Raw genomic sequence first — 115343 nt, forward strand, 5'->3', positions numbered from 1 at the left:
AATTGGCACAGGTGGAAAACAATACCCACCAAGCGTCTAACAAGCTGCCTTCGGCGTCAGGCTGGACATTTCAAATCAACGCGAACAACCAACGTCTGATTGTTCGGCCAATTTCTTCTCTTTGAGGAAAGTGAAATCACCCCCCGCATTGGCGCATATCACCAATTGGCGGGGGTTGCCGGGGTCGGGTGCAAAACAACCAACGCCGGCATGTAAAATTCCTCCTCGCCGCGCCTTGTTCGTCAACAAGCTGCTTTCGGCTTCAAAAGAAGATGCGCTAAGTGTGACACAGGTTTTATGGGCGGGGATAAGTTTTTATGTTTTCTTTCCGCGCCGCCGTCGCGAACTGCGTTCGCTTCCCCGGCACCCCCGCCGTTTTCCGCACCGCCGTCGCGAACTGCATTCGCTTCCCCGGCACCCCCGCCAATTGGTGCACTTCACTAATGCAAGAAAACACACTGCCTCAACCACCAACACCGCATCCTGAGCCTGTCGAAGGATGGAACCGCCTGCACCATATTGTGGTTCGACAAACTCACCATGCGGGCGAAGGGGATATGGGGGGTGAAGTTTGAAAACAACCTCTGGCTGTCCCGGACTTGATCCGGGATCAACTTTTAACAGCCCCCCACCCTTAATCCCTCCCCACAAGGGGGAGGGAAATAGGCAGTGCCAAGGTAATGTGCACCCCTCGCCGCTGCGCCCTGACGATAAGTAACCCCGGCTCAGCCTGCGTGGCGCGAAGGCCACTTAGTTGTCCGGAGATGCTACAGGGGTTTGGGGAACATTTGAGAATGAGACGGATGGTGAAGCTCCAAGGATGTAAGGGTGAAGGGTGAAGGGTGAAGTTTCAGAACAATCTCTGATTGTTCACGAACTTAATCCTGGACCAAAACAAAGGCACGATCACCCAGCGGCACAAAAGGAATGTCTCCCTCCCCCTCGTGGGGAGGGATTAAGGGTGGGGGCATACCCAGACCCAGTACGGTCATCCTCGCGAAGGCGAAGATGATAATTAGAGCGTAGCAGTGGCACAAAACAATAGTTTGGTTGGGCACCAGTCGGCAGAAGTGCACAGGAACCAAACGCAGACGACGACGGCAAATTAAAAAGGCAAAGCCTGCCCAATACTACCACCCACCCGCACTGGCGCAACATAAGTGCACAGGCCCGCGCCGTTGGTTTCAATCGCCACGCCGCACACGCTGGGGTTGCCTTCGGCGGGGGTGAAGCGTTCTTTGGGGATGCCGGTGACAAAACGGTTTATTGGCTCGTCTGCTTGCATGCCAATGACGCTGTCATAATCGCCGCACATGCCCGCATCGGACATAAGGGCAGTGCCGCCGGACAAAATCCGATGGTCAGCTGTTGGAATATGAGTGTGCGTACCTACAACTAGGGATGCGCGGCCATCACAAAAATGGCCCATGCCTTGCATTTCGGATGTGGCTTCGGCATGAAAATCAACAATGGCGGCATCCGCCACATCGCCTAAGGGGCAGCCGTTTAAGGCATCATCCACAGCGGCGAAGGGGTCGTTGATTGGGTTCATGAACACCCGACCAAGCGCATTGATCACCAGCACACGCCGTCCGCCCTTGCTTTCATACAACATTGACCCGCGTCCCGGCGCCGCGTTTGACATATTGATCGGGCGCAGCAAGGTTTCTTCGCGGGCGATCACACCAAGCGTTTCGCGCTGATCAAAAGCGTGGTCACCAAGGGTTACAACATCTGCACCAGCTTCAAGTATTTCGCGATAATGCTTTTCGGTGAGGCCGCGCCCGTGCGAAGCATTTTCACCATTCACAATCACAAAATCAAAATTATAGTCACGCCGCAGGTCGGGCAAATAGCGCTGCACACCATCGCGGCCACAACGGCCCATCACATCGCCTAAAAACAAAATACGCACTAGTTTTTCTCCTGCGCGGGGAAGCGCCACGCGCCGGTTTCAGTGACCACCATATGTAAAGGCTGGTCGTGGGGTTCGGCGAGCATTATATCCACCGCTTGTGCGGCAAAAGCGTAGCCAACCAAAGTCAGCGGTTTATCAATACCGTCAATCGAGCGGTCATAGTGGCCAGCGCCATAGCCCAAACGATTGCCAAAATTGTCAAAAGCAAGCATGGGCAACACCATTACGTCCGGCACCACAACGGGCGCACCCGCTTGCGGGGCAAATGTGCCAAAACCCGATGGCGCCAGCGGTTGGCCTTCCTGCCACAAGCGAAATTCAAGCGCCTCATGACGCCCCGTGACCACCGGCAGGCAGATCTGGTGGCCCGCGCCCAACAATTGGGTGAATAATGGTTTAGTGCTCAGCTCATCGCGGATCGCCCAATAAAGCGACACGATCTGCCCCGTTTCTATAGGCACAGCGGCGGCAAAGGTTTCAGCAGCAGCAATGGCTGCTTCTGTTCGAAAACTGGAGGAAAGGGCTGCGCGTTTTTGGTGGGCAGCGTCGCGCATGTCAGACTTTGCGCGTTTAAGATCGGTCTGTACGCTCAATGTGCTTGGCTTTCTAACCCAAAATTAGGTGCCGCCCTGGCCGTCGGATTGTATTGATCCTGGGAACCTACTTACGTAGGTGGGCGCCGTATGTAAAAACCCACGGGTCTAAACAGGGACAGCTCCCTAAAGGATTGTTAAGGCCCCGGGAATGCAAAATATCCGGCACGAACCGGGCAGCGAGGAGCACATATAGTGCGAAAACGGTTTGGGTAAAAGGAAAATCTAGCCTTTGGCTTGATCAAGCTGCGGCGGTTCGTCTTGCCGCGACGCATTTTCCAGTTGCGCGACAAGCAATTCAACCCGCTCAGACACCATAATGATCTGTTTGGCGAAGTCTTCTTCAAGCGTGTCGCGCTCTTGTACCAATTTGTTAGATTTGTGCGCCAATTGATCAAGCGCATCCTTTGCCGCTGCCAATTCTTTTTGCACGCCAGTCAGATCGTCCATCACGGTCAAGGCTGCCATGACGGTCAGTCGTGTGTCCCCCGCTTCGCCGAACTCACCCTTTAGGCCTTCCACATAGTTAGAAAACCGCGTTGCCAGATCGCGGACGTGCGCTTCCTGACCATCTTCACAGGCCATGCGATATTTACGCCCATCGATTTCAACGTTGATTTCAGACATCAAGACGCACTAAGCCTCGTTTTCGCCGTTTAGGGCAAGCTGTACTTTCTCCATCGCGCCCATTATGCGCAAAGAAACTTGTTTTGCCGATTGTTCAATTTCGCCTGCGCGCGTAGTTGTTTTGTCCAACTCGTCGGCCAGCCGGGAACGTTCTTTCGCCAAATGCTGAACCCGTAATTCCAATTCCGATGCCGCGCCCAATTGCTGTCGCGTGGCATGCAACTGGCGTTCCAAACGGTCCAAAGCGCCGTCCAGGCGGGTATTGGCGCTATCCAAATCGAGATTATTTTCACCCATCAAATCAGCCAGACGTCCCTCAATGCGCAGGTTTCCCCAACGCCAACTTTACTTTGATTCTCTGTTATATATGCAGATAACCTGATCCATTACCTAATTTGCAACCAGCAATTAGCATAAAAATGGCGAAAATGGGGGAATTGACTCAAAAACCGGACCTGATATGACATCGCCAGCAATTGTCGCCACATAAATCCCGTTTATCGGGCAAAACATTTCGGGCAGGACTTTGATGACGGATCAAGCCAAAACCAGCGCAATGGCCAATGCAATTCGCGCCTTAACAATGGACGCAGTGCAAAAAGCCAATATCGGGCACCCAGGTATGCCCATGGGGGCAGCTGATATTGCCACCGTGCTTTTCACCAAAATCATGAAATTTGACCCTAAAGCGCCAAACTGGCCTGACCGAGATCGTTTCGTTCTGTCTGCCGGCCACGGCTCAATGTTGCTCTATTCTGTGCTGCATTTGCTCGGTTATGAAGACATGACCATGGAAGACATCAAAGATTTCCGTCAGTTAGGCGCAAAAACCGCTGGTCACCCAGAATATGGCCACGCCTCTGGCATTGAAACAACAACCGGCCCATTGGGCCAAGGGATCGCCAATGCGGTTGGCATGGCGATGGCAGAAGCAAAACTGGCTGCCGACTATGGCGCGGACCTTGTTGATCACTACACGTTTGCGATTGCCGGTGATGGTTGCTTGATGGAAGGCATCTCCCAGGAAGCTATTGCTTTGGCCGGCCACCTCAAGCTGAACAAATTAATTGTGATTTGGGACGATAATCAAATCACCATTGATGGTGCGGTGTCCTTGTCTGATTCGACAGACCAGCACGCACGCTTTCGCGCATCGGGCTGGAATACGCTAACAGTTGATGGCCACGACCAAGATGCAATTGAAGCAATTTTGCTTGAAGCCCAAAAATCTGACAAGCCAACTTTGATCGCTGCAAAAACCGTAATTGGCTTTGGCGCACCCACAAAAGCGGGCACATCAGCAGCCCATGGCGCCCCATTGGGTGAAGAAGAAATCGCCGGCGCTCGCGAAGCATTAGGCTGGAATTATCCACCGTTCGAATTGCCTGACGATGTGGTTGATGCATGGCGCTTGGCCGGATTGCGCTCGACAAAACATCGTTTTGCCTGGCAAGAGCGGCTCGACGCAAAAGACGATGATTTCAAAGCTGAGTTTAAGCGCCGCGAAAATGGCGCACTGCCAACAAGCTTTAAAAAGGCAGTTGATGAGTTCAAACGTGAAATCGCCAACGAAAAGCCAAATTGGGCAACCCGGGTGGCGTCGCAAAAAGCATTGAACGTGATTAATGGTGTTTTACCTGAAATGTTTGGCGGCTCTGCCGACCTAACAGGTTCAAACAACACCAAATCTGGCGCGCAAAAAACTTTTACCGCCGATGACCGCTCAGGTTCATATGTCTATTACGGCATTCGTGAGCACGGCATGGCCGCTGCAATGAACGGTATCGCCTTGCACGGTGGCTTGGCCCCATATGGGGGCACATTCATGGTCTTCACAGACTATTGCCGCCCAGCGATCCGTTTGTCGGCCTTGATGGGCATTCGTTCCATCTATGTGATGACCCACGATTCAATCGGTCTTGGCGAAGATGGCCCAACCCATCAGCCGGTTGAGCATTTGGCCGCGCTGCGCGCCATTCCAAACCTCAATGTGTTCCGCCCAGCGGACGCCATGGAAACAGTTGAATGCTGGGAGCTTTCGCTTGCCAGCAAAAAGACCCCTTCAATTCTTGCCCTGACGCGCCAAGGCGTGCCCGCTTTCCGCGACGCAACCGAAGAAAACCGTTGCGCAAAAGGCGCGTACACGATTTCGGGCGACAATGACGCCGACGTGGTTTTGTTCGCATCTGGTTCTGAAGTGTCTGTGGCCATGGACGCTGCAAAAGAGCTTGAAAAAGACAAAATCAGCGTTCGCGTTGTTTCGGTTCCATGCATGGAAATGTTTGAAGCCCAAAGCGCTGACTACCGCAAAGAAGTGATTGGCGACGCCAAATCTTATGTGGCCGTGGAAGCGGGCATTGAGATGGGTTGGCAAAAATATCTTGGCCCAACGGGCAAGTTTGTGGGCATGTCCACGTTCGGCGCTTCCGCCCCCGCCGCTAAATTGTTTGAGCATTTTGGCATTACGGCGAAAGTTGTGGTTGAAGCCGCAAAATCTCAACTATAGTTTTACACACAATTGAGGGGGCGTTCTCGCCCCTTCGTCTTGAACATCTCACCCCCTTGGAGACGAAACATGGCAGTACGGGTAGCAATTAACGGTTTTGGTCGCATTGGTCGCAATATTTTGCGCGCAATCATTGAGTCAGGCCGGACCGACATTGAAGTTGTGGCGATTAACGATCTTGGCCCAGTGGAAACCAACGCACACTTGATCCGCTATGACAGCGTGCACGGCAAATTCCCAGGCACGGTAACCGTTGACGGCGATACAATCGACGTTGGCCGTGGCCCGATGAAAGTTTACGCGGTCCGTGATCCAAAAGAATTGCCTTGGGGCGAGTTGGACATCGACATCGCCATGGAATGTACCGGCATTTTCACCGCCCGTGACAAAGCCCAATTCCACCTTGATGCTGGCGCAAAGCGCGTTCTGATTTCAGCACCGGGTAAAGATGCTGACATCACAACTGTTTTTGGCGTGAACCATCAAGACATCACGGCCGACCATAAAGTGATCTCAAACGCGTCGTGCACCACAAACTGCTTGGCCCCATTGGCCAAAGTGTTGCACCGCGAGTTAGGCATTGAAAAAGGCATGATGACCACCATTCATTCCTACACCGGTGATCAGCCAACTTTGGACACGATGCATTCCGATCTTTATCGCGCCCGCGCAGCGGCCATGTCCATGATCCCAACATCAACTGGCGCTGCTAAAGCTGTTGGCCTTGTGTTGCCAGAATTGAATGGCAAATTGGACGGTATGTCCGTGCGGGTACCAACGCCTAACGTTTCTGTGGTGGATTTGAAATTCATCTCAGGTCGCAACACAACGGCCGAAGAAGTGAACGCTCTTGTTAAAGCGGCAGCTGAAGGCGAATTGAAAGGCGTTCTTGATTACGATCCAGAAGCCAAAGTTTCAATCGACTTCAACCACGATCCACATTCGTCAAACTTTGCAGCTCAGCAAACAAAAGTCATGGATAACAATTTCGTTTCTGTGATGAGTTGGTACGACAACGAATGGGGTTTCTCCAACCGTATGTCCGACGTTGCGGTGGTGATCGGCAAAACGCTTTAAATTGTTATCAGGCGAGCCAAGAATTGATAAGGGGCTCTTTGGGGCCCCTTCTTTTTGCGCTATAGATAATATCAAGAACTTAGCTTCGCCCCTTTAGGGGGGAAAAGAACGGATAAGACCGATGAGCAACTTCAAAAAACTCGAAGATTTCGATTTTAACGGTAAACGCGTTTTGGTGCGTGCCGACCTCAATGTGCCTGTGGCAGATGGCAAAGTAAGCGACAATACCCGCATTGTGCGCCTGGGCCCCACCATGAGCCACATTATCGAGCACGGCGGCACACCGGTTCTTTTGTCCCATTTCGGCCGTCCAAAAGGCCAAGTGAAACCTGAATTCTCGCTTGAGTTCATCGTAGAGGCCATTCAAAACGCGTTCGGTCAACCTGTCGAGTTTATCAAAACCGATTGGACGGACGTCACATCTGCAAAGGCGCAGCTGGACGAAGGCGCAACAGGCACCATCTATGTGATGGAAAACACGCGTTTTCACCCCGGTGAAGAAAACAACGACACCGAACTGGCGGCGCGTATGGCCAGCCTTGGCGATATCTATTTGAACGATGCTTTTTCTGCAGCGCACCGCGCACATGCCTCAACAGCCGCGATTGCTCGTCAACTGCCAGCTGGCGCAGGTCGCGCGATGGAACTAGAGTTGTCCGCACTTGAAAGTGGCTTGGGCAAACCCAAAAAGCCCGTCATCGCCTTGGTTGGCGGCGCAAAAGTTTCCACCAAAATTGATTTGCTGGAAAACCTGATCCACAAGGTTGAAGCTTTGGTCATCGGTGGCGGTATGGCCAACACGTTTTTGCATGCCCAAGGCGTCGACATTGGCAAATCGCTTTGCGAAAAAGACCTCGCAGAGACCGCCCGCCGGATCTACGACAAGGCAGCGGACGCCAATTGCGCGATTATTTTGCCGATTGACGGCGTGGTGGCATGGCACTTTGAAGCTAATGCGCCAAACCGCACCTACGGCGTGGAAGCCATGGACCAAACGGGCATGATGCTTGACATCGGCGACCACTCAATCGAGCGCATTAAAGGTGCGATTGATGAAGCCAAAACCCTGATCTGGAATGGCCCCTTGGGCGCGTTCGAGCTCGACCCGTTTGGCAAAGGCACCATGGAAATCGCCAAATATGCTGCCAAGCGCACCCTTGATGGCAAGCTCGTCTCGGTGGCTGGTGGTGGCGACACCGTGGCAGCGCTAGCAAAAGCCAAAGTGGTCAACGACTTCACCTACGTTTCCACCGCAGGCGGCGCGTTCCTTGAGTGGATGGAAGGCAAACCATTGCCGGGTGTTGAAGCGCTCAAAGGCTAGGCGACCACTGCCAACGCAAGACAAATTGAAACCCCGGCAGCATTGTTCCGGGGTTTTTGCTTTCCGCTACCAGCAAGCAAACTGCCTGACGCTACTTTGTCAATACCTTCACCAAGTGATCGACAACAACCCGGATTTTTTTAATTCTAAATTTTGGCGGATGATACAGCAAATAAACAGCGGCATTATCAACACCGTTGATCGTGAGTTGTTCGCCCTCAAATGAAAGCTCAATCAGTTCGCCGCTTTCAATATGTTCAACCAAACCCCATCGGGGTAAAAACGCTAGTCCGTGGCCATCTCGTGCTGCTTTCACCAATGTGGGTCCATGGTTGGAAATATAAGTTGGGCGCACATTGGCATCCTTCCACAAGCCATCTTGCTGCGCTCGCCACTTCAGCACGCCGCGCGGCCCGCGATACATAAGTCCCTTGTGCAATTCCAGATCGGCAACGGTTTTTGGCGTACCATTCTTTGCCAAATAATCATGCGACGCCACAAGAACAAACCGGTGGTCCGTCAACCGCCGCGCCACCACATAATCAGGCAATGTCGAAGACGCCCTGATCGCAATATCCATGGCATTGCTTGCCAAATCGATCACTTGGTCGGTAAAATCCACATCGAAAACGATCTCGGGGTACAAGCACCGAAGCTCTTCCAAAGCTGGCAATACCATGATCTCACCATATCCAGGCATCGCCGTTATCCGGAGCAGACCGGACGGGTCATTTGATTGCTCGCCAACCAGATCATCTGCCAAATCAATACCACGCACCGCCGGGCTTACATCATTGAAATAGAGTTGGCCCAAATCCGTCAACCGAACCGATCGCGTGGTGCGATGAAAAAGCTCAATGCCAAGCTCTTCCTCCAGATCACGTATCCGGCGCGAGACTGAAGAAGAAGGCACACGGAAATGCGCAGCGGTTTCGCTGAAACTCAAACTGTCGGCCAGTTTGATAAAATATCGCAGCGCCCGTAATTTATCCATACAATCCTATTATTGCCTTTTGGACATAAGTGATAGCGAAATTTGCCCAATTATCAAAGCAATTCACCCTTATTATATTGCAAATAGACAAAAACAACAGGAAATATCATTATGCTGAAAGCAATATACGAAGAAACTGGCAGCCCACTCGACGTGCTCAAACTGGTAGATACTGACATTGCTGAACTGAACGCTGGCGACGTGCGGGTTGATGTGTTGGCAACCCCCATCCACAACGCCGATTTGCTACAAATGCAGGGGCAATATGGCATCAGCCCACAATTTCCGGCTACACCCGGCAGCGAGGGCGTCGGTCGTATTGTGGAAATTGGCGCTGGAATTTCGCACCTTGAAGTTGGTCAAACCGTGTTGATCACTGGCACGAGCACCTGGGCCAAACAGATTGTCGCCCCGGCGCAAAACTTAATCCCAATGCCTGAGGGCGTAGATGCAGATCAGATTTCAATGCTTGTGGTCAACCCAGCGTCGGCCCTTTTGATGTTGAATGATTATGTCGACCTGCAAGCGGGCGACTGGATCATCCAAAATTCCTCAAATTCGGCTGTCGGGTCTTTGGTTATCCAACTTGCCAAACTGCGCGGCATTAAAACCGTCAATATCGTGCGCCGTGCAGAAGTTGTGGGTGACCTTGAGGCGCTCGGCGCGGACGTCGTTTTGGTCGACGGGCCAGAGCTCGAAAAGCAAGTTGCAGCGGCAACAAATGGCGAACCAATCCGGCTTGGCCTTGATTCAATTGGTGGCGCGTCGTTTGCAAAACTCGTCAGCATGCTGGCGCCAAGCGCAAAAATGGTGGTTTATTCAAGCATGGATGGCGCCCCGGTTTCAGTGCCACCAATGGACATGATTTTCAAAGGCATTTCGTTTCACGGCTTTTGGTTGGCACAATGGTTCAAAACCGCAACTCAAGAAGATATGCAAAAGCTGTTTGGTGAACTTGTCGGGCATGTGGCAAACGGCAATATCCACATGAAAATCGACAGCGCTTTTCCGTTGACCCAACTCGAACAGGCGGTCGCAAGAGCCATGGAAACGGGTCGTAACGGCAAAGTAATTCTGCGCCCGCAATCTTAACTTCAGTTGATGCAACGCTAAATACAACACAAATGAAAACCCCGGGGCAATGCTCCGGGGTTTATTATGCTTGGGCTATTTCCCCAATTGTGCGCGATATTCAGGCACGGGCAGTCCGCCAATCCCCCAATCTTCCAACTCCACTTCGTCAATCACCACAAAGGTGGTGAAAGGGTCTTTGTCAAGGACGTGTTGAAGTAGATCGGTGACGCCTTTGATCAATTCAGCTTTTTGATCCCGCGTGACGCCTTCATTGGTCACTTTGATATTCACATATGGCATGGTCTAGTTCCTTGGTTTGATATGAAAAATTTTAGCCATGATCTGCCAATGGCCATCCACCCGCACCAACGTCAAAAAGTCGATGAAATCGCTCGAACCAATTGAGCACCGCACCCGAGCAAAAGCCGTATTCTCGCCAGCAAATTGAATTTCATCGATTGCATCGTGCCGTGCTTCGCCTTGCGAGGCCGGAGACTGACGTTTGGCGATCACGTCAAAATAAGTGTCCATGTCCCGATGCAGCAACGGTGTTTCATCCGCCGTTGCATAAGTGGCTTTAGGGTGAAAAACAGCCCTGAACGTCTCAACGTCGCACGTGTAAAGCCCATCAAAATAGGCGTAGATCAGCGCTGCAACGCTGACAAATTTCTCACCCTCATCCCATTGCACATTGATGTCCGGCGATCTGGTGTTTTCATGTGCTGACCTGCTCTGTCTCATCATTCACTCCGTATTGATGGTGTTGAGCCTTAACACCTACCACGCCCGTTTCCATTGACAAGCTAGTTACTACTGGTTACTTGATGAATGAGGTTACCTTGCGGAAACCGCGTCGGACCTGATGCGTGGCAAATTGGCCATTGGCGGCAGATTGATCGCCATGACGCAGCCAACATTGATGTCGACCAATCTGAAGAGAACCACATGGTGCTAAAAGTTAAGAAGAACAAAAGTCCAACTCCACCGATTGGCTGTGATTTGACCGAGTGCATGTCAATGCTTGCCGGGGCATGGGCGCCAAACGTGATTTGGCATTTGCGCGCAGGGCCACGTCGATTTAACGAACTGCGGATCGACATCCCCCCCATTTCCGCAAAAGTTTTATCAGCTCGGCTCAAGGAATTGCAGGCGCGTCATGTTGTTGATCGGCAAGTCAAACCCACAAGTCCCCCTTCCGTCGAGTATCGGCTAACCGAATTGGGCAAAGAACTGGTGCCCGCGCTTGAAGCCATCGTGACAGTTGGTCATAAACTCAAAGACAGAGCTTGATTTCATCTAAGCCAAACCCCACTTTCTAGCCACAGTTTATGGGGAAAAATATGCAAGCATTTACTTGCGACCGATATGGCAATGCAGATCGGTTGGTACTGCAAGAAGTGCCGACGCCAACCCCGAGACCCAAAGAAATTTTGGTTCGTGTCAAAGCCGTTTCAGTCAACAGCTGGGATTGGGACATTATAAGCGGCGCGCCTGTAATGCGCATAGTAGGTCCGTTTAGACCAGCTTACAAAACGCTAGGCGCAGATCTATCTGGTATTGTTGAAAAAATCGGCAGTGCAGTCTCCGACTTCAAAATCGGAGATGAAGTATTTGGTGATGTGTCTGACAGCGGCTGGGGCGGCTTTGCAGAATATGTGACGGGCAAGGCTGAAGACTTTGCCAAGAAACCAAAACAGTTGAGTTTTGAGGATGCCGCGTGTCTGCCCCAAGCAGGACTGCTCGGCTATCAAGGCGTGCGCACGTTCGGTCAAGTCAAACCTGGCGACAAAGTGTTGATCAACGGCGCAGGCGGCGGCGCGGGCATGTTCGCCTGCCAGATCGCCAAATTGGACGGTGCTGAGGTCACAGGCATCGACAGTGCCAACAAATTTGACGCCATGCGCAGTTTCGGTGCCGACCATGTCTATGACTACAAACAAGTGGATTACACGAAGCTTGAGCAAAAATTCGATGTGATTATTGATGCCGTGGCCAACAAATTTCCGAAAGCCTATCGACGTGCGCTTACACCCACAGGCACTTTCGTGATGATGGGTGGAAAAATTACTTCTATCCTTTCCATTCTGTTGGCCAGCCGCAAAAATACTGAAGACGGACAAAAATTCAAAATTTTGATGTGGAATGTCAATCAAGCCGATTTAAATGATTTGGCGCAGCTGGTGATTAATCAAAAAATACGCGTGCATATTGATAAAACATTCCCATTTGAACAAACAGCCGATGCCTTGCAATCTATCGGCGACCAGAACGCGCGCGGCAAAGTCGTGATCAAGGTCAGCTAGCAGCCTGCACATCCCCAAAGTCTAACTCTGCCATTAACCTACATGTCACCTCTTTTTGTCTATGTGTCAAAAATATTTGACATCAAGTCATATATACATTACATAGTGTATAGCAAACACGACTATGTTATCAGATTCACGATCACAGGATTAGAGGCGAACATGTCTTATCACGAACGAAATATCGTAACGTACATTGTCACCGGCATCGTTGTGATGACCGTCTATACGCTACATTTGCAAGGGCTATTGGAAGCAGGATTGCTCGAGCGTCCCGACGCAGGGGTTGAAATCGGCTGGAGCGTCATCAAGCTCATCGGTGGTTCGATCATCGTGACCATTATCGCCACCATTCTCATCACAATCATCAATGCAATCATCACCCAAGAAAACGATACCGACGCAAGCGACGAGCGCGACAAGCAAATCGATTTGTTGGGCATGAAAGTTGGATTTATCGCTTTCTCCGTCATCTTCATCGGCATTTTTATTGCGATGATCTTTGGTCTAACAACAACAATGGCCATAATCGCAATGATCTATGCCATGTGGTTTTCGTCAATCATAGAGAGCGTTGTGCGGCTCTATGTATATCGGCAGGGTTTCTAATCATGGTCAAACCAAAAGGCACGTTAGAAAACAATATTCGGCGGTTGCGGTTCGACAAAGATGAGATGAGCCAAAAGGCTTTGGCCGAAGCGGTGGGCGTATCCCGACAAACCATCGTGGCGATTGAGGCGGCTAAATATTCCCCGTCGTTGGAATTGGCGTTTCTGATTGCTCATGCTTTTGAAACGCCGGTCCAGGATGTGTTTAGCTACACGCCCGCACCAAGCAAATAGCAAATAGGCGCGCAACAGCGCCGCTCCAAAATAAAACTCCTGAAAAATTCACTTGAAAACCTCAAGCATGAAAGCGGTTTACCTATGTCAAAAACAAAAATTTCAAATTGGCGTGTGCCGGTGTTGCTCTTGGTCTTTGGCCTGATCAACATCGCTTTTGGCACAATTCAACTCTCAAGCATTGCGGCGGGACCAGCCGCTGATGGCTCCATTTCTGAAATGACGTCGCCTCAATATCTGATCACACCCATTCCTGTGCTCATCCACATTATTTCCGGTATCGCCTTCAATTTGCTCACGCCTTTGCAGTTTGTGCCAGCGTTACGAAAACGCGCTCCAAAACTGCACCGTTGGTCTGGCCGGTTTTTGATGATCACCGGATTAGGAGCCGCGATAAGTGGCATATATATGAACCAGTATTTCCCCGCTTTTGGAACAGGTTGGAAATATGCAGCCGTTCTGGTTTTCGGCATTGGCATGGTGGTGTCGCTGATGCTTGGTCTGCGCGCCATCCTCAAACGCGACGTCAAATCCCACAATTTTTGGATGATGCGCGCTGTGGTTATTGGCCTTGGCCCTGCAACGCAACGTCTCATCATTTTACCGATCTATTTCGCCACCGGGGAAATGAGCATTTTGATGATCGAGATCGGCGTTTGGGCTGGATTTTTGATCAACCTCGCGGCCGGCGAAATGATTTTGCGCAATCACTACAAACCCAAAAAGGGACTTCGTCATGCCCCAGCAGAATAGTTTTTGGAACAAGCAAGCCACCCGCTATGATAAGGCGATTTCTAACCATGACGCACGATATGATGCGCGATTGAGCCAACTCAAACAGCTTTTACCCCCAACTGCGCAGGTGCTCGACTTTGGCTGTGCATCCGGTGAAATCGCATTGGATTTGGCCGCTCAGGTTAGATCAATTGAGGGCATTGATCTCGCGTCAGAAATGATCCGCATTGCCAATACAAAAGCCGCAAAAAGAGAGATCAACAATGCCAGCTTTTTGGCCACCAATATTTTCGATGAGCGGCTTGAGACAGAAACCTATGACGCAATCCTAGCCATGAATGTACTGCATTTAGTCAAGGATCATGACGAGGTGCTCTATCGCCTCAGATCATTGCTGAAGCCAGGTGGCATGTTGTTTGTTGAAACCCCATGCCTTGGCGAGTTCGTTTGGTGGAAACGGCAGTTGATCCTGGCGGCAAGCGCCTTGCGCTTCGCTCCCTTTATCCATGTGTACAAGTTTGGCGAACCAGAAGCTGAGCTTGAACGCCACCAGTTCCAAATTCTTGGTGCCCACAACGCACCCGACCAAGATTGCCGCGCCGCCATTGCGGCCCAAAAACCAACTGAATGAGAAACAAATGACCAAAAAATCTATGAAAGCTCTCTACCAAGAAAAATTCGGCGGCCCCGAAATATTGCAAATTCGCGATCTGCCAATTCCAGAGCCAAAAGACAACGAGGTGCTGATCAAAGTGGAAGCGGCCCACATGGGCAATGGTGACCAAGTTGCGCGTACCGGCAACTCCCCTTGGCCGCTGATGAAAATTCCTGCAAAAATAATCATGGGCTTCTTCAAGCCTAAGATTAAGGTTCCAGGCGGTGAATTTTCCGGTGTTGTTGAACGTGTTGGCAAAGAGGTGACCCAATATAAAGTTGGCGAACGAATATTTGGTTTTACCGACATGCAATTTGGCGCACATGCGCAGTTTGTTTGTTTGCCTCAAACAGCGCCGATCGCCACCCTGCCCGATGAGGTTTCCTTTGAAGCCGCCGCAGCCATTGGCGGCTCCAACGCGCAAACCGCTATGCATTTCATTAATGTGGCGAATGTGCAGCCTGGTGATCAGGTGCTGATCAATGGCGCTTCGGGCGGCATTGGACGGGTTGCCACCCAACTCGCAAAAGCCAAAGGCGCAATTGTTACCGGCACTTGCTCTGCGCAAAACAGTGCGCTGGTTTTGGCGCTTGGTGCGGATCATACTATTGATTATCACAAAACCGATTTCACCCAGCAAGGCAAAAAGTACGACGTGATCATCGACTGTGCGGGCTTTTTGCCTTGGCGCAAAGTTGAACCTGTCTTGACACCAAAGGGCCGACACCTACTTGCCATGTTTGGCTTTTCCCATTTGTTCAAACAACGCCAAACCAAAGGAAAAGGTGGCAAACAGCAATTATGTGTGCTCGCCCCGGCGTCCCCTGAAAAGCTCAAAGAAATCAGCAACCGCTTGGTCGATGGCACTCTCAAGCCCATCATCTCTCACCGCTTTCCCATGAACAAAGCAATCGATGCCGCATGGGCATACGAAAACAAAACCCGGGAAGGCTGCATTGTTGTGCTGCCCCAAGAATGGAACGCCAAATGAACCTGCAAACGCTCATCACGATCTGCGCCACTGCTTTTCAAACCCACATGATAATGTGGGATCAAGTTAACAGGCTGAAAAACGCCATTACCCAGCTTTCAGGAGACTAAAATGAGTTCCCGTTCTCTTACAAATCCACGCCCGCTGACCATTTGGGCAGCCACCTGTTATATGATTTTGATTGTGGCGGGGCCCATTGGGCTGATGTATATGCCCGAACAGATTGTGGCCGCGGGCGATGCGACCCAAACGGCGCTAAATTTGCGCACCAATATGGGGGTGTTCAATATAGGATTGACGGCGCAAATCGTAATTGTCGTTACCGAAATTGTTTTGACCGCTTTGCTGTACGTCTTGCTCAAACCCACAAGTCAAACCACTGCGCTCATGGCCACTTTCGCCCGATTAGCCATGACAATTGTGATGGCGATCAATTTGATACCGCTATTAATGATGGCCGAAGCCGCGAGCGGTGCAACCTACTTGGCTGCATTCACCCCGACGCAGCTAGATGGTTTGGTGTTGTTTTTCTTCCAGTTTCACAATGCAGGGACAGTCACTTGGCAATTGCTGTTTGCTGTCCATATGTTGCTTTTGGGCATTCTGGTTTTCCGCTCTGGCTATTTGCCGCGCTTTATTGGTCTGGCTCTGGTCATCGGCAGCCCAAGCTACGCGTTTGATAGCTTCGGTCAGATATTCGGGTTGATGGATGTTTCGGCGTTCAGCTTAACCACCAACATCCTTTTAGGCGTTTCCGCCGTTGGCGAACTTGGCTTGGCCATTTGGTTGTTGCTCAAAGGCGTAAATTTGGAAAAGTGGCGGCAAAAAAGCTCTACCTAAGTGGCTGCAATTCAAGCTTCAGCATTGATCCCGTATCAAGTGCGAGACAGAACGAGGAGGTGGGACACAACCTGCCCACCCCAGACGTGTTCCCGGCTCGGGGGCCGGGACGGCCAAGTTTTGTTGCACGGCTCAGAAATGAGGTCCCGCATCAACATCCCTCACAGGGCTTCCCTGGACTTGATCCGGGGTCATCCTCATCTGCGCCGCAGTTGGTCGCTTCGCTCCCGGTCCCGGTCCTCTGCCAATTGTTTCCATAATCAGTGATTGTTCACAAGTCCATAATTTCTGTTTCCCTCCCCCTGGTGGGGAGGGATTAAGGGTGGGGGCAGACGGTTGCCATCTTGTGAGAATATCCCGGCTCGGGGGCCGGGAATGCCCCGTTTAAGGTGACATCCCCCGGAACTTTTTCGAGCCGCCGTCACGAACTACGTTCGCTTCCCCGGCACCCCCGGAAGGGTTATTGCATGCCGCCGTCGCAGGCTGTGCCTGCTACCCCGGCACCCCCGGAAGGGTTATTGCATGCCGCCGTCGCAGGCTGTGCCTGCTACCCCGGCACCCCCGCCAAGCAGTACCCAACGTTGGGCATCAAAAAATGGAAGACTCGTTGCTCCACCATCCGTCGATGGCCGCTGGAGAGAAGATGGGATTGATAATGCAGCAGGTGAGCAACGCGGGGATAAGGTTTTTGGAGTTGGGTATTTTGAGCTGGTCCGGATGTCTCTTTCTCCCCACTTGTGGGGGAGACGCAAAATCTTAGGTCTTAGCAACGCTAAGTCTTAGATTTTGCCAGAGGGGGGGACAAAATAATCAAGTTTATCGATGGTTTTTGGCGTTCACCCCACCCTTAATCCCTCCCCATCAAGGGGAGGGAAACAAAGGAGCAAACCTGTGTTTGTTTGACTTGAGTGAAAATAATTGTGCTTTCGCCGATCTCGGACTGACCTTTGCCCCCGCATCGAGCGCGGGGTCGGTTTCCATGCAGCCTTCGACATGCTCAGGATGGGGTTGCGGGGCACGCACTATACACATCGAGACTGGCATTCCTTGCTTAATTGAAGCGAGGTCCCGACGCGGGGGACGGGACGGCCAAGTTTTGTTGCGCGGCTCAGAAATGAGGTCCCGCATCAACATCCCTCACAGGGCCTCCCCGGACTTGATCCGGGGTCAATCTGCAACACAAACAACAAAAGCTCGCCCCATGGGCGGGCCATCACTCTAGCTCACCTCAATCGCAACTTTGCCCTTGGCGCGCATAGTCTCGATATATTCAATCGCGATTGGTGTGTCCTTTAACGGGTAAGTCCGATCAATAACCGAGCGGATTTGGCCCGAGGCCAACATTTCCGCCAATATTGTTAAGTCATCTGGCACAACCTCTGCCACCTTCAATACGAAAGCTTTGCCGCTATCCGAAAACAACCAGCGGCCAAACAGCCCGCCCATCAGCATATTCTTTAAGTTAAAGCCAACCAGCACCCAGCGCGACATCGGTGCCATCGCGCGTTTGGTATCTGCAATCGAGCGGTTTGCTGCCAAGTCTATAATCACGTCATATGTTTGGCCATTATCCGTAAAATCTTCCTTTTTGTAATCAATCACATGATCGGCCCCAAGACCGCGCACCAAAGCAACATTTTGTGTGCTGCACACACCAGTGACTTCAGCGCCATATGCTTTGGCAATTTGCACCGCATAAGTGCCAACACCACCAGACGCGCCGTTGATCAGTACCTTTTGTCCGGCTTTGACTTCAGCCCAATCGCGCAGCGCTTGCAATGCGGTTAGCCCAGCAATGCCAACAACACCCGCGTCAATATGCGAAACTTTTACAGGTTTTAGCGCAAGTTTACTTGGATCCGCTACCGTGTACTGCGCGAAGGTACCCGCGCCAACATCGCCAAATACTTCATCACCCACTTTGAACAATGTAACATTGGCACCCACGGCCTCAACCGTACCCGAAACGTCTGCACCCAAAACCGCATTTTTCGGTTTCATCAGTCCACTGGCCGCCAGCCGAATAAAAAACGGTTTACCGCGCAAAAAATGCCAATCATAAGGATTAACCGACGTCGCAGCAATTTTGATTAACACCTGCTCAGCGTTGGGTACGGGTCGGGCGATCTGTTCGAATTTCATCACTTCCGGCCCACCATAAGTACGGCTGGTAACTGCTTGCATCATATCGCTCATAAGCCCCCCAATTTCAATCTTGACATGCGGCAATCTGTCCAAAACCGCTCGGTAGAATTCAAATTGGGCACAAAAACTTAAATTCAAGCCCTTGAAAAGGCTCGTATCGTTTCCACCCATTGTCGCAAAGCAACATTCCACAACTATAGTTAGCGACGAATCTGCAACGCATATTGTTAGTTTTCAATGACTTAACCTAAGCAATAAATACCAAAAACATACCTTTATCACCCCAAAGTCTAACTCGACAATTTGTGGTGAAAGGGTCAGAAAACCTTCAAATCTCATGTATTTTTGGAGACATTTTAAATGGCCCGCATCACCCTTCGTCAATTGCTCGACCATGCTGGGGAACACAGCTATGGCGTTCCAGCGTTCAACATCAACAATATGGAACAAGCTTTGGCGATTGCTGAAGCAGCGGACAAAACAGATTCTCCGGTGATCATTCAAGCTTCTCGCGGCGCACGTTCTTATGCACACGACGTGATGCTTAAGCGTATGATGGATGCGATTATCGAAATCTATCCGCATATTCCAGTGTGTATCCACCTTGACCACGGTAATGGCCCAGCAACCTGCATGACCGCCATTCAATCAGGCTTCACATCAGTGATGATGGACGGATCGCTTGAAGAAGACGGCAAAACGCCTGCCGATTGGGACTACAATGTAGGCGTCACCAAAACCGTCACCGACACAGCCCATTTGGGCGGTATTTCTGTTGAGGGTGAGTTGGGCGTTTTGGGTAGCCTTGAAACGGGCATGGGCGACTTGGAAGACGGACATGGGGCAGAGTGCAAACTCTCAACCGAACAGCTTTTGACCGATCCAGAAGAAGCGGTAAAGTTTGTCAAAGAAACCAAGGTAGACGCATTGGCTATCGCCATGGGTACCTCGCACGGCGCATATAAATTCACCCGCAAGCCAGATGGCGACATTTTGGCCATGCATGTGATCGAAGAAATTCACCGTCGTTTGCCCGGCACCCATTTGGTAATGCACGGCTCATCTTCTGTGCCACAAGATTTGCAGGACATCATCAACCAGTTTGGCGGCAAAATGCCACAAACCTGGGGCGTGCCAGTTGAAGAAATTCAGCGCGGCATCAAAAACGGTGTGCGCAAAATCAATATCGATACCGATAACCGCATGGCCATGACCGGCCAAATCCGGCGCATCTTGCAAGAAAACCCCGGTGAGTTCGATCCCCGCAAATATCTAAAGCCAGCGCGCGACGCCATGACCAAATTATGCGTTGAACGGCTCGAGCAGTTCAACACCGCTGGACAGGCTGGCAAAATCGGCCGCATCATCCCATTGGCGGATATGGCCAACCGCTATGCAAGCGGCGCGCTCGACCCAAAAATCAGCTAATTTGCTGACCGACTAATGTAATTTTTTGGCAGCGTGTGGGCACCACCCACGCGCTGTTTTATTTTGTGCTATGCAAAAACTTGCGCTCCATCTATTTTCTGCCCAAATTACCAGCCAATAGCTACGAGACAAAATCTCAAGGACCATCATGCAAGCGCAAATCTATCTCATCACCCCACCCAACGCTGGCACCGACTTTGCCCCAAAGTTGCAATCCGCACTTGAAGGCAATGAAGTGGCGGCCGTGCTGATCCAACGTGGCGACCGGGAAGATGCGGATTATCTTGAAATCGCGAAGGCGCTTATCCCCGTTGCGCAAGATGCAGGTGCTGCCGCCTTGCTCGACAACATGCCAGAGGCGGTCAGAAAACTTGGCGCTGACGGTGTGCACATGACGGGGGCGGCAAAAGACATTAAGCAAGCGATCAAATACCTAAAACCCGCATCGATTGTTGGTGCAGGTGGTTTGCACTCAAAACACGACGCCATGACCAAAGGCGAAACGGGCGTCGATTATGTATTTTTCGGTCACCTTGCACCGGGGAAATCCGACGATGAGTTTTCGCCTGAAACTTTGGCTGACTGGTGGTCACAAACCATGGAAATTCCTGTCGTTTGTTTTGATCCTGAAACGACCGACATGGATGTTCAATTTGAATTCCGCGCATTGCGCGATCACATTTGGTCACATGTTGACCCCAGCGCGGCCTTAAAGAACATTGCAAATGAAGGTTGATAAATGACATTTCTGCGTCGCATAAAATGGTCAACAAATGCGGTTTTCTGTATCGCACTATTTGTTGTGACGCCGCTCACCTTCGCGCATGCGCAAGAAACCAGCGCAGAACAGCAATCACGGGAAGCGACCGATATTTCACGCACGGTCCTTGGGCCACGCAAAGACATTGACGAAGCATATGGCGCGTTCCAAACGGGGTATTATCTAACTGCTTTGTCCCTTGCACTGCCCCGTGCACAAAACGACGATGCCGCCGCACAAACTTTAATCGCTGAGCTATATGCGAAAGGTTTAGGCGTGGCGCAAAATTATGCCCGTGCATCGTCTTGGTATGCGTTGGCTGACAAAAATGGCGATCTCAACGCCACATTCCAACTCGCCATGCTCTATCAGCAAGGCTTGGGCGTCCCAAAAAATCGACAAAAAGCCGCCGATCTCACCCTGAAGGCCGCAACCGGCGGTATTTTTCCAGCGAAATACAATTTGGCGCAATTGCATGTGGAAGGGCGCTATGCGGCACCTGACCTAAGTCGCGCAGCAGAATTATTTAAGGAAGCCGCTGACGCCAACATCGCCAACGCGCAATATGATTATGGCAATGTGTTAATTGCCGGGGCCGGAGTGGCCCCTGACCTGGCCCAAGGCGTTCACTATATCGGCCTTGCTGCGGCCAATGGTGACGTGGTTGCAATGGTCGAATATGCAACTTTTCTGGCCCAAGGAAAAGGCGTTTCACTTGACCTTAAAACATCTGCCCTGTGGTACAAAAAGGCAGCAGAACTCGGCAATCCGGTCGGACAAGCCAGATATGGCCGCATGTTGGCCACAGGTACCGGCGTTGATAAAGACCTCATTGAAGCCGCCAAATGGCGAGCCCTAGCCAGAATGCAAGGTTTGGACGATAGTGTGCTTGGCGAAATGCTGATGGGTCTGGCCCCAAATGATTTGGAAAAAGCTGAACAACTGGCCCGCAACTGGCCAAGCGGATCGCGCCTCAATTAAGCAGTTACGTGTTAATCCAATGCCCAAAAGACCCAATAGTCTTGCGCAAAACTCAATATTAAGGCAAAAGGCAGCGCAACAGCTCTTGCGGGTAATGCCATGATCTGGTGCCTGCCAAGAAGACGACCAATCTCGAAAGACCAATAAAGATGAAACTGAACGGTAACGAAGTCCGCCCCGGCAATGTGATTTTGCACAAGAACAGCTTGTGGATTGCAGTAAAAGTTCAAAGCGTGAAGCCAGGTAAAGGCGGCGCGTTTGCGCAAGTTGAATTAAAAGACATCGTTTCTGGCACCAAGCTAAACGAACGTTTTCGCTCAGCTGAAACCGTTGAGCGCGTCCAGCTTGAGCAACAGGAATATCAGTTCCTATACGCCCAAGGCGATGAACTTGTGTTCATGGATATGCAAAGCTACGAGCAACTTGAACTGCAAGCTGACTTTGTTGGCGATCGCGCAGCATTCCTGCAAGACGGCATGATGGTGGAAGTGGAGAGCTACGAAGGCAAAGCCCTTGGCGTAAAACTGCCCCAATTCGTGACATTGGAAGTCAAGGAAACCGAGCCAGTTGTTAAAGGTCAAACCGCTGCCAATTCGTTCAAACCAGCTATTCTTGAAAACGGCGTAAAAGTTATGGTGCCACCTTTTGTTGGTGAAGGCGAAAAAATCGTCGTTGACACCAACGAAGTCACCTATTCGAAGCGCGCAGAATAACCGCACCAAAATTAAGGCTAAAATGTCATGGCACAATCTGCCCTTTTGACCATCATGACCGGCACAGCCCGCAAGGCTGCACGGTCGCTAAAACGCGATTTTGGTGAAGTTGAAAACTTACAAGTCTCGCGCAAAGGCCCTGCGGACTTCGTGTCTGCTGCCGACCAACGCGCAGAAGAAGTTATTTTTGAAGAACTGCACAGATCGCGCCCAACCTATTCTTTTTTGATGGAAGAACGTGGCGCAATTGAAGGTTCTGACGGCCAACATAGATGGATCGTTGATCCGCTTGATGGCACCACCAACTTCTTGCACTCGATCCCAGCATTTGCTGTTTCAATCGGTCTTGAGCGTAATGGCGTGATGGTTGCTGGCGTGATCTACAACCCAATCACCGAAGAACTGTTTACAGCAGAACGTGGCTCGGGCGCTTATGTCAACAACCGCCGCTTGCGCGTTGCAGGTCGCACACACCTTGCCGACTGCGTCGCCGTTACAGGCATCAAACACACCGGCCGCACCGCAGAAGACACAAAAACCATCGCCCAGGTGGCAAAACTCAACCCATCTGTTGCGGGCATCCGCCGCACGGGTTCCGCAGCACTCGACATGGCATGGGTTGCTGCCGGGCGTTTCGACTTGATGTGGGAAACCGGCCTAAAGCCATGGGACATTGCAGCGGGGATGTTGATGATCCGCGAAGCGGGCGGGACAATTACCGATATCAACGGCAAAGACCTAACGCCTGAAGGCGGCTCAGTCCTTGCGGGCAACGAAAAAGTGCACAGTAAATTGCTCAAAGCGCTAAAGACGGTTTAGTCTTTGCATAGATGAGAAGTTTGGAAAGCTCCTGTACTTGTACGGGAGCTTTTTGTGTTTATATCAACAAATATTCTCGTCCAAAAAATGCCAGGAAGACAGCATGAATTCCAGAATTGGCGCTTCCTTTGAGAACGCAGAAACCGTTGATCTCTACCTTCATCGCCCGCCCTACCCCCAACGCCTATATGACCTTTTGATCGAGCTATCCCCATCAAACGAAGCTCTACTAGACTTGGGCTGTGGACATGGGAAAATCGCTCGACATCTTGCGCCCCATTTTGACACCGTCACAGCTGTCGATCCCTCCAAGCGCATGATGGCATTAGGTCAAAAGCTTGAAAACGGAAAAGCCGAAAACCTACATTGGGTAGAAGGCCTTGCTGAAGATGCACCGCTCTCTGGCAAATATGACACTGTTGTTGCTGCGCTAAGCATTCATTGGATGGATCATGCGCGGCTTTTCCCAAAACTGGCTAAACACTTAAACCCAAACTACTTGTTTGGTGTAATTGAAGGTGACGATGCACACGAACCACCTTGGCAAGAGGATTTGGAAACTTTTTTAGGCAAATGGGTGCCCGAACTTACTGGAAAACCATTTGTTCAAAACCGAACCAACCAGTTTTGGACGCGTTACACAAAGTACGTGGATGTCACTAACAATTACGAGCTCATATCCGAACCCATTGTGCAATCCCTAAGTGACTTCATCCTATGCCAGCACTCCCGCGACACGTTCGCTATCTCCAAACTGGGCGATAGGCGGGAACGGTTTGATGCCGAGTTAGAAGAACTATTGCGCCCGCATGCTGACGAAAATTCAAATTTAACTTTTAAGAGTTGCACGCGACTCGCTACCGGAAAACTCGCTATGTAGATCGGCTCCCGTCACAACAATACCACAACTATTCGATTTAAATATTGTCAGGCCCAATTGCACTGACTAGAATCATAACTTGGGAGCAAACGAAGCGAGGGACAATTCGTTTATGGCGCAGTCATACGATCCATATCATCTTGCAAGTCCAACCGTTTATTTGGTGAAGATGGTCATCTTCCTGATTATCGTTGGCATGGTTGCCGTGATTATCGCGCCGCAGCTGGTGGAAGCCTTTTGGGCCAACCCCTTCATCAACATCGTTATTTTGGGCACCTTGGCAATTGGGATCATCCTCAGCTTTTTGCAGGTAATGCGTTTGTACCCCGAAGTTCAATGGGTCAATTCCTTACAATCGGGCCAAATGGACGCGAACAGCCGCCAACCCAGAATGCTGTTGCCCGTGGCTGTTATTTTGCGCGACAATCTGGGGGAAACAATGATCACCCCCGCCTCGCTACGTTCAATCTTGGATTCGGTGGGCAACCGCTTGGATGAGGCCAAAGACACCTCAAGATATTTAACAAGCTTGCTGGTATTCCTTGGCCTATTGGGGACGTTTTACGGCCTGTTGCAAACCGTTGGTTCGGTCGGTGACGTTATTAAATCTCTCGACATAACTGCAGGTGACAGCGGCAACTTGTTCTCGAACTTGAAAAACGGGCTTGAAGCGCCGTTGTCCGGCATGGGCACGGCCTTTGCGTCCTCGCTATTTGGTCTTTCAGGCTCGCTGATTTTGGGTTTTTTGGATTTGCAAGCGGGTCAAGCGCAAAACGCTTTTTATACTGATCTTGAAGACTGGATGTCTTCCATGACCGAGCTTGATCACCCCATGACCCAAATGCAGGTCAGCCAGATGGGTGTAGACGGTGCAGGAATGCAGGAAATGGTCGCCCAATTGGGGGCCACCATGCAAAACTCATCTTCATCGCAAAACGCCATTCGGGCAATGGCCGAACTAGCGCACGGGCTAGACGGCCTTACAAAAATCATTCGGCAGCAGCAGGATGATTTGCGCACCCACATCACCGACCAAGCCGCCAACAATCTAAAAATGCGCGAGCTGGTGGATGCCTTGCTCAACAGTGTTGAACAGGACGAAAAAACAGATAAGCAGACACCTCGCGGCAAGGGCAAATAATCTATGGCGCGCGCAAGACGGCAGGCACGACAAGACTATTGGCCCGGGTTCGTGGATGCCATGGCCAGCTTATTGCTGGTCATCATTTTCCTATTGTCGGTGTTCATGCTGGCGCAGTTTTTCCTCAGCCAAGAGATTTTGGGCAAAGATAGTGCCCTCACGCGCTTGAACAGTCAAATCGCAGAACTCACCGAATTGCTGCAACTTGAACGCACCAACTCAGAAGATTTGGAAATTTCGATTGCTTCACTATCTGCAACACTTTCGGGTGCTGAGGCTCAACGGGACAGCCTCACCCAGCAATTGGCAGGCTTAGGCGTTGGAACGGCACAAAAAGATGGTACAATTGCACAACTTTCATCCGATCTTTCCAACGAGCGCGAGATCAGCGCAGAAGCCGCGGCGCAAGTAGCGCTTTTGAACCAACAAATGTCGGCGCTTCGTTCGCAAATCGCCGCACTTGAAGCCGCACTTGGCTCGTCCGAGAGCCGCGACATGGAAAGCCGTACCCGCATTGCAGACCTTGGCCGCCGCCTCAACCTGGCGCTGGCCCAACGGGTGCAAGACCTGTCGCGCTATCGCTCTGACTTCTTCGGCAAACTACGAGAGATTTTGGCTGACCGCGACGATATTCGCATCGTTGGTGACCGGTTTGTGTTCCAGTCCGAAGTGTTGTTTAACGCTGGCGAGGCAGAAGTGGCACATGCCGGGCTCGACGATTTAAACGCACTGGCCGACGCCATCAAACAGTTGGAAACGCAAATTCCTCCGGAAATTCCATGGGTGCTGCGCATTGATGGGCACACCGATAAACGCCCAATCAACACCCCGCGCTTCCCCTCAAACTGGGAATTGTCCGCTAGCCGCGCCATTTCTGTTGCCAAATACTTAGTGGACCAAGGCATTTCCCCCACCCGCCTCGTCGCAGCCGGGTTTGGTGAGTTCCAACCCATTGATCCCGGGGATACCGACGAAGCCTACCGCCGCAATCGCCGGATCGAGTTTAAGCTGACGGATTGATGGTAGTGAGCCAACCTGTAGATGTGTCTTGGATTGATAGAGTTGTGTTTTGGAACAAGAAAGTGGTTTCCAAAAGTGCAATATCCCCAGCGCTAGATATGTTTGTTGTGAAAAACAAAGATAAGCAGGAACTGTTCTTGAAGTTTAAATACGCAGGTAACACGCAGTTCCACAAGGTAACTACAAGTGAACTTCAAACTGTGATTGATAGATTCAACTCCGTATCGTGAACGCTGGCTTTGGTGAATTCCAACCCATCGACACCGCCGACACCGACAAAGCCTATCGCCGCAACCGCCGGATCGAGTTTAAACTGACGGATTGATGGCAGCAATTTTAGCTCTCAGATTTGAGGAAAAATATATGAAAAAATGGGAAATCAAAGAATACGACGGCCTAGATATCAAAGCGACTTACATTGCAGAGGACCTCAGTGTCGAACAAATTAGCAGTGTTATGCAAATGTTGATCGCACGCTACTTGTCGGCTTCTGAGATCATAGATCAGCCACGCCTATATGAGATTCGAAAAGATGGAGGCACTCTATCCTGCGGAGAAAACCCGCATGTGGTCGCAAGAAAAGTTTCCTAATTAAGAATTATCACTGGAAACGACATTACCGCATTAGCACAGCCACAATGGCATGCAACCGCCGGAGTGGTTGCCGCATTGCAGCGGGAAACCGGATCAAGTCCGGTATGGTGCGGAAAACAATTCGTCCATGGTTCAGACCGCCAAAGCATTTGACCCCGGCTCAGCCTGCGTGGCGCGAACGCCACTTAGCTGTCCGGGGGTGCCACTGGGGTTTGGGTAAGTTTTGAGAAGAACATCCAGCACCGTCCCGGACCTGATCCGGGATCAGCTTTTAAAAGCCCCCCACCCTTAATCCCTCCCCGCCAGGGGGAGGGAAATGGTTCTTGCGCGTCGCCAAACGGTGCCCAATTCCTGCGCCATACTCCACCGTCACCCCCCGGCTTGCCCCGAGGGTCCAGTAAGGAGCGAACCACAAATTCTAGCGCTTTTTGAACTTTGACAGTCAGACCTTGATCACCATTCTGACGGGGAGAACGGACGTGTGGTATGGCAAGGTCTGGTCTCCCTCCCCCTGGTGGGGAGGGAAATGGGTCTTGCCTGTCGCCAAACGATGCCCAATTCATGCGCCATACTCCACCGTCATCCCCCAACTTGACCCGGGGATCCAGTAAGGAGCAAACCACAAATTCTAGCGCTTTTTGAACTTTGACAGTCAGACCTTGATCACCGTTCTGACGGGGAGAACGGACGTGTGGTATGGCAAGGTCTAGTCTCCCTCCCCCTTGTGGGGAGGGATTAAGGGTGGGGGGCTTAGGCACTCCTCACCGCTGAGCGCTGTCGATATGTGACCCGGCTCAGCCTGCGTGGCGCGAACGCCACTTAGTTTTCCGGGGAAGCCCAGCGGGAGGCTTCGTCGCGCAATGTACGGGGAGCATTCGGCGCACAACTTATGCAGGTGGCATCCCCGGACAAACAAGCAAAGCTTGAGCCAATCCGGGGGCACGCTTGCGGTTAAATGGTGAACACTGGCTGCAATTCGCCAGCAATCGCCCCATCGCAAATATGGACGAACGGCACTCTGCATGTCTAGCTCATCGGGCGAGACGTGTCGCCTGCGCACCTATTGCTGAAACTGCAATTTTGCCAATTCAGCGTAGCGACCGCCTTTTGTCACCAGCTGATCATGCGTACCTTGGTCAATAATTTTACCATCTTCCAAAACCAAAATCCGATCAGCGTTTTTGATGGTGGCGAGGCGGTGCGCAACAACCAATGTGGTGCGCCCGACCATCAAACGTTCAAGCGCCTGCTGCACTTTGGTTTCGCTTTGCGCATCCAGCGCGCTCGTGGCTTCATCAAGCAACAAGATCGGTGCGTCCTTTAAAAGCGCACGGGCAATCGCTACGCGCTGTTTCTGCCCGCCGGACAACATCACCCCGCGTTCGCCCACAATCGCTTCATAGCCATGCTCTAAACGCTGCACGAACTCATCCACCAACGCCACCTTGGCAGCTTCACGCACTTCTTCGTCGGTGGCCTCGGGTTTGCCGAACCGGATATTATCAGCAATCGTACCCGAGAACATAATCGCATCCTGCTCCACATAGGCAAAACGTTGGCGCAATGCGGTGAAGTCTACTTCGCGCACATCAACGCCATCCACTCGAATGCCACCGCTGCTCACATCATAAAAGCGCTGCAAAAGAGAAAAGACCGTCGATTTACCCGCGCCCGATGGGCCAACCAGCGCAATGGTTTCGCCGGATTTGACATCAAAGCTAACCCCGTTCAAAACGCTCTCATCATCACGGGTTAAATATTGGAAATGCACATTGTCAAATGCCACCGTGGCAGGGCTGGGCGTCGGTAGGTCGACAGGATTTTTAGCCGCGTCAATGCTCGGTTCTGTGCCTAAAATCTCAGTGATCCGCTCAGTCGCACCAGCCACAGTTTGTAATGTGCCTAGAATTTCTGAAATACCCGTGAGCGTGCCGGTGGCCATCATTGCATAGATCAGGAATTGGCTGAGTTCCCCCACCGTGATCTGCCCACTAGAAACAAGCTGCGTCCCCAACCAGATCAAGCCCACAATGCCCGACGCGGTAAGGAAAATCACAAAGGCAATCATCCCGGCTCGCACCAACAGCCGCGAAACTTCTGACTGATAACTTGCTTCGGCATATTCGCCATATTCTTTATTGCGCTGGCCCTCGCGGGTGAACGCCTTGATGGTTTTGATCGCGCCAAATGTCTCAGTCGCCAAAGCGGCAAGGTCTGCAATTTTGTCCTGCTGCTTACGCGAAAGCCCACGAATATATTTCCCAAGCCACACGACAGGGAAAACCAGCACCGGGATAATCAACACAACAGCGGTGGCCAAATAAATCGAGGTGACAAACATCATGATCACCGCGCCAGTCAGCATCACAACTGAGCGCAATACCACCGGTAGGGCGCTGTCCAACGCGCCGCGCACAATACCCACATCGGATGTGATGCGCGAAATCAGCTCGCCCGTGCGGTTGGTGTCAAAAAACACCACATCCATGTTCATCAAATGGTCAAACACCGCGCGCCGAATGTCGGTGATCACGCGCATACCGATCACGGAGATAAAATAAAACCGCGCAGCAGATGCAACAGCCAACACACCGGCAACGGCAATGATGCCAATTGAATAAGAATTCACCACTTCAAGGTTTTGGGTGACAAAACCTTCATCGATTATCCCCCCCGCAAAATAGGGAATCGCGAGCGCTGCGAACGCAGCCACAAGCAAGAACAGCGCGGTAAAACCCAACCGATAAGGATATTTCAGCAAAAAAGGCAACAATGCGCGCAACGGTTCTGAAGAATTTGTTTGGCTATCACGGTCCGCCGTCAGAATAATCTTATCAAGCCGCGATTTCTTTTCGTCACGCAAATTTGCGCCCTTGGCTTCTTGGCTGGACAGGTCAGACATATTTGATTTCCTTACGAGCGCAATTTGTCGCGCTAAAATAGGTACTCACTGCCGCGAACTCAATAGCGGGTTGGTCCAAACAGCAAGATTCATTTCATAGCACAGTTTTGCACCCTTGCAGTTTGGCAAAAGATCGGGTAAATACCGCCCAACTGTTTTCCATGAGGTGGGCAACAAGGTGTAGGTTTACGCCTTAGCTAATGCAAATCCTCAGTTTTTGAATTGTAAGGCGCAACCAGATGAAAAAAGACATTCATCCAGACTATCACATGATCAAAGTGGTCATGACAGACGGCACAGAGTTTCACACCCGTTCAACTTGGGGTTCTGAAGGCGCTTCAATGCAGCTTGATATTGATCCCAAAACGCACCCAGCTTGGACTGGTGGCACAGGCCAATTGATGGACCGTGGCGGCCGCGTATCACGCTTTAAAGACAAATATAAAGGCATTTTGGGTTAAGCAACCCGACATCGCTTTTAAAGAATCAAAAAACCCGGCCATTGTGCCGGGTTTTTCTTTATTCAATTATCGCACATTTTGTCTTTAACTGTCGGCATTACCGTCAAACGCGTTGCGCAAACGTGCCAAATGACCATTTACGGGATTGATCGAATCTTGAGCACCTTGGGCGCCGCCGCGCTCCATCGCGTCCAGCGCGTGAATGCGTTTGTTCAACGAATCTGCTTTTTCAATTATCGCGCGCATTTGCACGGGCAGTGCGTCCCACATAGGCACGTCTTTGTCCGCCATTTTGGTGTTCAAGTCGACCCGGCGTTCTTCGGACTGCGCTTGTTCCTCGGTCAATTCGCCTTCCTTAACGGCACGTTGCAGCAACAACCAACTCGCCAACTGCATCAGCCTTGTGGTCAACTGCATCGATTGCGCCGCATAGAGCAACGAGGCATCCCGCTCCAATTGTTTACTCGCCGCACGGCCATCCCCATCAAGATACGCTGCCGCATCTTCGACAAGCCTCATGCCCTCACGATAAAGCGTGTCAAACCCACCTGTGGCCACAATTCGGGGACCAATTGATTGCGCGTCGCGCGGCTGATCAGATTGTGTCAATTGCCTACCTGCCTTAGAAATTGTTTCACGCAGTATACCTGCACTTCGTTCACATCGCCATTAACGCGATTCTACATGCAAACACTTAACAAACAAAATTTGCCAACATGATGAAAGGATTTGTTAAAATCCGCCCCAGTGACATTAACTTTTCAGTAACCGACAAGTTCACAAAAAAAGAGCCGAAAAAATCGGCTCTCGAAAGTTAACAGGGAGGCGTCGAACAGAGAAGAAGAACCGCTCTGTCAGACCCAACAAGAATGTTGGATAAGGATAGGTTAACCCCAAAACTTTAATGCAACCTTAACCAGCAGCATTTTCTTAACCCTCACTTTTTTAACTCTATAAATTAGCGGTCTATTTTCTTTATTTTACTTTGAAAAACAAAGATTTTACACAGTCAGGTGCAATTACTTTCCTGCTTCGGGTTTTGACAACATAGGGAAAGCTGTTTTGAAAACGTTGTTTTGCTTCGCCCCTTTTTCTATGCCTGCCGGCCGCTGCACTTCTAGCGCTTGCTTGACCCGACGCATTTCATCGAACAGCATGACCAAGCGCTCATCTAGTTCCGCCGCAGACATGCCTTCAAGCGACATGCCGACCTGGTGCGATGTTGGTTTCAAGGTAGGTTCATCTTTCATAATTTAGCCCCTCGCCTTTTATCGGTTTTCGCCATGATGGCAAGCTTTGCCCAACACTTGTGAATTTGCATTAAACGGGTTCAATCAAATGTTAAAAACAGCGTCTGCGGCAGCCTTGCTCGATTTTTTCACCTCAATCTCACCGCGTAATCGCAAAATCTCACTTTCCAACAATTTGATCCGTTCGTGAAGTTCATCCACCGAAATTGCCTCCAATGGCATACCCAATTCGTGAGACTTGGGCTTCACATAATCCTCATCATCCATTTAACAACTCCCCTGTTATTTTCAGCATACATGAACAAAATAATGTGTGTAGAATCACAATTTGGGCAACTCCCAATGTTAAAGAATTTTGAACATAACTGCGGAGACAAGCAAGATGAGCGAACAAACCATGCGTGCGATCGCGATTGATCAACCAGGGGGTCCTGAGGTCTTAACCCCACACGATGCACCGATGCCCTATGCCTATGAAGGCGAACTGGTGATCAAAGTTCACGCAGCAGGCGTCAACCGCCCGGACATTTTGCAGCGCATGGGCGCCTATCCGCCGCCAAAAGACGCGTCCCCCCTGCCCGGTCTCGAGGTCGCTGGGGTGGTGGCGCAAGTCGGGCGCGGCGGCACCAAGTTCAAGCAAGGAGATCAGGTAATCGCTTTGTGCAATGGCGGCGGTTACGCAGAATATGTCAGCGTGCCTGCAGGTCAGGCCCTACCTTTACCCAAAGGCTGGAGCATGACCCAAGGCGCGGCGCTGCCCGAAACATTGTTCACCGTGCAACAAACCTTGATCGACAGAGCGCAATTGCGTGACGGGCAAACCGTTCTCATTCACGGCGGTGCTGGGGGCATTGGCGCGGCAGCGATCCAAATGGCAAGACTGAAGAATTGCTTTGTCATTGCAACGGCTTCAGGGGATGAAAAGCTTGACTATGTTCGTTCTGTTGGCGCGGACTTGGCGATCAATTATCTAACCGAAGATTTTGTTGAAAAAACCAAGATCGCCACAGATGGCCAAGGTGCAGACGTGATCCTTGATATTATCGGGTCGGACTATGTGGACCGGAATATTCGCGCGGCAGCAATGGACGGCACAATTGTGCAATTGGCAAATCTTGGCGGACGCGAGGCGACCATTACCATGGGCTTGATCGTGGCCAAACGCCTGACGCTGTTTGGCTCCACCTTGCGCGCACAACCCAATCAAGTGAAGGCGCGGATTGCTGACAATTTACACACGCAGGCCTGGCCTGCCCTAGAAAGCACCCAATTCATCAAACCGCGCATCACAACATTTGCGCTTGAAGAAGCATCAAAGGCCCATGCCGCAATGGATGCAGGCGATCACTACGGCAAGATCATTCTCCAAACAGCATTCAACCAAGATGCGCACAGTTAATTAATTGTGATTGCAATTTTGCCCATTCAGCGCTATACGGAGCCCAATTCCCCATCAATTTTACAAAATGAGGGGCGTGCAAGGTGACTGAAAGCCTCGCACCCGAGGAAAGAGATTTATCATGGCCACACAATTATTAATGCCAAAAGCCACAGCCGTTTGGTTGGTTGACAATACAGGTCTTACATTCGACCAGATTGCCTCATTTTGCACACTGCATCCGCTGGAAGTACAAGGCATTGCAGACGGCGACGTGGCGGGCGGCATCAAAGGTGCAAACCCAATCCAAAACGATCAGTTGACCAAGGAAGAAATTGAAAAGGCTGAAGCTGATCCAAACTACCGCATGGTCCTGTCGAGCCCCAAAACAATCGTGCCGCAAATCAAGCGTCGTGGCCCACGCTACACGCCTGTTTCAAAGCGCCAAGAAAAACCAAACGCCATTCTTTGGCTCGTGCGCAACCACCCAGAGCTCAAAGACGCACAATTGATGCGCCTTGTGGGCACCACAAAGCCAACCATTGAATCTGTGCGTGAACGCACCCACTGGAACGCCTCAAACCAGACGCCTGCCGATCCGGTAACATTGGGTCTTTGCACACAAGTTGAACTGGACATGGAAGTGCGCAAAGCGGCGAAAAACGCACCAGCAGAAGAAATTCGCCCCGAAGATTCTGGCTTGTTGACCGCCGAAGAAGCCATGGCCACCGCAGTACCAACGCCTGTGTTCGACCAAGGTTTCCTTGACACACAACCTTCTGTTTTGGGCGAAAATGATCCAAAAGAACCCGTATATGACATCGACAGCGTATTTTCGGGCCTTGCAAACAAAAAAAGCAACCGCGACGACGATTAGTTTTCGCATGGTTCTTAATTAATCGTAAAAGCGGATCAGCCATCATACTTCCTTAACGGAGGTAATTATGGCGGGTCCGCTTTTTTCTTATTCTTTTCATTGGCCACAAACAGCAAAAGGCCACCCCTAATGGAATATGGTTTTCTCTTCGCCTGCTTCATTTTTCTGTCGGCCGCGGTGGTGGTGGTGCCACTCGCCAAACTGACAGGCCTTGGCCCCGTTCTTGGATATTTGCTCGCCGGCGTCCTGATTGGCCCATATGCCTTAGGGCTCGTAGCTGACCCACAAACAATATTTCGGTTTTCAGAATTTGGCGTCGTGATGATGCTGTTCTTGATCGGCTTAGAATTGCAACCACGCGAATTCTGGAATATGCGCGTGCGCCTTGTGGGCCTGGGCATCCCGCAGGTCATCATTAGCGCAATATTGATTGCTGGCATCGGCATTGGGCTCAATATGCCCTGGCAATCAGCCATCGTTATGGGGTTAGGCCTATCGCTTTCTTCAACTGCCATTGTGCTCAAAATCATCGATGAACGCGGGATTATGCAACGAAGCGTTGGCCGCTCCGCCTTCTCAGTGCTCTTGGTACAAGATGTGGCCGTTATCCCGTTTCTTGCGATCATCCCGTTTTTGGTTATCCCAGAACTGGCCGGCTACGCCCCATCAGATGTTCACGGTGCTGCCGTACAAGATGAATCCGGTTGGCAAGCGGGTTGGCGGGTCGCCTTCGTTTTTGCCTCCATGTATCTTGCTGGGCGCTATTTGTTAAAACCTGTTTTGCGCATTATCGCGCAATCTGGTGTTCGTGAAATTTTCACAGCGTTCGCGTTATTGCTCGTTGTCGCAGCAGCGTTGCTGATGGAATGGATCAATCTTTCCCCAGCGCTTGGCGCCTTCATGATTGGCGTCATTTTGGCCGACAGCGAATATAGGCACGAGTTGGAAAGCAACCTTGAGCCATTTAAAGGCCTGTTGCTCGGCCTGTTCTTTATTTCGGTTGGCATGTCGATTGAATTTTCAGTGTTGTTGGACAACCCTTGGTTCATTCTTGGCCTGGTCCTGGTTCTCGCCACCATCAAGTTTGCCGTGCTTTATGGTCTTGCGACGCTATTTCGATTTCACATCGCGGATCGACTTTTGTTCGCCACATTACTCGCGCAAGGCGGCGAATTCGCATTTGTCTTGTTCCAGTTTGCATCGGGCGCCGGAGCGCTAGATCCACAATTGGCCAGCCTTTTAAACGTAACCGTTGCCCTTTCGATGATCATTACACCCGTTTTATTGATCACTTTTGACCGGTTGGTGGTGCCCAACTTGCCCTCGCTGCAGTCACCCGAACGGCCCGACGACGACATTAGTGTGCGCAACAGTGTAATAGTTCTCGGGTATGGTCGCTTTGGCCAAATCGTAACCCGTCTCTTAACTGCGCAAGGCTTTGAAGCCACTCTGATTGACCATGACCCCGAGCAGATTGAATTGATGAAAAAATTCGACGCCAAAGTGTTTTATGGCGATGCAAGACGGCTCGATCTGTTAACGTCCGCCGGCGCAGACAAAGCGGAATTGATGGTCATTTCCATTCACAACCCTGAAATCGTGTCTGAGATTTCCCGCATGGTCCGGGCAAATTTTCCGCATATTCGCATCCTCGCCCGCGCCCGCGACCGTAACCACGCACATGACTTGATGGATATCGGCGTTCATGAATTTGAGCGCGACACGTTCCATTCGGCATTGCATCTTGGCATCAAAGCACTTGTTTCACTTGGCTACACGGAGGCAAAAGCCAAGCGCCTCGCCAACGCATTTGCCAAGCATGATGTGGAGATGTTGCACGAAGCATATGAATTGCGTGGTGACGACGAAGCAATGATTGGTCACGTCAAAACTGCGCGCCAATTGCTTATGCAAGTGATGCAAGCCGACCTTGATGAATTGGAAGCCGAAATTGAAGCTGCCAAAAAGAAAGACAAGAGCTAAAGGTCCAACCGCCACTGTTTGATCACTTCGATCGGCGAAAATTCAATGATCTCAATGGAATTGAAGATCACATCAAACTCTCCGATTTCTGCATTGATGTAGCGCAGCACCGCCTCACGATTTGCCGGATCGATTTGGGTCGCCAGCGTGCAGTGCGGATGCCATTTGCCGGGCAAGTAATTAGCTCTGCATTTGGCTGCATCCACCTGTCCATGAATTTCATGATGCAACGCCAATAACCGTGGAACTTGCACAGGCGCTGCCCACACCACCATCGGTTCCACATCAAAAAACTTGATCTTATCGAAAGTTACCCGTACCGGCTTTGTTCGTTTAAAGACCTCATTCAACTGCCGTTTCAATTGTGCGCCGGTCACGTGCTCAAACATGGCGAAGGTAAAATGCGGCGGATAATTGAGCGTAGGCATGGATGGCGATGTTTCAAACCCTGAAACTTCTTGCCACAAATGGGTAATCGCACGCGCGCTTTTGTTGCGCGCCACCAGCGAAACCGCACTCCCCATAACAAAACACCTTTCGCAGACCAAAATTGCCAACATTGACTTGGCCCGGCAAGTTGGATGATCTAACCTGCTAGGACCCCACCAATCAATTACGTATTTTACTTATGCCCCTCGACATTACTTCGATCGACCCTTGGGTCATCATAATCAGTTCCTTGGCCGTATTTCTGGTTGCCCTGTCAAAATCTGGTTTGATTGGCTCACTCAGTTTTGTCGGCGTACCGCTTTTATCCATCGTGATGCCTGTCACCGAAGCCGTGGGCATCATGCTGCCCGTATTGTTGTCAATGGATGCGATTGGCCTGATGGCCTATCGGCGCGAAATCCATTGGCCAAACCTCAAAATCCTACTTCCCGGTGCCATCACCGGTATTGTTCTGGGTTGGATATTCTTTGCCTTTATTTCTGAAGGCATGGTGCGCCTCATGGTTGGCACTGTCACTGTACTGTTCTGCCTTGATGAATGGCTACCGTTGCGCAAAACACTTTCAGGCCTTCCTCCGTCCAGGCCCTGGGGGTGGTTTTGGGGCAACGTGGCAGGTTTTACAAGTTTTGTCAGCCATACGGGCGGTCCGCCATTTCAAATTTTCATGTTACCGCAGCGTTTAAAACCAACCCTATATGCGGGCACAACGGTGATTTTCTTTGCCGTGGTCAACACCACAAAACTAATCCCTTACGCTTTCTTGGGACAATTATCGGTTTCCAATCTCGCCAAATCAGCGCTTTTGATACCTGTCGCGATTTTTGGAATGGTGTTGGGCGTCTACCTTGTGCGACGCATCTCAACAGAACTATTTTACAAAATGGCTTATATATTGGCCTTCATGTTGGCACTCAAGCTGCTCTATGACGGCATCCTAAGTTTCTTGTAAGACGAACCAAAAACAAAAGGCCACGAGAATGATCGTGGCCCACTTGATTGATACTCAAAAGAATTTCTATTCTCACCTATTGTCGCGTCTGATTTTGCATTCGCGATATCTCGTCTTTTAACTCGAGTTTTTTGCGCTTCAGCATGCCGATTTTCAGCTCGTCTTGAGCGGGGCGCTGCAATTCTTGGAGGATCTCATCGTCAAGCGAGGCATGACGGCGCTCCAGCGCGTTGAGGTGGGAAGTAGTTGTCATGAAGTCTTCCTTTCTCTGTAAGTACGTCGATCAGTGTGACAAAAAAATGTTACGCTGTCCAATCAACAAATCATTCAAATTTGGCACAAATTTGCGCACACGGTTAAATCTTTATGCAATCATTTGTAATATGAGATAATTTCGATATACCGGCACCAGTAGAATCACGAAAGGCCCGCCAGCGCATGATGCAACTGACATCCGAACAACGGGCAAGATTGGGACTGGAACTGGCGTCTAAACGACAAGAACATAAAGATTTGGATGCAGCAATTCACGCCCTAACCCATTCGGGGCAGAACGACCCCATGCTGGTGCAGCGCTTAAAGAAGAAAAAACTAACGCTCAAAGACCGGATCAAAGAGATAGAAGATATATTATTGCCGGACATAATTGCGTAACAAAGCGCCTTTTCGCCAAAAATTTACACGTCGATCTTCGCCAATTAGACTTTACACCACTTGCTCAAAGTCTTTTTGTAGGCTAAACGCCTTTTTTGACGCAACGCGAGAGGGCACAAATGCCTTTAAACCCGCCGATAGCCATCGTCATGGGCTCTCAGTCTGACTGGGCCACAATGCGCCACGCTGCTGAGACACTCGACCAACTTCAAATTCCTTACGAAGCACGCATTGTTTCCGCGCACCGTACGCCTGATCGGATGTATGATTTTGCCAAAACGGCCGCCGACGATGGTTTTCAAATCATCATTGCAGGGGCAGGTGGCGCAGCGCACTTACCCGGCATGATTGCCGCCCTCACCCATTTGCCCGTTTTCGGCGTCCCGGTGGAAAGCCGCACGATGAAGGGGCTGGACAGCCTTTATTCGATCGTGCAAATGCCTGCGGGCATTCCGGTAGGCACATTGGCCATTGGTAAGGCAGGCGCAACCAACGCCGCTTTGTTGGCCGCAGCTGTTATTGCCCTGTCCAACGAGGACGCGCGCAACAACTTGATCGCCTATCGCGAAAACCGCACCGCCAACGTCACTGAGTTCCCGATTGATGAAAAATAAACTCGCAACTGGTGCGACCATCGGCATTTTAGGCGGCGGACAGTTAGGCCGCATGTTAGCGCTTGCTGCCCATCGCTTGGGCCTAAACACCCACATATTTTGCCCGGACCCTAACAGTCCAGCTTTCGCTGTGACCCCGCACAAAACGATCGCAGCCTATGAAGATATCGCTTCATTGGTCAAATTTGCTCAAAGCGTTGATTGCGTCACTTACGAATTTGAAAACGTGCCCGCAGCAACCGCAGCCGCGATAACTCAAGCAGGTACGGCGCTGTTTCCTTCAGCTAAAGCGTTAGAAACCTCACAAGACCGGCTGGTGGAAAAACGCTTCATTTCGACCATCGGCATTGAAGTCGCGCCATATGCAAAAGTGGATAGCCAATCAGCACTGAATAGTGCGGTTAAAAAAATCGGCCTGCCCGCTGTCCTCAAAACCCGACATTTTGGTTACGACGGCAAGGGCCAAACCATCCTCAAGACCGACGATGATGTGGCAAACGCCTTCGCCGCCATTGGCGAACAGCCCGCCATTCTGGAAAGCTTCGTGCCTTTTGAGAAAGAGATATCGGTGATCATCGCACGCGATCAAACCGGTCATGTGGCAGCTTACGATCCGGCGGAAAATGTACATCAAAACCACATTCTTAAAACGTCTACTGTGCCGGGAAATATTTCCAAGGCGCTGGGTGAAGCCGCCAAAGCAATTGCAACTCAACTGATTATTGCGCTCGATTATGTCGGCGTGATGGGCGTTGAATTTTTTGTGGTGTCCACACCCGACGGCGACAAGTTGGTGGTGAACGAATTTGCGCCACGTGTCCACAATTCCGGGCACTGGACACAAGCGGCATGCTTGAACGATCAATTTGAACAACATATCCGCGCAGTAGCCGGTTGGGACCTTGGCAGCCCGGAGCGGCATTCAAATGTGGTGATGGAAAACCTGATCGGCGATGAGATCATTGCCGGGATGCAAACCACAGAATCGAACGCGCAAGTTCACCATTACGGCAAATCTGAAATACGTAAGGGTAGAAAAATGGGGCACATCAATCGGATTTTTACCAAAAAAGGCACTAATTAAGCCTCTTTAGACGTAATTTCCGTCGTCAAACGCTGGACAAGCCTATCCATGTTTGGTATTCACCCACCCAACGCTTGGCTGGTTTGCTGGCCACAGCGCATTTGGCTTTTTGTCAAACGCGTTTGAAATTTGGTTTAACTCTTTTGAAGGTGGTGTGCCGCGTGCAAGTAGTCGTTCGCGATAACAATGTAGATCAAGCTCTTCGAGCTTTGAAAAAGAAACTTCAACGCGAAGGTGTATTTCGTGAAATGAAGTTGCGTAACTACTATGAAAAACCTTCTGAGAAAAGAGCCCGTCAAAAGGCTGAAGCTGTGCGCCGCGCCCGTAAATTGGCTCGCAAGCGCTTACAGCGTGAAGGTTTGGTTACACCTGGTCGTTAATAGGCGTACCAGTTCATAGCTAGAGAATTAAAAAACGCCGCTGATTTTTCAGCGGCGTTTTTCTTTGTTCATTGATGGATAATTGTCGCAGCTATTCAATAGCTCCTGTCAGCACCTGTTCCAACGCCTCTTTAAACACCTCATCCGGCTGGGCGCCGGAAAGCCCATATTTATTGCCTAGAATAAAGAACGGCACACCTTGAATGCCCTGTTGGGATGCGCTTAAGGCAGCCTTTTCAACTTCCTTTTGCAGGTCTTCGCGCTCAACCAGCGCCAATACTTCTTCACGGGTGAACCCATGTGCAACGCCTATTTCAACCAGCACGTCAATATCCGATATATTGAGCGCATCCACGTAACACGCGTGGCTCATCGCCATCGATATCTCATGCTGCGTACCCTTTGCCTCAGCCGCTGCAATCAGCACTTGAGCCGCTTGGGACGGGTAGCGCATTTTTTGCTTGCGCATATCCAAATCAAGGCCAGACTTCTTGGCTTCCTCTTCCAAACGGTCCCACATGGGGGCCGGGTCCGTGCCATATTTCCGACGCAGCATGGTTTCAACGTCCTCCCCCTCCTTGGTCGCGTCTGCATCCAGCAAATAAGGGTGATGGAAAATGTCGACCTTCACGTCACCGGGCAGCGCCGCGACAGCCTTGTTCAAACGGTGAAGGCCAACCAAGCACCATGGGCATACGGGATCAGAAAATATATCGATGCGCAATTCAGCCATTTGGCACTCCTTGTTTTGCTTTTCGAGCTCTCAATACTAAAGCAATGCGGAAACGACAAATCAAACCTTTGGGAGCAGATGGTGCCGGTTTACTTTCCAGACTTTATCAGCCCAACGGCTTTGCGGAATTTAACAATATGGTCGGCAATACCAGTTTGCTCCGTATTGGTCCAATAGCGCGTATGCGTAATCAACCGCAACCCAGCGAGCCCGAATTTTGAGTACGTAATGCGCACTTTGTGTTCCAAAATGCCCCGCCCAAAAAGCTGTAGACCACTTACTGGACCACCCAACACATCGCCTTGCCAAAAGAACAAGGGATGATGCTCATCAAACATATTGCTCCATTTGACGGCCGAAAACACCGCGCCATGATGGGCATATGCCCGCGGGGCCTTCAGCGCCCATTCCGCAGTTGTTTCTGGAATTGGCATACCCGCATATTCTTCGTTGAATTCCAGTTTGTCGGGCGTATAGAGCACGCCAAAGTCTTCATTGTAGGGACGTGGCGGAACCACTGGAAATAAACGTTCTTCTTTCAGTTTTTCAAAATTTTCAACGCCGCGCGCAATCAGAAATTGGGCATGGCTCAAAGGCGAGCCAAAAGATACAAAATCGGTGATCTTCCAATAGGATCGAGATTTATGGCCGTGCTTATTTTCAACTGGACCTGATATCCGAATGGCTTTGGTGACATTGGCTTGAATGGCTTGATAGGACGCTATGGTCAGGGAATTCCAATAACGACTTTGATGGTTATTGACAAAAACATCATGCTCAAACAGCGCCTGCCGAACCCGGTCTGTCGGCGGGTTCTCATTGGTCGGCCCAAGCTCTTCCCACAGCAAATGCAAAATATCGTAAGCAACGACTGAACCAAGCGAATGCGCCACAACGACGATACGGTCATAGGTTGGATCATGATGCAGGTCGCGCAACAGGCTAAGACCACGTTCACGCACGTCATGACGGCGTTTCACTGTATCTGGATGCGCACCCATATAACCGGCCACATCGCCCAGATAGGGCAAAAAGAACATGCCCGTCAGGATGGTGACCAACAACGTACCCCCGACCACAGCAGACCGCACTTCCACTCCGCCAATACCAAACAACGTATAATAGACAAGCGTGGTGATCACCGCATAAGCGGGCCAGCGCAAAATCCAGCGCAAGTTTGGCACCAAACGCGCCAAACCAACCATCAGCCCAAGATTAAGCACCCCCAAAAAGCCAATTTGCCAAACATTTAGCCGTGCTGAACCGCCGTCCAAATTCCACCAATGCAATTCAAACATGGTGCCAAGCCCTAACAGCACAACGCCAAAAGCGACCAAACCGATTAAAACGATCAGAAAACATAAGGCGGCCCAGGGCCAAACCATACGGTCCACGACATATCCGGGGCGCACCATAATGATGCGCAAAAGCCAACGCCAAAGATTACGCAACTTTGCATCGTCCAGCACATCCGCATAATAAAACTCAAAGAAATCAGTGCGCTTGCCGTCCTTTGCAGGCGGCGTGGTGATGCGCTGTAAATCGTGGCTGCCAGTCTTAAGGTCAGGCACGATCCAGCTTTTGTTGCCGTCTGGTCCAATGTGGCGATCACCTTCATTCAGAACGGATTTATCCGTGGTCCAAAGCGTTTCAACGATGCGACGCATCATGCCCATGGGCCGCTGTTCGCCCATGCCATGCACCACCACAATTGCTTGCTTTTCACCTGCCACTGATTATTGCCCTTGCCTGAAATGCTTAAAGATTACGGTGTACCAGTTTGCTGACGAAAACAAGTTCAGCCCCGCTCAAACCTTGTTGGCAATTACTCATTTTTCACTGAGATAATGTGATGCGTTCTCTCGTGCTCGCTCCAATAGCGCGTACAATTGATCACTCTCCTTAGGCGCAAAGTCAGACAATAATGCAGCATTCACTTGCTTGTAGAGTGTGCGCAGATGCTCTTTTTCTTTCGCCTTATTTGTAGCGGAAACCAACACAGAACGCGCATCGCTGCACGACGTGCATTTTTCCACCCATCCAGCCTTTTCCATTCGATCAACAAGCCGCGAAACTGCTGGCTTTTCACTCCGCATATAGCGTGCCAACTCGCCAACACTTACCTCATCGCGTCGCCACAAAACGCCCAGCACAATCCATTGTTGTGGCGTTAGGTCATGCGGCTCCAACAAACGAGCCAGAATTTGCTGCGCCCGTGCCGCCGTTACCGACACCAATCTGCCCAACGAATCTGGCGGTGGTTCAATCGACTTTTTTGACATTTCGCTTTTTAGTTTACATGGAACACAAATTGTATTACATGTAACGTAACATAAAGCAGCTCTTTTGCAATCGCTTTGACAAAGTAAGGAAACGGAATGGATCAACTAGACGTCAAAAAATATTCGCGCACTGCACGTGCGCTGCATTGGGCGCTAGCGATATTGCTCATAGCGCTTTTGATTGCCGGGACCATTTCGGCCAATACAACAGATGAAGTGCTGAAATTTAGCATCATCAAATTGCACGCCCCGCTGGGCCTGCTTGCCGGTATTTTATTGCTGGTACGTACCTATTTTGCTTTTCGTCATGCCCGCCCAGCACCCGATCCAAATTGGTCATTCGCTGTCAAATGGGGATCAAAAATCATCCACATCTTGTTGTATGTGTTTCCGCTTGCACTTGTTGGATCAGGCGTAGCCACGCTAGTGCTTTCTGGTCTTGGCGACATATTGCGACTGGGCAAGCCAGAAATCTGGCCAGAACTATCAGGCATAGTTTCAGCAAGTGCACACAGCATATTTTCAAAACTGTTTTTGGCCAGCCTCGTGCTACATATCGGCGGTGCGATCTATCATCAGTACATTGCAAAAGACAATTTGCTCGCGCGCATGATGCCGAGCAAATAAACAAAAAGGGCGCTCAAAAAGCGCCCTTTCAAATTTTCAAAGACTAGCGAAACTAATGCCCGAAAGCCTTCACAATGTTTTCCGTCATTTTTTTGGCATCACCGAACAACATCATTGTATTGTCACGGAAGAACAATTCGTTCTGAACCCCCGCATAACCCGCAGACATACCGCGCTTGATGAACAACACCGTTCCCGCATTTTCAACATCCAAAACCGGCATGCCGTAGATCGGCGAGGTCTTGTCAGTTTTCGCTGATGGGTTGGTGACGTCGTTCGCCCCAATCACAAAAGCAACGTCTGACTGCGCGAACTCTGAGTTGATGTCTTCCAACTCAAAAACCTCATCATATGGCACGTTCGCTTCGGCTAGCAGCACGTTCATATGCCCCGGCATCCGCCCGGCAACAGGGTGGATCGCATATTTGATCTCCACTCCTTCCGCTTTAAGCAAATCGCACATTTCACGCAACGCATGTTGAGCTTGGGCAACCGCCATGCCGTAACCAGGCACGATGATCACTTTACCAGCGTTTTTCATCATGAAAGCCGCATCATCTGCTGAGCCTTGCTTGACCGGACGCGTTTCTTCCTCGCCACCAGCGGCAGCACCACCGTCGCCACCAAAGCCACCAAGGATCACAGAGATAAACGAACGGTTCATCGCTTTACACATGATGTAGGAAAGAATCGCACCAGAGGAGCCCACCAGCGCACCGGTGATGATCAACGCCGTATTGCCGAGCGTAAAGCCAATACCAGCCGCAGCCCAACCCGAATATGAGTTGAGCATCGACACAACCACTGGCATGTCCGCACCACCAATTGGGATAATCATCAAACCACCCAACACAAGCGCCAAGACCGTAATTGCCCAAAACCACATTGGGTCGCCGCTTATTGTGAACTGCCAAACCAAATAGACCAACAATACCCCAAGAGCGATATGCAAAGCATGGCGCATGGGCAAAATGATCGGTTTACCTGACATGTTGCCGTTAAGCTTAGCAAACGCGATTACAGAACCTGTGAACGTAAAAGCACCAATCGCCACACCAAGGCTCATTTCAACTAACGCTTGCGCGTGGATTTGACCGTCGGTGGCTATGCCAAAGGCGTCTGGTGCATAAAGTGCGGCCGCGGCAACAAACACGGCGGCCAAACCAACAAGCGAGTGGAACGCCGCCACAAGTTGGGGCATATCTGTCATCGCAATACGACGGGCCATTACAGCACCGATTGTGCCACCAATGCCGATACCACCGATGATCAATGCCCAAGACAGCATGTCAGTTGGTGCGGCTACTGCCAGAGTTGTGACAATCGCAATGCCCATACCTATGATGCCATAGGTATTGCCACGACGCGCGGTTGCTGGAGAAGAAAGGCCCCGAAGCGCCATAATGAAGAGCATCCCAGAAACGAGGTACAATAGAGCTGCAATATTTGCGGAAATCATATCGCTTACCCCTTCTTCTTATACATGGCGAGCATGCGTTGCGTGACCATAAAGCCACCAAAAATATTGACGCTGGCAAACACCAAAGCCAAAAACCCAAACGCTTTGGAAATCCAATTCCCATCCGCCGCCAATTGCACGCCAACCGCGAGCAAAGCACCAACCACAATCACCGAAGAGATCGCGTTCGTCACGCTCATCAATGGGGTATGCAAAGCCGGGGTCACTGACCACACAACGAAATAGCCGACAAAAATTGCCAGCACAAAAATTGCCAACCGGAAAATGAAGGGGTCAATTGTGCCGCCCGATGCCGCAGATGCCGCAGCGCCAGTGGCGGTCGATAGTTGATCTAATGTTGCAATCATGATTTCGCTCCCTTCTTATCCGCAAAGGCCGGATGCACAACAGCGCCATCACGCGTCAGTTGTGTTGCGGCGACCAGTTCGTCTTCTGGGTTCACCGCCAATGCATTTGTTTCCTGATCGACAAGTGTCTCAAGGAAAGAATATAGGTTTTTCGCATAGAGCTGGGACGCAGACGAAGCTACCCGGCCCGCCATATTTTCAAACCCAATGATTTTGACGCCCTTATGGTCAACAATTTCATTAAGTTTTGCGCCTTCAATATTGCCGCCACGTTCAACAGCTAAATCAACAAGCACCGACCCCGGTGCCATGGATTCAACCATCTTTTTGGTGATCAAACGCGGCGCCGGACGGCCCGGAATAAGCGCTGTGGTAATCACCACATCTTGCTTGGCAATATGGGTCGCCACAAGCTCGGCTTGCTTGGCCTGGTATTCTTGGCTCATTTCTTTGGCGTAACCGCCAGAGGTTTCAGCCTGCTTGAACTCTTCGTCTTCAACCGCGACAAATTTGCCGCCCAAAGATTCAACTTGTTCTTTTGCAGCCGGACGCACGTCCGTTGCCGACACAATCGCGCCCAGACGTTTTGCAGTGGCTATGGCTTGCAGACCCGCAACACCAGCTCCCATAACAAAGGCCTTCGCCGGACGAATTGTGCCCGCAGCCGTCATCATCATCGGGAACGCCCTATCAAAGGTAACTGCGGCTTCAATGACGGCTTGATAGCCTGCAAGGTTGGCTTGCGAGGACAATACATCCATCACCTGCGCCCGGGTAATCCGGGGCATAAACTCCATGGAAAATACGCCAAACCCAGCCTTTGCCAATGCAGCAATGTCTTTTTCATTGCCGAATGGGTCCATTTGGCCGATAACCAACGCCCCTTTCGCAGCTCCCTTTAGAGAGGTGGCCGTCGGTCGACGCACAGTCAACACAACATTCGCGCCTTTTAGCGTAGCCGATGCGGTGGCAGAAACAGTTGCTCCCGCTTCTTTATATTCTGCATCAGGAATTTTAGAACCTTCGCCAGCTCCCTTTTCGACGCTAACTTTAGCGCCGAGCCCGATATATTTTTTTACCGTTTCCGGTGTGGCCGCCACACGGGCTTCGTTGGCGGCAGTTTCGCGTATAATCGCTATCTTCATGCCTTACTCCCTGGGCTTACAAGCAGCCCAAACGCATTAACAAAAATGCGCCGCCCCCACATTTGCGGCACGCCAAACTCGTGACCTATTAGGCCACGAGGAAGAAATACATCAACACAAGAACCACAACGATGCCGATGGTTGAGTATTTAAAAACATTCATGACGCTTGAAAACGTCTTAGATTGTTCTTCAAAAAGTTTTTCTGCTTCAGTGCTCATCAATTTCTCCATTTAATCAGTTCATATATGAACGCGATCAAGCGTCCAATTCTTCCAACTCGTCAATTAGACCTTCGATCATCGAAAGACCCAGTGACCAGAAATTCGAGTCTTTGGCATCCAAGCCAAATGGTGCCAACAATTCCGAATGATGTTTGGACCCGCCAGCGCGCAACAAGTCAAGATAGCGCTGTGCAAATCCGTCCTCCGATTTTTGATATTGCGCATAAAGCGAATTCACCAAGCAATCGCCAAACGCATAGGCATACACATAAAATGGCGCATGAATGAAATGCGGAATATATGACCAAAAGCTCTCATAGCCTTCGTTCAGAATAACAGACGGGCCAAGGCTTTCCTTGCTCACGTCCACCCACATTTGGTTCAGCTCTTCAGATCGCAACTCGCCATTGCGCCGCGCCGTATGTACTTTGCGCTCAAAACTATAGAACGAAATTTGCCGGACAACGGTGTTCAGCATGTCCTCAACCTTACCCGCCAACAGCGCAAACCGGGCTTTTTTGTCGGTTGTTGCGTCCAGCAAAGAACGGAAAGTCAGCATTTCACCAAACACACTTGCCGTTTCAGCTAATGTCAAAGGTGTTGATGCCATCAATGGCCCTTGATCTGCTGCCAACACCTGGTGAACACCGTGGCCCAATTCGTGCGCCAGCGTCATCACGTCCCGCGCTTTACCCATATAGTTGAGCATCAAATAGGGGTGTGCGCTTGGCACCGTGGGGTGCGCGAACGCGCCCGGAGCCTTGCCTTCACGCACAGGCGCATCGATCCAGCCAGAGCCAAAGAACGGTTGTGCAATCTCGGCCAATTCTGGGGAGAACTTACCATAGGCCGACATCACCATGTCGGTGGCTTCATCCCAATTGAACAAACGGTCATCATCGTTCGGCAATGGCGCGTTGCGGTCCCATGCGTTCAGCTTTTCCATACCGAACCATTTTGCCTTCATCGCATAATAGCGGTGAGACAATTTTGGGTATGCTTCGCGCACTGCACCTTCAAGCGCATCAACAACGTCGCGTTCGACAGAATTGGCAAGGTGACGACTGTCCGCCACATCTTCATACCCGCGCCAACGATCAGAAATTTCTTTATCCTTGGCCAACACATTGGTGATGTGGGTAAACAAACGCTGGTTTTCGCCCAAAGTACCGACCAGCCCCTTAAACGCAGCTTCGCGCTTTGTGCCATCCTTGTCGGTCATCTGGGTCAGAGTTGGCTCAAGCGACAGTTTTTTGCCATCAACGTCAAACTTAAGGCTGGCCATCGTTTCATCAAACAAACGGTTCCAAGCGGACCGACCTGTCACCGATTTGTCATGAAACAGCTCTTCAACCCGGTCCTCAAGCTGATACGGTTTTGCTTTGCGCAATTCGATAAACCACGGCTTGTAGCGCGCCAACAATGTGTCTTTTTCAAACGCCGCATCCAAAATCGCATCGTCGATCCGGTTCATTTCAAGCGTGAAGAACAATAAGGGCGTTGAAAAGCTGGTGAGCTTTTCGTTCATATCACCCATGAACTTCGCCCGGTCAGGGTCGGATGTGTTTTGGGCATATTGCAGATAGGCAAACGAGCCCAGGCGTCCCATCTTGTCAGACAGCGCCTCATAGCGTGTGATCGTGTTGATCAGGCCACCATTTTTGGCCAATTCTTCCAGCTTGCCCTTAAAGTCCTGTGCAAACTGCTTGGCCTCCGCTTCACAATGAGCAATATCGGCCTGGATCTCATCGCTTTGCACATCCGGATACAGATCGGATAGGTCCCACTCCGGCAAATTACCAAATTCTACGCCTGGCTTTTGTTCAGCCGCCGCACCAAATACAACTTTATTCATCTGTAATACGTATCTCCGAAAAAACTTTGCGCAAACACTAACATATTCGCATCGCTTGTGAAGGGGCGGGATTGCACGATATGTGCGCTATGGTTTTGCGTAGCGCACAAATAATTGGGGGGTGACAGGATAAAGAGGTCGCACCATATTGGTGACCAACCCACGAGAGGCGAAAATTATGTTTGCAGTAATATTGATGCTTGGTTCATTTGTTTGGGTTGTGAGTGAACTCACTGAACTCACACAGGGCGGCTACACAGCTCTTAATTCAACAATTTCAGCAATAGCGTTTGCTTTAATCGCTGCTGGCGTTTTTGCGATCTGGCCAGCCGTCGGCAAAGACATTATCGGTCGCGCCGGTATAATGCTGGTCAGCGTAGGCATGTGGGTTTTTACGCTGATCGCATTGCTGGTCATTGGCTCAGGGGTCACCTCAGATGCACAAATCGCCCAATCGACATTGTTTTTAGTCGCAGGAACAGCGGTTACTCTGGGTGCATTAGCGCTCGGCATATGGATCATCACAAAATCAGAATTGCCTAACTGGGTTGGCATCACGCTTATTCTGGTGACCATATTTAGCATAGGCGTTGCCTTCGTTCCTGCGCTCACGCCCTATCAGCCATTTTCAAACTTAGGCCTTGCCACTCTCCTATTTTGGCTTGGGTTTTCCATGCAGGTGATGAACCAAAAGTCCAAAACGATCGTTACATGAACAATTATGCTTAAACCACTGTTAAGAACTCCACCCTAACCTGCTCCAAAATAGAACAGTTCTATGATTCGCCACGTTTAGCCCCGGGGTGAGATCATCATTGATTGCGAGTTTTATCACGAATGGCCAAAGTCCTGATTATTGACGATGACCCAGTGCAATGTCGTCTGAGCACTGAAATTCTTAAAGCAAACGGCTATGACGCGTTTGAGGCCCTGTCGGGGCCGTCTGGTCTACAAATCCTTGAAGAAACCACAATCGACGCTGTAATTCTTGATCTGGTGATGCCGGAAATGGACGGCATGGCGGTGATGAACGAAATGACAAAACGCGGCATGAAGCATCCCGTAATTGTGCAAACGGCGAACTCATCAATTGAGACCATCGTCACCGCAATACGCCACGGCGCCGTTGATTTTTTCGTAAAACCAGTTGCCCCAGAGCGCTTGACCATTTCTTTGCAAAACGCACTGAAACGACAAAGTCTTGAAACCTGTCTGCGCACCGAGCGCAATCGATTGTCAGGCCATTTCGGGTTTGATGATATCATCACAAAATCACCTGTTATGAACCGCGTGAAAGAGCTCGGCTCAAAAGCTGGCGCATCCAACATCCCTGTTTTAATTGAGGGGGAAAGCGGCACCGGCAAGGAACTGGTGGCGCGTGCCATCCAAGCCAGCTCAAAGCGCGCCAATAAGCCTTTTGTCACAGTCAATTGTGGCGCCATTCCACCAAATCTCGTCGAATCGATTCTGTTCGGCCACAAAAAAGGATCGTTTACGGGCGCAATAAGCGACCAAAAAGGCAAGTTCCAAGAAGCCGATGGTGGCACGCTATTCCTGGATGAAATCGGCGAATTGCCGCTCGATATGCAAGTGAAATTGTTACGCGCCCTACAAGAAGGTGAAATCGAACCTGTCGGTGCAACAAAAATTGAAAAAGTCGACGTGCGTATCGTTTCCGCCACCAATAAGCGTCTGCTCAATCTCACCAAAGAAGGTCATTTCCGCGAAGACCTGTATTATCGACTAAACGTCTTTCCGATTTATTTGCCACCCCTGCGCGAACGAATGGATGATCTGGACGCACTTATTGCCCATTTCATCGCGCGCTTTGCGTCCGAAGAGGGACGACAAATCTCACAATGCAATTCTGCAGCATTATCGCTTCTAAAGAGCTACGACTGGCCGGGCAATGTACGCCAATTGGAAAACACAATTTATCGCGCGGTCGTTTTGGCCGGCAGCGCTGAGTTAGAGCCCAGCGACTTCCCCCAAATTGGCGCAACCATTGCAGGAGCCGAAAAGATCCGATCCCAATTGGCAAGCCATCCACATATGTCAGTCCCTGTGCATATTGATGATCTGTCTATACCTTCACCAAGCGAACAACAGCCCGACATGAAAGAAAAAGACCGGTTTGTCGGCCAAGATGGTGACATCGAACCTCTTGTGCATGTGGAGCGCGACCTTATCGCCTTTGCCTTAGATCAGTACCACGGCAAAATGAGTGCAGTTGCACGTGCATTGGGTATTGGGCGTTCCACGCTTTACCGAAAAATCAAGGAATATGGGTTAGAAGAAAGCGACGCGGCCTAGTATTTTGCAATTTGGCCGTGCAATTTTACGGTAACAAAAATGCGAAAAGCTTGGTTTTGCTCCAAACTCGACGTATAAATTACCGACATTTAGTGTTTGTTGAATGCGTTGTTAGCTAATGACGCAATAAAAGCGTGTTTTGGCAAGAGCTTGTGCCATTATGTGCGTCCGGCTTGGAGGAATGACAATGGGTTGCAAATTTCGTTCGTTGATTCTGGCATGTGGTCTTGTGAGTTTGGGCTCATGGGGTGCCATGGCCCAAGAAACCATTTTGGTCAATGGAATTGAAGCAACTCGGGTTGTTATCGGTCCTGCAATTTCCCCGCTCGCAAAAATCATTAAAACCGGCCTTCGCGAAGACTATTATGGTGCAAAGTCCGGAACCCGGACCTGGGAAAACGCGCAAAGCCTTTACTATTTTTATGGTGCGCGAAATTTTGAACCGCTTTGGCTTGAAAAAAGCACCGACCAGGTCGCCTTTTCATCAAAAGCGCAAGCCGTCATTGACCTGTTTAAAAACGCAGAATTTGAAGGCCTTCGCACAACCGACTATTTGACGGGCAAACTTGATATTGCCGGTGCCCAAGGCGATCCGCAAAAATTAGCGCTGGTTGAAGTTGCGTTCACAGATGCAGCCATACTTTACGCCCAACATGCCGCGAGCGGCCGCATCGCACCAAGTGCTGTTTCCCGGTCGATATCGTTGCGTCCAACGCAAGTTGATCTCGCAAAACTGCGCATTGACCTGGTCAGCTCCAACAATCCAGCCGCCCTACTACAAAGCATGCACCCCACCCACCCAGAGTTTTTGGGGCTACGCGCCGAATTGTCCAAACGCATAGCAGGACCTGAGATTGAGCAAATCATTGTGCCAGATGGTAAATTGATTAAACTTGGATTCTCGGACCAGCGGCTGCCAATTCTTCGCCAAAGACTTGATCTGACATTGGTCGATGCATCAAAAGAGCTCGTCTACGACGCCCAAGTAGAAGAAGCGGTGAAAAAATTCCAAACCTCTATCGGGATCAATGGAGATGGGGTCGTTGGTCCAGCAACAGTTGCCGCCCTAAACGGCGCGCAGGGCGCAAGCGTTGAGGACATTGTCGCCAATATGGAACGCTGGCGCTGGATGCCAAAGGACCTCGGAGATTTCAACGTCTTTGTAAATATTCCAGAATATCGATTGCAGGTCGTCAAATCCGGCATTGTTCAACATGAAACGCGTGTTGTGGTCGGCAAACCTGAATTCAAAACACCGATATTTTCGGATGAGATCGAGCATGTCGTCGTCAATCCCTATTGGAATGTGCCGTCGTCAATCGCCACCAATGAACTTTTACCCAGCGCCATCGGCAATCCAAATTATTTCGAGAGCAAAAACTATGAACTGCTTGCTGGCGGCAAGGTGATTAACGCGTCGTCAATTGATTGGGCAAATGTCAATATCAAGAAGCCGCCATTCCGCATTCGCCAGCGGCCAGGCCGCGACAATGCATTGGGCTCCATCAAATTTTTATTCCCCAACAAACATGCGGTCTATCTGCACGACACACCATCCAAATCCCTATTCAACTCAAGCAGACGCGCTTACTCGCACGGTTGTGTGCGTGTGCAGAACCCGCTTGAATTTGCCGATGCACTATTGCGCTATGAGCCAAGCCTAAGTTTGGAAAAAATAAAAGGCATGATGGGCAAAAATGAGAAATGGAATAATCTTAAAAACAAAATTCCGGTACACCTTGCCTATTTCACACTTCGGATTGATGCTGACGGCACCGTGCGCAGCTTTGGTGATGTCTACGGCCACAACACGAAGCTCAAAGCGTTGCTTAAGGGCTAGAACGGCCTGAATACGGCAATACCTTCGCGTACAGATTAACTGTGCCGGGCAAATTGCCAAAGATGCCTTGGTTCGGCCCCTTTTCTTCTCCATGTTTAAGGGGTAAGTTTCTCTTACTTGGTTTAACTCTTGGGGTAGCATTCGTTCTGATCGTTAACAAAATCGCATCTTGTTTGGTGTAACTTGCATTAAATTGTAGCGTTAAGGGCGTCCGAAATTGTTTGGTACATTGGGCACACTCTCAAAATGCGCGATAAAACGCGCTCTATTTTTGCTGATTACCACTTTATTTGTGGCAGCTGGGTTGGCCAGCCCCGCAGCTGCTGCGCGCGATCGCACGCTATATCTGTACTACACCCACACCAAAGAAACCGCCAAAATCACCTTCAAGCGCGACGGTCGCTATGACAAAAAGGGCTTGGCAGAACTCAACTATTTCTTACGAGATTGGCGCCGCAACGAATCCGCGAAAATGGACCCACGTCTGTTTGATCTGGTGTGGGAAACATACCAAGAGGTAGGTGCCACACAGCCAATCAACGTGGTTTCTGCTTATCGTTCACCCCAGACCAACGAAATGTTGCGCTCACGCTCCAGCGCTGTTGCAAAAAATTCCAATCACACGCGCGGGTTGGCCCTGGACTTTTTTATCCCCGGCGTTTCCCTTACCAAGTTGCGTCAAGTCGCCATGAAAAAGCAGATGGGTGGCGTGGGTTATTACCCAACGTCAGGCAGTCCATTTGTACACTTGGACACCGGCAGCGTTCGCGCTTGGCCGCGCATGACAACAGCGCAATTAAAGAAACTATTCCCCAAGGGCAAAACCCTTCATATCCCATCCAACGGCGTAGTATTGTCGCAAACGGGCTATGCCACCGCACAGGCTGACTATAAGCGGTGCAAACAAATACCCTGCAATGGATCGACCACCCGGCTTGCCAGCGCTGAAAATGCAAAATCGGCGGGTGGGTCAGGCCGCACATTGCTTGATGTGCTTTTTGGACGTGACAACGACAAAGTTGAAGTTGCCAAAAGGCCCACAAAAATCAGTGCGCCAATTCAAGTCGCAGCTTTGGATCAATTGCCCCCCAAGCGCCCGACATCATTATCAAAACAGTTTGAAGACCCCCAAACGCTACCGCCCTTACCAACGGACAGCGACAGCGAAGACCTCTTGGTCGCCGTTGCACCACCTATCAAACCAGAAGCGATCAAGTTAGCTACAGCATCCTTGGGCGTCCCTGCGCAAGCCAGCGAAACACTATCTTCCCGGTTTACCGTTGCATCTGTTGACCCTAACAGCGTCGTAAACCCGTCCCGCTTCACACTAGACGCCAAAAGCCAAGCTGAATTTGTACCTCAAGTTCCGATGCGCAAAGGTGCACTTCCTGATCTATATGCCGCAGATGCGCTGCTCGCGGCCTATGCGCCAGCGCAATCAGCTTCGCCAGACGCCCAAAAGGCCCTGGAAATCATCTTGAACCGTCAGAACGGTGCGACAGAAATTCGTCAAGACGTCGCAATCGTGAACGCCAAATCACCGTTTACGCCGAATATTCGCGATGCACTGACTAATGCTAGTCTGAACACTGACCTTAGCGACTTTGGCAGCATTTTGCGCAACGTGAAGGTCGGAAACACAAAATCCGCTTTTGCACCAATATCAGCCAAGATCGATCAACGTCCGGGTGAGTTTTTCCCAGCCGATGGCGACGACAGTTTTGGCTTTGAAGTCGACCCCACAAATTTTGACAATGCTCGATTTGCAGTCATGTTTGAACCAGATGTTGGCGACCTGACCCCAACAACGGTGCTGGGCAACCAGACACAACTGGGCTTCACGGTGCGCAAACAAGCAGGTGTTGCAACCCAAATTGGCTTCAAAACAGCAAGTTCGCTATAAATTCCGACAATAATTGCAAAAAACAACGACCATTCGTCACCCACTGGTTGCACGTGTGTGTTAGTGGGTTTAAATCTCATTAGATCAGATGGGGCGCTCCAATTTCCCCGCTGCGTAAAGTGAGGCATGAGTGACAAATCGCCCTGAGACCCCAATTCTGGATAGCATCACCAAGATGGATGATCTGCGGGAATTGCCACGCGATCAAATCCGAAAACTGGCCGATGAAGTGCGCGCCGAAATGATCGATGCTGTGTCCGTCACAGGCGGACATTTGGGCGCAGGACTTGGTGTTGTTGAACTCACCGTCGCACTGCATCATGTATTCAACACGCCAGATGACAAAATTATCTGGGATGTTGGTCACCAAGCATATCCCCACAAAATCCTTACCGGGCGTCGCGACAAAATGCGCACGTTGCGAAAAGAAGGTGGAATATCGGGGTTTACGAAACGCGGCGAAAGCGAATGTGATCCTTTTGGTGCAGGCCATTCCTCTACCTCGATTTCAGCTGGGTTGGGCATGGCCGTTGCCGCCGACCTAAAATATGAAAAACGCAACATTATCGCCGTCATTGGCGATGGCGCCATGTCAGCTGGCATGGCCTATGAAGCCATGAACAATGCCGGCGCGATGGATGCGCGGCTGATTGTGATATTGAACGACAACGACATGTCAATCGCACCACCCACTGGCGCCATGAGCGCCTATTTGGCGCGGCTGGTTTCGGGTAAAGCCTATCGTTCGATCCGTGAGATCGCAAAAGGGCTAACCGACCACCTGCCAAAATTCGTCTCCGAAAAGGCGCGCAAAACCGAAGAATATGCGCGCGGGTTTTGGACCGGTGGCACCTTATTTGAGGAATTGGGGTTTTACTATATTGGTCCAATTGACGGGCACAATCTTGATCACCTCTTGCCCATTTTGGACAATGTGCGTGACGCCGAAAATGGCCCCATTCTCATCCATGTCGTGACGCAAAAGGGCAAAGGCTACGAACACGCCGAAAATGCAGCGGATAAATATCACGGCGTTTCAAAATTCAACGTGATCACAGGCGCGCAATCCAAGCCAGTGTCCAACGCCCCTTCTTATACAAGTGTTTTTGCTGATAGTCTGATCCAGGAAGCTGAGCTTGATGAGCGCATCGTCGCAATAAACGCCGCTATGCCCTCGGGCACCGGTTTGGATAAGTTCGCCAAACAATTCGGTCACCGCTGTTTTGACGTCGGCATCGCCGAACAACATGCCGTAACATTTGCCGCCGGCTTGGCCACCGAGGGCCTGAGCCCGTTTTGTGCGATCTATTCCACCTTCCTGCAACGGGGTTACGACCAAGTGGTGCATGATGTGGCAATACAAAATCTGCCCGTACGCTTTGCCATTGACCGCGCAGGATTTGTCGGCGCAGACGGTCCAACCCACGCGGGTGCGTTCGACACCGCATATTTGGGCGCAATCCCCAATATGGTGCTGATGGCACCGGGCGACGAAGCCGAATTAAAACACATGGTACGCACCGCCGCAGAATTTGACGAACACCCAATTGCGTTTAGGTTTCCACGCGGTGAAGGGGTTGGCGTCGAAATGCCAAGTCGCGGCAAATTCTTGGAAATTGGCAAAGGCCGCATTTTGCGCGAAGGTAGCTCCGTGGCCCTATTGTCATTTGGTGGCCGCCTGTCTGAAACACTTGCAGCAGCTGACATGCTTTCGACATTTGGCATTTCGGCAACGGTTGCCGATGCGCGTTTTGCTAAGCCGCTTGATGTTGAAATGGTCGAGCGCCTCGCCAACGAACATGAAGTGCTGATCACAATTGAAGAAGGATCAATCGGAGGCTTTGGCAGTTTCGTGTTGAACCACCTCGCACTGCAAGGGCTGTTGGACGGTGGTTTAAGATGCCGCCCGATGTTTATTCCAGACAAGCATTTTGATCACGCCGCACAAGACAAAATGTACGCCCAGGCGGGCCTTGATCGTAACGCAATCGCAGCAACCGCAATGCGCGCCATTGGCAATGAAAAAGCCGCCAATCAAGTCATGTCTGGACTGATCGACGGCCGGTAGTTTGCGCATTTATCAACAAAGCAGCCTTAAAGCGCTTCGTCGTCCACAGCTCCGGACGGGATCATGCCCAACGCGTGTTTGTACAGATCCAATATCGCTTCGTGTTCTTGGCGTTCGTGGCTTTCTTGCTTGCGCAATTTCACCACTTCGCGCAACACTTTCACATCATAGCCATTGCCTTTGGCTTCACCATAAACGTCGCGAATATCTTCTGAGATCGACTTCTTTTCTTCTTCCAAACGCTCAATGCGTTCAACAAAGGAGCGCAATTGCTCGCGGGCGATGGTGGACTGTCCCATATCAACTTACTTTCAAACGGGTTGCAAAAATTTGGCTCTATCTTTCGCCCATCGCACGGGATAATTGCAAGGCCAAAAGCCACTCATCCACCATCGTTTTGCAAAAGCGCTGCCCATGTAAAAATATCCGGCAAGTTTTCACAATTGAACGCCACAGATCAGTCTCAAATCAATTATAACGTGCCATGAACGCAAAAAAATGTACCCAACTGGGAGTGTAGTGACCTTGTCTTTTATCGACTTTAGTATAACAAAGGCCACAATGAGATTTGTGCCGCTGTCCCTGCTGCTGACAATATTTAACACAACTCCAGCTGCTGCTGACTTGCGGATTTGCAATCAGAGTCAAAATCCGGTGGCTATCGCCATAGGCTTTCGCAGCGAAAAAGGCTGGCAGTCTGAAGGTTGGTGGTTGGCAGAACCGGAAAATTGCGCTGTCGTGTTCAATGGCCCCTTAGACGAACAACGATCGCAATATTTCTATATTCACGCCGTGGATGACATCGGCGGAAATCGATGGGATGGGCGTATTTTTATGTGCACCCGAGACAAGTCCTTCACAATCTTTGGTGAAAAGGACTGTCTGGCCCGCGGCTACGAACGAACCGGCTTCATGGAAGTCGATACGATGAAAAACAGAGATTGGACTGTTCAACTCACGGACGCCGATCTGCAATAGTTGGAGCACCAATGAGACGTCTACGCAAAATTAAAATTCTCGCGACCCTGGGCCCTGCCTCAAATACAGAGGCAACAATTGAAGAGCTGGCCCGCGCTGGCGCAGACGTTTTCCGCATCAACATGAGCCACGCCAGCCATGAACTCCTTGCCCAAACCATGGCCATGGTGCGCAAAGTTGAAAAAACCATCAAACGCCCCATTGGCGTGTTGGTTGATTTGCAAGGCCCAAAATTGCGTGTTGGCAAATTCAACACAGGTTCCGTTCAATTGGCCACTGGCGATGTGATCACATTCGACACCGACACATCTGAGGGCAACAAAACCCGCGTTCACCTGCCACACCCGGAAATTTTTGAATCCATTGAAAAGGGGCACAAACTGCTGCTTGACGACGGCAAAATCGAAATGCGCTGCATCAAAAAAAGCGCAGATAAGATTGAGTGTGAAGTTGTACACGGTGGTAAACTTTCCGACCGCAAAGGCGTCAGCCTGCCAGACACCCTGCTTGCTGTTGGTGCTTTAACTGATAAAGACCGCGCAGACTTGCTGGCCGCTTTAGAAGTAAAAGCCGACTGGATTGCTCTATCATTTGTGCAACGCCCTGAGGACATCATTGACGTGCGCAAGACCGTTCAGGGCCGCGCCGGTATTTTGGCAAAAATCGAAAAACCGCAAGCAATCGAGCGGCTCGAAGAAATCATCAAATTGTCTGACGCCATAATGATTGCACGAGGCGATTTGGGCGTTGAAATGCCGCTGGAAACCGTACCTGGCCTGCAAAAACGCATGATCCGCATGGCCCGCCAACAAGGCAAACCAGTGGTTGTGGCAACTCAAATGCTTGAATCAATGATCACAGCCCCAGTGCCTACACGTGCCGAAGTTTCAGATGTGGCGACCGCGGTTTATGAAGGCGCAGATGCCGTCATGCTTTCAGCAGAATCAGCAGCGGGCGATTTCCCAGTTCAAGCGGTCACGACAATGAACCGCATCGCGGTGGCCGTTGAACAAGATGGTCTTTATCAGTCCATCATTCGTCGCCAAAACATTGAACCAGAAGCAACAGCAGCCGACGCAATTTCGGCATCGGCCCGCCAAGTTGCCGAAACGCTCGATTTGGCTGCTATCGTCACCTACACGTCTTCAGGCTCCACAGGCATTCGCGCGGCACGTGAACGCCCTGAAAAGCCAATCGTCGCTTTGTCGCCTAAACTGGCAACCGTTCGTCGTCTTTCACTCGTTTGGGGTCTACACTGTGTGCGTACAGACGACGCGGTGAACCTAGACGACGTTGTAGATCGCGCATGTTCAATTGCCTATCGGGAAGGCTTTGCGCGCCCAGGGGACCGCATTGCCATCACCGCTGGCGTACCGTTAGGAACGCCCGGCGCAACAAATATGTTGCGCATTGCCTTTGTCGGCCAAGACGGTGTTGGTTCGTCCTAAAAAACTCTCTAAGCTATTTGCAATTCAAATACCCGCCATTTTGGCGGGTATTTTTTTGAACAGAAAATAATGGAAATGCCAATATTAAAACGCGCCAGTCGGCTGAAGAGCGGGTAAGGGTCCTTCTCCTCCGCCGACTAACGCGTTAAATCTTGAAACGGACGATAACTAAAGCGCGCTTTCGCCATTCTCACCGGTACGCACACGAATTGCTGCCTCAAGATCTAAAACGAAAATCTTACCATCGCCAATTTTGCCTTCAGAGGCAGCTTCTCGAATGGCGTCAACAGCTTGGTCCAATTTGTCATCTGGCACACCAATTTCAAGCTTTAGCTTTGGAACATATGAAATTTCATACTCTGCGCCCCGATAGATTTCCGTGTGTCCACGTTGCCGACCATAACCACGAACCTCTGTCACGGTCATACCCAAAATGTCTAACGCGCCAATTGCGTCACGCACCTCATCCAGTTTATGCGGTTTGATAATCGCGATGATGAGTTTCATATGATCCTCCGTTTGAGATGACGGTTAATGCCTGTATCCGGTTTCACCATGCACAGCCAAGTCAAGACCTGTTGTTTCAGCTTCTTTATCAACACGAAGGCCAACAAGTTGCTTGGTAATCCATACAATAACCACAGTGACAACCAAAGACCAGATTGCTGTTGCAACAACCCCGATCACTTGCGCGCCGAACTGACTAATTGCAGTTACCCCTTCTGCATAGCCCGAAGCGCCTGAGCCGAAAGTGAGTAGAAACGCCAGCAATAGACTGCCCGAAGCACCACCAACACCGTGCACAGCAAGGACGTCCAAAGAATCATCGACCTTCATTTTGCTTTTTACAAAATCTACCGCATAGAAACAAACCAAGCCGCCCACAAGACCCAATACAATAGCGCCCATGGGCCCAACAGAGCCCGAAGCTGGCGTTATTGTCGCCAAGCCAGCGATAGTGCCGGTAACGATACCCACAATGCTTGGCTTACCAAATCTGACCCATTCAATCACCATCCAGACCAGTGACGCCGTGGCGGCCGAAAGGTGAGTAACCAAGATGGCCATCGTCGCATCGCCATTAGCGGCCACGGCACTGCCCCCGTTAAACCCGAACCAACCAACCCACAACAGCGACGCACCAACCATCACCATCCAAGGCGCATGTGGGGGCTGCACACCATGGGGGAACCCCGTGCGTGCGCCCAACATCAACGCGATTACCGCTGCGGACACCCCGGCTGTGATGTGCACCACAATGCCGCCCGCAAAATCAATCACACCTAATTGAGCAAGCCAACCACCGCCCCATACCCAATGGGTCACCGGAACATAGACAAGCAACAGCCAAGCACCTGAAATAATCAAAACCGCAGAGAACTTGATACGCTCAACAAACGCCCCAATCATAAGTGCGGGGGTGATCACAGCAAAGGTCATCTGGAAGATCACCCAAAGGCTTTCAGGAATAGTGCCGCTCAAACTGTCGCGCTCGATGCCAGCCAATCCAATTCTGGACAAACCGCCAATAAATGCATTTCCTTCGGTAAAGGCCAGAGAATAGCCGAACATGAACCACAGAATGGAGGCAAGGCAAGCGACCGCAACAACATGCATCAACACCGATAGAATGTTTTTGGTTTGCACGAGACCTGCATAAAACAATGCCAGCCCCGGCAGCGTCATCAATAAAACCAAAGCTGTAGCCGTCATTACCCAGCTCGTATCCGCACCATTCATCGTCAACTTCTCCTCAAAACACGATATCGCCTATTTTTTAGGCACATACACATTCTTGCCTATTTTTTATCGAAAGTCAAAACTGCTGAATTTTTAGGCAGGTTCACGCAAACAAAAAAAGGGGCCGATAACAACGTTATCAGCCCCCAATCTTTGTTCTGCAAAATGTGTAGCGCTTAGCCTTGACGAGCTTTAAAACGCTTGTTCACTTTGTTGATAATGTAGATACGACCGCGACGGCGAACGACCTTATTGTCGCGATGCCGGGTGCGCAGCGCTCTAATGGAATTTTTGATTTTCATTCCGGTCACCCTTCACATTCATAAAAATAGGCGCCACTGGCGCCAAGAATTCGTTGGTCGTTGTTTATGGACAAATGCCTAGTTTGTCAACGCTCCTTAGCGCAAAAATCCAAGGATTCTTACCCTCAACCCAGATCAATCAACAACCCATACCATTCAAACAGCAACAGGGGGCGTCAAGCCCCCCGTCAATTCTCAACCCATACCAGCAAATCAACTGGCCAAGAGTTCTTCAATAGGATCGTGTTCCGCAACAAAGTGACCCGGTGTGTGCTCGCGCAACACGGGCACATAATCGAGCTGGTTTGCCCTAAGCTTGGATTTCAAAAATCTAAGTTTTGCTGTTGGGTCCATTGGCGATGGTAATTCCCCGGGAAAGCGAATACGTGTCCGCGAACGTTCCACATGCGGATCAGGAATCGGCACCGCCGAAATCAGCTGTTGGGTATAGGGATGTTGCGGATGCAGATAAATCTGATTGCGATCCGCAAGTTCAACCACACGACCCAGATACAGCACCATAATCCGATGCGACACTTCACGTACCACCGAAAGATCGTGCGAGATGAACAGCAACGACAAACCAAACTCATCCTGCAAGTCCATCAGCAACTCAATAATCTGCGCTTGGATGGAAACATCAAGCGCCGACACAGCTTCGTCACACACGACAAGCTTCGGCTCCATGATCATCGCGCGAGCAATGCCCACCCGCTGATTTTGGCCACCAGACAATTCGTGTGGATAACGATTGATCATATTCCGATCAAGCCCCACACGTTCCATAATGTCTGCCACTTTTTCTTTCATCTCGTTCCGGCTCATGTCCGAACGGAAAGTGCGCAGCGGCTCCATGATGGAATCAGAAATTGTCATCCGTGGGTCAAGGCTTGCCAATGGATCTTGGAAAACAATCTGCAAGTCTTCCCGCTTGGCCTTCAACTCAGCTTTGTTTGTTGCATCCAATGGACGCCCTAACCAGCTTACATTGCCCGCGGTCGGTGGGATCAACTGCAACACAGCACGTGCAAGTGTGGACTTTCCACAACCCGATTCGCCAACGATGCCCAATGTTTCACCCGGCTTAAGCTCAAAGCTAACCCCATCAACAGCTTTCAAAGGAACGTTTTTGTACCAAAGCCCGGTAGGCACTTTAATGTTGAAATGAACTTTCACATCATCAACTTTGAGGAAGTCCACATCGCGGCCCTTAAGATCATAGTCTTTGAGCTTGCGATTGGTGGCCTTGTCAGGCTGATCGATACGCGGCATCGCATCCAACAACATTTTTGTGTAGTCATGTTGTGGCGTGTGGAACACTGCTTCGGCTGTGCCTTCTTCAACATAAATGCCGTGACGCATCACTTGAATGCGATCACACATCCGCGCAACCACACCCATATCGTGGGTAATCAGCGCAATTGCGGTGTTGTTCTCGCGCTTAAGTTCATCCATCAGATCGAGAATTTCCGACTGCACGGTCACATCGAGCGCCGTTGTTGGTTCATCAGCAATCAGCAAATCGGGCGAGCACAACATCGACATTGCAATCATCACCCGTTGGCGCATGCCACCGGACAATTCATGCGGATATTGCCGCAAGCGACGATCCGCATCAGAAATGCGAACCTGATCTAGCCAGTCAATGCATTTCTTTTCCGCTTCTCCACCGCGGATGCCTGTATGCAATTGTAGCACTTCGGCCATTTGCTCAAACACTGTCAAATGTGGCGTTAACGACGTCAATGGATCTTGGAAGATCATTGACATTTTACGGCCGCGCACCTTGTTCAGCGCTGAGGTGGAAAGTCCTAAAAGCGAGGTGCCATTAAAAATGATCTCGCCTTCTGTGCGACCATTATTCGCCAACAAGCCCATAATTGTCATGAAAGTCTGGCTTTTGCCCGATCCCGATTCGCCAACGATGCCCAGACACTCGCCCGGTTCGATGTGAAGAGTTACACCTTTCACCGCTTCCACTTCCCCATCAGGGGTATCGAAGGTCACGTTGAGATTGTTGACCTCCAGAATTCTATTGTTTGGTGCACTCACGCTACTGATCCTTTATTCAAATTGAAGGTCGACAGATTGGACGTTTGATTGGTTTTCAAAATACCCTCCTATCGATCTTTCGGATCAAGCGCATCGCGCAAGCCGTCGCCAATAAAGTAGAAGCAGAATAGCCCCACAATGAAGAAACCAAGTGGAAAAGCCAACTGCCACGGCGTGCCATATTGAATGGTTTTCGCACCATCCGATATTAATGCACCCCAAGACGTAAGCGGCTCCTGCACACCTAAGCCAAGGAACGAAATGAAGCTCTCCGTTAAAATCAACCCGGGGATAAGCAACGTCGTATAAACGGCAACAATGCCCATCAAGTTTGGCAGCACGTGCCGAATAATGATTGTGAATGTACCAACGCCAGCCGCAACTGAAGCTTCAATATATTCCTTATTTTTGATCGACAATGTTTGCCCACGCACAATCCGCGCCATGTCCATCCAAGAAAACAAGCCCAACCCCATAAACAAAAGCCATAGTGAGCGCCCGAACATAACGAACAGAATGATCAAGATGAACATGTAAGGAATGGACATCAAGAGATCGACGAACCGCATCATATAATTGTCGACACGCCCCCCCACATAACCCGCTGTTGCGCCATAAAGTACCCCGAGCACCACAGCGACCGACGTACCAACCAAGCCAACCAACAGTGAAATTTGCGTGCCTTGCATGGTGCGAGCAAAAATATCGCGACCTAAATCATCCGTTCCAAAAAAGTGCCCCGACGCAATTGAGGGAAAGCCAGACTGCGCCGCATTACCAATAATGTTCCAGTCAATTTCTTCGTAAGTCCAAGGCGCTAGCGCCGGCCCAACGAAAGACAGAACAACCATAAGCGCAAGAACAACCACACTGACAACCGCAGCCTTATTGCGCTGAAAGCGCTCCCAAGCGTCCTGCCAAAGTGAACGCCCCTCAACTTCCTTGCCATTTGAAAGTGCATCGACGACACCGGCCATTTTTTCTCTGTTTACCAACATAATTGCCCCCTATGCCAACCGAATTTTCGGATCAAGCCAAGCATAAAGAATGTCAGCGATCATGTTGAACAAAATGGTGAGTGAGCCAAAGATGATCGTCGCGCCCATCAACAGTGAATAATCACGGTTTGTTGCGGCATCAACAAAATATTGCCCCATACCACCGGTCGAGAAGTAAACATCGATAATTACTGAGCCTGTGATCATGCCAACAAACGCTGGGCCAAGATAGGACACAACGGGCAGCAATGCTGGCTTGATGGCGTGTTTCATAATGATACTCGACATCGGCAAGCCCTTGGCTTTTGCGGTGCGGATGAAGTTTGAATTCAAGACTTCGAGCATGGATGAGCGCGCGATACGTGCGATTGAGGCCATATAGCTCGTACTCAACGCAATCACCGGCATGATAATGTACTGTATTTGCCCACCGTTCCAGCCGCCGCCAGGCAGCGAGATCACTCCGTTGGTGAGATTTGGCAATACCAACGCAAACAAGATCACCAGAATTGGCGCCATAACAAAGTTAGGCAACACAGCCGCACCAATCGAAATGCCAACAGCCAAATAATCCAGCCAGCTATTGTGTTTGATCGCGGCAATTATGCCCAAAGGCAGGCCAACACCAACAGCAACAACAAATGACCAAAAACCGTAAACCAAGGTCACGGAAAAACCCTGAGTCAAAATGCTGTTGACCGTTTGGTCTTTGTAGCGGAAGGACGGCCCAAAATCGAATTGCGTCACAATGCCCGAAATATAACGCCAGATCTGGATCAACCATGGTTGATCAAGTCCGTATTTTGCCTCGATGTTGGCAAGCACTTGTGGAGGCAAGGCCCGCTCAGACGTAAACGGCCCACCTGGTGCCAAACGCATCAAAACAAAAGAAAAAATAACGAGAAATAAGAGCGTCGGAATGGCCGACATTGCTCTTTTTATTATAAAGCTGAACATAAGCTTTGACCCTGCATCCCTTTAGCGTGCCTCTTCAATTTGAGCATCATATCAGCCAAGAGAAACCTTGGCATTTCAACAATGTGAGAGGACATTCACCAAATACTGAAACCCGACTTTTCACGGCGTTCCAAAAAAAGAAGGTACCGCAGTAAACCGCGGCACCTCCATATTGTTACCTGCTATTCAGCGACCTTATAAAGGTCACGGCTATACCAGTTTTGCTCAACGTTACCGAAAGGCCAGCCTTTTAAGGTTGGTTTCAGCAACAGATTAGCTGTGTAGTGATAAACGGGGATCACAGGCATTTCTTCAGCCAAGATCTGTTCTACACGTGTGTAGTTAGCTGATGGATCTGCACTTGTCTTCGCGTCAGCCAACAATTGGTCAACTTCAGCGTTACTCCATTTACCATCATTATAGCCTGATTGTGATTGAACTAGATCAAGGAATGTTGATGCCTCGTTGTAGTCACCACACCATGCGCCACGTGCCAACTGGAAGTCTTGCTTTCCACGAACGTCAAGGAATGTCTTCCATTCCATGTTTGCAAGAACAGCTTCAACACCAAGTTTCTGTTTCCACATTGCAGAAATTGCAGTTGCAATTTTCTTATGGCCTTCAGAAGTGTTGTAGAGCATGTCAAACTTCAGTGGATTGTCAGCGCCATAACCAGCTTCAGCCAAAAGCTCTTTCGCTTTTGCATCGCGGTCGGCTTGTGTCCAACCGGCGAAATCAACGTCTGGCACGTCAAAACCAGCAGTTGCACCTGGCGTAAATGTGTAAGCTGGGAATTGACCCGCTTGCAGCACATTGTCGACAACAACGTTACGATCAACCGCATATGCCAAGGCTTTACGCACACGTGCGTCTTGGAACGCAGGATGACCCGTTTCAGTCAAGTTGAAGGTGTAATAATAGTTACACAAACGAGGCACAGAAAATGTCTCATCAGGCATTTCTGCTTTCAGACGAGGATACTGACCTGTAGGAGGTTGTGTCCAGTCAAGTTCACCAGCTTGGTAACGAGTGAAAGCAACGTTTTCGTCGTTGATGACCAACGTCACAACTTTATCAAGAATAGTCTTGTCGTTGTTCCAGTACATTGGGTTGCGTTCGCGCGTAGTGCGTTCTTTAAGAACCCACTCAGTTAGCTTGTACGCACCGTTAGAAACCATATTCTCAGGGCGCGTCCACTGATCCCCATAGGTGTCAATTGTTCCCTTGTGTGTAGGGAAAACTGTCGCATGGGTTGTCATTGCCACAAAGTATGGCAGGGCCTGGCTCAATGTCACTTTAAATGTGTAATCATCAACGGCTTCAACACCCAACTGATCGGGCGCAAGATCGCCAGCAAGAACTTCAGAAACGTTCTTGATTGACATCAAATCCATGTACCATGAATAAGGTGAAGCAGTTGCAGGGTCTGCAGCGCGACGCCAAGCGTACACAAAATCATTGGCAGTTACAGGGTCGCCATTTGACCATTTTGCATTGTTGCGAAGTTTAAAGGTATAAACCGTATTGCCTTCAGAAGCTTCCCAGCTTTCAGCGACACCTGGAATTGTGTTGCCGTCAGCGTCCTGGTTGGTCAAACCCTCAAACAAATCGCGAAGAATATCTGAACCAGAAACATCTTCGTTCAATTGTGGGTCAAGTGTTGGAATGCCGTCAAGCAAACGATAGGTGAATGTTTGATCCGCAGCCAGCTTTTCGCCGGTCATTGGATGCATGGCTTGTGCATAGGCGGCACCACCAGCCATGGAGGCTGCGATGGTTGCGGCTGATGCAACTCTAAAAATTGAGGTAAACTTCATAAACTACTCTCCCTAGTAGACGTTTCCTTCGACCTCGATCATCACTTTAATGGACAATCTTTTGGTCGTTTTTGCATGTGCGCTTTAAAGCCCAAATGCGAGCCTAGAACCTAGCGGTCAACCGCCCATTTTGGCAAGCACTGTTTGGCTTCAGAACACCCAATTTCACCCGCCAAATCAGCATGAATTCACAAACTTTACGCATCGAATCAAGTTTTATATCTATATTTCAGTGAATTAGGTGGAAGTGGAATTGCTTTTATCTCATCAAAATTTTTTTGGAAAAAGAACAAAAATAAACGCTAAAGATCGCCAAACACCATCCAAATTAACCCTTAAACTTGAAGGCGCTAGCCCCACTTGTCCGACAATACATTTCAAAAGGTGCAATTGTACGCAAGGGTACGGCAGTTCTGGACCATTTAGACAATTTTTGTAGGGAATACACGTAAGTTCACAAAACCGATCCCGTCTAAAATCGAGATCAGCTCACGGTTGGAAAATAGGTCAAATTTGGCGGCGAAAACCGAAAAAAATTCCGAGGCCAATTCTGACACCCAGACCCTACATTCCATCGATCAATTCAAGTCAGTTTAAGCCCGTTCAACAATCGCTGCCACACCCTGCCCGCCAGCCGTACAAACCGAGATCAACGCACGTCGCTTTTTGCTATCATCGAGCAGTTTGGCTGTCACGCCAAGTATGCGCGCGCCGGTCGCGGCAAACGGATGCCCATAAGCAACACTTGACCCTTTTACATTGAGTTTTTTGACATCAATTTTGCCCAACACTTTTTCGCGGCCCAAAACCTTTCGGTTATAGGCCCGGTCGGAAAACGACTTGATCGTGCAAAGTGCCTGCGCTGCAAACGCCTCGTGCAATTCAAAGAAATCAAAATCAGCAAACGCCAAATCTTCCTTGCGCAACATATTGGAAACAGCAATCGTGGGCGCCATCAACAGCCCGTCGCCCGCCGCAAAATCGTTTGCCGACACCGCACCAGCGCGCAAATAACCCAGAATTGGCAAACCGCGTTCTTTCGCCCACGCTTCGCTGGCCAGCAGCACCGCAGCTGCGCCGTCGGTCAAAGGCGTTGAGTTTGCCGCTGTCAGCGTGCCGTGGCCAGACCTTCGATCAAACGATGGCTTCAAGGTTGCCATTTTCTCAAGCGTTGAATCTGCGCGCACATTATTGTCGCGCACGATGCCTGCATGGGGCACAACCAGATCATCGTGAAACCCTTCATCATAGGCGTTGGCCGCATTGATGTGGCTTCGCCATGCCAACTCGTCTTGCGCTTCCCGGGTTATGTTCCATTCGCGGGCCATCAATTCGCAATGTTGGCCCATAGATAGGCCCGTGCGTGGCTCCGAGGTTGAAGGTGCGTTCGGCACAACTTCACCGAAACCAAACCCTTTGAACACACCAAACTTTTGCCCGAGCGACTTTGCCCGGCTCAGTTTAATCATCCGTTTGGAAAATTTCGGACCAAAAACAATTGGGCTATCGCTGACACTGTCCGCGCCGCAGGCAATGCCACTTTCGATTTCACCGGATGCGATCTTTGCGCCAAGCATCAATGCCGCTTGCAGAGATGTGCCGCACGCGATTTGAACAGTTGTGCCCGGCGTCGTTGGCGCAAGCCCTGCATTTAGGGCCGCTTCACGCGCGATGTTAAAGTCACGCGCATGGTTGAGCACCACGCCGCCCATCACCTCATCAATATGCTGACCTTTAAGATCAAACTTATCGACCAAGCCTGAAAGCGCACCCGACATCATCGACAGGCTAGTTTCGTCCATGTAACCCGAATATGCCCGACAAAACGGAATGCGGGCGCTACCGACAATTGCGACGCGCTTGAGTGTTTTAGTGTTCGCCATCAAATTTCTCCCCTACGCCTTGCCATCTTTGCGCGCCTGCATCGGCCCGCCAAGGAAAGGCGCAAAGCCTGTGCCAAAAATCACGCCAATGTCGGCCATGTCAGCGTTGGCCACAATGCCGTCTTTCACGCAGACTTCACATTCATCAACCAATGGTTTCACCAGTTCACGACCAAGTCCCTCGAGGTCAGCAACATTGGCGGCCTCGCCTTTTTGCGGCTTGCCATCTTCCCATTTGTAGAACCCTTGGCCCGTCTTACGGCCCAGATGCCCATCGCCAACAAGGCCTGCAAATTTACCGCCTTGCTTGACCTCTTGGCCAAGTTCTTCAGCAACGGATTTGCCAACGTCAAGACCCACAACATCCATCAATTCAATCGGCCCCATCGGCATGCCAAAAGCGACCGCAGCTTTGTCGATGGTCACCGGGTTCTCCCCGTTTTCGACCCGCATCACCGCTTGCAACATGTAGGGCATCAAGACCCGGTTCACGAGGAAACCCGGTGCGCTTTTCACAACCACTGGGCTTTTGCCAATCGCTGTACAAAAACTTGCGCCAATACGCACGACTTCATCGCTATTGGCTTTTTGCTCGATCACTTCCACCAGCGGCAACTGCGCCACCGGATTGAAGAAGTGTAGACCAATCAGCCGCGATGGGTCTTTAAGCACCGATGCGATGTTTTCCAATGGAATGGACGAAGTGTTGGTCGCCAAAATCGCATTTGGTTTTAACTTTGGTTCCAATGAGGCAAACAGTTTTTGTTTGATCTCAAGATTTTCAACAATCGCTTCAATCACCACGTCTGCCCGCGCGACACCTTTTGCCTCAGTATCCGGGATCAACCTCGCCATCGCCGCTGCCACCAAATCGGGTTTGCGCAAACGTTTTTTGAATAGCGACTTTACCCGTTTCAACGCGGGCGCAATTCGCTCCATGTCCAAATCTTGCAACGTGACTTCCATGCCGCGCAGCGCGCACCAAGCCGCAATGTCACCACCCATGACGCCAGCGCCAATCACGTGCACCCGCGCAAATTTAGGTTTCGGCCCTTTTTGCACGCCTTGCGCTTTCAGCCCTTCTGATAGAAAGAATACCCGTCGCAAATTGCTCGCGGTATCAGTGGCCATCAATGGGGGAAAATGTTCAATCTCAGCTTTGATAAAAGCCTTCGGATTATTGCCATGCTTTTCATAGATATCGATCAATTTATGCGGCGCGGGATAATGTTTCTTATTGGCTTTCTTGCGCACGCTCTCACGCATCTTTTTCGCGGTGAAGCTGCGCAGCGGCCCCATGGCCATCACCCGCTTGGTGAACCCTGCAGGCGCAGACGTTCGGCGTTGCATCACAGCTTTGCGTGCTTCCCAACGCAACTGGTCGCGGTGCTTGACGAGTTTGTCGACAAACCCAAGTCCCTTAGCCGCACCAGCGCGATAGAATTTGCCGGTGAGCATTGCGGTCATCGCCGCAACTGGACCAGCCTGACGGATCGACCGGCCAGTACCACCGAACCCCGGGAAAATGCCCAATTTGACTTCTGGGAACCCGACCCGGGTTTTATCGTCATTCACCGCAATCCGATAATGACAGGCAAGCGCCAACTCAAAACCACCGCCCAAACAGAACCCGTGAATACCTGCAACAACAGGCACTTTGAGATTTTCAATTCGCTCGAACACGGCATGGGCGCGTTTTAAGGCATCGGGCAAAACCGAAGGGTCGCTCATGGCATCAAATTCGCGCACATCGGCCCCAGCGATGAACCCGTTGTCTTTTGCAGACAAGAGTACAACACCAGCCAACTCATCGGATGCCACCAAATCTTCAAACCGCAACGATAGCGTTTCAAGTTCAGCCATGCATTCTGTGCCCAGAACATTCACCGCAGATTTTGGCGTATCAATGGTCAGCCAACCAATTCTTTCAAAGTCTAATTCAAAGCGCCAATATTTCAGCTTCGGCATTTTGGGTTGTGCCACGTTTTCGCTCCCCATCTATAATCAGTTTCGCCGAGCTATTGTGCGGCAATATGGCCGCTATTAGCACCCGAACGACCAACTTTTGCAAGTTCATCCGACGCAAAATCATCGACCCGGATCACATTGTCCGTGGCCTCGTCCGCTGCCCGCAGCAAACCAGCTTCGTTGTGATTGATGATTTTTTGTTCAACCGCATCATCAATCGCATCGCGATCAAGGCGACGACTAATAATACCTTTCTTGAGGGCGCGGATAAATTTCTTCTCGGCATCTGCGGCTTCTTCAACCTTTTTCAAGGCATCCTCCAATACACCTGTCCGGTCTTCTGGATCAAAGCTGATATAAAGATCGCGGGTGAAACGATCACGCTGTTCAGAGTGCATCAGCATGCTTTTAGCCAGACGATAATTTGCTCTATCGTTTGAAGGCTGTGCGTAGGCGCCAAAAGGAAACACCAGGCGGCGCATCACGAAAGTCATCACCGGATTTGGGAAATTCGCGAAGACCTTTTGAAAACTCGCCTCAATCGCTGCGATCCGGTCTTTCACAATCGCTTCGACGACCGGCAAATCCTCAGCAATGGAACCATCATCTTCCCAGCGCTTCAAGGTTGTAGACCACAAATATAGATCGGACAGGATATCCGCCATTCGACCAGATATCATCTGCTTGCGCTTGATATCACCACCGAGCACCACAACAACCCAGTCGCCCACCAACGCAAAATTTTGCGCATAACGGTGCAACTGTTGGTAATGCTTTTTCAGCGGCCCTTGGGTTGGCGTCGAGGCAAATGCGCCAAGCGTGATATTGTGAAACAAGGACCCACAAATATTCCGCAACATGAAAGCGGTGTGACCAGCAAATGCTTTATCAAACGCTTTCAAGCCTTCTTTTTGATTATCATTCTGTGCCGCAGATATCTCACTGTAAAGGAACGGGTGCGCTCGCAACGCGCCCTGCGCAAAGGTGATCAGGGTACGGGTGAGAATGTTCGCGCCTTCAACAGTAATCGCCACGGGTACGGCTTGATAGGCTGAGAACAAATAGTTCGCGGGGCCGTCACATATAGCGCGCCCACCGTGAATATCCATCGCATCATTCAAACGATCACGCATGGCTTCTGTGGTGCGATATTTTAGCAAAGCAGAAATCACAGAAGGCTTTTGCCCTTCGTCCACCATTGCAGCAGTTGCCGCACGTGAGCCTTCATACATGTAGGCGTCTTTAACGATCCGAGCGAAGGGCTCTGCCACCCCCTCCATCATACCAACCGGAATTGAAAATTGACGGCGAATACGGGCATAGGCACTGGTAACGCGCAAGGCCTGTTTGATCGAAACCGTACCAATTGCTGGCAGCGAAATCGCGCGCCCTGTTGACAAGCATTCCATCAACATCCGCCAACCTTGGCCACAATAGTCTGTTCCCCCGATGATCCAATCAAGCGGAATGAAAACATCTTTGCCACTGTTCGGGCCATTCATAAAGGCCGAACGAGATGGGAAATGGCGACGCCCAATATTGACGCCCTTATGGTTTGTTGGGATCAAGCCAAGCGTGATGCCAATATCTGTGCCTTTGCCCAAAAGATTCTCGGGATCGTACAGGTTAAAGGCCAAACCAAGCAGCGTCGCAACAGGACCCAGCGTAATGTAGCGCTTGTCCCAATTCAGCTTGACGCCCAAAACCTTTTTGCCTTCGTGCTTGCCATAACAAACCACACCAGAATCTCGCATACCCGCCGCGTCCGACCCAGCATGCGGCCCGGTCAATGCAAAGCACGGCACTTCGAGGCCATTGGCAAGACGCTCAAGATACTTGTCCTTTTGCGCGGGAGTTCCATATTTTTCGAGCAGTTCGCCCGGGCCCAAAGAGTTTGGCACCATCACAGAAATACCCGCCGCGATTGAGCGACAGGCAACCTTTGACACAATCATTGACTGCGCTTGGGCAGAAAAACCAAGTCCGCCATGCTCTTTTGAAATCAGCATGCCAAGAAATTTGTTCTCTTTGAGAAAAGTCCAAACCTCTTCCGGCATATCGGCTCGATTGTGCCGCGTGTCCCAATCATCAATCATGGCACAGGCTTCTTCAACCGGCCCATCCATAAAAGCGCGTTCTTCGGCCGTAAGGGTCGGCTTGCGCACATCGAGCAGTTTGTTCCATTTGGGCTTGCCAGAAAACAATTCAGCATCCCAGCCAACCGTGCCAGCGTCCAAAGCTTCTTGCTCGGTGCTAGATACTTTTGGCAGAATTTTTTTCACCGCACCATAAATCGGCGCTGTAATGACAAGACGACGCACAAGGGGAACAGAAAACGCAATCAACAATATGCCGGGTAGATAGGCTAGACCACCAAGCCCGATAGGTTCGAATGCGCCACCAATTAAAACTTGCCAAATCGCAGCAAAGCCAAGAGCAACAAGTCCCCAAAGGATCAGCCGCGCTTCCAGCAACGCCAAAACGAACAAAACACCCAATCCAGCCAAAATTAGAAAAAGCGCCATCAATTCCTCCCGCCAATAGTATCATCGCAATAAACGATACGCTCGAAACCAGAACACTGGCCGAGCTTTCAGCAAACATGCCATAGATATACGCTAACGTCAACAGACTGACCATATAGGCAACATCATGAATTGGTTAGCATTTGAAAGGATTTAGTAAAAACGTCGCGTCAAAAATATATAGCGAACCGGATATACGTCGCTCAATTGACGTTAACGTCACTACGTGCAATAGTTGTGGTTCTTACTCACGGGAGGGAATGAGAAATGGCGACTAAGGCAACAACCCACAAACTTTATCAACCATGGCTGAACAATTACCCTGACGGGATTGACTATTATGCCCCGGTCGACACAACGCCTGTGACCGAGCAAATCGACCGTGCCGTAACCAAATATGCAGATAGTGTTGCCCTAGACTTCTTGGGGAAAGAAACCACTTTCGCTGAAATGGGTGACGCCATCAATCAGATGGCTGGTGCCTTGCAAAAGCAACTGGGCATAAAAAAAGGCGACCGCGTGGCGCTGCTCATGCCAAACTCACATTATTTTCCAATCGCGTACTATGCCGTCCTAAAAATTGGAGCCGCAATTGTAAACTGCAATCCGCTTTATACGGTACCCGAGCTAACTCACAATCTTAAAAGCTCCAACGCCAAGGTCATCATCACGCTAGATTTGGCGCTCACTTTTGATAAAGCTGAAGCGTTGGCCAAAGATGGGCTGTGCGAGAAAATCGTCGTGGCGCATTTCCCGAACGCGCTGCCAACGCTGAAGAAAATTCTCTACAAGCTCCTCAAGAAAAAAGATCTGGCTAACATTGCCGGCTCATCGCAAGCATCCAAGGTCGTTCATTGGGATGATCTGGAAAATTCAGGCCATGTCGCCGACAATATTGAAATTAACGGCGATGATATGGCTGTATTGCAATTTACAGGCGGCACCACTGGCTTGCCAAAAGCTGCCGTTCTCACCCATAAAAACATTGCGGCAAATTTGAGCCAAATTGATTTGTGGGGTCTTGATCTTTTCCGCCCGCCAGCGAGCCTGATCGCCGTCCTGCCCTTCTTTCACATATTTGCTATGACTGTTTGTATGAACGTTCCGCTGGTCAACGGGGTAAAAGTTGTGATGCTGCCGCGTTACGAAAAAATTCCGCTATTGAAGCTTATTGCCCGCACGAAGCCGAGTATTTTCCCCGCCGTTCCAACTTTGTCACACGCCCTCGCCACAGCTCCCGAACTCGACAAATATGATGTTTCAAGCATCAAAATAGCCATTTCAGGCGGGGCCGCTTTGCCAAACGAAACCAAAATAGCCTTTGCCAAGGCCACCGGCGGTCGGGTTGCAGAGGGCTACGGCCTTACCGAAACGGCCCCTGTTTTGGCCTGCTCTCCGCTCCATGGCGAGGGCAAAGACAATTCAATTGGCCAACCCATGCCAGGCACCGATATTCAATTTGTCAGTGTTGAAGACCCCACCCGCTTTGTAGCGCCGGGGGAACGTGGTGAACTGGTCGCAAAGGGCCCACAAGTCATGCCAGGTTACCTAGACAATCCCGAAGAAAACGCCAAAACTTTCGTTAACGGCTATTTCCGCACCGGCGACATGGGATATATTGATGAAGATGGGTATATTTTCATCGTCGACCGAATTAAAGACACCATCAAATGTTCTGGATACAACGTCTACCCACGCGCAATCGAAGACGCTTTGTACAAGCATGATGCAGTCGACGAGTGCAACGTCATTGGCGTACCCGACGACTACCGCGGCGAAGCACCAATTGCATTTGTCAAACTCAAAGAAGGTAGTTCAGCGACTGAAGAAGATCTAAAGGATTTCATCAAAACCTTTATATCAAAGATCGAAATGCCGCGAGAGATCATCTTTAAGGATGAACTGCCCAAAACACTCATCGGCAAACTCTCCAAAAATGAGTTGCGCGATGAATATGTAGAAATATCGGCAACGAAGGCGTCCTAATGGATAGAATATTGGCAAAGCCTGCCGCAACCAGACAAGATTTGTTTTCGATTGCGGAACTCGCAGATGAGTTCAACATATCGACGCGCACCATTCGTTTTTACGAAGCCAAGGGGCTCATCACCCCGGATCGGGTTGGCACCACACGTGTGTTTCGCAGACGGGATCGAACCCGTCTGCTGCTCATCTTGCGCGGCAAGCGGCTTGGATTCTCCTTGAATGAAATCTCCGACTATCTTGAACTTTATGATGCAGACCAAACACAAGCTGCCCAAACCCAGCATTTGCTGGAGCGCGTAAACACGCGTTTAACAATGCTGCGCGCGCAAAGAGACGACCTAGAGATCGCCGTGGAAGAACTAGAAGCGATGCAGCAATACGCCTTGGACCAGCTAAAAAAGCAAACGGGCTAAATCGCGCTCCAGTCTTCGTCGGCAAACGCCTGTGGGCTATAATCGAAGACATTGACCACCTCAATACCCTTAAAAACGTCTCGTCGAATGGACACGCACTTATATGGTGTCATGCCAGTGCGTTTATCCAGATGTGGCGATTGAGAAGCAAAATAGTTTCGACGATCTGGGCCAAAATAATCGTCTGTTTCATAATATTTTTTAATATTGTTTATCTGGCGTTTGACCCTGGTTCGAAGCATGTCAAAAGTGCACGGAAACTGCACGATATCGTCAAATCCAATTCCAATATACTCTTGAAGTTCTTGCCTGGAAATTTCCTTCGTCATCAAAATGCTGGGGGAAAAGCGAATTTCATCATCGCGAAAAGTGCGTATGGCCAGCATTGCAGCTCGGATTTGCTCTGGCTGACTGGATTGGGAAAAAAAGCAAAAATTGATGTGGTGCTTCGAGATACACCTCTCGAGCGTCTCAAAATCACAAACACAATATGTTCGCATAAAGCCTATTGAAGTCAGGTTGGAACAAAACGCCTCTGACCATTGACCGTCTGCTGAAAAAACTAGCGCACTACATCTGTTGAGCATGACAAAATACTTAAAAGTTACATTTTCAAATTAACAGAAGCTCCTAAAATTTTAGTAAATGAGCAATTTGTGACGCCTTGCCTACGGATGAATACTGATCTGATAGTTGCGAAAACTCCAAAATTCTCTCCATAAAAGCAGTACCCCAACAAAGATCACAAACCAATTGCCTGTCATACGGCCAGACGCAACTGTCGAATATCACATCGACATGTGCCAACACGCCATTCCTGGAGCATGACTTGACCGCCCCCTGCCAAGTAACACCTAAAAAACCATTTGACCAAAACAGCATAATCAGTCATAAAGTCATGGACCGACGGCAGACTTTGATTGACACATTGCATTCTGGACATGGCCTTAAACTCAACTATTCGCATTTGAACAGGACCGTTTGACTTGAACACAAAAGACGACGAACGCCGACACCGCATTCTGATCGCCGCCGCCGACCTTATTGGCCACTACGGGTACAACAAGACCACTGTGGCCGATATCGCCGCGAAGGCTGGAATTTCAAAAGGCGCGATATATTTGCACTTCAAATCCAAAGAAGAGGTATTTGAAGCGTTGCTGATCGATTCCATGTTCAAATTCAGCGCATCTTGGTTTGACGCAGTAGAAGCCGACCCTGACGGCGGCCGCATTTCGCGTATGTACCTCAACATGCTCCATGCCCTAGACGACAACCCCTTTATGTCAGTTATCATGCGTAAAGACCCGAGCATTTTAGGCAACTATTTGAAGCAGCCGAACAATTTTTTTGAGAAACAACAAAGCTCCGGCATGCGAGAAGAATTTATCGTCTTGATGCAAAAAGCAGGTTCGGTACGTGAAGACCTCGATCCCGCCGTCACCGCACACATCATGGATATCTTTAGCTACGGGCTAATCTTTATCGCTGACTACAAAAACGCAAATGACATCCCATCAACCGACAAGGTTATCCAAGGCATAGCCGACATGATGGAAAAAGCTTTAACGCCGCCCGGTGGCGGCTCCAGCAACGCGGGCAAACGCATTTTGCGTCAGCTATATTCAAGCGGCATCAACGATTTTAAAAACTCAATGAATGAAAAATGAGCTCAAAATGATTTCGGTTACAGATTTGTGTTTCGCCTATCCCACCGCCCAAAACGACACCTTGCACGGCATCAATTTTGACATCGCCGAAACAGAAATATTTGGTTTTTTGGGGCCTTCCGGTTCGGGAAAATCAACAACGCAAAAAATACTAATCGGGTTACTACAAAACTACCGTGGCGACATTTCGATTTTAGGGAAAGATCGCAAAGCGTGGGGCAATGAGCTGTTCGAGCACATTGGCGTATCATTTGAATTACCCAATCACTACCTCAAACTCACCGCTCGCGAGAATCTTGAGCACTTTGCCGGTTTCTACAAGGGGCCAACGCTTTCGCCAGACGACGTGTTGGAATGGGTTGATTTACACGCAGACGCCGACAAGAAAGTCTCTGACTTTTCAAAAGGTATGAAAATTCGGCTCAATGTTGCGCGCAGCCTCATCCATCAGCCAAAAATTTTGTTTCTCGACGAGCCAACCAGTGGCCTCGACCCGGTTAACGGTAGGCGGATCAAAGATCTGATTCTGCGGTTAAGGGATCAGGGCACAACCGTTTTTGTGACCACCCACAACATGACGCTGGCTGACGAGTTATGTGATCGAGTGGCCTTTGTGACGACTGGCAAAATTGCGCTTATCGACAAACCAGATGCCTTGAAAATGCAATATGGCAAGCGAAGCGTTCGTGTGGACGTGGCAAATGCGAGCGGCGAAATTTCAAGCTCCGAATATGAACTGGATGGACTACAGACCAATCAGGAGTTTTCGCACGACATTTCAAACGCATTTCGAATTGATCGCATACATACCCAAGAAACCACGCTGGATAACATCTTCATTCAAGTTACGGGCCGGGAACTAATCCAATGAAGCGCCTGACCCAAGCCATCAAAACCGACATACGTGTGCAATTTCGCAACGGGCTCTATCATGTTGGATTTGTGATATCGGCGATAATAGCGGTCGCAATTGCCTTGCTCACAACACCCACACAATTTGGCAATGTCATACCAGCAGCCATACTCTTGATTATTGGTGGCACCACCATGCTTTACGTGGCGGGCATGATGATCTTTGAAAAAGATGAGGGGACGATCGCCGCAACGATCGTCTCGCCACTAGCCTCTAGCGGGTACTTAGCCGCCAAACTGATATCCTTGGTGTTGCTCGCAACGGTTGAATCTTTGATCTCTATTTACGGGGCGATTGGCATTCACGCACTTGGCGCCAATGCAAATTGGCCCAATCCAATTTGGCTGCTGGCTGGCATTCTTTCTATTGGCACCATGTTTACCCTTGTTGGCATCGCACTTGTGGCGCGGTACAATAAAATCACTGACTTTTTGATCCCGATGTCCGGTATTTCAATCATCATGCAGCTCCCCTTCTTGTATTTCTGGGGACTGTTCAAACATCCAGTTCTGCTTCTCGTGCCAACTGGAGCACCCACAATGATTATGGAAGGCGCATTTCGTCCATTGCAGATCTGGGAACAGTTTTATGCCCTTGGATATTCAGCGCTCACAATCTTGGCCCTATCATTTTGGGCTCTAGCCGCCTTTCAAAAACACATCGTCCAAAGGATGGGCTAGCAAATGAAAACTCTAACCTTAGCGAGGAAAATCAGCACCAACGATTTTCGCATTATTGGTCGCGATAAGTTTTTGCAACTCATGTTTGGTTTTGTTGTCGTAATCGCTGTGTTTTTGCGTTTTGCTGTTCCAGCACTAAATACCAATCTTGCCGCACTGGCATTGATGCCCGGCAGTTTTCACCCAGAACCATTGAGTCATTTTTACCCACTGATCGTTGGGTTCCTCGTCATTTTTCAAGGCGCGCTCTTGTCGGGTGCCATTTATGGCTTTCTGATTTTGGATGAAAAGGAAGATGGCACCCTCACAGCATTGCTGGTCACCCCAGTGCCAACGACCCAATATTTGGGCGTACGCATGTATATCCCCGCCCTATTCGCTGCAATTATTGTGCTGGCGCAATTGTATTTTGCTGGCATTGCCTTGCCTTCACCGCCCACAGCGATAGCATTGGCGATAGGCGCATCACTTTCCGGTCCTATTGCCACGCTGGTTTACGCAAATTTTGCTGAAAACAAATTGCAAGGCTTCGCCATTGCGAAATTCGTCGGCATTGCCGGCTGGGTCATATTGATCGGTTGGTTCGTCGCCGAACCTTACCAATGGCTATTTGGTCTATTTCCGCCATTTTTGATCAGCAAAGCATACTGGATGGCACTAGCAGGCGACCCGAATTGGCTCTGGGTTGAACTCATTGGCGTCGCGGGCCAACTAATCGTCATTTGGGCTTTGGTGCAAAGGTTCCAACGCCAACTTGCGTCCGGCTGAATTCAAAAAATGAGGCCGTCGATGAACCCATTTAGAAAAGAGCGACCGGCAACCAAATTGGATTGCGAATGCACCGCGCGACGGCAAGCCATCGCCTATGGTGATAAACCCTTGATATTGCTGAAAGGATGGTGGGCGTAACTGGGATTGAACCAGTGACCCCTACAATGTCAATGTAGTGCTCTCCCGCTGAGCTATACGCCCATCCGTGCAATCAATATTGCTCGGCTGGTAGACCATAAAATCAACATGCGGGTCAATAGGTTTTTGCGCAAAAAATAGCATTCCGTGCATGGATCAATAAGCGCCCTAGACATCGACGACCCTGCTTTGCATACTTGTCAGCAAGAAATTGTGCAACAGGACCAACAATGCCGCAAAGCCCAACGCAAATTGCCAGGTCGATGATGCAACAGCAGCGCAACAAGCTCGCGTTACCTACGCTTACGGCATCGGTTATTTTATTAAGCCTGTTTGTTGTCGCAATAATCGGCTTCTTGATCGGTATGTTGCCACTGTGGTTTGCCAGCATATTGTCATTTTTCGCCATTCATATGAGCTTTGCAGTCGCCCATGAAGCAACGCACAAGACAATTTCCAATCGCACCAATGCTTGGCTAGATCAAATGTTGGGAACTTTGCACAGCTGGTTGCTGATTTATGACTTTCCAACGTTTAAGTTTCTTCATTTGCGGCATCATGCCAACACCAATGATCCCGAGCACGATCCTGACTATTGGCTGCAAAATGTCTCCATTCCAGGCGGACTTATCCTTGGGCTTTTTGTACCCCTGCACTATTTGCGCATGTTCATTATCGCCGATCAAAAAAATGCCGTTTCAAAGTCATTTGCAATATGGAGTTATGTGCGGGTAACCGCCCTCATTATAGTGTTGGTCGCTTTGTTGTTCTTGTTCCCTGCGCCTACTTTTTTCTTGTGGCTAGCACCAGCGTCAATTGCATCTTCAGCAATCGCTGTATCGCACCGCCTGCTACATACAATCGAACAAACTTCTGACCGCAAAAAGACGACCCTCATCATTCGAGGTGAGCGATTGTGGGAGTGGGTTGTCAGCCCTTTTTTTTGGCTCAACAACCATCATTTTCTGCATCATGAATACCCAAAACTACCATGCTACACACATGAGAACCTGTTTTCGAAAACGCGACAGCAATTAATCGAAGAAGGCGTACAAATACGCACGATTGGCAGCAAACTAAGGACAACCCCAAAATGATGGACCAACCCCTGGCCCATACCAACGTCGCCACAAATTGGCGCGACCTAGCGCAGCCGCTACCCAAAAGCTCCGTCTACCGTTCATCGGCCGCCCGCGCGGAGTTCCAAGCATATTATCAAAAAACGCTTGACCTTCTGACCGGCGATGTAGAAACGAGCACTTATCCAACTTCATTTGGCACAACCCATGTCAGTTGCATGGGGAACCGCCAAGGCAAGCCAATGCTGATCTTGCCCGGCATGTCGATAGCCGGTCCCATGATGCTCGATTTTTTCGCCTATTTGGCCAAAGATCACTGGCTCATCGCGCCCGACCTGATTGGCCAGCCTGGCCGGTCAGCCGACGTACCATTTTCTATAAACAACAATGCATACGGAAAATGGATCATCGAACTGATGGACCAAATGAGCATCCAAAAAACCAATATTGCCGCGGCTAGTTTTGGCGGGTCAATCGGGCTCGAAATGCTAAAACTCGCGCCCGAACGGGTAAATAGACACGCACTGATTGTCTCGGCTGGCGTCACGCCTAAACTGCCCTACCTCAAAATCTACGCAAAACTTCTATTTAGCTGGTTGGCTTATCGCTACTTTCCAAACAAATCGCTCTTGCCAGTGATCGCGCGGCCATTATCGCGTCACCTGACACCAGACAATCTTGACTATCTTGACATCATTATCCGTCAAACAGCATTTTGGCGTCACCGTCCTGCCGGACCGTTCTTTAAAAAAGACATGCCTCAGGACATGGAACCCGTGCTGATTGTATTTGCACGAAACGACATCCTGTTTCCATATGCCCCGACACGTGCGCACGCTGAGCACATTCTAAATATCGGGCATGAGTTTGTTCTGGAAGAAAGTGCCCATATGCCGGGCGACAAAGAAATGGCCCCTATCCACAAAGAGATAGAGGCCTATTTCAAACCGTAACACTTGCCTCAGCTTTAGGCAGCCAGCAAACGCTCAACTTCGTCCACCAAATCCTTCAAATGGAATGGTTTGGACAAAACCGAAGCATTTTTCGGCGCATCGCTATCTGGGTTCAAAGCAACAGCCGCAAATCCCGTGATGAACATCACCTTCAAATCCGGGTCCAGTTCTGTGGCACGACGCGCCAGTTCAATCCCATCCATCTCTGGCATCACAATGTCAGAAAGCAACAAGGTGAACGGCTCTTCGCGCAAGCGCTCATAAGCGGAACGACCATTGTCAAATGCCACCACATCATAGCCAGCATTGCCCAATGCGCGCGTCAAAAACTTGCGCATATCGTTATCATCTTCAGCCAATAGAATTCGACGCATCGAAAAAGCCTCTCCAAAAGCGATCTGTTGATTCGGATTTTGCCTGTGTGCGCCCACAAACTCAAGTCAACATCGTCACTATTTATTTTCAAACATCAATTCATGTTGTTCGGCTGGACTTCACTACGTTTTTTTTGCAAACTATAAACTGGAGAACGACACCGTAATTCGCGGAGAACATGTTGAAATCAGACTATTTTGATCGCCCAGCCTTTGAGACCATTCGGCCACGCATTCAGCGGGCCCCTTTTGTATTCAATTCACCACATTCTGGGCGGGATTATCCCAAGAGATTTGTCGATCAAACGCGGCTTGACCAGTTAAGCATTCGCCAGTCAGAAGATGCTTTTGTTGACGAATTGTTCGGCCGTGCGCCCTATTTTGGCGCACCATTGTTGCGCGCTCATTTTCCGCGCGCCTATTTGGACGTGAACCGCGAACCATATGAGTTGGACCCGGTCATGTTTGATGACCCGCTACCAGACACATTCAACACAGCCTCGCCACGCGTCGCTGCAGGCCTTGGCACCATCGCCAAAATCGTTGCCGAGAAAAAAATGATCTACCGCACAAAATTGTCATTGGCGGATGCTCAAATGCGGATCGAGGGGATTTACAAACCCTATCACACTGCGCTGCAAAACCTGTTAAGCGAAACACTTGCCACTTTCGGCATCGCTATTTTGATCGACTGCCACTCAATGCCCAACCTGGATAAACGCGGCCATGCCAGCGCACCAGACATTGTGCTCGGTGATCGGTTCGGTTCAACCTGCCATCCCATGATTGCAGATCTAACAGACACATTCTTTACAACGGCCGGACTGAAAGTCGCGCGCAACCGACCCTATGCTGGCGGTTTTACCACCAAGACTTACGGAAAACCGGAAAACAATGTGCATGCTTTGCAAATTGAAATCGGACGTCACCTGTATATGAATGAAGTGACATTGGAGAAGAGTACCAGTTTTGCGCGCATGCAACAGCTCTCACACCAACTCATTTCGCTTTTGCTAAGACTTGACTTACGCGAATTCATTGACCTTCCGCGCGCCGCCGAATAAGCCATATCCTAAAAATCTGGAGTTTTCCAAAAAGGGGGCCGCCCGAAGCGGCCCTAGTCAAGGGAGGAAACGTCAGCAGCTCAAAGCATTTTTGGCTGAGCTGCCAATGCATCATGCATATACTGGGGTGAACTGATTTGCCCCCAAATGCAAGTCACCAAGCTCCAACAAAACAAGCAAATCGATAAGCTGTTGCTAAAATGACTCTATCTCAAGCATACATGTATTCTGTAAATACTTCCTGAATCTGCGACAAACGACAACAAAACCAGCAAGTTGATAGACCAAAATGACAAATCAGCCAATAAATTCAGTCCCCGACTTGGATTTCGATTTAATACACAGAATTTTGCTGGAGGCGGCAGACAAAGCGCAAGAAACTACGCTTAAATACTTTCGTAGAACTATCAATGTTGAGAACAAACTTCAAAGCGGGTTCGACCCTGTCACCGTAGCAGACAGGGAAGCTGAACTCGCGATCCGCGCCGTTATCACAGACCATTTCCCCGACCATAGCATATCTGGCGAAGAATGGGACAACAAGGAAATGAACAGTCCGTTCCGATGGATCATTGATCCGATTGATGGCACCCGTGCCTTCATCAGCGGCCTGCCTGTTTGGGGCACTTTAATTGCACTCACCTACAACGGAAGATCAATCGCTGGGCTTATGAGCCAGCCCCATATTGGCGAAAACTTCATCGGGTTGCCGAACAAAGCGTTCTTAACGCGAAATAACAACGAAACGGCACTGCAAACAAGTGCGATCAAGGATTTAAGTCAATCCACAATTTTCACCACCTCCCCGCGCATATTCCTGCTTGAAAAATCATTGGCAGCTTATGATACGCTGGAAAACAATGTGAAGCTCGCCCGTTATGGTTTGGATTGTTATGCATATGCAATGGTGGCGGCCGGCCACGGCGAATTGGTGGTCGAAGAAGGGCTCAAAAGCGTCGACATCGCGGCCATGATCCCAATCATTGAGCAAGCTGGCGGCATTGTAACCACATGGTCGGGCAAACAAGCCACACAAGGCGGGCAAGTTATTGCAGCGGCGAATGAGAAGATACATAGCGCAGCGCTAACGATATTATCCCCTGCCGCAACTGACTAAACACGAACAGACTAAAAGCCTTTGGTTTGCTCTGTGATGAACGCATCAAAGGCCGCAAATGCTTGCGCGCGGATAGCATCGGTTTCCATGAATATTTCATGCCGAGCGTTTGGCAAAACAGCATGGCGGCCGATCCGCATGCTGATCCCTAACTGTTCAATGGCAGATGTGGACACAACACTGTCCGAAGCTGCCGCCAGCATGAGCACGGGCAATCGGACCTGGGAGGGGAATTCGCTGGTATTTGCCCGCATCATGGCCCTGAATGATGCTGCGCCCCAGCCAATTGTGGGCGCTCCGATTTCCAAATCCGGACGATGATCCAAGGTTTTGACCATGCGCATATAACGCCCGTGATCCGAGGTAATCTCGTTGCCAGGAAACGTACTCTGACTTGGGTGTGGAAATTCCCAAGGTTTGATCGGCAAACTGCCTAAACCCAGATATTTGCCAACGCCCAAAATCGTTGCCGCCGTTGGAAGGCTCATGCCGGTGTCGACGGAAACCATTGGCGAACTCAAAAACACACGATCAAACATCAACCGATCCCGCGTTGAGACCAATAGCGAAACCAGCCCACCCATAGAATGCCCCACCAAGAAATAGGGCGGCGGGCAATCTGGCAGAAGAATTTCCGCATGAAAATCAACCAAGTCGGTGACGTAATCATCAAAGTCTTCCACAAATCCCAGTTTTGGGTTTGAGATGAGGCGATCTGAGCCACCCTGCCCGCGCCAATCAAACGTCGCCACTTGAAATCCACGGCTCTGAAAATCGACGATGGTTTCGAAATATTTCTCAATATATTCAGTGCGACCCTGCACCAGACAAATCGTGCCCTTTTTCTTTTGCCCCAGTGCTGGAAAAATTGCATAGCGCAACCGCACTTTGTCTTGGGTCACAAAATAACCCGCACGCGTGCCTTCAGGAACGGGATTTGCCGGAATGTTGGCAAGCTGCGGCCCTTGCACCTGGGCAATTGACGACGATTTTGCAACTAAAGACATAGTGCCCCACAACATGAAATTGAAAGCAAGTTTTCATTATATCTAGTAAGCCACAACGCATAAAAAAACCAGCAATCCAAAAATGAATTGCTGGTTCTTTTGGTGGGATGCCATGCGGGGGGCGGATGATGACATCCCGTTTGGTTGATTTAACGTGGCACGTTTCGAAGTGATCAGACTTTTTGTGCGCCACAATCAAATCAATATCAAACCACAACTGAACCAATTCCGAAGTTGGCATTCACATTCGGTTCATCTGGATATTTTTGCATCTTTCAGCTCTTGAATTCTGAAAATTGAGTACAACATATTCGGTGTTGGTCGCCACTTAAGGGGCCAACTTGAACTGTTGCCGCAAATATGCGGGACCGTTCAACCGTTGAAACCAATGCATGTTGCTCACAGGAGAATATGTTATGCACAACTTAGATCTTTCCCCTTTCTATCGCTCCTCAGTTGGCTTTGATCGTCTATTTTCCCTTTTAGATGATCACGCGCCACAAGAAGCCAATTCATTTCCCTCTTACAATATCGAACGTACAGGCGACGACACCTATCGCATTTCGATGGCCGTCGCAGGCTTTGGCGCAGACGATATTGTTATTGAAACCAAGGAAAATGCGATCAGCGTCAAAGGCGCAAAATCAACCTCACAAACCGAACAAAAACGCGAATTCTTGCATCGTGGCATTGCAGAACGTTCATTTGAACGACGGTTCCAATTGGCCGACCATGTGGAAGTGTTAAGCGCTGATCTAAAAAATGGCCTGCTCCACATTGATCTTGTGCGCGAACTGCCTGAAAGCAAACGCCCACGCAAGATTGCGATTGGATCAACTGACGCAAATGAAACAAAGACTATAGACAGCGATGTAAAGAACTAAATTGCAACTAAGCAGTTTAGTTCAATAGTACCTAGAACTATACAATAACGGGCGCAGTTAGTTCAAATTTACTGCGCTCGTTTCATCATTTACATTGAACCTATTCTGACGCGCTGCGACAAAAAAACTTACCCCGCCATCTTGCCCTAGCTCGAATTTTCTGGCAATCTCCTCTTTAAAATAGGACAGTAATATTGTCCATTATAAGACAACGCGACACCCATCTCTGATTTGTGATAATCAGGGTGTGGTGTTGAACGTGTGTCATTCGCCATTGGTAAGGCGCTAGGGTAGAGCTTGGAAAACCAAGCTCGTAAGTTGAACGGCAACATGTCAAATTGACCGTTCTTTTGAAAATTGTTTGCGCAACGTCGCAACGAGCCGTTCGTGGTATTCCAACGAACGACCCGAGCGTAATGACCTGACCCCAAATCTTGCCCGTCCGGGCCATTGGGCGAAACTTTGAAGGAGGCTTTATGGCCAACAGCATTGAAACATTGATGAGGAGCACGTCAATGACCGCTACTTCTGCTTACAATGGCCGTCCTCCCAAACAGGGTCTTTACGACCCCGCCAATGAACATGACGCGTGCGGTCTTGGCTTTATCGCCAATATTGACAACACAAAAACCCATCAAATTGTGCAAAATGGCCTAGACATTTTGATCAACCTCACCCACCGCGGTGCGGTTGGCGCTGACCCGTTGATGGGTGATGGCGCAGGCATGTTGGTGCAAATCCCGCACGCATTCTTCGCAAAAACTGTGAACTTTGAACTGCCCGCCCAAGGCGAATATGCGGTAGCGATGTTGTTTTATCCAAACAATGTTGACCTCAAAGAGAAATGCGCAAATAAGCTGCTTGAGTGCGCTGCAGCCGAAGGCATTTCAGTACTTGGCACTCGCGTCGTGCCGACGGATAATTCGTGCCTTTCTAAAGGCGTAATTGGCACACAGCCGATAATAGAGCAGGTGTTCTTGGCGCGTCCCGAAGGCATGGATGTCGACACTTTCGAAACAAAGCTGCTAATCGCGCGCAAAGTGATGTCAAACACCATCTATAAGTCGTTCCCTGAGGCCGACAATGATAATGGCTTTTATGTTGTTTCCATGTCGGCGCGCACAATTGTTTATAAGGGCATGTTCCTCGCCAACCAGCTTGGCCCTTTCTATCCAGATCTTGGCGATCAGGATTTCGCGTCGGCCTTGGCACTGGTTCACCAACGCTTTTCAACCAACACGTTCCCATCATGGAAGCTAGCGCACCCTTATCGGTTTGTGGCCCACAATGGCGAAATCAACACCATTCGTGGCAATGTGAACTGGATGGCGGCGCGTCAGGCCTCTGTTTCATCCGACATTTTTGGTGATGATATCACCAAGATTTGGCCGATTTCATATGAAGGTCAATCAGATACCGCTTGCTTTGACAATGCCCTCGAGTTCCTTGTGCGCGGCGGTTACGACTTGCCTCATGCAGCCATGATGATGGTGCCACAGGCCTGGGCTGGCAATCCGTTGATGAACGAAGAGCGTAAGGCGTTCTACGAATATCACGCGGCCATTATGGAGCCATGGGATGGCCCAGCTGCGTTGGCCATGACCGATGGTCGGCGCATCGCGGCAACGCTTGATCGCAACGGCTTACGCCCAGCGCGCTATTGCGTCACCAAATCAGGACAAATCATTTTAGCGTCCGAAGCTGGTGTTCTGGATATCCCCGAAGATCAAATTGTTGAAAAATGGCGCCTTCAGCCAGGCAAAATGCTGCTTGTTGACTTGGAAGCCGGCAAAATCATTTCTGACGACGAAATCAAATCAAAACTCGCCCAGAAAAACCCATACCAAAAATGGCTCGGCCGCACCCAGATCGTGCTTGAAGACGTACCAGCGGTTGATCGTCATCCATTGAAATCTTCTGAAAGCCTTTTGGACCGCCAGCAGGCCTTTGGCTACACAACCGAAGACGTCAAGTTTTTGATGACACCAATGGCCACCACTGGCCAAGAGGCTGTGGGGTCCATGGGAACTGATACGCCAATTTCTGCGCTCAGTGACAAATCAAAACTGCTCTATAGCTATTTCAAACAAAACTTTGCGCAGGTCACCAACCCGCCGATCGATCCGATCCGCGAAGAAAGCGTGATGAGCCTAATATCATTTATCGGCCCACGTCCGAACTTGTTTGACCTTGAGGGCCTGTCTACACAAAAACGCCTCGAAGTCCGTCAACCAATTCTGACCAACGAAGATGTGGAAAAAATCCGCACAATTGGCAATATTGGTGACAACCAATTCCTCACCGAAACCATCGACATCACCTATGCCGCCGAAAAAGGCGCAAATTGGATGGAAGTGGCTTTGGAAGCGATTTGCGACCGGGCCGAAAGTGCGGTGCTTCTGGGCCTCAATATTATCGTCCTTTCCGATCGCTTGCTCTCCAACGAGCGCGTTGCAATCCCGGCCCTATTGGCAACCGCCGCCGTGCACCACCACTTGATCCGCAAGGGCTTGCGCACATCATGTGGGTTGGTGGTCGAAACTGGTGAAGCACGCGAAGTGCACCATTTTGCAGTGCTTGCAGGGTATGGCGCTGAAGCAATTAACCCCTATCTCGCCTTTGAAACCATCGCCGCATTGCAGGCCGAAGGTCAGTTCCCACCAGAAGTGGACGAACTTGAATGTGTTGAGCGCTACATCAAATCAATTGGCAAAGGGCTGTTGAAAGTAATGTCCAAAATGGGCATTTCAACTTTCCAATCCTATTGCGGCGCGCAAATATTTGACGCCGTGGGCCTATCCACCCAATTCGTCGAAAAGTTTTTCTTTGGCACAGGCACTTCAATTGAGGGCGTGGGCCTAAATGAAGTGGCCCGCGAAACCGTCGACCGCCACGACATGGCGTTTGGCGACGACGCAACATTGGCGAACTCACTCGACGTTGGCGGCGAATACCAATATCGCGTGCGGGGCGAAGCCCATGCATGGTCGCCAAATGCGATTGCCGATCTGCAACACGCCGTGCGCACAGCCGAACAATCACCGGCCTCCGCTCAAGAAAAATATGATGCATTCGCGAAAGCCATAAATGATGCGTCCGAACAATTGCTCAACATTCGCTCATTGTTTGAAGTGAAACCGTTGGGCGAACCAATTGATATTTCTAAAGTTGAACCAGCAACTGAAATCATCAAACGCTTTGCGACGGGCGCTATGTCTTTCGGCTCGATTAGCCGCGAAGCGCACACCACGTTGGCTGTTGCCATGAACCAAATTGGCGGCAAATCGAACACGGGCGAAGGTGGCGAACAGCCGGACCGCTATAACCCGATGCCAGATGGAACGCCCAACCCAGAGCGCTCAGCAATCAAGCAAGTTGCCTCTGGCCGTTTCGGCGTGACCACAGACTATCTGGTCAACGCTGATATGATCCAGATTAAAGTCGCGCAAGGTGCAAAACCGGGTGAAGGCGGGCAATTGCCGGGCCATAAGGTGGATGCAGTGATCGCACAAACACGGCATTCCACGCCCGGTGTTGGTTTGATTTCACCGCCACCGCACCACGACATTTATTCAATCGAAGATTTGGCGCAGCTGATCTACGATTTGAAAAACGTCAATGAAAAAGCCGACATTTCCGTTAAACTTGTGTCCGAACTTGGTGTTGGCACAGTGGCAGCAGGTGTGGCCAAAGCCCACGCTGACCACATTACAATTTCAGGGTTTGATGGCGGCACGGGCGCTTCGCCGCTGACGTCGCTAAAGCACGCTGGTTCCCCCTGGGAAATCGGTTTGGCCGAAACACACCAGACCCTTGTATTGAACCGCCTGCGTTCGCGCGTCGTGCTGCAAGTTGATGGGGGCTTCAAGACGGGCAGAGATGTTTTGGTTGGTGCGCTGCTTGGCGCAGACGAGTTTGGCTTTGCCACAGCACCGCTGATCGCTGCAGGTTGCTTAATGATGCGCAAATGCCACCTCAACACTTGTCCGGTGGGTATTGCGACCCAAGACCCTGTGCTGCGCAAACGCTTTAAGGGCACACCCGAGCACGTGATCAACTACTTCTTCTACGTGGCCGAAGAGTTGCGCCAGATAATGGCTGAAATGGGCGCACGCACAATCAATGAACTTGTGGGCCGCTCAGACCTGTTGGGCCAAAAACGCACAAACAACCACTGGAAAGCGCAAGGCATCGACGTGACCAAATTGTTCCACAAGCCCGAGCTTGTGGGAGACGACACTTATTATCACTCTCAGTTCCAAGATCATGAATTAACGCAAGTGCTTGACCGCACAATGATCGAAAAAGCAAAACCAGCTTTGGACAATGGCGAAGCGGTGAAGTTTGATATCAACATTCGCTCCAAAAACCGCTCAGCAGGCGCAATGCTCTCGGGGGCAGTGGCCACTAAATACGGTCTGGAAGGGTTGCCCGAAGACACAATTGCTGTGAACCTTAAAGGCATTGCGGGCCAGGCCTTTGGCGCGTTTTTGATGAATGGCATCAGCTTTGATCTAGTCGGCGAAGCAAACGACTATGTGGGCAAGGGGCTGTCCGGTGGCCGCATCGTGGTTCGTCCGCCTGAAAACACAAACATTGTGCCTGAAAATGCAATCATCGTGGGCAACACAGTGCTTTATGGCGCTGTCTCCGGCGAATGCTATTTCCGTGGCGTTGCCGGTGAACGTTTTGCAGTGCGCAATTCAGGCGCTGTTGCTGTTGTTGAAGGCACAGGCGACCATGGTTGCGAATATATGACCGGCGGCATTGTTGTGGTGATCGGTGAAACCGGCCGTAACTTTGCAGCAGGCATGTCCGGCGGCGTGGCCTATGTTTTGGATCAAGACCAAACGTTCCGCTCTCGCTGTAACTTGGCCATGGTGGATATTGAACCCGTGCTCGAAGAAGAAGAATTGATGCGCGAGCACCATCACCACGGCGGCGACATCGAATGGCACGGACGCGTGGACATATCCGGTGATATGACCAAGCACGATGACGAGCGTTTGTATCAGCTGATCTCAAACCATCTGCATTATACCGGGTCAACCCGCGCCAAGGACATTCTTGACGATTGGGAAACCTACCGGGGCAAGTTTGTAAAAGTTATGCCGGTTGAATATCGCCGCGCCATCCTTGAGATGGAACAGCAAAAAAGCCAGCAATCTTTGGCTAAAGCGTAAAGGGAAAGCAAGATGGGTAAGCATACAGGTTTTCTCGAAATCGACCGTCAAGAAGCGCGTTACGAACCCGCTTCAGACCGCATTCGCCATCACAATGAATTTTCAGTGCCCCTGACAGAGGGCGAAATCGTTCGTCAGGCGTCGCGTTGTATGGATTGTGGTATTCCCTATTGCCATGGCGACACAGGTTGCCCGGTCAACAACCAAATCCCTGACTGGAACGATCTGGTTTATCAAAGGGACTGGGAGCGCGCGGCGCAAAACCTTCATTCAACCAACAACTTTCCTGAATTTACAGGTCGCATCTGCCCGGCGCCATGTGAGGAAGCATGCACGCTGAACTTGGAAGACCAGCCCGTCTCCATCAAAACAGTTGAGCAAACAATTGCCGACCGTGCGATCAAAAACGGCTGGATCAAGCCGCAACCAGCGAAAACGAAAACCGGTAAAAAAATTGCCATCGTCGGCTCTGGCCCAGCTGGCCTAGCCGCAGCACAACAACTCGCGCGTGCCGGTCACGATGTGCATTTGTTTGAACGAGAAGCCAAAGCTGGCGGCCTTTTGCGTTATGGCATTCCTGATTTCAAAATGGAAAAAAGCCATATTGATTTCCGCGTTGAACAAATGGAAGCCGAGGGCGTTAACTTCCACTACAATGAAAATATCGGCGTTACGCGCACTGTAGAAAATCTAAAAAATAACCACGATGCGGTTCTTCTGTGCGGCGGGTCAGAACATCCGCGTGATCCGGGCTGCGAAGGCGAAGATCTAATCGGCGTTCATTATGCGATGCCCTATTTGGTGCAACAAAACAAACGCAATGGTGGCGAAAATATCGATGATGTCGATCCAATATTGGCAACTGGCAAAAAGGTTGTGGTGATTGGCGGCGGCGACACCGCATCTGACTGCGTTGGCACCGCGTTTCGTCAAGGCGCGGTTTCAGTAACCCAGCTCGACATTCGCCCCCAACCTCCCGAAAAAGAAGACAAGCTGACCTCGTGGCCAAACTGGGCCATTAAAATGCGCACGTCGTCTTCGCAAGCTGAAGGTGCGAACCGCGAATTCCAATCGGCAACAATGGAAATCATCAGCGACAAAATGGGCCATGTCAACGGCGTAAAATGTTCGCGCGTTGACCAAACCCGCAAGCCTGTTGCGGATGGTGAGTTCATTCTTAAAGCTGATCTGGTTTTAATGGCGATTGGTTTTGCTCACCCGATTTTCGAAGGCATGCTCGCTGAATTGGGCGCTGATCTTGATCCGCGCAAAAATCTTTTCGCAGACACCATGTCATATAAAACCAGCGTCGACGGTGTTTACGCCGCCGGGGACATGCGACGCGGGCAATCATTGGTTGTTTGGGCAATCCGTGAGGGCCGTCAGGCAGCTCGTTCAATCGATTTTGATCTCATGGGAAAATCAAGTCTACCGCGCTGAACCCACAATCAGCACAACTGACTTGGCAAAAGCCGGCACCAATGTAACCCCATTGCTGTCGGCTTTATCTATTCTGCTGTCGTTTCAGCATCCGGCGCAAGGCCAACCCCAAACGCATCCGCACGACCCTGCGGCACAATAAATAACTGTTCAAGCGGCAGCATTTGTTTGTCTTGCTTAATCGCCAAGACCAACTCCCCCGTCACGCTTGGAGTGCCTCCAATTTCGCGCACAGCGCCAGCCAATTCCAGCTTTCGAATTTGTGCGATACCTTGAAATGGCGGGCGCAACAGCTTGGCCGCATCTGTACCATCTAACGGGTCAACAACGGCGACACTAATTTCACCGCCGCGATAATATTGCTTGATTACCTTATCGATAAAGAACGATGCTTTGTCGCTGCCCGCTGCGGATAAGTGAATACCGTCACTCTTGCGCATCACAACTTTCTGCCCATTCAAGTCCGGTCCATAATCGCTGTAATTGCCGTCTTCATCCACAAAGCGCTCATAAATATCGACATACTCAGCGCCATTGGCAAATGCCGCTAACCGATGCAAAGAAGATATTTGGCTCATCGCTTTGGAATAGGATGCTTTGCTCATCGGTGGCAGACCCATCCATATGACGGGTTTTTGAGCTTCGGAAAGTTTACGCAAAAACAAATTCAACCGGCGTTCATATTCTGTGCGCCAACCATCCGTTAGCGGTTTATATCGTCCGTCAGATGCGCGAATGTCTTGACGGTCATTGATGCCAACAGCCACCACCACCAGATCAAAAGGTTCGCTCACCAAATATTCATCAATCGCGGCGTTCCAATCAAAATAGTCATCACGCACAAATCCAGATGAACCCACCCCCTTGCTCACAAATGTCAGCTGCGTCTCCTTGGCATAAAACCGATCGAGCGCTTTAACCAAATCAATTGCCAAACTATCACCAACAACCAAAACCACTTTCGCATCTGGTTCCTTTTCAATCATCTTGATCGTCGGAATGGTGGTTATGCTTGGCGAGCTTTTGCGTTTTGTTGGCGTTGTTTTGACCGGCGCCTTGCTAGCTGCGGGTTTGTTGCGGCCGAACAGAATGTCGAATAGTGAGCGTTTTTTTGGCTCTTCAACTTGCGCCACCTCAATGCGATTTTGCGCAATAGCTGCGCTGCCCAAAATGGGCAACAGCAAGGGCGTCACAATCAGCCCAAACAGCAATAAAGTCCGCAACAAGGAACGCATCGAAAATCTTCGCATATCAGTTGGATTTCAAAATCATATTATAGACATCAAAAGTTGCAAAGCCATCTGCTAAATGTCCATTCGCATTTTGCCATTGCCGCAACGCCGCCTGGCTAATCGGGCCAAATCGTCCATCGATTTTGTCTCGATAAAAACCAAGCTTGGTGAGCTTGCGCTGCAAATCAATACGTTGTTGACGGTTCAAGAATTTTACGTCGCGTGGCCAGTCGGCAACAAATGAACCCGCGCCCTTTAACCGATCTGTAAGATGCGCAACTGCCAATGCATATGAATCAGCGAAATTATAGCCTTTTAGTGCCAAATAATTCTTGGTCATCAAGAATTTTGGACCATATGCACCCGCTGGCACATACAGGAACACTTGCTCATTCTCATCCATGAATTTGCGGTTTTTCACCCGTGTTACACCACGGCGCTCAAAGAACGAAACAGGCTGAAACTTTGTTCTGCCCGCCAGCATATAGTCGAAGTCGCCCGGCAAATTCACCTCATATCCCCAATCGCGTCCGGCCTGATAACCCAAGCCCAAAAGCCATTTTGCGCTCGAGGCTAGTGCATCACCAAGTGAGCCATGCGGATCACGACGGCCATCCCCATCAAAATCTGTTCCATGAGTCAAAAAAGCACTTGGCATAATTTGCAAATGTCCAAGTGCACCAGCCCACGAGCCCTTCAACCCACCCAGCGGCGCTTCACCTTGAGCATAAATCCGTAAAGCTGCAATCAGTTCGGCTTCGTCAAGTTTCACACGACCGCGCCGCTGATGGACAAGACTAAACAATGATCGCAACACCGGCTTGAAATATCGATCATTATTCATAACCGCGCCATAATCAGTTTCCACGCCCCAAATCGCGGCCAACATATAAGGATCAACCCCATAAGCGCTGCCTATGTTCTGGAATAGTGCTTCGTTTCGCTTAAATGCCGCGCGCCCGCGATTTATTCGGTCACTTGTAATCCGTTGGTCCAGATAGGCCCAGATTGGTCGCTCAAATTCGGGTTGACTGCCCTCGGCAACTTTTATCGATGGATCAGGCTGCAAATCCTTTGTTGCGACCTTATAGACCGACTTTGGAATACCAGCAGCAATCGCCTTTTGCTCAAAACGGATCAAAAAATCAGAAAAGCTTTGCTGGGGTGCACCAAGAGCAGGTCCCATGAACACAAAACTTAAAACAAACACAAATCTGATCGTTTGAAACATTTTACCTCCCGAAGGTTGGGAAGAAATCTAGCATTTGAATTAGCCCAATTCAGGGCGGTCATTGCGGGTCAGGAGATATTTCTCCCAATCAAAAGCATGCTCAACGATGCCACGCAGATTGTCATGCTTTGGCTCCCAACCAAGCACCGCGCGCGCGCGATCCGCTTGCGCAACAATCGCAGCTGGATCTCCGGCGCGGCGACCAGCTTCCTCAGCAACAAAATCTATACCCGTCACTTTCTTGACCGTATTCACCACCTCGCGGACGCTATAACCTTTGCCATAACCACAATTCATTGTGGTACTGTCCCCACCGTCCCGCAAATAGTTAAGCAACAAGGCGTGCGCCTCCGCTAAATCAGTCACGTGAATATAGTCACGAAGGCAAGTGCCGTCTGGCGTGTCATAGTCTGTGCCAAATATCTTCATTTTGTCCCGTTGACCCAGCGCTGTTTGGCACGCCACCTTGATCAAGTGTGTCGCAAGCGGCGTCGACTGTCCCGCACGGCCCTGAGGATCAGCACCCGCAACGTTAAAATATCGCAAAACGCCATACTTGATGTCGTGGGCAAACGCCACATCTTGCAACATCATTTCGCTCATCAGTTTAGAACGACCGTAAGGTGATTCCGGGCTCAATGGATTATCTTCACCAACCGGCTCAGAACCGGCCATACCATATACGGCGGCAGTTGACGAAAAGATGAAGTTCTTAACACCCGCATTCACCGCCGCCTCAATCAGATTGCGCGTGGTTGCGGTGTTATTTTGATAATATTTGAGAGGATTTTCAACCGATTCGGGGACCACAATTGACCCGGCAAAATGTAAAATCGACTTGATGCCGCGCTCTTGCAGCAACGCAGTCACATTTTCAACATCGCCAGCATTACCTTCGACAAAATCAACCCGATCGTCAATCGCCCACTGAAAGCCTGTCGACAGGTTATCCAAGACGGTAACTTTTTCACCTGCATCAGCTAGCCGCAAAACCGTGTGCCCACCAATATAGCCTGCGCCGCCTGTAACCAATATGCTCATTGCACGTCCTCAACCATTGTTAACCGCTTTTGGTCTATCACTTGAAGGGTTGCGATTGCATTACACAATGACTAGTTGTGTATCAAATTCTGCAAAAGGAAAGCCCAATGAGCAAAAAAGTTCGCACAGCCGTTTTTCCCGTTGCCGGCCTTGGCACCCGTTTTTTGCCCGCAACAAAAGCCATGCCCAAGGAAATGCTGCCAGTGGTCGACAAACCACTTATTCAATATGCGGTAGACGAGGCACGAGAAGCTGGCATTGAGCATTTTGTATTTGTGACCGGCCGCAACAAAGGCGTAATCGAAGATCATTTTGATCGTCAAGTTGAGCTCGAGATTACCCTACATCAGCGCCAAAAATACGATATGCTGGAAATGTTGAGCGAGGGATTGCCAAAACCTGGGCAAACCAGCTTCACCCGCCAGCAAGAGCCATTGGGTCTTGGCCATGCGGTATGGTGCGCGCGTGACATTGTTGGCAACGAACCTTTTGCCCTTTTGTTGCCCGACATGTTGATGCGCTCAAAGCCGGGCGTTTTGAGCCAAATGATGGAAAGCTACAATGAACGTGGCGGCAACGTAATCGCTGTTGAAGAGGTAGAACCCGCAGATGTGAGCTCCTACGGTGTTGTTGGACGCGGCGAAGGACCAGATAAAGGTTTTGCCATTTCTGAAATGGTTGAAAAACCAAACACTGAGCAAGCACCATCGAACCTGATTATTTCAGGGCGTTATATTTTACAGCCTGAAATTTTTGGCCTATTGAGCAAGCAATCAAAGGGTGCAGGTGGCGAAATCCAGATTACAGATGCCATGGTAACCTTGATGAATGAGCAAAACTTCACGGGTGTAAAATATAAAGGACACAGCTTTGATTGTGGATCCAAAGTGGGATTTTTAACAGCAAATGTAGTGTTTGCCATGGACCGCGAAGACATTGCTGACGATTTCAAAAACGAGCTACGCGCGGTCTCTGCTGAGTTGCTTGATAACTTCTCTATTGGCGATTAAAGCGCAGCCCGGCCTCAATTTTGTGCGTGCGGCTAACCGTTGTTGGTTCTTGTCGCAACGCAAAACTGTAATTTGCAAATGCTGATAATTGTTTGTTGGCTTGGTAGGTCAAACCAAACCCGGCGCCGCTGGTCCTAATCTGATCAGCACTTGATTGATAGCGCTGACGCTCCAACTCACCGAACACTGAAAACTGCACGCGTGAATTGACCTGTTGATTGAACGCGACACGTCCCACATTCACGATCTGCATGGCTTCGCCCGCAACACTTGTCGGGCTAACGCTGGTGTTTACACTCAGATTTACACTCGCGGTTTGCGTCGCTTGCCATTCCAAATTTGCATTGTAGGTAAATGTCTGCACGGCTGCCAAGCTGGCGTCGTCAAACGTTTGCCGAAGTTGGCCAACAGAAATGTCCCCGCGCAATCTCTCGTCGAAATCAGCTGTGGCACCAATTTGCGCCTCATATGACCAATTGTTGCGCGAAGCGCCGAGAATTGCAGAGCCAGTATCATATCGAGAGCGGCTCAGCTGAACGTCAACAAAAGCACTGACAATTGGCGTCAACTCACGGCTCAGCCGCGCACCTAGCCCATAATTCCATGCGTTTTGGTCCGCGTTCGACTGATAGGTGTCGTCATTCAACAATGAAGCCGCGCTCTGCGAACGCCCAACAGCCCCGCGCAATTGCACCGCTGTTTTGCTAAACTGTTGTGTATACCCACCAGTGATCCCGAATTGTTGCTGATGGCCACCGACTTTCACATCGTCTGGCAAATCTGGATCGGTCGTACGCGGCTGGGAGACGCCATAGTTCAAACCAAAATCAAGCTGCGCATTCTGGTTGAGCCTCAAACCCAAATTGCTTTCCAACACGAGTGAGCGAGCGGCGAATTGATCTGCGCCGATTTTGTCCACAGATGCATTGCCGCTTAACCCCACCAACAAATCATCCTCTTGCCGCTGCAAACTAAATTCTGGGTCAATGGACAACAAATATGAGCTCGCGCCGTCTACATTTTCAAAGCCGCCGCGCAGACTAATCGCACTTTCAGCATCCCAACCCCCAAAGATTTCTTGAGCGTATGTGGCCGACGAATACAAAAACCCGGCACACAATGCACTCATCACATATGTACGCCGCAAAATGGCTTTTGAAATTATAGGCACGATTTTTCACCGCTCTTTGTTGGAAAATCTTGTGTATCATCCTGATCGATTATGGTTAATGAAGTCATAATTTTTGCGACCTGTGTTTTATGAAAAACCGTCGATTTTCAATGACTTGCACCTCAACACGTCACAATTAGTTCTGAGTTCGCAGGCAACCGTCATTAACAGCTGATTAGCCTTAACGAGGTAAACTGCCATCAATTGAATTGACCTAGCGCCCTTTGTATTTTGGGCTGCAGTAAGGAGTAGGGTCTAATGGATTTTGCCACCATTATCGGCATGATTGCTGGCGCTGCCTTCATTGCAATCGCGATTTTCATGGGTGGGTCATTTTCGCAATTTGTCGATTACCCGTCCATCACGATCGTTGTTGGCGGCGGAACGGCTGCAACGCTTATTCGGTTTCCAATTGGCGGTGTACTCAATGCGTTCGCCACCGGCGGAAAAGTTGCATTCACCCACAAAAAAGTCGACCCAAAAGAGCTGATCCAACAGATCGCTGAAATGGGTGACATCGTGCGCAAAAACGGCCCCCTAGGACTTGAAAATGTCGAACTTGATGAACCAAACCTAAAAAAGGGTTCTCAGTATATTGCTGATGGTTACGATGCCGGGTTTATTCGTGAAACAATGGAATTGGAAAGAGATCAGTTTCTAACCAGGCTTTCCGAGGGGCAACGCGTATTCAAATCCCTAGGTGATGCCGCACCTGCTTTTGGAATGATTGGGACATTGGTTGGCCTTGTGCAAATGTTGGCAAACATGTCCGATCCATCTGCGATTGGTCCCGCCATGGCCGTTGCGCTTTTGACAACAATGTATGGTGCGGTGCTTGCCAACCTGATTTGTTTGCCCCTTTCAGACAAACTGAACTCTAAACTAGAACTCGAAGACATCAACCAAACTCTGATCATCGATGGCATTATGTCGATTCGCGATGGCAAAAGCCCTGCACTTATTACCCAAATGCTCACCGCATATCTGCCAGAGAAACAACGAGATAGTTTGGAAGACGCTGCGTAGCCGCGACTCATATCAATTTTTCGTAAACGGAAGTCAAAATGGCAAAGAAGAAAAAAGGCGGTGGCGGAAGCGAGATACCTGAATGGCTCGTCACGTTCTCAGACCTCATGTCTATTTTGGTGGCTTTCTTCGTTCTTATCGTGTCGTTTTCCATCCAAGACGACCAAAAGCTTCAAGTTGTCGCCGGGTCGATGAAAGATGCATTTGGCGTTATCCAAACTGAAGCGCGGGCCGGCATTATCGAGCGGGATGGAAACCCCCAGCGTGATTTTGTAAAATCAGTCTCTAATCAAGATGAGACCAACCAGTCTGAATATGCCGAAATTCAGCACGATAATCGTTCAAAACAGGGGCAGGAAGCCAACACCTACGATATCGAAAAATCGGATGTTGAAACGCCGCGCGAGTTCGCCTTAGCAACCACTACATTACGCCAAGCTTGGCAGGAACTTCCCGAGATCACCTTCGTCGCAGACAATCTGCTGATCGAAGAGACCGAGGAAGGTTTGCACATCCAAATCGTTGACCAAGAGGGACGCACCATGTTCCCTGAAGGGTCGAAATACCCGTATGAAACAACACGGCAAGCCATTGCCATCATGACGCCAATCCTGAAGAGTTTACCCAACCAAATCAGAATTACAGGGCACACGGCAGCGGGCGCGTCATATCAGTCCGCTTCGTATGGCGCTTGGGAACTTTCTTCTGACCGGGCAAACGTTGTGCGGCGATTGATGGAAGAATTTGGCATGCCCTCTGAGCGTATTTTTTCGGTGGTTGGCAAGGGCGATGCAGCCCCATTGTTCCCCAACGATCCATATCTTTCTGCCAACCGCAGAATTTCAATTTTGGTGATGCAGGAAAAGCCACCCGTGCCAGTTGCACTGAAACCTTAAAGAAAGCGCCACTATAGCGCATTCTGTAAGGGAAAGGCCCTTGCTCAATTAAGCGGCTTCAACATGCAATACTGTGGCTTCAACTGAGGTCACGGTAACTTTTACGCCTTGAGCCAAATCTGGCCCCGTAACCCGCCAAACACCGTCTTCAATTTTCAACCGGCCATTTCCATCTATGATGGGCTCATCAAGTGTAAATGTCTGGCCCACCAGCTTTTCATTCCGCGCATTAAGAAACGGTCGATCAGAAACGTCTTTGCGGCTTTTGAAATATACTGTCCAAATAGCAACACTGGCCACTGACAAACCGGCGAACAACACCCATTGCATTTGCCAGTTTAACGCCTGTACCAGGGTTGCTAGGCCGACCAAGACGGCAGACAGGCCGAACCAGACGAACACCCCACCAGGCACCACCAATTCAATCGCCAACAGAATGAACCCGCCCACAATCCATGACCAAGCACCATATTCTGCGATCAGCCCGATGATATCCATATCTTAGCCCTCCGAGTTTGGAACGCGGCCCGTTTGACGCTTCGGCTTGTCACCGCCAAAGGCTTCCCGGGCAATCTCAGCAATTCCGCCCACAGCACCGATGACGCTAGCAGCTTCAAGCGGCATCATCAGCACCTTTTGATTTGGTGACTTGGCAATGCTCTCAAGTGCCTTGATATAATTGTTGGCCACAAAATAATTAACCGCTTGCACATCACCATTGGCAATCGCCTCCGACACCATTTGTGTGGCTTTCGCTTCAGCCTCGGCTGACCGCTCCCGTGCCTCAGCATCCCTGAAAGCCGCTTCCTTACGCCCTTCAGCTTCCAGCACTTGCGCCTGTTTCTCGCCTTCCGCTTCAAGAATAGCGCTTTGGCGCTTACCCTCAGATTCCAAAATCGTTGCCCGTTTTTCGCGCTCCGCCTTCATTTGCCGTGCCATCGACGCAACGAGATCTTTTGGTGGATCAATATCCTTGATCTCAATGCGGGTGATTTTCACCCCCCATGGCGACACCGCAGCGTCAACAACTTGCAGCAACCGTTGATTGATTCCATCCCGGTTCGAAAGCAATTCATCCAAATCCATGGACCCCATCACGGTACGGATGTTGGTCATTGTCAGGTTCAAAATGGCATGTTCAAGATTAGTCACCTCATACGCAGCAGCAGCTGCATCCATAATTTGATAAAACGTCACGCCATTTGCGGTAACAGTGGCGTTGTCTCTGGTAATGACTTCTTGGTGAGGCACATCGAGCACCTGTTCCATCATATTGATCTTGCGGCCAATGCCGTCAACAAACGGAATGATAAGGCTCAAACCGGGCTTGAGTGTGCGCATATAGCGACCAAATCGCTCAACAGTAAAATTGTATCCTTGAGTTACTGTTTTGACGCCAGCAACCAGCACCAAAATAACCAGCACTGCCCCAACGATTATCGATATTGAAAACCCGTCCATTATGTCCTCCAAGAAAACCATCTACAAATATGTAAGAACAATGGTCCCAAATCTCAAGAAATTCAATGATTTTCATAGGTTTTACATCACGATGGGCGCACTTTGAGATATCGTCTTTTGAATAGGCGATCATGCATCACCAATTATCATTTTGAGTCAGGCTATGCTCTGCAAATCAAGGTGATGTATTCTTTGCAAGATCAAATCCACCCGGATAGCTCGCGTCGCACCACATCTTCAATCACCTTCATGCCCAAATCGCTATCGTTCAAGCAAGGAATATAGGCAAACTGTACGCCGCCCGCTTCCAAGAATAGTTCTCGCCCCTCCATGCCAATTTCTTCAAGTGTTTCAAGGCAATCCACGGAGAATCCAGGCGTGAGTATAGCGACTTTCTTGATCCCTTTGCCGGGCAATGCCGCCAGCGTTTTGTCGGTGTAAGGCTGTAGCCACTCTTCAGGGCCGAACCGCGACTGGAACGTCACCATCAATTTGTCTTCGGGCCAACCCAGCTTTTCGCGCACCAGCCTGCTCGATTTTATGCATTGGCAATGATAGGGATCGCCTTTCAGCAAATAGCTTTTTGGTACGCCGTGATATGATGTAATCACCAGATCTGGCTCGAAATCCAAATTGGCTAAGCCATCTTCAATCGACTGCGCGATTGCACCCACATACGCATCAGTCTCAAAATATGCTGGTGCGGTGCGCACGGCCGGCTGCCAACGCATTTTCTTTAAAGTATCAAACGCCTTGTCGTTGGCCGTAGCTGTCGTTGCAGCTGAATATTGCGGGTAAAGCGGCACCAGCAAAATCTTATCACAGCCCTGCGCCTGTAACGCTTCTAGCTTGGATTGAGTCGATGGATTGCCATAACGCATAGCGTAGTCGACAAGCACCTGATCATGTTCTGACATTGCGGAGCGCAATGCGCTGACCTGTCGTTCTGAAATAACCCGCAACGGGCTATCCCCATTCTCATAATCCCAGATTTTGTCATATGCAGCCCCTGACCTCTTCGGTCTCACGGTCAGAATAATCCCGTTCAGGATCGGCCACCATTTCCACTTGGGTATTTCGATGACCCGTTGATCGGACAAGAACTCTTTGAGGTAGCGACGCATGGACCAATAGTCAGTAGCGTCAGGCGTTCCCAAATTCAAAAGCAATACGCCTACTTTTTTGGGCAGGGCGGCTGGGTGATCTTTTGGCAGAAGCGACGACATTTGGCCTCGATATTGTTCGTTTGTTTGGCGTAGGCCAAGGTCGCCTCAACATAAAGAACGTCGCCGAAATTTGCAGCGTTCGAATTGTCGCATAGGTCCCCTAACCTTTGCCGGCTAACATAGTGAGTACATTCTCAAAAGCAAATACGAAAAAGGGCGACCCATGGGCCGCCCTCATCAACAATCTTTTCGATTTACTATTCGACAGCTGTGATCCGGTCATCCACCATTGGTGTATATGCGCCACCAGCCGAAATATAATCTGCAACCACATCTTCAAGGTTCGGCCCAAAGTCATAGGCTTTCATGCCGTTGGTTGAGAACACTTTGTATCCGTCGCCACCATTGCGCATATAGTTGTTAGAAACAACGCCATAGGTCGCAGCTGGATCTAACGCACCAAAGGTACCCTCATCTCCGAGCACTTCAACCGAAACAATGCGGCTACCAGGCTCAGCAGAAGGCTTATAGGAGAACTTCAATCCTGCAATCTGCGGGAAGCGACCGGCACCTGTTTCGACCTGGCTTACACCATTTTCCAGCGCAGCGATCACATCGGAACCTTTGAGCTCAAAAGTTGCCAAAGTGTTTTGGAACGGGAGCACTGTAAGAACTTCACCCATGGTGATTTCCCCCGCATCAATTGATGCACGCAAGCCACCACCATTCTGGATCGCAATGGTAACGCCCTGGTTTTTCACCCGGTCCAACATGGCTTCAGCTACAAGCACACCCATTTCGCAAGTTTCTGCGCGACAGAATGAACGATTGCCTTCAATCGCCCCAGTTGTTTCGCCAACAATTGTGTTTTTAAGCTCTTCAAGTGGCCCGGCAGCTTCTGCTATTTTCGCCAATATATCTTTATCTTCGGCTACTCGAGCATCAAGCGACCATGCTTGACCGCCTGCATCTTTGACGTTGCCTTCATCATCGAATGTGACGCTCAATTCTCCGACATATTTGGTATAGGCATTGGCCTGAACAATCTGCACTTCGTTGCCGTCTGGTCCTTCCACAACTGTTGGATAGTCTTCCAAGAGCGTATGCGAGTGACCACCAACGATAACATCTATGCCAGATATTGAAGTTGCGAGTTCGATATCGCTTGAGATTCCGATATGTGTCAACAAGATAATCTTGTTGACACCATCACCATTCAATTTTGAAATCAATTCGGGCAGCTGATAATCTTCCGTGAAGATTTTCACGGTATCGCCGGGGCTTGCAATATCAACAGTATCTGGGGTCAACAACCCAATCACGCCAAGTTTTTCGCCGCCAACTTCCAAAATTGTGTAGGGCGGGATTTTACCGTCGAGCAATGGTTCGCCCGAAAGATCACCATTGGCAAACATCACTGGAAAATTCACCAAATCAGCAAAATTGGACAATCCTGCAGGGCCGTTATCAAATTCGTGGTTGCCGACGGCCATCGCGTCAATGCCCATGGTGTTCAGCACTTCAGCGTTCAACTTACCTTTGTAAGTTGTAAAATACAAAGAACCTTGGAATTGGTCACCACCAACCAGTGTAACCACATTGCCACCAGCGGCTTCAATAGCACTGCGACGCGTTTCAATGAATGTCTTCAGCCGCGCAGCACCGCCAAAGCACTTGCCAGCCGCGTTGTCGCCAGCGCTACAATCTGAATCATACTTACTCACCGGCTCAAACCGAGAGTGCATATCGTTAAAGTGCAAAATATTAAGTGTGTAATCAGCAAATGCTGGCGCTGCAGCGCTGGCCATCATGGTACCAAGCGCAAGCGCAAGTGCTATTTTCTTCATTTTTATGAGCCTCCAAATAATTTCAAACCAGCCCCTTATAGGACGCACCACATGGCAGATTTTTGACAATTTGCGATGTTTTTATTGTGCGCCATTCCTCCCACAAGCACTGGCATGCACCAGACTTTATGACAGATTAAGGACAGTGACCAGCACAAATTGGACCATTTGGACAAATACCGTTCGGTCTAAAACGAAGAGAACAACAGCAATGCGCCAAATCCAAAAACCAGAAACGCACCGACCAATTCAGCTGTGCCCAGCACCTCATGCCAGAACCCGCCCTTTGCTGCTGCTCGGGTTTTGGCAAAGTTTTTGAAATAGACGGCAATCGCGGCGAGCCCTGATACGGTGATTGCGGTACCCAACCCCATCAAAAATGTGGCGGCGATGCCGGCAAGCAGCAATTGCTGGGAGAGCGCAAAAGCCAAAACCACCAGCGCCCCTGAACAGGGTCTTAACCCCACGGACATAATCAGCCCCAACTGCTCGCGCCACGAACGCCCGCGAAATTGTCCTGGCTCTGGTGTATGATGGCCATCACAGCCCTCATCATGCTCATGATCGTGATGTGCATGGTGATTTTGCTTAGACAGTTTTCGCCAGATCAACCACAGACCAAGCATCATCACCAGTGCATACGAGGTCACCGCCATCCAATGGGCCGCATCCGACATTGCAAAACTCGTCAGCCGCAACACGCTTGCAGCAACCAAAACGAAAACCACAGCCACCACAGACTGCATCAATGCGGTCGCAAAACTCAACAAAATACCTTGCCGCAACTCACTTTCATTCGCCACCATGTAGGACGAGATCACAATCTTGCCGTGTCCGGGCCCCGCAGCATGGAAAACGCCATATAAAAAGCTCAAGCCGCCCAGCACCCAGAACGCACTACCGTCGGTGCGCATCTGCGCCATTGCATCCGTCAGCGCGCGATAAAATGCCTTTTGCTGGCTGTTAATCCAACCAAAAAACCCTGACTGCTGCCCGCCCAAATTGAGTTCCCGCGGCGGCGCAACAAAGGGCGACCCCTTCGGCTTTTGCTTCACAACAGGAGCCGCTTCAACGCGTTCCTGCTCACCACAACGCACAATAATCACATTGGACAAGTCTTTGACCGCTTGCGCCAATTCTTCAGGCAACTCAAACACGTCGGTGCCAAGCGCATAAAGCTGCTGTTCTATTGCTGGGTCGATTGGGCGCGGCCCGTTTACCTCCGCCGTGCATATTTCAGGCGCGTTGTCGAAGAAAACCGCGTCGCCTTCAGCAAATTGAAAGCCCGAATAATATTCAGGGTCTGCCACTTCAATTTCAATATCAGAAGTTGGGGCAACTGGTGTTTCAAAGTCCACAACAAACGCCAGTTGCAAGTTTGTACCGTCATATTCCATGCGCGCGTCACGCCCGGCAAGAAATGGGATATTTGCCCCACCTTTTAAACCAGCGACCGTGTAATAGTTGAATTCCTTCAAGCCCAACATATTGTCATCTGCTAAAGGCTGCAACTCATCGCTCGACGGCACCCCGTCACCATCTTCATCCAACCCTTGTATTGCCCACGCCGAATAAAGCGGATCGAACGTCCATGCCTGACGCAGCCCGACCATTTCACCTTGGTCGCTAAACACAACCACAACGCGCGCATCGATAAAAATGTGCGGGTGCGCAATTGCGCCGGTAGCCAAAGTCAGAAGCAGCATCAACGCTGTAAATATTTGTCGCACAAACCGATCCATTTTTTCGCCTTATGGCATACTTATCCGCGAACTAGAGCATCAGCGCGCTATTCTGCCCCATCAAATAACGTCAAATCAAACTGGGCGACGTCTTTTACCAGCTCTGCAAAGCACCGCTGCACATGCGCAGCGCTTGCTGCACCCTTTTTTGCAGTTGCAACAGATGCATCGCCAACAACGCCTTGGCTATTCAGGTCTTGGCTCATCCAGCCGAAATGATGTTTGCCGTAGCCTGACAGATGCGTCGCTGATGTCTCAATTTTCTCAAGCTTGCTTTCACATTTTTCAGCTCGACCCATGTCGACTTTTTGCGGCGCGAAATGCAGCATCAAGGATGTTTCAATGTCACCACCATGAATGCCATATTTGAGTTCTTGATCAGAAAACAAACCGTCAGGTTGCCCAAACCGCAACCATGCCGACGACACAGCGAGCATGGAAAAATCGCGGCGCAATGCCAAAATCAATTGGTCAACCACCGCACTATTGCCGCCATGTGACGACATGATGATCAAACGCCGCCCACCCCACGCATGGAAGCGTGCGCCAACTGCGTACCAACTTTGAAAAAGATGCTCTGCATCAAAACTAAGCGTGCCAACAAAATGATCATGCTCGTCGCTGGCCCCGATGTGCTGAATGGGGAACATCAAAACATTTGCATCTATCTTCAAATCATGTGCGGCGTTCAAATGTCCTGCGGCAATGTCACAATCCGTTGACAGCGGCAGGTGTGGCCCGTGCGGCTCGATTGCCGCCACCGGCAATACACCAACAGTCTGTGCGTCCACCAATTGTGCCAACTCATCGCGTTTCAGTTCCATCAGATTGAAGATCGGCATCTATACGTGTCTCCGAAAAGGTCGTTCGAGTTGGTTTTGCCAGTATTTATGTTGTTTGCAAAGCGGGTCAGTTCAAATTAACCGATTAGCGATAGTCTTAGCCATGAATTCTATTTGCTAAAACTATTGGGCTAAAAAGCACTATGGCCAAGAAAACCGAAAACACCCTTCTATTCGCCCTCATCGAAGCGGGCGCATTAAGCCGCCAAGCCGCCCTTGCGCCTCTACGCGAATTGGGATTGGTGCCGGGTGATGATGCCATATTGCTTTGGCTCAATGGCAACCCAGATACAGAGTTCTCAGAAATGTTGTTTGAACTGGGGTTAGACAGAAAGACCCTGCGCACCATTTTGTTTCGGTTTCAAAACATTGCTTTGGTCAGCTGCATTCCGTCAACTGACGGCGAAGACCTAGACGTAACACTCACCGAAGGCGGCCAACGGCTGATCGATGCACTAGAGCACCATTGGCAGACGTTGGACAAACAACTGCGCGCGCAATTTGCGCCCAAAAAAGCCAAGAAACTCAAAAAAGCGCTACACAGGTTAGCCGATAGTTTTTGAGGTACGTTTCATTGCTCAATAATCAGCCATACGCGGCTTGAAATATCAGGCTCCGCAATTAGCAATTTTACTTCCACCGTAAAATAGAGATACTAATCTCCACGCGCTGATTTGGCTGGAGTCCTTGATGTTTATCGTGCCAATTTACTATCTCGATCTGTTTGGGGTCGCCATATTTGCAACCACCGGCGCGCTGGTGGCCAGCCGTCGACAAATGGACATTATCGGCTTTGCATTGCTTGCCACCCTCACCGGATTAGGCGGTGGCACGCTGCGCGATCTCATTCTTGATCGGCCCGTTTTTTGGATTGTCGACCAAACCTATTTGGTCACCTGTTTGGCCATTGCTGTCGTTGCGTTTTTTGCATCTCACTTAATCCAGCGCCGCTATATTGCTTTGCTCTGGCTCGATGCGATTGGTCTGGCGGCCTATGGCGTACTTGGCGCACACATTGCGCACACCAACGGCGCAGGTTTCTTCGTTGCGACCGCTTTGGGCGTCATGACCGCCACCTTTGGCGGCATGATCCGGGACGTGGTTTGCGACGAAAATGTCCTGATTTTGCAGGACGAGATTTATGCGACCGCAGCTTTAGCTGCCGCTGGCGGATACATGGCATTGGTTTATGCGGGCATGCCATTATTCTATGCCGCTATTCTGGGCACAACAATTGGTTTTGTGGTCCGCGCGGGCGCCATTCAATTTGGTTGGAAAATCCCAAGATACAAACCACGCGAAGGGCGCGACTATTGATCCGGTTCCTCGACCAAAAACTCTATCATATCTCTGAAGACCCCAACATTGAACAATTTGAGCCACGCCCGGATCGCCACGGCAACAACAGTGTGTGGGCAATATCGACCGCGCGTGTGCAGAATTACCTGTTCCCAAGAGACTGCCCGCGCATCTGCATATGGGCCGATGCTGCAACTCTTGAACCGGACCGCGCAAAACTTTCAAACGTGAGTTCTGTTATTGCCATCGAACAAACATGGTTTCAGCGGACCGAAAACACAAAGCTTTACGCCTATTGTTTTGACAGTGCTGGATTTACTTTGGCAGACCCAAACGCGGGCTATTTCACATCCACCACAATACAAACACCGATTGACAAAGCGGTTGTCGAAGACCCCTTACGCCAGCTCAACCTATTGGGCGCTAGACTAGAAATTCTCGCCGAACTCCACAGTTTTCGTGAAATGGTATTGGGATCCAGCTTCGCATTTTCGATGATCCGCATGCGCAACGCCGCGCCTATTCCACCGACGCCGATTTGAAAATCACAAACATTGGCTGACCAATTTCCATTTCAAGCTCTGATATGGTTTTGAGCATCACCCGGGCGCGGACCACATTTTGTTCGACACGCACAATCACATCTGCCTGCGCTTTGTCCAGCACCCGAATGTGTTCAACATTGCCTTGAAGCTGGTTGCGCGCACTCAAGCCCGTCAGGCGGGTTTTGGCCAACATCACATCTCTGGCCCAAATGCGCAGTTGCACATCATCCCCGACATTCAGCTTACGATGTGGCAGATCAACAGATTGCTGACCCACGGATATGCAGGCCAAATCAAAGTCAGCATCAACCGAGCGTACCTTGCCTGTAATAACACTGGTGATGCCGTTCTCAAAAAATGCGGGACCATCAAGCTGCGCCATTGTTTCTGCCAACGGCCCTTGGGCAATGATTTTGCCGTCCTCAATGGCGATCAGCTTTTGCGCCAACTGCGCCGCCTCATCCATTTGATGCGTGACATAAAGCACGGGGATTTGTGCGGTCGCAAACTGCGTGCGGATGAGCGAAATGAGTTCAGCTTTTAGGCGCGGGTCAATTGCACTCAATGGCTCATCAAACAGCATCAGTTTTGGTTCGCCGAACAAAGCCCGCGCAATCATCACCCGCTGTTTTTCACCACCCGACAGGTTGCGCGGCGAACGATCCAAAATCGGTTCAATTTCGAGTTGCTGTGCAAGGCTTGTAACTGAAAGTGCACTTTTGCGCCCCAATTCAATATTCCCGCGCACGCTCAGATGTGGCAGCAAACGTGGTTCCTGAAACACCATGCCGATCTTTCGCGCTTCTGGCTTGCCCACCAGCGCTTTCCCACTCAGCTGAACGTTGGCGTCAACAGGCGTATCAAGCCCCGCCAGCACCCGCAGCATCGAAGTTTTGCCCGCCCCGGACGGGCCAACAATTGCGGTAATGCCTTGCGGCGCTGTAAACAAAAACTCAGAACCAAGATTGCCCCGCATGCCTTTGATCTGCACCTCAAGCATGACGCACCACGCGTTCACCCATCATTCGGTTTTGCAGCCAATTCAAAAGATACTCAGAACAAAGAACTGCAACTACTGAAATTGAAATGGAAACAAGGCTAAGCATCAACACCGTTTGCTGTCCATCAAACCGCTGCAATGCTGCGTGGATCGCTAATGAAAATGTTTGTGTTTCGCCCGGAATATTGGCAACAAACGTAATCGTTGCACCAAACTCCCCGAGCGCTTTGGCAAAACCCAATATCCCCCCAGCAATGATGCCGGGCAATGACATGGGCAAATACAGCATTTTAAACCGTTGCCAGCTCGTTTTACCTGCAACAGCCAAAGCCTCTTCCAAATTTGGATCAACAGCCTCCAGCGATAGTCGGATCGGCCTCACGATCAGCGGCAGTGCCACCAGACCCGCTGCCAAACTGGCCCCGGCCGAATTGAAGGCAAATGAGATGCCCAATGGTGCAAGCAGCAACCCAATCGGTCCCAAGGGGCCGAACAGATACAAAAGTACCAACCCGGTGACCACCGGCGGCATTACGAGCGGCAGCATAATTATGGCGCTAAGCAGTTGGCGACCAACAAACTGCTTGCGCGCCAACAGGTAGGCCAGACCAAACGCCAACGGCACGGCCCAAAGCAAAGCGAAAACGGCCACTTGCAGCGACAAGAAAATAATGGACCAAATCTGTGCCGACACTATTGTTCCTCAAGCGGTAAAAACCCATAGGCGGCAACTATAACATGTGCTGCGTCGCTGCCAAGGAAACCCATAAACTCCGCAGCTTCTGGATTTTGTACGCCAAGCTGCACTGCCCAATATATGATAGGTGTGTGCGCAACTTGAGAAAATTCATACGCAATATTCATGCCCAAAAGCTGTGCATCAGAAGCATAGACTATCCCGAATGGCGCTGCGCCAACTTGTACCAATCTTGCTGCCGCCCGCACATTATCCGCAGGTGCAACCTGATTTTGAACATCCGCCCACAGTCCCATATATTTTAACGCTTCCCGCGCATATATACCTGCAGGAACATGGTTAGGATCGGCAATCGCCAAACGCTTTTTCCCGAGCAATTCCGGCAAGCCACCAATTTCGGGCAAAGTCACGTCTTGGTGCGAGACAAGGACCAACCGGTTGGAGAAAAGTGGCAGCAATTCTTGCTGATTGGCAACAAATTCTGCCCATTCCTTGTTGGCTGAAATATATATATCGGCTGGCGCACCAGCTTTGATTTGCCGGGCCACACTCGAACTACTGCCAGCAACCACGCTCAAACCGTCAATGCCCGAAGCATCAACCAAACCTTGAACCACATCCACAAGACTAGCCGCGACAAAGATTTTGGCCTCAGCGAAAGCGGGCTGAGCAACCATCGACACCAACATCGCTAGTGCAAAACTTAGCCGCCACATCATCCTATTTTCCGATTTTTGACGCTTCGCGCGCCAAGGCTTCAATCCTGTCAAAGTCGCGATTTTTAATCGCGTCAGCGGGCACAATCCACGATCCGCCAACACAAATCACATTTGGCAAACAAAGATAGTCCATCGCATTTTCTGGGCTAACGCCACCCGTTGGGCAAAACATTAGGTCAGGCAAAGGAGAAGAAAAACTCTTCAACAGTTTAGCGCCACCCACGGCTTCTGCTGGGAACAGCTTCAAATAAGTGTAGCCCGCGTCCGAGGCGGCCATCGCTTCCGTGGCGGTCGAAACGCCGGGCAACAACGGCACATCATACGCCAACGCATCGCTCAAAAGATTAAGCGGCGCGCCCGGTGACACCATGAACTGAGCACCAGCTTCAATGGATTGCTCGATTTGCGCTCTGTTGCGCACCGTGCCTGAACCAACGAATGCGCCTTCGACTTTGGCCATCGCTTTGATGATCGCCAGAGCATTTGGCGTGCGCAAAGTCACCTCAAGCGCAGGCAAACCGCCTTTAACAAGTGCACGTGCCAACGGTTCGGCAGCATCCAAATCGTCAAGCACAATGACGGGCACCACAGGTGCAGCGGACAAAATTGGGGTCAGTTTTGCAACATTTTGGGCCATGATCTGCCTTTCTCCAAAAAAAACACCGCAACCAGATTTGCGGGATAATCGACATTGGTTTGGGCTTTAGCACGAAGGATCAATTGAAATACACAATAAAAATACCTAAGTTCCCGATCAACGAGGCACACAAAGGGCGAAACAATGGCTCAATTGATCAATTCTGTTACCCCGCTGGATGAAGCGCGCGACATATTGAAAGGTCTATTTGACCTTAAGTTCACTAAGGCTGTGGAAAAAGAAACCGCCCCAATCTATGAACATGTCAAAGACCTGATCCCCGAGATCGAATGGCAGTTTTATGCGCCCCTGATTCGCCAAATCAATCAGTTGAAGCGCGAAAAAGACGCGGTGATCTTGGCGCACAACTATCAAACGCCGCAAATCTATCATGGCGTGGCCGATGTTGTGGGCGACAGTTTACAGCTGGCCATTGAGGCGACCAAAGTAAGTCAATCCACCATCATTCAGTGCGGCGTGCACTTCATGGCGGAAACCTCAAAACTGTTGAACCCCGAAAAAACCGTGCTCATTCCTGATGCGCGTGCTGGTTGCTCGCTGGCGTCTTCCATTACCGCAGAAGACGTGATGGCGATGCGCGCCCAATATCCGGGCGTACCCGTGGTGACGTACGTGAACACGTCAGCCGAAGTGAAAGCGGTCACCGATATTTGTTGCACCTCATCCAACGCGCTCGACATTGTCGAGGGCTTGGACAGCGACACGATCATGATGATCCCCGATCAATATTTGGCGCAAAACACTGCCAAGAAGACCAAAAAGAAAATCATCACTTGGGCGGGCGCTTGCGAAGTGCATGAAACTTTCACTGCGGCTGATATCGCTGAATTGCGCGAATCTTACCCCGGCGCAAAAATCATCGCGCATCCGGAATGCCCGACCGAAGTTATCGATGCATGCGATTTTTCTGGTTCAACGTCTGGCATGATCAATTGGGTCAAAACCAAAAAGCCGAAAAATGTCGTCATGGTCACTGAGTGCTCAATGTCGGACAACGTTGCCGCAGAAACGCCCGGCGTTCAGTTTCTTAAGGGCTGTAATATCTGCCCGCACATGAAACGCATCAATTTGGAAAATATTCTGTGGTCCCTGCATACAGGCACCGAAGAGGTCACAGTTGACCCGGCCATTGCTGAAAAAGCCCGTGGCGCTGTAGAACGCATGATTGAATTTGGCAAAGACAAAAGAGCCAAACGGAAATAGTTTTGTTTGATAGGCGAAATGAACAAAGCCGTGGAGCGATCCTCGGCTTTTTGTGCCTAAGCTTTCTTCAAAAACTCAGTGCGCAAAACAATCGTTGACTTGCCAATCCGGCATTCAACTTCACTGTCTTTATCCGTGGTGTGAATATTCTTGATCGTGGTGCCACGTTTCAAGGTTTTGGACATGCCCTTAACCTTGAGGTCTTTATTGACCTGAACACTGTCGCCATCTTCTAGTTCTGCGCCATTGCAATCACGTGCACTCATTTCAAAAACCCTCGCTCAAATTGATTGAGCGAGGCATAACCGACTTCGACCAAATTGTCGCGCAAAAACCTATTCAGGTTTGCCGTTTGGCCAATATTTGTCACTCCAAGTCACCTCTGCGCCGTAAAGCGGCACCGTGGAAATCGACATCTTTGCCGACCCTTCTGCAACTTCACGAGTATGTGAGAGATAAATCAACGTGTTGTTGGGCTGATCGTAAATACGTTTGACCACCAGTTTCTTCCAAAGGAACGAACGGCCCTCTTTAAAAACTTCCTCGCCATCCTTATCCATGTCGATATCACCAATCGTAACAGGCCCAGTCACGCGACATGCGATTGACGAATTGGAAGGGTCCTCAAACCAATTGCCTTTGGACAAACGATCAAAAAAGCCACGATCAAAATAGGCAAGGTGGCAAGTGACGCCGTCAATTTCGCGGTCCTGAACCGCTTCGATCAAAATGTCATTGCCAACCCAATCAACGCCAATTTTTCCCACTTCCTCAGCTTGCGCCGAAGGTGCCAAAAGCGCGGCAGAAATCAGGGCGGCGGCCACAACTATTTTTCTCATAAAACTGTCCTTTGCGTTCATCCAAGCTGCAACACAGTTGGGCACTCAACATGATGATTGCAAGTCAGACACCGAACAAACTGTCGGGCCTGTTCCAGATGCGACCGCAGGCACCCTTCCAATAAATGCTCAATCTATGTACCGTGCCAGCGAACAATGCGAATCCGAAAAGACATCTGAGCATTCAGCCTGACAAAACTCCCATTCCAAACACGAGAAATGCCAATGACCATTTACGACAATGTCCTGAATGCAGAGGGTGCGCTGGTTGTCGGCGCAGGGCTCGCCGGACTTTTTTGTGCGCTAAAACTCGCACCGCGACCGGTTACGGTCTTGTCGCCCAAACCTTTGGGCACAGGCGCTTCGTCTTCTTGGGCACAAGGCGGCGTTGCCGCAGCAGTTGGCAAAGGCGATAGCGCCGAAGCACATGCGCGGGACACAGATATTGCAGGTGCAGGCATTGTGGATTTTGAAGTGGCACAATCCGTTGCCGCCGAGGCCGCAGATCGTATAAACGACCTGGCCAAATGGGGCACCCCCTTTGATCGCGCCGAGGATGGCAGCTTCATTCTATCAAAAGAAGCCGCCCATTCGGTCAACCGGGTTGTGCGTGTTTCGGGGGA

At 50.2% G+C, this 115343-nt stretch carries 112 protein-coding genes, 1 tRNA gene, 1 other RNA gene and 1 pseudogene (1 of these 115 running past the window's edge); 61 read left to right on the plus strand and 54 right to left on the minus strand.

The features are described from left to right. Positions 1 to 317 precede the first annotated feature (317 nt). Positions 318 to 575 carry a hypothetical protein gene (locus ACJAZW_RS00920; RefSeq protein ID WP_415154974.1) on the plus strand — a complete coding sequence of 86 codons (258 nt, stop codon included), beginning with the start codon at positions 318 to 320 and terminating at the stop codon, positions 573 to 575. A gap of 530 nt (positions 576 to 1105) precedes the next feature. Here ACJAZW_RS00920 and ACJAZW_RS00925 read toward each other — a convergent pair. The 5 genes from ACJAZW_RS00925 to ACJAZW_RS00945 all read right to left on the minus strand — a co-directional run bounded on the left by ACJAZW_RS00925 (position 1106) and on the right by ACJAZW_RS00945 (position 3435). Next, complete coding sequence (locus tag ACJAZW_RS00925; RefSeq protein WP_415154975.1) at positions 1106 to 1915, minus strand: TIGR00282 family metallophosphoesterase; 810 nt, start codon at positions 1913 to 1915, stop codon at positions 1106 to 1108. Beyond that, positions 1915 to 2511, minus strand: coding sequence for a 5-formyltetrahydrofolate cyclo-ligase (locus ACJAZW_RS00930; RefSeq protein WP_415154976.1), 597 nt, complete (start codon positions 2509 to 2511; stop codon positions 1915 to 1917). Before ACJAZW_RS00930 ends, ACJAZW_RS00925 begins: the two co-directional genes overlap by 1 nt. 24 nt (positions 2512 to 2535) lie before the next feature. After that, positions 2536 to 2697: non-coding RNA, 6S RNA (gene ssrS / locus ACJAZW_RS00935), on the minus strand. A gap of 39 nt (positions 2698 to 2736) precedes the next feature. Then, on the minus strand, positions 2737 to 3138 hold the full coding sequence (locus ACJAZW_RS00940; protein ID WP_415154977.1) for a cell division protein ZapA: 402 nt from the start codon (positions 3136 to 3138) through the stop codon (positions 2737 to 2739). Between the two features lie 9 nt (positions 3139 to 3147). Beyond that, a complete protein-coding gene (locus tag ACJAZW_RS00945; RefSeq protein WP_415154978.1) occupies positions 3148 to 3435 on the minus strand; it encodes a DUF4164 family protein in 288 nt (95 codons plus the stop codon). Positions 3436 to 3667: 232 nt separating this feature from the next. On the opposite strand from ACJAZW_RS00945, the gene tkt reads away from it, so the two are divergent. The 3 genes from tkt to ACJAZW_RS00960 all read left to right on the plus strand — a co-directional run bounded on the left by tkt (position 3668) and on the right by ACJAZW_RS00960 (position 8042). Further along, a complete protein-coding gene (tkt, locus tag ACJAZW_RS00950) occupies positions 3668 to 5644 on the plus strand; it encodes a transketolase (RefSeq protein WP_415154979.1) in 1977 nt (658 codons plus the stop codon). A 69-nt stretch (positions 5645 to 5713) separates the two neighbouring features. After that, positions 5714 to 6721, plus strand: coding sequence for a type I glyceraldehyde-3-phosphate dehydrogenase (gene gap / locus ACJAZW_RS00955; RefSeq protein ID WP_415154980.1), 1008 nt, complete (start codon positions 5714 to 5716; stop codon positions 6719 to 6721). Between the two features lie 121 nt (positions 6722 to 6842). Then, positions 6843 to 8042 carry a phosphoglycerate kinase gene (locus ACJAZW_RS00960; protein WP_415154981.1) on the plus strand — a complete coding sequence of 400 codons (1200 nt, stop codon included), beginning with the start codon at positions 6843 to 6845 and terminating at the stop codon, positions 8040 to 8042. A 91-nt stretch (positions 8043 to 8133) separates the two neighbouring features. Here the strand turns inward: ACJAZW_RS00960 and ACJAZW_RS00965 are convergent, their stop codons facing one another. Beyond that, positions 8134 to 9036 (minus strand): LysR family transcriptional regulator, encoded by a 903-nt coding sequence (locus ACJAZW_RS00965; RefSeq protein WP_415154982.1) that lies wholly within the window; start codon positions 9034 to 9036, stop codon positions 8134 to 8136. A gap of 111 nt (positions 9037 to 9147) precedes the next feature. Here ACJAZW_RS00965 and ACJAZW_RS00970 point away from each other — a divergent pair, with 111 nt between their 5' ends. Beyond that, on the plus strand, positions 9148 to 10128 hold the full coding sequence (locus ACJAZW_RS00970) for a zinc-dependent alcohol dehydrogenase family protein (RefSeq protein ID WP_415154983.1): 981 nt from the start codon (positions 9148 to 9150) through the stop codon (positions 10126 to 10128). Between the two features lie 75 nt (positions 10129 to 10203). Here ACJAZW_RS00970 and ACJAZW_RS00975 read toward each other — a convergent pair whose 3' ends face one another. Together ACJAZW_RS00975 and ACJAZW_RS00980 are read right to left on the minus strand one after the other, a co-directional pair. Then, positions 10204 to 10410 carry a tautomerase family protein gene (locus ACJAZW_RS00975; RefSeq protein WP_415154984.1) on the minus strand — a complete coding sequence of 69 codons (207 nt, stop codon included), beginning with the start codon at positions 10408 to 10410 and terminating at the stop codon, positions 10204 to 10206. A 3-nt stretch (positions 10411 to 10413) separates the two neighbouring features. Beyond that, entirely contained in the window at positions 10414 to 10854 is a 441-nt protein-coding gene (locus ACJAZW_RS00980; protein ID WP_415154985.1) for a nuclear transport factor 2 family protein, read from the minus strand. Between the two features lie 84 nt (positions 10855 to 10938). Here ACJAZW_RS00980 and ACJAZW_RS00985 point away from each other — a divergent pair, with 84 nt between their 5' ends. From ACJAZW_RS00985 to ACJAZW_RS01020, 8 genes are all read left to right on the plus strand, one after another. Beyond that, positions 10939 to 11400, plus strand: a complete 462-nt coding sequence (locus tag ACJAZW_RS00985; protein ID WP_415154986.1) for a winged helix-turn-helix transcriptional regulator — start codon at positions 10939 to 10941, stop codon at positions 11398 to 11400. A 50-nt stretch (positions 11401 to 11450) separates the two neighbouring features. Then, entirely contained in the window at positions 11451 to 12413 is a 963-nt protein-coding gene (locus ACJAZW_RS00990) for an NAD(P)-dependent alcohol dehydrogenase (RefSeq protein ID WP_415154987.1), read from the plus strand. A 162-nt stretch (positions 12414 to 12575) separates the two neighbouring features. Beyond that, positions 12576 to 13022: a hypothetical protein gene (locus tag ACJAZW_RS00995; RefSeq protein WP_415154988.1), complete on the plus strand. Its 447-nt coding sequence runs from the start codon at positions 12576 to 12578 to the stop codon at positions 13020 to 13022. A 2-nt stretch (positions 13023 to 13024) separates the two neighbouring features. Continuing rightward, positions 13025 to 13255: a helix-turn-helix transcriptional regulator gene (locus ACJAZW_RS01000; protein ID WP_415154989.1), complete on the plus strand. Its 231-nt coding sequence runs from the start codon at positions 13025 to 13027 to the stop codon at positions 13253 to 13255. Positions 13256 to 13339: 84 nt separating this feature from the next. Next, positions 13340 to 14008 carry a DUF2306 domain-containing protein gene (locus tag ACJAZW_RS01005; protein WP_415154990.1) on the plus strand — a complete coding sequence of 223 codons (669 nt, stop codon included), beginning with the start codon at positions 13340 to 13342 and terminating at the stop codon, positions 14006 to 14008. Further along, positions 13992 to 14621: a class I SAM-dependent methyltransferase gene (locus tag ACJAZW_RS01010; RefSeq protein WP_415154991.1), complete on the plus strand. Its 630-nt coding sequence runs from the start codon at positions 13992 to 13994 to the stop codon at positions 14619 to 14621. Before ACJAZW_RS01005 ends, ACJAZW_RS01010 begins: the two co-directional genes overlap by 17 nt. A gap of 7 nt (positions 14622 to 14628) precedes the next feature. Continuing rightward, on the plus strand, positions 14629 to 15636 hold the full coding sequence (locus ACJAZW_RS01015) for an NAD(P)-dependent alcohol dehydrogenase (RefSeq protein ID WP_415154992.1): 1008 nt from the start codon (positions 14629 to 14631) through the stop codon (positions 15634 to 15636). Between the two features lie 111 nt (positions 15637 to 15747). Next, positions 15748 to 16476, plus strand: a complete 729-nt coding sequence (locus ACJAZW_RS01020) for a DUF4386 domain-containing protein (RefSeq protein ID WP_415154993.1) — start codon at positions 15748 to 15750, stop codon at positions 16474 to 16476. 1218 nt (positions 16477 to 17694) lie between these two features. Here the strand turns inward: ACJAZW_RS01020 and ACJAZW_RS01025 are convergent. Continuing rightward, positions 17695 to 18672, minus strand: coding sequence for an NAD(P)-dependent alcohol dehydrogenase (locus ACJAZW_RS01025; protein ID WP_415154994.1), 978 nt, complete (start codon positions 18670 to 18672; stop codon positions 17695 to 17697). A gap of 309 nt (positions 18673 to 18981) precedes the next feature. Here ACJAZW_RS01025 and fba point away from each other — a divergent pair, with 309 nt between their 5' ends. From fba to ACJAZW_RS01075, 10 genes and pseudogenes are all read left to right on the plus strand, one after another. Continuing rightward, on the plus strand, positions 18982 to 20049 hold the full coding sequence (gene fba / locus ACJAZW_RS01030) for a class II fructose-bisphosphate aldolase (RefSeq protein WP_415154995.1): 1068 nt from the start codon (positions 18982 to 18984) through the stop codon (positions 20047 to 20049). 148 nt (positions 20050 to 20197) lie between these two features. Next, complete coding sequence (locus tag ACJAZW_RS01035) at positions 20198 to 20785, plus strand: thiamine phosphate synthase (RefSeq protein ID WP_415154996.1); 588 nt, start codon at positions 20198 to 20200, stop codon at positions 20783 to 20785. A gap of 3 nt (positions 20786 to 20788) precedes the next feature. Continuing rightward, on the plus strand, positions 20789 to 21790 hold the full coding sequence (locus ACJAZW_RS01040) for a tetratricopeptide repeat protein (RefSeq protein ID WP_415154997.1): 1002 nt from the start codon (positions 20789 to 20791) through the stop codon (positions 21788 to 21790). A gap of 149 nt (positions 21791 to 21939) precedes the next feature. Next, positions 21940 to 22503 (plus strand): elongation factor P, encoded by a 564-nt coding sequence (gene efp / locus ACJAZW_RS01045; RefSeq protein ID WP_415154998.1) that lies wholly within the window; start codon positions 21940 to 21942, stop codon positions 22501 to 22503. A 27-nt stretch (positions 22504 to 22530) separates the two neighbouring features. After that, entirely contained in the window at positions 22531 to 23322 is a 792-nt protein-coding gene (locus ACJAZW_RS01050; protein ID WP_415154999.1) for an inositol monophosphatase family protein, read from the plus strand. Between the two features lie 103 nt (positions 23323 to 23425). Continuing rightward, positions 23426 to 24202 (plus strand): class I SAM-dependent methyltransferase, encoded by a 777-nt coding sequence (locus ACJAZW_RS01055; protein WP_415155000.1) that lies wholly within the window; start codon positions 23426 to 23428, stop codon positions 24200 to 24202. Between the two features lie 112 nt (positions 24203 to 24314). Beyond that, entirely contained in the window at positions 24315 to 25343 is a 1029-nt protein-coding gene (locus ACJAZW_RS01060; protein WP_415155001.1) for a flagellar motor protein MotA, read from the plus strand. A gap of 3 nt (positions 25344 to 25346) precedes the next feature. Further along, complete coding sequence (locus tag ACJAZW_RS01065) at positions 25347 to 26363, plus strand: peptidoglycan -binding protein (RefSeq protein ID WP_415155002.1); 1017 nt, start codon at positions 25347 to 25349, stop codon at positions 26361 to 26363. 220 nt (positions 26364 to 26583) lie between these two features. Next, positions 26584 to 26688, plus strand: a pseudogene (locus ACJAZW_RS01070) (peptidoglycan-binding protein); the annotation flags it as partial. 38 nt (positions 26689 to 26726) lie between these two features. Next, positions 26727 to 26954 (plus strand): hypothetical protein, encoded by a 228-nt coding sequence (locus ACJAZW_RS01075; protein WP_415155003.1) that lies wholly within the window; start codon positions 26727 to 26729, stop codon positions 26952 to 26954. Between the two features lie 1063 nt (positions 26955 to 28017). Here the strand turns inward: ACJAZW_RS01075 and ACJAZW_RS01080 are convergent. Beyond that, the gene (locus ACJAZW_RS01080; RefSeq protein ID WP_415155004.1) at positions 28018 to 29859 is read right to left on the minus strand and encodes an ABC transporter transmembrane domain-containing protein; all 1842 of its coding nucleotides are present in this window, start codon (positions 29857 to 29859) and stop codon (positions 28018 to 28020) included. 239 nt (positions 29860 to 30098) lie between these two features. On the opposite strand from ACJAZW_RS01080, the gene rpmE reads away from it, so the two are divergent. Then, positions 30099 to 30320 carry a 50S ribosomal protein L31 gene (gene rpmE, locus ACJAZW_RS01085; protein ID WP_415155005.1) on the plus strand — a complete coding sequence of 74 codons (222 nt, stop codon included), beginning with the start codon at positions 30099 to 30101 and terminating at the stop codon, positions 30318 to 30320. An 84-nt stretch (positions 30321 to 30404) separates the two neighbouring features. On the opposite strand, the gene ACJAZW_RS01090 is transcribed toward rpmE, so the two are convergent. The 3 genes from ACJAZW_RS01090 to ACJAZW_RS01100 form a co-directional block, all read right to left on the minus strand. Next, positions 30405 to 30893 carry a DUF1465 family protein gene (locus ACJAZW_RS01090; RefSeq protein WP_415155108.1) on the minus strand — a complete coding sequence of 163 codons (489 nt, stop codon included), beginning with the start codon at positions 30891 to 30893 and terminating at the stop codon, positions 30405 to 30407. A 446-nt stretch (positions 30894 to 31339) separates the two neighbouring features. Next, positions 31340 to 31570, minus strand: a complete 231-nt coding sequence (locus tag ACJAZW_RS01095; RefSeq protein ID WP_415155006.1) for a DUF1192 family protein — start codon at positions 31568 to 31570, stop codon at positions 31340 to 31342. Between the two features lie 84 nt (positions 31571 to 31654). Then, positions 31655 to 31837 carry a DUF1192 domain-containing protein gene (locus ACJAZW_RS01100; protein ID WP_415155007.1) on the minus strand — a complete coding sequence of 61 codons (183 nt, stop codon included), beginning with the start codon at positions 31835 to 31837 and terminating at the stop codon, positions 31655 to 31657. A 115-nt stretch (positions 31838 to 31952) separates the two neighbouring features. Between ACJAZW_RS01100 and ACJAZW_RS01105 the strand changes: the two genes are divergently transcribed. The 3 genes from ACJAZW_RS01105 to ACJAZW_RS01115 all read left to right on the plus strand — a co-directional run bounded on the left by ACJAZW_RS01105 (position 31953) and on the right by ACJAZW_RS01115 (position 35808). Further along, complete coding sequence (locus tag ACJAZW_RS01105; RefSeq protein WP_415155008.1) at positions 31953 to 32969, plus strand: NAD(P)H-quinone oxidoreductase; 1017 nt, start codon at positions 31953 to 31955, stop codon at positions 32967 to 32969. 121 nt (positions 32970 to 33090) lie between these two features. Continuing rightward, entirely contained in the window at positions 33091 to 33825 is a 735-nt protein-coding gene (locus ACJAZW_RS01110) for a DUF1013 domain-containing protein (RefSeq protein WP_415155009.1), read from the plus strand. Positions 33826 to 33954: 129 nt separating this feature from the next. Continuing rightward, positions 33955 to 35808 (plus strand): monovalent cation:proton antiporter-2 (CPA2) family protein, encoded by a 1854-nt coding sequence (locus tag ACJAZW_RS01115; protein WP_415155010.1) that lies wholly within the window; start codon positions 33955 to 33957, stop codon positions 35806 to 35808. On the opposite strand, the gene ACJAZW_RS01120 is transcribed toward ACJAZW_RS01115, so the two are convergent. After that, positions 35805 to 36332 (minus strand): 2'-5' RNA ligase family protein, encoded by a 528-nt coding sequence (locus ACJAZW_RS01120; protein WP_415155011.1) that lies wholly within the window; start codon positions 36330 to 36332, stop codon positions 35805 to 35807. The two genes, ACJAZW_RS01115 and ACJAZW_RS01120, sit on opposite strands and share 4 nt — an antisense overlap. A gap of 104 nt (positions 36333 to 36436) precedes the next feature. Between ACJAZW_RS01120 and ACJAZW_RS01125 the strand changes: the two genes are divergently transcribed. Beyond that, positions 36437 to 37207, plus strand: a complete 771-nt coding sequence (locus tag ACJAZW_RS01125) for a sulfite exporter TauE/SafE family protein (RefSeq protein ID WP_415155012.1) — start codon at positions 36437 to 36439, stop codon at positions 37205 to 37207. 76 nt (positions 37208 to 37283) lie between these two features. Here the strand turns inward: ACJAZW_RS01125 and ACJAZW_RS01130 are convergent, their stop codons facing one another. Continuing rightward, on the minus strand, positions 37284 to 37460 hold the full coding sequence (locus ACJAZW_RS01130) for a YdcH family protein (protein ID WP_415155013.1): 177 nt from the start codon (positions 37458 to 37460) through the stop codon (positions 37284 to 37286). Between the two features lie 188 nt (positions 37461 to 37648). Between ACJAZW_RS01130 and ACJAZW_RS01135 the strand changes: the two genes are divergently transcribed. The 4 genes from ACJAZW_RS01135 (at position 37649) to rpsU (ending at position 39939) form a co-directional block, all read left to right on the plus strand. Beyond that, the gene (locus ACJAZW_RS01135; protein ID WP_415155109.1) at positions 37649 to 37861 is read left to right on the plus strand and encodes a YdcH family protein; all 213 of its coding nucleotides are present in this window, start codon (positions 37649 to 37651) and stop codon (positions 37859 to 37861) included. A gap of 119 nt (positions 37862 to 37980) precedes the next feature. Next, complete coding sequence (gene purE, locus ACJAZW_RS01140) at positions 37981 to 38475, plus strand: 5-(carboxyamino)imidazole ribonucleotide mutase (protein ID WP_415155014.1); 495 nt, start codon at positions 37981 to 37983, stop codon at positions 38473 to 38475. Next, positions 38465 to 39559 (plus strand): 5-(carboxyamino)imidazole ribonucleotide synthase, encoded by a 1095-nt coding sequence (locus tag ACJAZW_RS01145; RefSeq protein ID WP_415155015.1) that lies wholly within the window; start codon positions 38465 to 38467, stop codon positions 39557 to 39559. Before purE ends, ACJAZW_RS01145 begins: the two co-directional genes overlap by 11 nt. A 161-nt stretch (positions 39560 to 39720) precedes the next feature. After that, positions 39721 to 39939, plus strand: coding sequence for a 30S ribosomal protein S21 (gene rpsU / locus ACJAZW_RS01150; RefSeq protein ID WP_415155110.1), 219 nt, complete (start codon positions 39721 to 39723; stop codon positions 39937 to 39939). A gap of 91 nt (positions 39940 to 40030) precedes the next feature. Here rpsU and ACJAZW_RS01155 read toward each other — a convergent pair whose 3' ends face one another. The 3 genes from ACJAZW_RS01155 to ACJAZW_RS01165 all read right to left on the minus strand — a co-directional run bounded on the left by ACJAZW_RS01155 (position 40031) and on the right by ACJAZW_RS01165 (position 42954). After that, positions 40031 to 40672 (minus strand): DsbA family oxidoreductase, encoded by a 642-nt coding sequence (locus ACJAZW_RS01155; RefSeq protein ID WP_415155016.1) that lies wholly within the window; start codon positions 40670 to 40672, stop codon positions 40031 to 40033. A gap of 89 nt (positions 40673 to 40761) precedes the next feature. Then, a complete protein-coding gene (locus ACJAZW_RS01160; protein ID WP_415155017.1) occupies positions 40762 to 42405 on the minus strand; it encodes a hypothetical protein in 1644 nt (547 codons plus the stop codon). A gap of 96 nt (positions 42406 to 42501) precedes the next feature. After that, positions 42502 to 42954, minus strand: a complete 453-nt coding sequence (locus ACJAZW_RS01165; protein WP_415155018.1) for a MarR family winged helix-turn-helix transcriptional regulator — start codon at positions 42952 to 42954, stop codon at positions 42502 to 42504. Positions 42955 to 43050: 96 nt separating this feature from the next. Here ACJAZW_RS01165 and ACJAZW_RS01170 point away from each other — a divergent pair, with 96 nt between their 5' ends. Further along, positions 43051 to 43581: a cytochrome b gene (locus tag ACJAZW_RS01170; protein ID WP_415155019.1), complete on the plus strand. Its 531-nt coding sequence runs from the start codon at positions 43051 to 43053 to the stop codon at positions 43579 to 43581. Positions 43582 to 43633: 52 nt separating this feature from the next. Here the strand turns inward: ACJAZW_RS01170 and ACJAZW_RS01175 are convergent, their stop codons facing one another. From ACJAZW_RS01175 to ACJAZW_RS01195, 5 genes are all read right to left on the minus strand, one after another. After that, on the minus strand, positions 43634 to 45037 hold the full coding sequence (locus tag ACJAZW_RS01175) for an NAD(P)(+) transhydrogenase (Re/Si-specific) subunit beta (protein ID WP_415155111.1): 1404 nt from the start codon (positions 45035 to 45037) through the stop codon (positions 43634 to 43636). Between the two features lie 8 nt (positions 45038 to 45045). After that, on the minus strand, positions 45046 to 45408 hold the full coding sequence (locus tag ACJAZW_RS01180; protein ID WP_415155020.1) for a proton-translocating transhydrogenase family protein: 363 nt from the start codon (positions 45406 to 45408) through the stop codon (positions 45046 to 45048). Next, a complete protein-coding gene (locus ACJAZW_RS01185) occupies positions 45405 to 46553 on the minus strand; it encodes a Re/Si-specific NAD(P)(+) transhydrogenase subunit alpha (protein ID WP_415155021.1) in 1149 nt (382 codons plus the stop codon). Before ACJAZW_RS01185 ends, ACJAZW_RS01180 begins: the two co-directional genes overlap by 4 nt. 88 nt (positions 46554 to 46641) lie before the next feature. Further along, the gene (locus ACJAZW_RS01190; protein WP_415155022.1) at positions 46642 to 46773 is read right to left on the minus strand and encodes an aa3-type cytochrome c oxidase subunit IV; all 132 of its coding nucleotides are present in this window, start codon (positions 46771 to 46773) and stop codon (positions 46642 to 46644) included. 37 nt (positions 46774 to 46810) lie between these two features. Continuing rightward, complete coding sequence (locus ACJAZW_RS01195; protein WP_415155023.1) at positions 46811 to 48631, minus strand: M3 family oligoendopeptidase; 1821 nt, start codon at positions 48629 to 48631, stop codon at positions 46811 to 46813. Between the two features lie 178 nt (positions 48632 to 48809). On the opposite strand from ACJAZW_RS01195, the gene ACJAZW_RS01200 reads away from it, so the two are divergent. The 5 genes from ACJAZW_RS01200 to dxs all read left to right on the plus strand — a co-directional run bounded on the left by ACJAZW_RS01200 (position 48810) and on the right by dxs (position 56755). After that, positions 48810 to 49346, plus strand: coding sequence for a hypothetical protein (locus ACJAZW_RS01200; RefSeq protein WP_415155024.1), 537 nt, complete (start codon positions 48810 to 48812; stop codon positions 49344 to 49346). 122 nt (positions 49347 to 49468) lie between these two features. Continuing rightward, the gene (locus ACJAZW_RS01205) at positions 49469 to 50944 is read left to right on the plus strand and encodes a sigma-54-dependent transcriptional regulator (protein ID WP_415155025.1); all 1476 of its coding nucleotides are present in this window, start codon (positions 49469 to 49471) and stop codon (positions 50942 to 50944) included. Between the two features lie 187 nt (positions 50945 to 51131). After that, entirely contained in the window at positions 51132 to 52784 is a 1653-nt protein-coding gene (locus ACJAZW_RS01210) for a L,D-transpeptidase family protein (protein ID WP_415155026.1), read from the plus strand. A 217-nt stretch (positions 52785 to 53001) separates the two neighbouring features. Next, entirely contained in the window at positions 53002 to 54687 is a 1686-nt protein-coding gene (locus tag ACJAZW_RS01215) for a DUF882 domain-containing protein (RefSeq protein ID WP_415155027.1), read from the plus strand. Between the two features lie 130 nt (positions 54688 to 54817). Continuing rightward, positions 54818 to 56755: a 1-deoxy-D-xylulose-5-phosphate synthase gene (gene dxs / locus ACJAZW_RS01220; RefSeq protein ID WP_415155028.1), complete on the plus strand. Its 1938-nt coding sequence runs from the start codon at positions 54818 to 54820 to the stop codon at positions 56753 to 56755. A gap of 26 nt (positions 56756 to 56781) precedes the next feature. Here the strand turns inward: dxs and ACJAZW_RS01225 are convergent, their stop codons facing one another. After that, a complete protein-coding gene (locus ACJAZW_RS01225) occupies positions 56782 to 57054 on the minus strand; it encodes a DUF2312 domain-containing protein (RefSeq protein WP_415155029.1) in 273 nt (90 codons plus the stop codon). 226 nt (positions 57055 to 57280) lie between these two features. On the opposite strand from ACJAZW_RS01225, the gene ACJAZW_RS01230 reads away from it, so the two are divergent. Together ACJAZW_RS01230 and pyk are read left to right on the plus strand one after the other, a co-directional pair. After that, positions 57281 to 57733: a DUF1036 domain-containing protein gene (locus ACJAZW_RS01230; RefSeq protein ID WP_415155030.1), complete on the plus strand. Its 453-nt coding sequence runs from the start codon at positions 57281 to 57283 to the stop codon at positions 57731 to 57733. Between the two features lie 11 nt (positions 57734 to 57744). Further along, positions 57745 to 59181, plus strand: a complete 1437-nt coding sequence (pyk, locus tag ACJAZW_RS01235) for a pyruvate kinase (RefSeq protein WP_415155031.1) — start codon at positions 57745 to 57747, stop codon at positions 59179 to 59181. A 168-nt stretch (positions 59182 to 59349) separates the two neighbouring features. Here the strand turns inward: pyk and ACJAZW_RS01240 are convergent, their stop codons facing one another. The 10 genes from ACJAZW_RS01240 to ACJAZW_RS01285 form a co-directional block, all read right to left on the minus strand. Then, positions 59350 to 59688, minus strand: a complete 339-nt coding sequence (locus ACJAZW_RS01240; protein WP_415155032.1) for a P-II family nitrogen regulator — start codon at positions 59686 to 59688, stop codon at positions 59350 to 59352. A gap of 24 nt (positions 59689 to 59712) precedes the next feature. Continuing rightward, entirely contained in the window at positions 59713 to 60921 is a 1209-nt protein-coding gene (locus ACJAZW_RS01245; protein ID WP_415155033.1) for an ammonium transporter, read from the minus strand. A gap of 176 nt (positions 60922 to 61097) precedes the next feature. Beyond that, complete coding sequence (ykgO, locus tag ACJAZW_RS01250; protein ID WP_415155034.1) at positions 61098 to 61223, minus strand: type B 50S ribosomal protein L36; 126 nt, start codon at positions 61221 to 61223, stop codon at positions 61098 to 61100. A 213-nt stretch (positions 61224 to 61436) separates the two neighbouring features. Beyond that, on the minus strand, positions 61437 to 63275 hold the full coding sequence (locus ACJAZW_RS01255; protein WP_415155035.1) for a dipeptide ABC transporter ATP-binding protein: 1839 nt from the start codon (positions 63273 to 63275) through the stop codon (positions 61437 to 61439). A 68-nt stretch (positions 63276 to 63343) separates the two neighbouring features. Further along, positions 63344 to 64273, minus strand: coding sequence for an ABC transporter permease subunit (locus ACJAZW_RS01260; protein ID WP_415155036.1), 930 nt, complete (start codon positions 64271 to 64273; stop codon positions 63344 to 63346). Between the two features lie 9 nt (positions 64274 to 64282). Continuing rightward, complete coding sequence (gene oppB / locus ACJAZW_RS01265; RefSeq protein ID WP_415155037.1) at positions 64283 to 65230, minus strand: oligopeptide ABC transporter permease OppB; 948 nt, start codon at positions 65228 to 65230, stop codon at positions 64283 to 64285. Between the two features lie 182 nt (positions 65231 to 65412). After that, complete coding sequence (locus ACJAZW_RS01270; protein ID WP_415155038.1) at positions 65413 to 67047, minus strand: peptide ABC transporter substrate-binding protein; 1635 nt, start codon at positions 67045 to 67047, stop codon at positions 65413 to 65415. 593 nt (positions 67048 to 67640) lie between these two features. Further along, positions 67641 to 68930, minus strand: coding sequence for an acetyl-CoA C-acetyltransferase (locus ACJAZW_RS01275; RefSeq protein ID WP_415155039.1), 1290 nt, complete (start codon positions 68928 to 68930; stop codon positions 67641 to 67643). 12 nt (positions 68931 to 68942) lie between these two features. Further along, on the minus strand, positions 68943 to 70913 hold the full coding sequence (locus ACJAZW_RS01280; RefSeq protein WP_415155040.1) for a 3-hydroxyacyl-CoA dehydrogenase NAD-binding domain-containing protein: 1971 nt from the start codon (positions 70911 to 70913) through the stop codon (positions 68943 to 68945). Between the two features lie 35 nt (positions 70914 to 70948). Continuing rightward, entirely contained in the window at positions 70949 to 73423 is a 2475-nt protein-coding gene (locus ACJAZW_RS01285) for an acyl-CoA dehydrogenase (RefSeq protein WP_415155041.1), read from the minus strand. A 267-nt stretch (positions 73424 to 73690) separates the two neighbouring features. Between ACJAZW_RS01285 and ACJAZW_RS01290 the strand changes: the two genes are divergently transcribed. Together ACJAZW_RS01290 and ACJAZW_RS01295 are read left to right on the plus strand one after the other, a co-directional pair. Beyond that, the gene (locus tag ACJAZW_RS01290; RefSeq protein ID WP_415155042.1) at positions 73691 to 75409 is read left to right on the plus strand and encodes a long-chain-fatty-acid--CoA ligase; all 1719 of its coding nucleotides are present in this window, start codon (positions 73691 to 73693) and stop codon (positions 75407 to 75409) included. Next, complete coding sequence (locus tag ACJAZW_RS01295; protein WP_415155043.1) at positions 75409 to 75822, plus strand: MerR family transcriptional regulator; 414 nt, start codon at positions 75409 to 75411, stop codon at positions 75820 to 75822. The genes ACJAZW_RS01290 and ACJAZW_RS01295 overlap by 1 nt, the downstream gene beginning before the upstream one ends. Here the strand turns inward: ACJAZW_RS01295 and ACJAZW_RS01300 are convergent. Beyond that, positions 75819 to 76208 carry a hypothetical protein gene (locus tag ACJAZW_RS01300; RefSeq protein ID WP_415155044.1) on the minus strand — a complete coding sequence of 130 codons (390 nt, stop codon included), beginning with the start codon at positions 76206 to 76208 and terminating at the stop codon, positions 75819 to 75821. The two genes, ACJAZW_RS01295 and ACJAZW_RS01300, sit on opposite strands and share 4 nt — an antisense overlap. A gap of 600 nt (positions 76209 to 76808) precedes the next feature. On the opposite strand from ACJAZW_RS01300, the gene ACJAZW_RS01305 reads away from it, so the two are divergent. The 4 genes from ACJAZW_RS01305 to ACJAZW_RS01320 are packed head-to-tail and all read left to right on the plus strand — an operon-like array spanning position 76809 to position 79853. Next, a complete protein-coding gene (locus ACJAZW_RS01305; RefSeq protein ID WP_415155045.1) occupies positions 76809 to 77492 on the plus strand; it encodes a TetR/AcrR family transcriptional regulator in 684 nt (227 codons plus the stop codon). 7 nt (positions 77493 to 77499) lie between these two features. Further along, entirely contained in the window at positions 77500 to 78363 is an 864-nt protein-coding gene (locus ACJAZW_RS01310; RefSeq protein ID WP_415155046.1) for an ATP-binding cassette domain-containing protein, read from the plus strand. Further along, a complete protein-coding gene (locus ACJAZW_RS01315; protein ID WP_415155047.1) occupies positions 78360 to 79085 on the plus strand; it encodes a hypothetical protein in 726 nt (241 codons plus the stop codon). Before ACJAZW_RS01310 ends, ACJAZW_RS01315 begins: the two co-directional genes overlap by 4 nt. A gap of 3 nt (positions 79086 to 79088) precedes the next feature. Continuing rightward, the gene (locus tag ACJAZW_RS01320; protein WP_415155048.1) at positions 79089 to 79853 is read left to right on the plus strand and encodes a hypothetical protein; all 765 of its coding nucleotides are present in this window, start codon (positions 79089 to 79091) and stop codon (positions 79851 to 79853) included. 129 nt (positions 79854 to 79982) lie between these two features. Here the strand turns inward: ACJAZW_RS01320 and ACJAZW_RS01325 are convergent. Further along, positions 79983 to 80057: transfer RNA gene (locus ACJAZW_RS01325), tRNA-Val, on the minus strand. 167 nt (positions 80058 to 80224) lie between these two features. Between ACJAZW_RS01325 and ACJAZW_RS01330 the strand changes: the two genes are divergently transcribed. Together ACJAZW_RS01330 and ACJAZW_RS01335 are read left to right on the plus strand one after the other, a co-directional pair. Further along, positions 80225 to 81091: a fatty acid desaturase family protein gene (locus tag ACJAZW_RS01330; protein ID WP_415155049.1), complete on the plus strand. Its 867-nt coding sequence runs from the start codon at positions 80225 to 80227 to the stop codon at positions 81089 to 81091. Next, positions 81088 to 82026, plus strand: a complete 939-nt coding sequence (locus tag ACJAZW_RS01335) for an alpha/beta fold hydrolase (protein ID WP_415155050.1) — start codon at positions 81088 to 81090, stop codon at positions 82024 to 82026. The genes ACJAZW_RS01330 and ACJAZW_RS01335 overlap by 4 nt, the downstream gene beginning before the upstream one ends. Positions 82027 to 82040: 14 nt before the next feature. On the opposite strand, the gene cpdR is transcribed toward ACJAZW_RS01335, so the two are convergent. Next, a complete protein-coding gene (gene cpdR, locus ACJAZW_RS01340) occupies positions 82041 to 82400 on the minus strand; it encodes a cell cycle two-component system response regulator CpdR (protein WP_415155051.1) in 360 nt (119 codons plus the stop codon). Between the two features lie 179 nt (positions 82401 to 82579). Here cpdR and ACJAZW_RS01345 point away from each other — a divergent pair, with 179 nt between their 5' ends. Beyond that, positions 82580 to 83464, plus strand: coding sequence for an N-formylglutamate amidohydrolase (locus ACJAZW_RS01345; RefSeq protein WP_415155052.1), 885 nt, complete (start codon positions 82580 to 82582; stop codon positions 83462 to 83464). A gap of 289 nt (positions 83465 to 83753) precedes the next feature. Next, entirely contained in the window at positions 83754 to 84581 is an 828-nt protein-coding gene (hisN, locus tag ACJAZW_RS01350; protein ID WP_415155053.1) for a histidinol-phosphatase, read from the plus strand. 11 nt (positions 84582 to 84592) lie between these two features. On the opposite strand, the gene ACJAZW_RS01355 is transcribed toward hisN, so the two are convergent. After that, positions 84593 to 85588, minus strand: a complete 996-nt coding sequence (locus ACJAZW_RS01355; protein WP_415155054.1) for an alpha/beta fold hydrolase — start codon at positions 85586 to 85588, stop codon at positions 84593 to 84595. A gap of 416 nt (positions 85589 to 86004) precedes the next feature. On the opposite strand from ACJAZW_RS01355, the gene ACJAZW_RS01360 reads away from it, so the two are divergent. From ACJAZW_RS01360 to ACJAZW_RS01370, 3 genes are all read left to right on the plus strand, one after another. Beyond that, positions 86005 to 86472, plus strand: coding sequence for an Hsp20 family protein (locus ACJAZW_RS01360; protein WP_415155055.1), 468 nt, complete (start codon positions 86005 to 86007; stop codon positions 86470 to 86472). Positions 86473 to 86948: 476 nt separating this feature from the next. Further along, entirely contained in the window at positions 86949 to 91655 is a 4707-nt protein-coding gene (gene gltB / locus ACJAZW_RS01365) for a glutamate synthase large subunit (RefSeq protein WP_415155056.1), read from the plus strand. A 12-nt stretch (positions 91656 to 91667) separates the two neighbouring features. Next, on the plus strand, positions 91668 to 93095 hold the full coding sequence (locus ACJAZW_RS01370; protein ID WP_415155057.1) for a glutamate synthase subunit beta: 1428 nt from the start codon (positions 91668 to 91670) through the stop codon (positions 93093 to 93095). Positions 93096 to 93163: 68 nt separating this feature from the next. On the opposite strand, the gene ACJAZW_RS01375 is transcribed toward ACJAZW_RS01370, so the two are convergent. From ACJAZW_RS01375 to galE, 3 genes are read right to left on the minus strand one after another with little or no spacing between them, the layout of a single operon-like run. After that, a complete protein-coding gene (locus ACJAZW_RS01375) occupies positions 93164 to 94345 on the minus strand; it encodes a DUF459 domain-containing protein (protein WP_415155058.1) in 1182 nt (393 codons plus the stop codon). 1 nt (position 94346) lies between these two features. Beyond that, a complete protein-coding gene (locus ACJAZW_RS01380; RefSeq protein WP_415155059.1) occupies positions 94347 to 95558 on the minus strand; it encodes a lytic murein transglycosylase in 1212 nt (403 codons plus the stop codon). A gap of 39 nt (positions 95559 to 95597) precedes the next feature. Then, complete coding sequence (gene galE / locus ACJAZW_RS01385; protein ID WP_415155060.1) at positions 95598 to 96599, minus strand: UDP-glucose 4-epimerase GalE; 1002 nt, start codon at positions 96597 to 96599, stop codon at positions 95598 to 95600. A 107-nt stretch (positions 96600 to 96706) separates the two neighbouring features. Here galE and galU point away from each other — a divergent pair, with 107 nt between their 5' ends. Beyond that, on the plus strand, positions 96707 to 97609 hold the full coding sequence (galU, locus tag ACJAZW_RS01390) for a UTP--glucose-1-phosphate uridylyltransferase GalU (protein ID WP_415155061.1): 903 nt from the start codon (positions 96707 to 96709) through the stop codon (positions 97607 to 97609). Here galU and ACJAZW_RS01395 read toward each other — a convergent pair. Next, positions 97596 to 98780, minus strand: coding sequence for an outer membrane beta-barrel protein (locus ACJAZW_RS01395; protein ID WP_415155062.1), 1185 nt, complete (start codon positions 98778 to 98780; stop codon positions 97596 to 97598). The two genes, galU and ACJAZW_RS01395, sit on opposite strands and share 14 nt — an antisense overlap. A 258-nt stretch (positions 98781 to 99038) precedes the next feature. Here ACJAZW_RS01395 and ACJAZW_RS01400 point away from each other — a divergent pair, with 258 nt between their 5' ends. Together ACJAZW_RS01400 and ACJAZW_RS01405 are read left to right on the plus strand one after the other, a co-directional pair. Further along, positions 99039 to 99806, plus strand: a complete 768-nt coding sequence (locus ACJAZW_RS01400) for a motility protein A (protein WP_415155063.1) — start codon at positions 99039 to 99041, stop codon at positions 99804 to 99806. A gap of 38 nt (positions 99807 to 99844) precedes the next feature. Next, positions 99845 to 100702 (plus strand): flagellar motor protein MotB, encoded by an 858-nt coding sequence (locus tag ACJAZW_RS01405; protein WP_415155064.1) that lies wholly within the window; start codon positions 99845 to 99847, stop codon positions 100700 to 100702. 48 nt (positions 100703 to 100750) lie between these two features. Here the strand turns inward: ACJAZW_RS01405 and ACJAZW_RS01410 are convergent, their stop codons facing one another. The 6 genes from ACJAZW_RS01410 to ACJAZW_RS01435 all read right to left on the minus strand — a co-directional run bounded on the left by ACJAZW_RS01410 (position 100751) and on the right by ACJAZW_RS01435 (position 107760). Then, positions 100751 to 101200, minus strand: coding sequence for an NfeD family protein (locus ACJAZW_RS01410; protein WP_415155065.1), 450 nt, complete (start codon positions 101198 to 101200; stop codon positions 100751 to 100753). A gap of 3 nt (positions 101201 to 101203) precedes the next feature. Next, positions 101204 to 102163 carry an SPFH domain-containing protein gene (locus tag ACJAZW_RS01415; protein ID WP_415155066.1) on the minus strand — a complete coding sequence of 320 codons (960 nt, stop codon included), beginning with the start codon at positions 102161 to 102163 and terminating at the stop codon, positions 101204 to 101206. A gap of 200 nt (positions 102164 to 102363) precedes the next feature. Then, positions 102364 to 103389: a ferrochelatase gene (gene hemH / locus ACJAZW_RS01420; protein ID WP_415155067.1), complete on the minus strand. Its 1026-nt coding sequence runs from the start codon at positions 103387 to 103389 to the stop codon at positions 102364 to 102366. 197 nt (positions 103390 to 103586) lie between these two features. Then, positions 103587 to 105176 (minus strand): bifunctional metallophosphatase/5'-nucleotidase, encoded by a 1590-nt coding sequence (locus ACJAZW_RS01425; protein ID WP_415155068.1) that lies wholly within the window; start codon positions 105174 to 105176, stop codon positions 103587 to 103589. Between the two features lie 188 nt (positions 105177 to 105364). Continuing rightward, a complete protein-coding gene (locus ACJAZW_RS01430) occupies positions 105365 to 106918 on the minus strand; it encodes a DUF1007 family protein (protein ID WP_415155069.1) in 1554 nt (517 codons plus the stop codon). 47 nt (positions 106919 to 106965) lie between these two features. Beyond that, positions 106966 to 107760, minus strand: coding sequence for a creatininase family protein (locus ACJAZW_RS01435; protein ID WP_415155070.1), 795 nt, complete (start codon positions 107758 to 107760; stop codon positions 106966 to 106968). A 143-nt stretch (positions 107761 to 107903) separates the two neighbouring features. On the opposite strand from ACJAZW_RS01435, the gene ACJAZW_RS01440 reads away from it, so the two are divergent. The 3 genes from ACJAZW_RS01440 (at position 107904) to ACJAZW_RS01450 (ending at position 109601) form a co-directional block, all read left to right on the plus strand. After that, on the plus strand, positions 107904 to 108323 hold the full coding sequence (locus ACJAZW_RS01440) for a hypothetical protein (protein ID WP_415155071.1): 420 nt from the start codon (positions 107904 to 107906) through the stop codon (positions 108321 to 108323). 127 nt (positions 108324 to 108450) lie between these two features. Next, positions 108451 to 109077: a trimeric intracellular cation channel family protein gene (locus tag ACJAZW_RS01445; RefSeq protein ID WP_415155072.1), complete on the plus strand. Its 627-nt coding sequence runs from the start codon at positions 108451 to 108453 to the stop codon at positions 109075 to 109077. Continuing rightward, the gene (locus ACJAZW_RS01450) at positions 109074 to 109601 is read left to right on the plus strand and encodes a DUF6886 family protein (protein WP_415155073.1); all 528 of its coding nucleotides are present in this window, start codon (positions 109074 to 109076) and stop codon (positions 109599 to 109601) included. Before ACJAZW_RS01445 ends, ACJAZW_RS01450 begins: the two co-directional genes overlap by 4 nt. On the opposite strand, the gene ACJAZW_RS01455 is transcribed toward ACJAZW_RS01450, so the two are convergent. The 4 genes from ACJAZW_RS01455 to eda are packed head-to-tail and all read right to left on the minus strand — an operon-like array spanning position 109579 to position 112657. Beyond that, entirely contained in the window at positions 109579 to 110604 is a 1026-nt protein-coding gene (locus tag ACJAZW_RS01455) for a molybdenum ABC transporter ATP-binding protein (RefSeq protein WP_415155074.1), read from the minus strand. The two genes, ACJAZW_RS01450 and ACJAZW_RS01455, sit on opposite strands and share 23 nt — an antisense overlap. Then, a complete protein-coding gene (gene modB / locus ACJAZW_RS01460) occupies positions 110597 to 111301 on the minus strand; it encodes a molybdate ABC transporter permease subunit (RefSeq protein WP_415155112.1) in 705 nt (234 codons plus the stop codon). Before modB ends, ACJAZW_RS01455 begins: the two co-directional genes overlap by 8 nt. After that, positions 111298 to 112020, minus strand: a complete 723-nt coding sequence (modA, locus tag ACJAZW_RS01465; protein WP_415155075.1) for a molybdate ABC transporter substrate-binding protein — start codon at positions 112018 to 112020, stop codon at positions 111298 to 111300. Before modA ends, modB begins: the two co-directional genes overlap by 4 nt. Before the next feature lies 1 nt (position 112021). Continuing rightward, on the minus strand, positions 112022 to 112657 hold the full coding sequence (gene eda / locus ACJAZW_RS01470) for a bifunctional 4-hydroxy-2-oxoglutarate aldolase/2-dehydro-3-deoxy-phosphogluconate aldolase (RefSeq protein WP_415155076.1): 636 nt from the start codon (positions 112655 to 112657) through the stop codon (positions 112022 to 112024). A 144-nt stretch (positions 112658 to 112801) separates the two neighbouring features. On the opposite strand from eda, the gene nadA reads away from it, so the two are divergent. Next, positions 112802 to 113881 carry a quinolinate synthase NadA gene (gene nadA / locus ACJAZW_RS01475; RefSeq protein WP_415155077.1) on the plus strand — a complete coding sequence of 360 codons (1080 nt, stop codon included), beginning with the start codon at positions 112802 to 112804 and terminating at the stop codon, positions 113879 to 113881. A 56-nt stretch (positions 113882 to 113937) separates the two neighbouring features. On the opposite strand, the gene ACJAZW_RS01480 is transcribed toward nadA, so the two are convergent. Together ACJAZW_RS01480 and ACJAZW_RS01485 are read right to left on the minus strand one after the other, a co-directional pair. Continuing rightward, positions 113938 to 114147 (minus strand): PhnA domain-containing protein, encoded by a 210-nt coding sequence (locus ACJAZW_RS01480; RefSeq protein ID WP_415155078.1) that lies wholly within the window; start codon positions 114145 to 114147, stop codon positions 113938 to 113940. Between the two features lie 69 nt (positions 114148 to 114216). After that, positions 114217 to 114720: a CreA family protein gene (locus tag ACJAZW_RS01485; protein WP_415155079.1), complete on the minus strand. Its 504-nt coding sequence runs from the start codon at positions 114718 to 114720 to the stop codon at positions 114217 to 114219. A gap of 225 nt (positions 114721 to 114945) precedes the next feature. Between ACJAZW_RS01485 and ACJAZW_RS01490 the strand changes: the two genes are divergently transcribed. Beyond that, a protein-coding gene (locus ACJAZW_RS01490) for an L-aspartate oxidase (RefSeq protein ID WP_415155080.1) crosses the window boundary here: on the plus strand, positions 114946 to 115343 show its 5' end (the start). It continues 1192 nt past the right edge of the window; the window shows 398 of its 1590 coding nt (coding positions 1-398); the start codon lies at positions 114946 to 114948; its stop codon lies beyond the right edge, outside the window.

Source organism: Maritalea sp. (assembly GCF_047634455.1).
Taxonomy (GTDB): Bacteria; Pseudomonadota; Alphaproteobacteria; order Rhizobiales; family Devosiaceae; genus Maritalea.

What these genes read in the sequence shown, in the direction of transcription:
- ACJAZW_RS00920 (WP_415154974.1), top strand. Translation starts at nt 318, where the DNA reads ATGTTTTCTTTCCGCGCCGCCGTCGCGAACTGCGTTCGCTTCCCCGGC.
- ACJAZW_RS00940 (WP_415154977.1), bottom strand. Translation starts at nt 3,138, where the DNA reads ATGTCTGAAATCAACGTTGAAATCGATGGGCGTAAATATCGCATGGCC.
- ACJAZW_RS00945 (WP_415154978.1), bottom strand. Translation starts at nt 3,435, where the DNA reads ATGGGTGAAAATAATCTCGATTTGGATAGCGCCAATACCCGCCTGGAC.
- tkt (WP_415154979.1), top strand. Translation starts at nt 3,668, where the DNA reads ATGACGGATCAAGCCAAAACCAGCGCAATGGCCAATGCAATTCGCGCC.
- gap (WP_415154980.1), top strand. Translation starts at nt 5,714, where the DNA reads ATGGCAGTACGGGTAGCAATTAACGGTTTTGGTCGCATTGGTCGCAAT.
- ACJAZW_RS00960 (WP_415154981.1), top strand. Translation starts at nt 6,843, where the DNA reads ATGAGCAACTTCAAAAAACTCGAAGATTTCGATTTTAACGGTAAACGC.
- ACJAZW_RS00965 (WP_415154982.1), bottom strand. Translation starts at nt 9,036, where the DNA reads ATGGATAAATTACGGGCGCTGCGATATTTTATCAAACTGGCCGACAGT.
- ACJAZW_RS00970 (WP_415154983.1), top strand. Translation starts at nt 9,148, where the DNA reads ATGCTGAAAGCAATATACGAAGAAACTGGCAGCCCACTCGACGTGCTC.
- ACJAZW_RS00975 (WP_415154984.1), bottom strand. Translation starts at nt 10,410, where the DNA reads ATGCCATATGTGAATATCAAAGTGACCAATGAAGGCGTCACGCGGGAT.
- ACJAZW_RS00980 (WP_415154985.1), bottom strand. Translation starts at nt 10,854, where the DNA reads ATGATGAGACAGAGCAGGTCAGCACATGAAAACACCAGATCGCCGGAC.
- ACJAZW_RS00985 (WP_415154986.1), top strand. Translation starts at nt 10,939, where the DNA reads ATGAGGTTACCTTGCGGAAACCGCGTCGGACCTGATGCGTGGCAAATT.
- ACJAZW_RS00990 (WP_415154987.1), top strand. Translation starts at nt 11,451, where the DNA reads ATGCAAGCATTTACTTGCGACCGATATGGCAATGCAGATCGGTTGGTA.
- ACJAZW_RS00995 (WP_415154988.1), top strand. Translation starts at nt 12,576, where the DNA reads ATGTCTTATCACGAACGAAATATCGTAACGTACATTGTCACCGGCATC.
- ACJAZW_RS01000 (WP_415154989.1), top strand. Translation starts at nt 13,025, where the DNA reads ATGGTCAAACCAAAAGGCACGTTAGAAAACAATATTCGGCGGTTGCGG.
- ACJAZW_RS01005 (WP_415154990.1), top strand. Translation starts at nt 13,340, where the DNA reads ATGTCAAAAACAAAAATTTCAAATTGGCGTGTGCCGGTGTTGCTCTTG.
- ACJAZW_RS01010 (WP_415154991.1), top strand. Translation starts at nt 13,992, where the DNA reads ATGCCCCAGCAGAATAGTTTTTGGAACAAGCAAGCCACCCGCTATGAT.
- ACJAZW_RS01015 (WP_415154992.1), top strand. Translation starts at nt 14,629, where the DNA reads ATGACCAAAAAATCTATGAAAGCTCTCTACCAAGAAAAATTCGGCGGC.
- ACJAZW_RS01020 (WP_415154993.1), top strand. Translation starts at nt 15,748, where the DNA reads ATGAGTTCCCGTTCTCTTACAAATCCACGCCCGCTGACCATTTGGGCA.
- ACJAZW_RS01025 (WP_415154994.1), bottom strand. Translation starts at nt 18,672, where the DNA reads ATGAGCGATATGATGCAAGCAGTTACCAGCCGTACTTATGGTGGGCCG.
- fba (WP_415154995.1), top strand. Translation starts at nt 18,982, where the DNA reads ATGGCCCGCATCACCCTTCGTCAATTGCTCGACCATGCTGGGGAACAC.
- ACJAZW_RS01035 (WP_415154996.1), top strand. Translation starts at nt 20,198, where the DNA reads ATGCAAGCGCAAATCTATCTCATCACCCCACCCAACGCTGGCACCGAC.
- ACJAZW_RS01040 (WP_415154997.1), top strand. Translation starts at nt 20,789, where the DNA reads ATGACATTTCTGCGTCGCATAAAATGGTCAACAAATGCGGTTTTCTGT.
- efp (WP_415154998.1), top strand. Translation starts at nt 21,940, where the DNA reads ATGAAACTGAACGGTAACGAAGTCCGCCCCGGCAATGTGATTTTGCAC.
- ACJAZW_RS01050 (WP_415154999.1), top strand. Translation starts at nt 22,531, where the DNA reads ATGGCACAATCTGCCCTTTTGACCATCATGACCGGCACAGCCCGCAAG.
- ACJAZW_RS01055 (WP_415155000.1), top strand. Translation starts at nt 23,426, where the DNA reads ATGAATTCCAGAATTGGCGCTTCCTTTGAGAACGCAGAAACCGTTGAT.
- ACJAZW_RS01060 (WP_415155001.1), top strand. Translation starts at nt 24,315, where the DNA reads ATGGCGCAGTCATACGATCCATATCATCTTGCAAGTCCAACCGTTTAT.
- ACJAZW_RS01065 (WP_415155002.1), top strand. Translation starts at nt 25,347, where the DNA reads ATGGCGCGCGCAAGACGGCAGGCACGACAAGACTATTGGCCCGGGTTC.
- ACJAZW_RS01075 (WP_415155003.1), top strand. Translation starts at nt 26,727, where the DNA reads ATGAAAAAATGGGAAATCAAAGAATACGACGGCCTAGATATCAAAGCG.
- ACJAZW_RS01080 (WP_415155004.1), bottom strand. Translation starts at nt 29,859, where the DNA reads ATGTCTGACCTGTCCAGCCAAGAAGCCAAGGGCGCAAATTTGCGTGAC.
- rpmE (WP_415155005.1), top strand. Translation starts at nt 30,099, where the DNA reads ATGAAAAAAGACATTCATCCAGACTATCACATGATCAAAGTGGTCATG.
- ACJAZW_RS01095 (WP_415155006.1), bottom strand. Translation starts at nt 31,570, where the DNA reads ATGAAAGATGAACCTACCTTGAAACCAACATCGCACCAGGTCGGCATG.
- ACJAZW_RS01100 (WP_415155007.1), bottom strand. Translation starts at nt 31,837, where the DNA reads ATGGATGATGAGGATTATGTGAAGCCCAAGTCTCACGAATTGGGTATG.
- ACJAZW_RS01105 (WP_415155008.1), top strand. Translation starts at nt 31,953, where the DNA reads ATGAGCGAACAAACCATGCGTGCGATCGCGATTGATCAACCAGGGGGT.
- ACJAZW_RS01110 (WP_415155009.1), top strand. Translation starts at nt 33,091, where the DNA reads ATGGCCACACAATTATTAATGCCAAAAGCCACAGCCGTTTGGTTGGTT.
- ACJAZW_RS01115 (WP_415155010.1), top strand. Translation starts at nt 33,955, where the DNA reads ATGGAATATGGTTTTCTCTTCGCCTGCTTCATTTTTCTGTCGGCCGCG.
- ACJAZW_RS01120 (WP_415155011.1), bottom strand. Translation starts at nt 36,332, where the DNA reads ATGGGGAGTGCGGTTTCGCTGGTGGCGCGCAACAAAAGCGCGCGTGCG.
- ACJAZW_RS01125 (WP_415155012.1), top strand. Translation starts at nt 36,437, where the DNA reads ATGCCCCTCGACATTACTTCGATCGACCCTTGGGTCATCATAATCAGT.
- ACJAZW_RS01130 (WP_415155013.1), bottom strand. Translation starts at nt 37,460, where the DNA reads ATGACAACTACTTCCCACCTCAACGCGCTGGAGCGCCGTCATGCCTCG.
- ACJAZW_RS01135 (WP_415155109.1), top strand. Translation starts at nt 37,649, where the DNA reads ATGCAACTGACATCCGAACAACGGGCAAGATTGGGACTGGAACTGGCG.
- purE (WP_415155014.1), top strand. Translation starts at nt 37,981, where the DNA reads ATGCCTTTAAACCCGCCGATAGCCATCGTCATGGGCTCTCAGTCTGAC.
- ACJAZW_RS01145 (WP_415155015.1), top strand. Translation starts at nt 38,465, where the DNA reads ATGAAAAATAAACTCGCAACTGGTGCGACCATCGGCATTTTAGGCGGC.
- ACJAZW_RS01155 (WP_415155016.1), bottom strand. Translation starts at nt 40,672, where the DNA reads ATGGCTGAATTGCGCATCGATATATTTTCTGATCCCGTATGCCCATGG.
- ACJAZW_RS01165 (WP_415155018.1), bottom strand. Translation starts at nt 42,954, where the DNA reads ATGTCAAAAAAGTCGATTGAACCACCGCCAGATTCGTTGGGCAGATTG.
- ACJAZW_RS01170 (WP_415155019.1), top strand. Translation starts at nt 43,051, where the DNA reads ATGGATCAACTAGACGTCAAAAAATATTCGCGCACTGCACGTGCGCTG.
- ACJAZW_RS01180 (WP_415155020.1), bottom strand. Translation starts at nt 45,408, where the DNA reads ATGATTGCAACATTAGATCAACTATCGACCGCCACTGGCGCTGCGGCA.
- ACJAZW_RS01185 (WP_415155021.1), bottom strand. Translation starts at nt 46,553, where the DNA reads ATGAAGATAGCGATTATACGCGAAACTGCCGCCAACGAAGCCCGTGTG.
- ACJAZW_RS01190 (WP_415155022.1), bottom strand. Translation starts at nt 46,773, where the DNA reads ATGAGCACTGAAGCAGAAAAACTTTTTGAAGAACAATCTAAGACGTTT.
- ACJAZW_RS01195 (WP_415155023.1), bottom strand. Translation starts at nt 48,631, where the DNA reads ATGAATAAAGTTGTATTTGGTGCGGCGGCTGAACAAAAGCCAGGCGTA.
- ACJAZW_RS01200 (WP_415155024.1), top strand. Translation starts at nt 48,810, where the DNA reads ATGTTTGCAGTAATATTGATGCTTGGTTCATTTGTTTGGGTTGTGAGT.
- ACJAZW_RS01205 (WP_415155025.1), top strand. Translation starts at nt 49,469, where the DNA reads ATGGCCAAAGTCCTGATTATTGACGATGACCCAGTGCAATGTCGTCTG.
- ACJAZW_RS01210 (WP_415155026.1), top strand. Translation starts at nt 51,132, where the DNA reads ATGGGTTGCAAATTTCGTTCGTTGATTCTGGCATGTGGTCTTGTGAGT.
- ACJAZW_RS01225 (WP_415155029.1), bottom strand. Translation starts at nt 57,054, where the DNA reads ATGGGACAGTCCACCATCGCCCGCGAGCAATTGCGCTCCTTTGTTGAA.
- pyk (WP_415155031.1), top strand. Translation starts at nt 57,745, where the DNA reads ATGAGACGTCTACGCAAAATTAAAATTCTCGCGACCCTGGGCCCTGCC.
- ACJAZW_RS01240 (WP_415155032.1), bottom strand. Translation starts at nt 59,688, where the DNA reads ATGAAACTCATCATCGCGATTATCAAACCGCATAAACTGGATGAGGTG.
- ACJAZW_RS01245 (WP_415155033.1), bottom strand. Translation starts at nt 60,921, where the DNA reads ATGAATGGTGCGGATACGAGCTGGGTAATGACGGCTACAGCTTTGGTT.
- ykgO (WP_415155034.1), bottom strand. Translation starts at nt 61,223, where the DNA reads ATGAAAATCAAAAATTCCATTAGAGCGCTGCGCACCCGGCATCGCGAC.
- ACJAZW_RS01260 (WP_415155036.1), bottom strand. Translation starts at nt 64,273, where the DNA reads ATGTTGGTAAACAGAGAAAAAATGGCCGGTGTCGTCGATGCACTTTCA.
- oppB (WP_415155037.1), bottom strand. Translation starts at nt 65,230, where the DNA reads ATGTTCAGCTTTATAATAAAAAGAGCAATGTCGGCCATTCCGACGCTC.
- ACJAZW_RS01270 (WP_415155038.1), bottom strand. Translation starts at nt 67,047, where the DNA reads ATGAAGTTTACCTCAATTTTTAGAGTTGCATCAGCCGCAACCATCGCA.
- ACJAZW_RS01275 (WP_415155039.1), bottom strand. Translation starts at nt 68,930, where the DNA reads ATGGCGAACACTAAAACACTCAAGCGCGTCGCAATTGTCGGTAGCGCC.
- ACJAZW_RS01285 (WP_415155041.1), bottom strand. Translation starts at nt 73,423, where the DNA reads ATGGCGCTTTTTCTAATTTTGGCTGGATTGGGTGTTTTGTTCGTTTTG.
- ACJAZW_RS01290 (WP_415155042.1), top strand. Translation starts at nt 73,691, where the DNA reads ATGGCGACTAAGGCAACAACCCACAAACTTTATCAACCATGGCTGAAC.
- ACJAZW_RS01295 (WP_415155043.1), top strand. Translation starts at nt 75,409, where the DNA reads ATGGATAGAATATTGGCAAAGCCTGCCGCAACCAGACAAGATTTGTTT.
- ACJAZW_RS01300 (WP_415155044.1), bottom strand. Translation starts at nt 76,208, where the DNA reads ATGCTGGCCATACGCACTTTTCGCGATGATGAAATTCGCTTTTCCCCC.
- ACJAZW_RS01310 (WP_415155046.1), top strand. Translation starts at nt 77,500, where the DNA reads ATGATTTCGGTTACAGATTTGTGTTTCGCCTATCCCACCGCCCAAAAC.
- ACJAZW_RS01315 (WP_415155047.1), top strand. Translation starts at nt 78,360, where the DNA reads ATGAAGCGCCTGACCCAAGCCATCAAAACCGACATACGTGTGCAATTT.
- ACJAZW_RS01320 (WP_415155048.1), top strand. Translation starts at nt 79,089, where the DNA reads ATGAAAACTCTAACCTTAGCGAGGAAAATCAGCACCAACGATTTTCGC.
- ACJAZW_RS01330 (WP_415155049.1), top strand. Translation starts at nt 80,225, where the DNA reads ATGCCGCAAAGCCCAACGCAAATTGCCAGGTCGATGATGCAACAGCAG.
- ACJAZW_RS01335 (WP_415155050.1), top strand. Translation starts at nt 81,088, where the DNA reads ATGATGGACCAACCCCTGGCCCATACCAACGTCGCCACAAATTGGCGC.
- cpdR (WP_415155051.1), bottom strand. Translation starts at nt 82,400, where the DNA reads ATGCGTCGAATTCTATTGGCTGAAGATGATAACGATATGCGCAAGTTT.
- ACJAZW_RS01345 (WP_415155052.1), top strand. Translation starts at nt 82,580, where the DNA reads ATGTTGAAATCAGACTATTTTGATCGCCCAGCCTTTGAGACCATTCGG.
- hisN (WP_415155053.1), top strand. Translation starts at nt 83,754, where the DNA reads ATGACAAATCAGCCAATAAATTCAGTCCCCGACTTGGATTTCGATTTA.
- ACJAZW_RS01355 (WP_415155054.1), bottom strand. Translation starts at nt 85,588, where the DNA reads ATGTCTTTAGTTGCAAAATCGTCGTCAATTGCCCAGGTGCAAGGGCCG.
- ACJAZW_RS01360 (WP_415155055.1), top strand. Translation starts at nt 86,005, where the DNA reads ATGCACAACTTAGATCTTTCCCCTTTCTATCGCTCCTCAGTTGGCTTT.
- gltB (WP_415155056.1), top strand. Translation starts at nt 86,949, where the DNA reads ATGGCCAACAGCATTGAAACATTGATGAGGAGCACGTCAATGACCGCT.
- ACJAZW_RS01370 (WP_415155057.1), top strand. Translation starts at nt 91,668, where the DNA reads ATGGGTAAGCATACAGGTTTTCTCGAAATCGACCGTCAAGAAGCGCGT.
- ACJAZW_RS01375 (WP_415155058.1), bottom strand. Translation starts at nt 94,345, where the DNA reads ATGCGAAGATTTTCGATGCGTTCCTTGTTGCGGACTTTATTGCTGTTT.
- ACJAZW_RS01380 (WP_415155059.1), bottom strand. Translation starts at nt 95,558, where the DNA reads ATGTTTCAAACGATCAGATTTGTGTTTGTTTTAAGTTTTGTGTTCATG.
- galE (WP_415155060.1), bottom strand. Translation starts at nt 96,599, where the DNA reads ATGAGCATATTGGTTACAGGCGGCGCAGGCTATATTGGTGGGCACACG.
- galU (WP_415155061.1), top strand. Translation starts at nt 96,707, where the DNA reads ATGAGCAAAAAAGTTCGCACAGCCGTTTTTCCCGTTGCCGGCCTTGGC.
- ACJAZW_RS01400 (WP_415155063.1), top strand. Translation starts at nt 99,039, where the DNA reads ATGGATTTTGCCACCATTATCGGCATGATTGCTGGCGCTGCCTTCATT.
- ACJAZW_RS01405 (WP_415155064.1), top strand. Translation starts at nt 99,845, where the DNA reads ATGGCAAAGAAGAAAAAAGGCGGTGGCGGAAGCGAGATACCTGAATGG.
- ACJAZW_RS01410 (WP_415155065.1), bottom strand. Translation starts at nt 101,200, where the DNA reads ATGGATATCATCGGGCTGATCGCAGAATATGGTGCTTGGTCATGGATT.
- ACJAZW_RS01415 (WP_415155066.1), bottom strand. Translation starts at nt 102,163, where the DNA reads ATGGACGGGTTTTCAATATCGATAATCGTTGGGGCAGTGCTGGTTATT.
- hemH (WP_415155067.1), bottom strand. Translation starts at nt 103,389, where the DNA reads ATGTCGTCGCTTCTGCCAAAAGATCACCCAGCCGCCCTGCCCAAAAAA.
- ACJAZW_RS01425 (WP_415155068.1), bottom strand. Translation starts at nt 105,176, where the DNA reads ATGAAGAAAATAGCACTTGCGCTTGCGCTTGGTACCATGATGGCCAGC.
- ACJAZW_RS01430 (WP_415155069.1), bottom strand. Translation starts at nt 106,918, where the DNA reads ATGGATCGGTTTGTGCGACAAATATTTACAGCGTTGATGCTGCTTCTG.
- ACJAZW_RS01435 (WP_415155070.1), bottom strand. Translation starts at nt 107,760, where the DNA reads ATGCCGATCTTCAATCTGATGGAACTGAAACGCGATGAGTTGGCACAA.
- ACJAZW_RS01440 (WP_415155071.1), top strand. Translation starts at nt 107,904, where the DNA reads ATGGCCAAGAAAACCGAAAACACCCTTCTATTCGCCCTCATCGAAGCG.
- ACJAZW_RS01445 (WP_415155072.1), top strand. Translation starts at nt 108,451, where the DNA reads ATGTTTATCGTGCCAATTTACTATCTCGATCTGTTTGGGGTCGCCATA.
- ACJAZW_RS01455 (WP_415155074.1), bottom strand. Translation starts at nt 110,604, where the DNA reads ATGCTTGAGGTGCAGATCAAAGGCATGCGGGGCAATCTTGGTTCTGAG.
- modA (WP_415155075.1), bottom strand. Translation starts at nt 112,020, where the DNA reads ATGATGTGGCGGCTAAGTTTTGCACTAGCGATGTTGGTGTCGATGGTT.
- eda (WP_415155076.1), bottom strand. Translation starts at nt 112,657, where the DNA reads ATGGCCCAAAATGTTGCAAAACTGACCCCAATTTTGTCCGCTGCACCT.
- nadA (WP_415155077.1), top strand. Translation starts at nt 112,802, where the DNA reads ATGGCTCAATTGATCAATTCTGTTACCCCGCTGGATGAAGCGCGCGAC.
- ACJAZW_RS01480 (WP_415155078.1), bottom strand. Translation starts at nt 114,147, where the DNA reads ATGAGTGCACGTGATTGCAATGGCGCAGAACTAGAAGATGGCGACAGT.
- ACJAZW_RS01485 (WP_415155079.1), bottom strand. Translation starts at nt 114,720, where the DNA reads ATGAGAAAAATAGTTGTGGCCGCCGCCCTGATTTCTGCCGCGCTTTTG.